The 110,375-nt window shown below is 63.9% G+C and carries 114 protein-coding genes, 1 tRNA gene and 1 riboswitch (2 of these 116 running past the window's edge); of the genes, 57 read left to right on the top strand and 58 right to left on the bottom strand.

The genetic code is table 11. The features are described 5' to 3' along the window. Positions 1-890: the final stretch of a peptidoglycan DD-metalloendopeptidase family protein gene (locus tag RFM68_RS00785; protein ID WP_320230747.1), read on the top strand. 1,090 nt of this gene lie to the left of the window's left edge; 890 of the gene's 1,980 nt are visible here — the last part of the coding sequence; its start codon lies beyond the left edge, outside the window; its stop codon occupies positions 888-890. Here the strand turns inward: RFM68_RS00785 and RFM68_RS00790 are convergent. After that, positions 887-2,443: an MFS transporter gene (locus tag RFM68_RS00790; RefSeq protein ID WP_320230748.1), complete on the bottom strand. Its 1,557-nt coding sequence runs from the start codon at positions 2,441-2,443 to the stop codon at positions 887-889. The two genes, RFM68_RS00785 and RFM68_RS00790, sit on opposite strands and share 4 nt — an antisense overlap. A 276-nt stretch (positions 2,444-2,719) precedes the next feature. Here RFM68_RS00790 and RFM68_RS00795 point away from each other — a divergent pair, with 276 nt between their 5' ends. Further along, entirely contained in the window at positions 2,720-3,352 is a 633-nt protein-coding gene (locus RFM68_RS00795; protein ID WP_320230749.1) for a TMEM175 family protein, read from the top strand. Here the strand turns inward: RFM68_RS00795 and RFM68_RS00800 are convergent. From RFM68_RS00800 to RFM68_RS00835, 8 genes are all read right to left on the bottom strand, one after another. Continuing rightward, positions 3,326-4,843, bottom strand: a complete 1,518-nt coding sequence (locus RFM68_RS00800; protein WP_320230750.1) for a L,D-transpeptidase family protein — start codon at positions 4,841-4,843, stop codon at positions 3,326-3,328. The two genes, RFM68_RS00795 and RFM68_RS00800, sit on opposite strands and share 27 nt — an antisense overlap. A gap of 129 nt (positions 4,844-4,972) precedes the next feature. Continuing rightward, complete coding sequence (locus RFM68_RS00805; RefSeq protein WP_320230751.1) at positions 4,973-5,341, bottom strand: MmcQ/YjbR family DNA-binding protein; 369 nt, start codon at positions 5,339-5,341, stop codon at positions 4,973-4,975. A gap of 222 nt (positions 5,342-5,563) precedes the next feature. Continuing rightward, the gene (gene clpB / locus RFM68_RS00810; RefSeq protein ID WP_320230752.1) at positions 5,564-8,170 is read right to left on the bottom strand and encodes an ATP-dependent chaperone ClpB; all 2,607 of its coding nucleotides are present in this window, start codon (positions 8,168-8,170) and stop codon (positions 5,564-5,566) included. A 309-nt stretch (positions 8,171-8,479) separates the two neighbouring features. Next, complete coding sequence (locus RFM68_RS00815) at positions 8,480-9,505, bottom strand: DUF4167 domain-containing protein (protein ID WP_320230753.1); 1,026 nt, start codon at positions 9,503-9,505, stop codon at positions 8,480-8,482. A gap of 341 nt (positions 9,506-9,846) precedes the next feature. Further along, positions 9,847-10,716: a peptide chain release factor N(5)-glutamine methyltransferase gene (gene prmC / locus RFM68_RS00820; protein WP_320230754.1), complete on the bottom strand. Its 870-nt coding sequence runs from the start codon at positions 10,714-10,716 to the stop codon at positions 9,847-9,849. Next, positions 10,709-11,788, bottom strand: a complete 1,080-nt coding sequence (gene prfA / locus RFM68_RS00825; protein WP_320230755.1) for a peptide chain release factor 1 — start codon at positions 11,786-11,788, stop codon at positions 10,709-10,711. The genes prmC and prfA overlap by 8 nt, the downstream gene beginning before the upstream one ends. Positions 11,789-11,798: 10 nt before the next feature. Continuing rightward, positions 11,799-14,069, bottom strand: coding sequence for a phosphoenolpyruvate--protein phosphotransferase (ptsP, locus tag RFM68_RS00830; protein WP_320230756.1), 2,271 nt, complete (start codon positions 14,067-14,069; stop codon positions 11,799-11,801). 83 nt (positions 14,070-14,152) lie between these two features. Further along, complete coding sequence (locus RFM68_RS00835) at positions 14,153-15,406, bottom strand: aspartate kinase (RefSeq protein WP_320230757.1); 1,254 nt, start codon at positions 15,404-15,406, stop codon at positions 14,153-14,155. A gap of 215 nt (positions 15,407-15,621) precedes the next feature. Here RFM68_RS00835 and RFM68_RS00840 point away from each other — a divergent pair, with 215 nt between their 5' ends. Together RFM68_RS00840 and ubiG are read left to right on the top strand one after the other, a co-directional pair. Next, entirely contained in the window at positions 15,622-15,921 is a 300-nt protein-coding gene (locus RFM68_RS00840) for an antibiotic biosynthesis monooxygenase family protein (RefSeq protein WP_320230758.1), read from the top strand. 242 nt (positions 15,922-16,163) lie between these two features. Continuing rightward, positions 16,164-16,913 (top strand): bifunctional 2-polyprenyl-6-hydroxyphenol methylase/3-demethylubiquinol 3-O-methyltransferase UbiG, encoded by a 750-nt coding sequence (gene ubiG / locus RFM68_RS00845; RefSeq protein ID WP_320230759.1) that lies wholly within the window; start codon positions 16,164-16,166, stop codon positions 16,911-16,913. A 25-nt stretch (positions 16,914-16,938) separates the two neighbouring features. Here the strand turns inward: ubiG and RFM68_RS00850 are convergent, their stop codons facing one another. Beyond that, a complete protein-coding gene (locus RFM68_RS00850) occupies positions 16,939-17,856 on the bottom strand; it encodes a DMT family transporter (protein ID WP_320230760.1) in 918 nt (305 codons plus the stop codon). 94 nt (positions 17,857-17,950) lie between these two features. On the opposite strand from RFM68_RS00850, the gene RFM68_RS00855 reads away from it, so the two are divergent. Next, a complete protein-coding gene (locus RFM68_RS00855) occupies positions 17,951-18,436 on the top strand; it encodes a MarR family winged helix-turn-helix transcriptional regulator (protein ID WP_320230761.1) in 486 nt (161 codons plus the stop codon). 7 nt (positions 18,437-18,443) lie between these two features. Here the strand turns inward: RFM68_RS00855 and RFM68_RS00860 are convergent, their stop codons facing one another. From RFM68_RS00860 to RFM68_RS00875, 4 genes are all read right to left on the bottom strand, one after another. Next, positions 18,444-18,869: a DUF1178 family protein gene (locus RFM68_RS00860; protein ID WP_320230762.1), complete on the bottom strand. Its 426-nt coding sequence runs from the start codon at positions 18,867-18,869 to the stop codon at positions 18,444-18,446. Next, entirely contained in the window at positions 18,866-19,732 is an 867-nt protein-coding gene (locus RFM68_RS00865; protein ID WP_320230763.1) for a carbon-nitrogen hydrolase family protein, read from the bottom strand. Before RFM68_RS00865 ends, RFM68_RS00860 begins: the two co-directional genes overlap by 4 nt. A 2-nt stretch (positions 19,733-19,734) precedes the next feature. Beyond that, positions 19,735-19,998 (bottom strand): glutaredoxin 3, encoded by a 264-nt coding sequence (gene grxC, locus RFM68_RS00870; RefSeq protein ID WP_320230764.1) that lies wholly within the window; start codon positions 19,996-19,998, stop codon positions 19,735-19,737. A gap of 75 nt (positions 19,999-20,073) precedes the next feature. Continuing rightward, positions 20,074-20,874, bottom strand: a complete 801-nt coding sequence (locus RFM68_RS00875) for a ComF family protein (protein WP_320231039.1) — start codon at positions 20,872-20,874, stop codon at positions 20,074-20,076. A 65-nt stretch (positions 20,875-20,939) separates the two neighbouring features. Here RFM68_RS00875 and RFM68_RS00880 point away from each other — a divergent pair, with 65 nt between their 5' ends. Next, positions 20,940-21,812 carry a methyltransferase domain-containing protein gene (locus tag RFM68_RS00880; RefSeq protein WP_320230765.1) on the top strand — a complete coding sequence of 291 codons (873 nt, stop codon included), beginning with the start codon at positions 20,940-20,942 and terminating at the stop codon, positions 21,810-21,812. 16 nt (positions 21,813-21,828) lie between these two features. Here RFM68_RS00880 and RFM68_RS00885 read toward each other — a convergent pair whose 3' ends face one another. From RFM68_RS00885 to argJ, 5 genes are all read right to left on the bottom strand, one after another. Further along, positions 21,829-22,014, bottom strand: a complete 186-nt coding sequence (locus RFM68_RS00885; protein WP_112100636.1) for a Flp family type IVb pilin — start codon at positions 22,012-22,014, stop codon at positions 21,829-21,831. Positions 22,015-22,119: 105 nt separating this feature from the next. Beyond that, entirely contained in the window at positions 22,120-22,440 is a 321-nt protein-coding gene (locus RFM68_RS00890; RefSeq protein WP_320230766.1) for a hypothetical protein, read from the bottom strand. A gap of 159 nt (positions 22,441-22,599) precedes the next feature. Continuing rightward, positions 22,600-23,022, bottom strand: a complete 423-nt coding sequence (locus RFM68_RS00895; protein ID WP_320230767.1) for a (deoxy)nucleoside triphosphate pyrophosphohydrolase — start codon at positions 23,020-23,022, stop codon at positions 22,600-22,602. Beyond that, entirely contained in the window at positions 23,019-23,798 is a 780-nt protein-coding gene (locus RFM68_RS00900; protein ID WP_320230768.1) for a GNAT family N-acetyltransferase, read from the bottom strand. Before RFM68_RS00900 ends, RFM68_RS00895 begins: the two co-directional genes overlap by 4 nt. Further along, on the bottom strand, positions 23,798-25,039 hold the full coding sequence (gene argJ / locus RFM68_RS00905; protein ID WP_320230769.1) for a bifunctional glutamate N-acetyltransferase/amino-acid acetyltransferase ArgJ: 1,242 nt from the start codon (positions 25,037-25,039) through the stop codon (positions 23,798-23,800). The genes RFM68_RS00900 and argJ overlap by 1 nt, the downstream gene beginning before the upstream one ends. Between argJ and RFM68_RS00910 the strand changes: the two genes are divergently transcribed. Beyond that, positions 24,984-25,214 (top strand): hypothetical protein, encoded by a 231-nt coding sequence (locus RFM68_RS00910; RefSeq protein WP_320231057.1) that lies wholly within the window; start codon positions 24,984-24,986, stop codon positions 25,212-25,214. The genes argJ and RFM68_RS00910 overlap by 56 nt on opposite strands. 12 nt (positions 25,215-25,226) lie before the next feature. Then, positions 25,227-25,820: a TetR/AcrR family transcriptional regulator gene (locus RFM68_RS00915; RefSeq protein ID WP_320230770.1), complete on the top strand. Its 594-nt coding sequence runs from the start codon at positions 25,227-25,229 to the stop codon at positions 25,818-25,820. A 54-nt stretch (positions 25,821-25,874) separates the two neighbouring features. Here RFM68_RS00915 and RFM68_RS00920 read toward each other — a convergent pair whose 3' ends face one another. Further along, positions 25,875-26,801 carry a peptidylprolyl isomerase gene (locus RFM68_RS00920; protein ID WP_320230771.1) on the bottom strand — a complete coding sequence of 309 codons (927 nt, stop codon included), beginning with the start codon at positions 26,799-26,801 and terminating at the stop codon, positions 25,875-25,877. 263 nt (positions 26,802-27,064) lie between these two features. Between RFM68_RS00920 and secA the strand changes: the two genes are divergently transcribed. Next, on the top strand, positions 27,065-29,797 hold the full coding sequence (gene secA / locus RFM68_RS00925; RefSeq protein ID WP_320230772.1) for a preprotein translocase subunit SecA: 2,733 nt from the start codon (positions 27,065-27,067) through the stop codon (positions 29,795-29,797). A 127-nt stretch (positions 29,798-29,924) separates the two neighbouring features. Here secA and RFM68_RS00930 read toward each other — a convergent pair whose 3' ends face one another. After that, the gene (locus RFM68_RS00930; protein WP_320230773.1) at positions 29,925-32,504 is read right to left on the bottom strand and encodes a helix-turn-helix transcriptional regulator; all 2,580 of its coding nucleotides are present in this window, start codon (positions 32,502-32,504) and stop codon (positions 29,925-29,927) included. Positions 32,505-32,737: 233 nt separating this feature from the next. Here RFM68_RS00930 and RFM68_RS00935 point away from each other — a divergent pair, with 233 nt between their 5' ends. The 3 genes from RFM68_RS00935 to RFM68_RS00945 all read left to right on the top strand — a co-directional run bounded on the left by RFM68_RS00935 (position 32,738) and on the right by RFM68_RS00945 (position 33,997). Continuing rightward, the gene (locus tag RFM68_RS00935; protein ID WP_320230774.1) at positions 32,738-33,010 is read left to right on the top strand and encodes a DUF4242 domain-containing protein; all 273 of its coding nucleotides are present in this window, start codon (positions 32,738-32,740) and stop codon (positions 33,008-33,010) included. A gap of 112 nt (positions 33,011-33,122) precedes the next feature. Continuing rightward, positions 33,123-33,272: a hypothetical protein gene (locus RFM68_RS00940; protein ID WP_320230775.1), complete on the top strand. Its 150-nt coding sequence runs from the start codon at positions 33,123-33,125 to the stop codon at positions 33,270-33,272. Positions 33,273-33,544: 272 nt separating this feature from the next. Further along, the gene (locus tag RFM68_RS00945) at positions 33,545-33,997 is read left to right on the top strand and encodes a hypothetical protein (RefSeq protein ID WP_320231040.1); all 453 of its coding nucleotides are present in this window, start codon (positions 33,545-33,547) and stop codon (positions 33,995-33,997) included. Positions 33,998-34,046: 49 nt separating this feature from the next. On the opposite strand, the gene RFM68_RS00950 is transcribed toward RFM68_RS00945, so the two are convergent. After that, the gene (locus tag RFM68_RS00950; protein ID WP_320230776.1) at positions 34,047-34,532 is read right to left on the bottom strand and encodes a hypothetical protein; all 486 of its coding nucleotides are present in this window, start codon (positions 34,530-34,532) and stop codon (positions 34,047-34,049) included. A gap of 695 nt (positions 34,533-35,227) precedes the next feature. Here RFM68_RS00950 and RFM68_RS00955 point away from each other — a divergent pair. From RFM68_RS00955 to RFM68_RS00970, 4 genes are read left to right on the top strand one after another with little or no spacing between them, the layout of a single operon-like run. After that, positions 35,228-36,631 (top strand): lipopolysaccharide biosynthesis protein, encoded by a 1,404-nt coding sequence (locus tag RFM68_RS00955; protein WP_320230777.1) that lies wholly within the window; start codon positions 35,228-35,230, stop codon positions 36,629-36,631. Further along, positions 36,631-37,911 carry a GNAT family N-acetyltransferase gene (locus RFM68_RS00960; RefSeq protein WP_320230778.1) on the top strand — a complete coding sequence of 427 codons (1,281 nt, stop codon included), beginning with the start codon at positions 36,631-36,633 and terminating at the stop codon, positions 37,909-37,911. The genes RFM68_RS00955 and RFM68_RS00960 overlap by 1 nt, the downstream gene beginning before the upstream one ends. Positions 37,912-37,932: 21 nt before the next feature. After that, the gene (locus RFM68_RS00965) at positions 37,933-38,766 is read left to right on the top strand and encodes a creatininase family protein (RefSeq protein ID WP_320230779.1); all 834 of its coding nucleotides are present in this window, start codon (positions 37,933-37,935) and stop codon (positions 38,764-38,766) included. Further along, positions 38,763-39,926 (top strand): YncE family protein, encoded by a 1,164-nt coding sequence (locus tag RFM68_RS00970; RefSeq protein ID WP_320230780.1) that lies wholly within the window; start codon positions 38,763-38,765, stop codon positions 39,924-39,926. Before RFM68_RS00965 ends, RFM68_RS00970 begins: the two co-directional genes overlap by 4 nt. A gap of 70 nt (positions 39,927-39,996) precedes the next feature. Here RFM68_RS00970 and RFM68_RS00975 read toward each other — a convergent pair whose 3' ends face one another. Next, complete coding sequence (locus RFM68_RS00975; protein ID WP_320230781.1) at positions 39,997-40,686, bottom strand: GDSL-type esterase/lipase family protein; 690 nt, start codon at positions 40,684-40,686, stop codon at positions 39,997-39,999. 459 nt (positions 40,687-41,145) lie between these two features. Next, positions 41,146-41,230 (bottom strand) — tRNA-Leu (locus RFM68_RS00980). A 273-nt stretch (positions 41,231-41,503) separates the two neighbouring features. Here RFM68_RS00980 and RFM68_RS00985 point away from each other — a divergent pair. Together RFM68_RS00985 and RFM68_RS00990 are read left to right on the top strand one after the other, a co-directional pair. Then, entirely contained in the window at positions 41,504-42,091 is a 588-nt protein-coding gene (locus RFM68_RS00985; RefSeq protein ID WP_320230782.1) for a YqaA family protein, read from the top strand. Positions 42,092-42,116: 25 nt separating this feature from the next. Beyond that, positions 42,117-42,635 carry a disulfide bond formation protein B gene (locus RFM68_RS00990; protein WP_320230783.1) on the top strand — a complete coding sequence of 173 codons (519 nt, stop codon included), beginning with the start codon at positions 42,117-42,119 and terminating at the stop codon, positions 42,633-42,635. Between the two features lie 165 nt (positions 42,636-42,800). Here RFM68_RS00990 and RFM68_RS00995 read toward each other — a convergent pair whose 3' ends face one another. Together RFM68_RS00995 and RFM68_RS01000 are read right to left on the bottom strand one after the other, a co-directional pair. Next, on the bottom strand, positions 42,801-43,358 hold the full coding sequence (locus tag RFM68_RS00995; protein WP_027167440.1) for an HNH endonuclease: 558 nt from the start codon (positions 43,356-43,358) through the stop codon (positions 42,801-42,803). A 110-nt stretch (positions 43,359-43,468) separates the two neighbouring features. Further along, positions 43,469-44,128 (bottom strand): DNA-3-methyladenine glycosylase family protein, encoded by a 660-nt coding sequence (locus tag RFM68_RS01000; RefSeq protein ID WP_320230784.1) that lies wholly within the window; start codon positions 44,126-44,128, stop codon positions 43,469-43,471. A 92-nt stretch (positions 44,129-44,220) separates the two neighbouring features. On the opposite strand from RFM68_RS01000, the gene gluQRS reads away from it, so the two are divergent. Continuing rightward, positions 44,221-45,087, top strand: coding sequence for a tRNA glutamyl-Q(34) synthetase GluQRS (gluQRS, locus tag RFM68_RS01005; protein WP_320231041.1), 867 nt, complete (start codon positions 44,221-44,223; stop codon positions 45,085-45,087). Here gluQRS and RFM68_RS01010 read toward each other — a convergent pair whose 3' ends face one another. After that, positions 45,088-45,375, bottom strand: coding sequence for a hypothetical protein (locus RFM68_RS01010; RefSeq protein WP_320230785.1), 288 nt, complete (start codon positions 45,373-45,375; stop codon positions 45,088-45,090). It abuts the gene before it with no gap. 151 nt (positions 45,376-45,526) lie between these two features. Here RFM68_RS01010 and RFM68_RS01015 point away from each other — a divergent pair, with 151 nt between their 5' ends. Then, complete coding sequence (locus RFM68_RS01015; protein WP_320230786.1) at positions 45,527-46,414, top strand: DMT family transporter; 888 nt, start codon at positions 45,527-45,529, stop codon at positions 46,412-46,414. A 25-nt stretch (positions 46,415-46,439) separates the two neighbouring features. Here RFM68_RS01015 and RFM68_RS01020 read toward each other — a convergent pair whose 3' ends face one another. Further along, the gene (locus tag RFM68_RS01020; protein ID WP_320230787.1) at positions 46,440-47,291 is read right to left on the bottom strand and encodes a YihY/virulence factor BrkB family protein; all 852 of its coding nucleotides are present in this window, start codon (positions 47,289-47,291) and stop codon (positions 46,440-46,442) included. A 58-nt stretch (positions 47,292-47,349) separates the two neighbouring features. On the opposite strand from RFM68_RS01020, the gene RFM68_RS01025 reads away from it, so the two are divergent. The 7 genes from RFM68_RS01025 (at position 47,350) to RFM68_RS01055 (ending at position 52,794) form a co-directional block, all read left to right on the top strand. Further along, positions 47,350-48,216, top strand: coding sequence for an SDR family oxidoreductase (locus tag RFM68_RS01025; RefSeq protein ID WP_320230788.1), 867 nt, complete (start codon positions 47,350-47,352; stop codon positions 48,214-48,216). A 24-nt stretch (positions 48,217-48,240) separates the two neighbouring features. Then, positions 48,241-48,432 (top strand): twin transmembrane helix small protein, encoded by a 192-nt coding sequence (locus RFM68_RS01030; protein ID WP_320230789.1) that lies wholly within the window; start codon positions 48,241-48,243, stop codon positions 48,430-48,432. 19 nt (positions 48,433-48,451) lie between these two features. Further along, positions 48,452-49,033, top strand: coding sequence for a cob(I)yrinic acid a,c-diamide adenosyltransferase (locus RFM68_RS01035; RefSeq protein WP_320230790.1), 582 nt, complete (start codon positions 48,452-48,454; stop codon positions 49,031-49,033). 21 nt (positions 49,034-49,054) lie between these two features. After that, positions 49,055-49,852 (top strand): rhomboid family intramembrane serine protease, encoded by a 798-nt coding sequence (locus RFM68_RS01040; protein WP_320230791.1) that lies wholly within the window; start codon positions 49,055-49,057, stop codon positions 49,850-49,852. 162 nt (positions 49,853-50,014) lie between these two features. Next, positions 50,015-50,764, top strand: coding sequence for an electron transfer flavoprotein subunit beta/FixA family protein (locus RFM68_RS01045; protein WP_320230792.1), 750 nt, complete (start codon positions 50,015-50,017; stop codon positions 50,762-50,764). Positions 50,765-50,787: 23 nt separating this feature from the next. After that, positions 50,788-51,717 carry an electron transfer flavoprotein subunit alpha/FixB family protein gene (locus RFM68_RS01050; protein ID WP_320230793.1) on the top strand — a complete coding sequence of 310 codons (930 nt, stop codon included), beginning with the start codon at positions 50,788-50,790 and terminating at the stop codon, positions 51,715-51,717. A 198-nt stretch (positions 51,718-51,915) separates the two neighbouring features. Next, complete coding sequence (locus RFM68_RS01055) at positions 51,916-52,794, top strand: 3-hydroxybutyryl-CoA dehydrogenase (RefSeq protein WP_320230794.1); 879 nt, start codon at positions 51,916-51,918, stop codon at positions 52,792-52,794. 22 nt (positions 52,795-52,816) lie between these two features. On the opposite strand, the gene RFM68_RS01060 is transcribed toward RFM68_RS01055, so the two are convergent. The 3 genes from RFM68_RS01060 to RFM68_RS01070 all read right to left on the bottom strand — a co-directional run bounded on the left by RFM68_RS01060 (position 52,817) and on the right by RFM68_RS01070 (position 56,108). Beyond that, positions 52,817-54,808, bottom strand: coding sequence for a PAS domain S-box protein (locus RFM68_RS01060; RefSeq protein WP_320230795.1), 1,992 nt, complete (start codon positions 54,806-54,808; stop codon positions 52,817-52,819). Between the two features lie 122 nt (positions 54,809-54,930). Continuing rightward, a complete protein-coding gene (locus tag RFM68_RS01065; protein WP_320231042.1) occupies positions 54,931-55,569 on the bottom strand; it encodes an NrsF family protein in 639 nt (212 codons plus the stop codon). Between the two features lie 2 nt (positions 55,570-55,571). Further along, positions 55,572-56,108 carry a sigma-70 family RNA polymerase sigma factor gene (locus RFM68_RS01070; protein WP_320230796.1) on the bottom strand — a complete coding sequence of 179 codons (537 nt, stop codon included), beginning with the start codon at positions 56,106-56,108 and terminating at the stop codon, positions 55,572-55,574. A gap of 205 nt (positions 56,109-56,313) precedes the next feature. On the opposite strand from RFM68_RS01070, the gene RFM68_RS01075 reads away from it, so the two are divergent. From RFM68_RS01075 to RFM68_RS01095, 5 genes are all read left to right on the top strand, one after another. Next, positions 56,314-57,318, top strand: a complete 1,005-nt coding sequence (locus RFM68_RS01075; protein WP_320230797.1) for an iron ABC transporter substrate-binding protein — start codon at positions 56,314-56,316, stop codon at positions 57,316-57,318. Between the two features lie 160 nt (positions 57,319-57,478). Continuing rightward, the gene (locus RFM68_RS01080; protein WP_430694798.1) at positions 57,479-59,053 is read left to right on the top strand and encodes an ABC transporter permease; all 1,575 of its coding nucleotides are present in this window, start codon (positions 57,479-57,481) and stop codon (positions 59,051-59,053) included. Further along, entirely contained in the window at positions 59,050-60,132 is a 1,083-nt protein-coding gene (locus RFM68_RS01085; protein ID WP_320230799.1) for an ABC transporter ATP-binding protein, read from the top strand. Before RFM68_RS01080 ends, RFM68_RS01085 begins: the two co-directional genes overlap by 4 nt. 57 nt (positions 60,133-60,189) lie before the next feature. After that, positions 60,190-60,465: an AbrB/MazE/SpoVT family DNA-binding domain-containing protein gene (locus RFM68_RS01090; protein WP_320230800.1), complete on the top strand. Its 276-nt coding sequence runs from the start codon at positions 60,190-60,192 to the stop codon at positions 60,463-60,465. Continuing rightward, positions 60,462-60,860 (top strand): type II toxin-antitoxin system VapC family toxin, encoded by a 399-nt coding sequence (locus tag RFM68_RS01095; RefSeq protein WP_320230801.1) that lies wholly within the window; start codon positions 60,462-60,464, stop codon positions 60,858-60,860. The genes RFM68_RS01090 and RFM68_RS01095 overlap by 4 nt, the downstream gene beginning before the upstream one ends. Before the next feature lies 1 nt (position 60,861). On the opposite strand, the gene RFM68_RS01100 is transcribed toward RFM68_RS01095, so the two are convergent. The 5 genes from RFM68_RS01100 to RFM68_RS01120 all read right to left on the bottom strand — a co-directional run bounded on the left by RFM68_RS01100 (position 60,862) and on the right by RFM68_RS01120 (position 66,083). Beyond that, positions 60,862-61,659, bottom strand: a complete 798-nt coding sequence (locus tag RFM68_RS01100; RefSeq protein WP_320230802.1) for a phosphodiesterase — start codon at positions 61,657-61,659, stop codon at positions 60,862-60,864. Positions 61,660-61,710: 51 nt separating this feature from the next. Then, positions 61,711-62,811 (bottom strand): sn-glycerol-3-phosphate ABC transporter ATP-binding protein UgpC, encoded by a 1,101-nt coding sequence (ugpC, locus tag RFM68_RS01105; RefSeq protein WP_320230803.1) that lies wholly within the window; start codon positions 62,809-62,811, stop codon positions 61,711-61,713. 12 nt (positions 62,812-62,823) lie between these two features. After that, the gene (locus RFM68_RS01110; RefSeq protein WP_320230804.1) at positions 62,824-63,738 is read right to left on the bottom strand and encodes an ABC transporter permease subunit; all 915 of its coding nucleotides are present in this window, start codon (positions 63,736-63,738) and stop codon (positions 62,824-62,826) included. Positions 63,739-63,745: 7 nt separating this feature from the next. Next, the gene (locus RFM68_RS01115) at positions 63,746-64,630 is read right to left on the bottom strand and encodes a carbohydrate ABC transporter permease (protein WP_320230805.1); all 885 of its coding nucleotides are present in this window, start codon (positions 64,628-64,630) and stop codon (positions 63,746-63,748) included. Positions 64,631-64,730: 100 nt separating this feature from the next. After that, on the bottom strand, positions 64,731-66,083 hold the full coding sequence (locus RFM68_RS01120; protein ID WP_320230806.1) for an extracellular solute-binding protein: 1,353 nt from the start codon (positions 66,081-66,083) through the stop codon (positions 64,731-64,733). A 252-nt stretch (positions 66,084-66,335) separates the two neighbouring features. Between RFM68_RS01120 and RFM68_RS01125 the strand changes: the two genes are divergently transcribed. Continuing rightward, entirely contained in the window at positions 66,336-67,376 is a 1,041-nt protein-coding gene (locus RFM68_RS01125) for an endonuclease/exonuclease/phosphatase family protein (protein ID WP_320230807.1), read from the top strand. Positions 67,377-67,407: 31 nt separating this feature from the next. Here the strand turns inward: RFM68_RS01125 and tlpA are convergent, their stop codons facing one another. Further along, on the bottom strand, positions 67,408-68,091 hold the full coding sequence (tlpA, locus tag RFM68_RS01130) for a thiol:disulfide interchange protein TlpA (RefSeq protein ID WP_320230808.1): 684 nt from the start codon (positions 68,089-68,091) through the stop codon (positions 67,408-67,410). Positions 68,092-68,123: 32 nt separating this feature from the next. On the opposite strand from tlpA, the gene argH reads away from it, so the two are divergent. The 3 genes from argH to lysA all read left to right on the top strand — a co-directional run bounded on the left by argH (position 68,124) and on the right by lysA (position 71,130). Next, a complete protein-coding gene (argH, locus tag RFM68_RS01135; RefSeq protein WP_320230809.1) occupies positions 68,124-69,524 on the top strand; it encodes an argininosuccinate lyase in 1,401 nt (466 codons plus the stop codon). Positions 69,525-69,599: 75 nt separating this feature from the next. Then, positions 69,600-69,806 carry a lipoprotein gene (locus tag RFM68_RS01140; RefSeq protein ID WP_095767477.1) on the top strand — a complete coding sequence of 69 codons (207 nt, stop codon included), beginning with the start codon at positions 69,600-69,602 and terminating at the stop codon, positions 69,804-69,806. A gap of 55 nt (positions 69,807-69,861) precedes the next feature. Further along, the gene (gene lysA / locus RFM68_RS01145) at positions 69,862-71,130 is read left to right on the top strand and encodes a diaminopimelate decarboxylase (protein WP_320230810.1); all 1,269 of its coding nucleotides are present in this window, start codon (positions 69,862-69,864) and stop codon (positions 71,128-71,130) included. Positions 71,131-71,134: 4 nt separating this feature from the next. Here the strand turns inward: lysA and RFM68_RS01150 are convergent, their stop codons facing one another. Beyond that, a complete protein-coding gene (locus RFM68_RS01150) occupies positions 71,135-71,437 on the bottom strand; it encodes an ArsR/SmtB family transcription factor (RefSeq protein ID WP_320230811.1) in 303 nt (100 codons plus the stop codon). 50 nt (positions 71,438-71,487) lie between these two features. Between RFM68_RS01150 and RFM68_RS01155 the strand changes: the two genes are divergently transcribed. Then, on the top strand, positions 71,488-72,429 hold the full coding sequence (locus RFM68_RS01155; RefSeq protein ID WP_320230812.1) for a threonine/serine dehydratase: 942 nt from the start codon (positions 71,488-71,490) through the stop codon (positions 72,427-72,429). A 117-nt stretch (positions 72,430-72,546) separates the two neighbouring features. Next, entirely contained in the window at positions 72,547-75,141 is a 2,595-nt protein-coding gene (locus RFM68_RS01160; protein WP_320230813.1) for a TIGR02302 family protein, read from the top strand. A 116-nt stretch (positions 75,142-75,257) separates the two neighbouring features. Here RFM68_RS01160 and RFM68_RS01165 read toward each other — a convergent pair whose 3' ends face one another. Further along, a complete protein-coding gene (locus tag RFM68_RS01165; RefSeq protein ID WP_320230814.1) occupies positions 75,258-76,130 on the bottom strand; it encodes a LysR substrate-binding domain-containing protein in 873 nt (290 codons plus the stop codon). Positions 76,131-76,200: 70 nt separating this feature from the next. Here RFM68_RS01165 and RFM68_RS01170 point away from each other — a divergent pair, with 70 nt between their 5' ends. Beyond that, positions 76,201-77,223 carry a permease gene (locus RFM68_RS01170; RefSeq protein WP_320230815.1) on the top strand — a complete coding sequence of 341 codons (1,023 nt, stop codon included), beginning with the start codon at positions 76,201-76,203 and terminating at the stop codon, positions 77,221-77,223. A 62-nt stretch (positions 77,224-77,285) separates the two neighbouring features. Here RFM68_RS01170 and RFM68_RS01175 read toward each other — a convergent pair whose 3' ends face one another. Next, on the bottom strand, positions 77,286-78,170 hold the full coding sequence (locus RFM68_RS01175) for a LysR family transcriptional regulator (RefSeq protein WP_320230816.1): 885 nt from the start codon (positions 78,168-78,170) through the stop codon (positions 77,286-77,288). Between the two features lie 210 nt (positions 78,171-78,380). Between RFM68_RS01175 and RFM68_RS01180 the strand changes: the two genes are divergently transcribed. Further along, a complete protein-coding gene (locus tag RFM68_RS01180; RefSeq protein WP_320230817.1) occupies positions 78,381-79,340 on the top strand; it encodes a DMT family transporter in 960 nt (319 codons plus the stop codon). A 78-nt stretch (positions 79,341-79,418) separates the two neighbouring features. Here RFM68_RS01180 and RFM68_RS01185 read toward each other — a convergent pair whose 3' ends face one another. From RFM68_RS01185 to RFM68_RS01195, 3 genes are all read right to left on the bottom strand, one after another. Continuing rightward, positions 79,419-79,796 carry a response regulator gene (locus RFM68_RS01185; RefSeq protein WP_320230818.1) on the bottom strand — a complete coding sequence of 126 codons (378 nt, stop codon included), beginning with the start codon at positions 79,794-79,796 and terminating at the stop codon, positions 79,419-79,421. Positions 79,797-79,880: 84 nt separating this feature from the next. Beyond that, positions 79,881-80,423: a hypoxanthine phosphoribosyltransferase gene (gene hpt, locus RFM68_RS01190; protein ID WP_320230819.1), complete on the bottom strand. Its 543-nt coding sequence runs from the start codon at positions 80,421-80,423 to the stop codon at positions 79,881-79,883. Positions 80,424-80,446: 23 nt separating this feature from the next. Next, on the bottom strand, positions 80,447-81,079 hold the full coding sequence (locus tag RFM68_RS01195; RefSeq protein ID WP_320230820.1) for a hypothetical protein: 633 nt from the start codon (positions 81,077-81,079) through the stop codon (positions 80,447-80,449). 180 nt (positions 81,080-81,259) lie between these two features. Here RFM68_RS01195 and ftsE point away from each other — a divergent pair, with 180 nt between their 5' ends. The 3 genes from ftsE to RFM68_RS01210 all read left to right on the top strand — a co-directional run bounded on the left by ftsE (position 81,260) and on the right by RFM68_RS01210 (position 83,789). Then, on the top strand, positions 81,260-81,919 hold the full coding sequence (ftsE, locus tag RFM68_RS01200; RefSeq protein ID WP_320230821.1) for a cell division ATP-binding protein FtsE: 660 nt from the start codon (positions 81,260-81,262) through the stop codon (positions 81,917-81,919). Next, on the top strand, positions 81,912-82,904 hold the full coding sequence (locus tag RFM68_RS01205; protein WP_320230822.1) for a cell division protein FtsX: 993 nt from the start codon (positions 81,912-81,914) through the stop codon (positions 82,902-82,904). The genes ftsE and RFM68_RS01205 overlap by 8 nt, the downstream gene beginning before the upstream one ends. Before the next feature lie 195 nt (positions 82,905-83,099). Then, complete coding sequence (locus tag RFM68_RS01210; protein WP_320231043.1) at positions 83,100-83,789, top strand: YdcF family protein; 690 nt, start codon at positions 83,100-83,102, stop codon at positions 83,787-83,789. Positions 83,790-83,890: 101 nt separating this feature from the next. Here RFM68_RS01210 and RFM68_RS01215 read toward each other — a convergent pair whose 3' ends face one another. Together RFM68_RS01215 and RFM68_RS01220 are read right to left on the bottom strand one after the other, a co-directional pair. Beyond that, complete coding sequence (locus RFM68_RS01215; protein WP_430694799.1) at positions 83,891-84,511, bottom strand: pyridoxamine 5'-phosphate oxidase family protein; 621 nt, start codon at positions 84,509-84,511, stop codon at positions 83,891-83,893. Positions 84,512-84,670: 159 nt separating this feature from the next. Next, positions 84,671-85,222: a carboxymuconolactone decarboxylase family protein gene (locus RFM68_RS01220; RefSeq protein ID WP_320231045.1), complete on the bottom strand. Its 552-nt coding sequence runs from the start codon at positions 85,220-85,222 to the stop codon at positions 84,671-84,673. A 103-nt stretch (positions 85,223-85,325) separates the two neighbouring features. On the opposite strand from RFM68_RS01220, the gene RFM68_RS01225 reads away from it, so the two are divergent. Both RFM68_RS01225 and RFM68_RS01230 read left to right on the top strand, forming a co-directional pair. Further along, the gene (locus tag RFM68_RS01225) at positions 85,326-86,228 is read left to right on the top strand and encodes a LysR family transcriptional regulator (RefSeq protein WP_320230823.1); all 903 of its coding nucleotides are present in this window, start codon (positions 85,326-85,328) and stop codon (positions 86,226-86,228) included. An 82-nt stretch (positions 86,229-86,310) separates the two neighbouring features. Further along, entirely contained in the window at positions 86,311-87,105 is a 795-nt protein-coding gene (locus RFM68_RS01230; protein WP_320230824.1) for a lysophospholipid acyltransferase family protein, read from the top strand. 4 nt (positions 87,106-87,109) lie between these two features. On the opposite strand, the gene RFM68_RS01235 is transcribed toward RFM68_RS01230, so the two are convergent. The 3 genes from RFM68_RS01235 to RFM68_RS01245 all read right to left on the bottom strand — a co-directional run bounded on the left by RFM68_RS01235 (position 87,110) and on the right by RFM68_RS01245 (position 89,616). Next, positions 87,110-87,724: a LysE family translocator gene (locus RFM68_RS01235; RefSeq protein ID WP_320230825.1), complete on the bottom strand. Its 615-nt coding sequence runs from the start codon at positions 87,722-87,724 to the stop codon at positions 87,110-87,112. A 170-nt stretch (positions 87,725-87,894) separates the two neighbouring features. Beyond that, the gene (locus RFM68_RS01240) at positions 87,895-88,842 is read right to left on the bottom strand and encodes an aldo/keto reductase (RefSeq protein ID WP_320230826.1); all 948 of its coding nucleotides are present in this window, start codon (positions 88,840-88,842) and stop codon (positions 87,895-87,897) included. Positions 88,843-89,094: 252 nt separating this feature from the next. Next, entirely contained in the window at positions 89,095-89,616 is a 522-nt protein-coding gene (locus RFM68_RS01245) for a gamma-glutamylcyclotransferase (protein WP_320230827.1), read from the bottom strand. A 124-nt stretch (positions 89,617-89,740) separates the two neighbouring features. Between RFM68_RS01245 and RFM68_RS01250 the strand changes: the two genes are divergently transcribed. Together RFM68_RS01250 and RFM68_RS01255 are read left to right on the top strand one after the other, a co-directional pair. After that, complete coding sequence (locus tag RFM68_RS01250; protein ID WP_320230828.1) at positions 89,741-90,739, top strand: DUF2125 domain-containing protein; 999 nt, start codon at positions 89,741-89,743, stop codon at positions 90,737-90,739. 7 nt (positions 90,740-90,746) lie between these two features. Further along, complete coding sequence (locus tag RFM68_RS01255; RefSeq protein WP_320230829.1) at positions 90,747-91,682, top strand: sugar kinase; 936 nt, start codon at positions 90,747-90,749, stop codon at positions 91,680-91,682. Between the two features lie 349 nt (positions 91,683-92,031). Here the strand turns inward: RFM68_RS01255 and RFM68_RS01260 are convergent, their stop codons facing one another. Further along, positions 92,032-92,970 carry a prephenate/arogenate dehydrogenase family protein gene (locus tag RFM68_RS01260; protein WP_320230830.1) on the bottom strand — a complete coding sequence of 313 codons (939 nt, stop codon included), beginning with the start codon at positions 92,968-92,970 and terminating at the stop codon, positions 92,032-92,034. Positions 92,971-92,975: 5 nt separating this feature from the next. Beyond that, entirely contained in the window at positions 92,976-94,088 is a 1,113-nt protein-coding gene (gene hisC, locus RFM68_RS01265; RefSeq protein WP_502572764.1) for a histidinol-phosphate transaminase, read from the bottom strand. A 131-nt stretch (positions 94,089-94,219) separates the two neighbouring features. Continuing rightward, a riboswitch (SAM riboswitch) is annotated at positions 94,220-94,297 on the top strand. Between the two features lie 95 nt (positions 94,298-94,392). Between hisC and metX the strand changes: the two genes are divergently transcribed. Both metX and metW read left to right on the top strand, forming a co-directional pair. Beyond that, entirely contained in the window at positions 94,393-95,562 is a 1,170-nt protein-coding gene (gene metX / locus RFM68_RS01270; RefSeq protein WP_320230832.1) for a homoserine O-acetyltransferase MetX, read from the top strand. A 79-nt stretch (positions 95,563-95,641) separates the two neighbouring features. Beyond that, a complete protein-coding gene (gene metW, locus RFM68_RS01275; RefSeq protein ID WP_320230833.1) occupies positions 95,642-96,259 on the top strand; it encodes a methionine biosynthesis protein MetW in 618 nt (205 codons plus the stop codon). Between the two features lie 3 nt (positions 96,260-96,262). On the opposite strand, the gene RFM68_RS01280 is transcribed toward metW, so the two are convergent. Both RFM68_RS01280 and RFM68_RS01285 read right to left on the bottom strand, forming a co-directional pair. Next, the gene (locus RFM68_RS01280; protein WP_320230834.1) at positions 96,263-96,718 is read right to left on the bottom strand and encodes a macro domain-containing protein; all 456 of its coding nucleotides are present in this window, start codon (positions 96,716-96,718) and stop codon (positions 96,263-96,265) included. A 13-nt stretch (positions 96,719-96,731) separates the two neighbouring features. After that, positions 96,732-97,052: a DUF1330 domain-containing protein gene (locus tag RFM68_RS01285; RefSeq protein ID WP_320230835.1), complete on the bottom strand. Its 321-nt coding sequence runs from the start codon at positions 97,050-97,052 to the stop codon at positions 96,732-96,734. A gap of 334 nt (positions 97,053-97,386) precedes the next feature. On the opposite strand from RFM68_RS01285, the gene RFM68_RS01290 reads away from it, so the two are divergent. Continuing rightward, positions 97,387-98,316, top strand: a complete 930-nt coding sequence (locus tag RFM68_RS01290; RefSeq protein ID WP_320230836.1) for a glycosyltransferase family 2 protein — start codon at positions 97,387-97,389, stop codon at positions 98,314-98,316. Positions 98,317-98,333: 17 nt separating this feature from the next. Here the strand turns inward: RFM68_RS01290 and RFM68_RS01295 are convergent, their stop codons facing one another. The 3 genes from RFM68_RS01295 to RFM68_RS01305 all read right to left on the bottom strand — a co-directional run bounded on the left by RFM68_RS01295 (position 98,334) and on the right by RFM68_RS01305 (position 101,895). Further along, on the bottom strand, positions 98,334-99,134 hold the full coding sequence (locus RFM68_RS01295) for a DUF1194 domain-containing protein (protein WP_320230837.1): 801 nt from the start codon (positions 99,132-99,134) through the stop codon (positions 98,334-98,336). A gap of 53 nt (positions 99,135-99,187) precedes the next feature. Further along, positions 99,188-101,017 (bottom strand): ABC transporter ATP-binding protein/permease, encoded by a 1,830-nt coding sequence (locus RFM68_RS01300; RefSeq protein ID WP_320230838.1) that lies wholly within the window; start codon positions 101,015-101,017, stop codon positions 99,188-99,190. 101 nt (positions 101,018-101,118) lie between these two features. Next, positions 101,119-101,895 carry a class I SAM-dependent methyltransferase gene (locus RFM68_RS01305; RefSeq protein WP_320230839.1) on the bottom strand — a complete coding sequence of 259 codons (777 nt, stop codon included), beginning with the start codon at positions 101,893-101,895 and terminating at the stop codon, positions 101,119-101,121. Positions 101,896-102,013: 118 nt separating this feature from the next. Between RFM68_RS01305 and gloB the strand changes: the two genes are divergently transcribed. Continuing rightward, positions 102,014-102,781 carry a hydroxyacylglutathione hydrolase gene (gene gloB / locus RFM68_RS01310; protein WP_320230840.1) on the top strand — a complete coding sequence of 256 codons (768 nt, stop codon included), beginning with the start codon at positions 102,014-102,016 and terminating at the stop codon, positions 102,779-102,781. Between the two features lie 44 nt (positions 102,782-102,825). Next, the gene (locus RFM68_RS01315) at positions 102,826-103,278 is read left to right on the top strand and encodes a cupin domain-containing protein (protein WP_320230841.1); all 453 of its coding nucleotides are present in this window, start codon (positions 102,826-102,828) and stop codon (positions 103,276-103,278) included. Here the strand turns inward: RFM68_RS01315 and RFM68_RS01320 are convergent. From RFM68_RS01320 to RFM68_RS01330, 3 genes are all read right to left on the bottom strand, one after another. Beyond that, positions 103,253-103,924 (bottom strand): lysoplasmalogenase, encoded by a 672-nt coding sequence (locus tag RFM68_RS01320; RefSeq protein ID WP_320230842.1) that lies wholly within the window; start codon positions 103,922-103,924, stop codon positions 103,253-103,255. The two genes, RFM68_RS01315 and RFM68_RS01320, sit on opposite strands and share 26 nt — an antisense overlap. Then, a complete protein-coding gene (yddG, locus tag RFM68_RS01325; RefSeq protein ID WP_320230843.1) occupies positions 103,921-104,808 on the bottom strand; it encodes an aromatic amino acid exporter YddG in 888 nt (295 codons plus the stop codon). The genes RFM68_RS01320 and yddG overlap by 4 nt, the downstream gene beginning before the upstream one ends. Before the next feature lie 112 nt (positions 104,809-104,920). Continuing rightward, on the bottom strand, positions 104,921-105,712 hold the full coding sequence (locus RFM68_RS01330) for a DUF3108 domain-containing protein (RefSeq protein WP_320230844.1): 792 nt from the start codon (positions 105,710-105,712) through the stop codon (positions 104,921-104,923). Positions 105,713-105,970: 258 nt separating this feature from the next. Between RFM68_RS01330 and rpmB the strand changes: the two genes are divergently transcribed. The 5 genes from rpmB to RFM68_RS01355 all read left to right on the top strand — a co-directional run. Beyond that, positions 105,971-106,267 carry a 50S ribosomal protein L28 gene (gene rpmB / locus RFM68_RS01335; protein ID WP_140784042.1) on the top strand — a complete coding sequence of 99 codons (297 nt, stop codon included), beginning with the start codon at positions 105,971-105,973 and terminating at the stop codon, positions 106,265-106,267. Between the two features lie 108 nt (positions 106,268-106,375). Beyond that, positions 106,376-107,062, top strand: a complete 687-nt coding sequence (locus RFM68_RS01340; RefSeq protein ID WP_320230845.1) for a queuosine precursor transporter — start codon at positions 106,376-106,378, stop codon at positions 107,060-107,062. Positions 107,063-107,120: 58 nt separating this feature from the next. Beyond that, positions 107,121-107,795 (top strand): spermidine synthase family protein, encoded by a 675-nt coding sequence (locus RFM68_RS01345; protein ID WP_320230846.1) that lies wholly within the window; start codon positions 107,121-107,123, stop codon positions 107,793-107,795. Between the two features lie 106 nt (positions 107,796-107,901). Beyond that, positions 107,902-109,677, top strand: a complete 1,776-nt coding sequence (locus tag RFM68_RS01350) for a GtrA family protein (RefSeq protein WP_320230847.1) — start codon at positions 107,902-107,904, stop codon at positions 109,675-109,677. 217 nt (positions 109,678-109,894) lie between these two features. Next, a protein-coding gene (locus RFM68_RS01355) for a hypothetical protein (protein ID WP_320230848.1) crosses the window boundary here: on the top strand, positions 109,895-110,375 show its 5' portion. It continues 329 nt past the right edge of the window; the window shows 481 of its 810 coding nt (coding positions 1-481); the start codon lies at positions 109,895-109,897; the stop codon falls past the right edge of the window.

A 110,375-nucleotide genomic window follows, 5' to 3' on the forward strand; every position in this document is an offset into this window, starting at 1 on the left:
CAAACCCGGAGCTTTTGACGGCGTTCGACGATTCGCAGCCCGTCGTGGTGCGCGGCAACCTGCCCAACGTCTATGACGGCATCTACCGCGCCGCTTATTCCTACGGCATGTCGAAAGCGATGACGCAGAAGCTGATCAAGCTTCTTGCCTCCGACGTCGACTATCAGTCGCGGATTTCGCCGACCGACCGCCTCGAGGTCCTGTTCTCGCAGCCCGATGGCGACAACCAGACTTCCGACAGCTCCGAGCTTCTTTATGTCTCGTCGACCTTCGGCGGCCAGACGCGCAATTTCTATCGTTTCCAGATGCAGGACGGCGGCACCGACTATTTCGACGAAAATGGCTCGAGCGCCAAGCAGTTCCTATTGCGCAATCCGCTGCCAAACGGGCGCTTCACCTCCGGCTTCGGCGCGCGGCGGCACCCGATCCTCGGCTATGTCCGCATGCATACCGGCACCGACTGGGCGGCGCCGATCGGCACACCGATTATCGCCGCCGGCAACGGCGTCATCGAGAAGGCCGGCTGGGCCGGCGGCTATGGCAAGCAGATCATCATCCGCCACGCCAATGGCTACGAGACCTCCTACAATCACCAGAGTGCTTTCGCCAAAGGCATCGAGGTTGGCGTTCATGTCCGCCAGGGTCAGACCATCGGCTATCTCGGCCAGACCGGCCTCTCCACCGGCCCGCATCTTCACTACGAGCTGATCGTCAACGGCACCAAGGTCGATTCGATGCGCGTCCGCCTGCCGGTCGGCAAGGTGCTTAAGGGCGACGACCTCGTCGCCTTCAAGCGCGAGCGCGAGCGCATCGACGATCTGCTCAAGCAGGAAGACGGCAATTCGCTGAAGGTCGCCAGCGCCAAGACTGATTCGCAGCTTCCGAACTAATCAAGCGAATCATTTGACTGCTGCGGCCAAGGCGACACCTGCCCGGGCACCGTAAACCAGGCGATGGCCGACGACAGCAGGCAAAGCAGCGCCGTGACTGCCGCAACCGCGGCAAACGCCGAATCGCCCGCTGCAACTCTCGCCGCATCAACATCGGCGGCCAGTCCGGCCGGCGCTGGCTCACCAAAGCCGGGAACGCCTGACATGCCACCGGTCATGCGCGCATAGACGATCGCCGCCAGCGAGCCCATTGCCGCCACCGCGATCAGCCCGCCGACGCGCGAGACCGCATTGTTGATGCCGGACGCAGCCCCGGTATCCTTGTCCTCGACGGAAGTCATGACCGCGGTCGACAGCGGCGACACGACTTGCGCCATGCCAAGTCCCATCAGTGCTATCAGCGGAAAGGTCCCGGTCCAGAAATTGTGAATGCCGAAATGGGTGAGCAAAGCGAGGCCGGCGAAGGCGATGGCGACGACCATGCTGCCGCTGGCGATCGGAAAGCGCGGACCGATCCGGTCCGACCACTGGCCGACCGGCCCGGACAAAAGCGCGATCGACGCCGACAGCGGCAGGAAGATGAAACCGACCTCGGCCTCGCTTAGTCTCCAGCCGGCGATCAAAAGCATCGGCAGGTAGAACAGGTTGGCCGACAGCGCGAAATAAAGGAAGAATGTCGCCAGATTGGCGCCGGCAAAGGCCCTGATCCGGAACAGGCCGAGATCGATCATCGGGTCGCGCCGCCGCAGCTCATAAAAGATGAAGACAAAAAGCAGGACCACGCCGGCAACGATCGCCGGGCCGGACATCAGTCCGGCGCCTTCGGCGTTCATTGCGGTCAACCCGTAGGCGACCAACCCGAAAGCAAGCGTCGCCAGCGCGGCGCCGCCGAGATCGAGGCTGCGCTTTTCTGTCGGCTTGTCGGCCGGCACCTTGGCCAGCAGCAGGTAGATCGAGATCAGGCCAAGCGGCAGGTTGATGGCAAAGATCGCGCGCCAGACCCCGTTGCCGAACGTCGACAGGAAAAAGCCGCCCAGCATCGGCCCAAGCGCCGTGGTCAGCGCCGATGCGGCCGCCCAGATGCCGATCGCCCGGCCACGCTCCTTCTTCGGATAGGCTTTGGCGATGATGGCGAGGCTGCCCGGCACCATGATTGCCGCCCCGATACCCTGGATGGCGCGAAATCCAATCAGCACGGCAGGATCGGGCGCGACCGCGCAGGCCAGCGAGGCCGCGATGAACAGCGCAATGCCGGTGACGAAGGCGCGCCGCAACCCAAACCGGTCGCCGGCGGCACCGCCCGCCAGGATGAGCGCCGAAAGCGTCAGCGCATAGGCATTGGAAATCCACTGCGCTTGCGCCAGGCTGGCGTCAAGATTTGCGCGCAGCGCCGGCATGGCGATCGCCAGGATCGAACCGTCGATAAAACCCAGCGACGAGGCAAGGATTGCCGCGACCAGCACGAACTTGCGCCGCGACTGCGGGCAGAACGTGCCGTTCGCGCGCGGCGCTGTCGAAGGCGAATCGGCGGTGGCTTCATTCGAAGTCGTCATGAAAGCCTGCTTACCCCTCTCGCGTATCGGCAACAACAAGCCAGAGCGTTGCTGTTCTTGAAACCAGATGGCTAGACGAGAGCATGATGCCGAAAAGTGTGAAGCGGTGTTCGGGCGACATCATGCTCTATCTCTTTAATTTAGAGTCGGATGATTTCAGGTCGAGTCGACCTGAAATCATCCGACGCTGGCCGCATGGCGAGGTGAACGCCAATTCTGATGCAAACCGCCGGACGCGTGCTAGGTTCCGGTCGTTACGCGCAGGAGAGGGAAGCCATGAAGCGGCCGCTCGAACCGTCGGCGGAAGGACGCGGACGCATCGTCGGCATAACCGACGGCGTCTTCGCCATCGCGCTGACCTTGATCGTGCTGGAGATCAGGGTGCCGTCGCATGAGGCGGTGCATTCGGAAAGCGAGTTGCTTGGAGCGATCCTCGCGCTGGCACCGCGGTTCCTGACCTATGCCCTGAGTTTCCTGACGCTGACCATCTTCTGGTTCGGCCAGCAGGCGCAGCATGGCCTGATCGCCAAGTCGGATCGGCGGCTCGCGACGCTCAACCTTTGCTTTCTTGCCTTCATCGCGCTGCTGCCGTTCTCAACCGATCTTCTGGCCGATTTCCTGGAGTTCAGGATTGCGGTGCTCGTCTACTGGCTGAACCTGCTGATGCTGGGTGCAACGCTTTTCGCGAGCTGGTCGTATGCCGACAGGAACGGCATGATCGCCGAGGACGTCGACGCGCAAACGCGGCGCACCGTCTATCTGCGCATCGTCAAGGCACAGATTCTCTGGGCGGTCGGCGCAGCGCTTTGCCTTGTCACACCGCTGCTCAGCGTCGGCTTCATCCTGCTGGTTCAGTTGATCTACGCTAGCGCGCCGCGCGCTTCACTGTTGCGCAAAATCATCGGCTGAGGATCCGCCGACAAACTCCACCGTGACGCCCGGCGACACCAGCTTGGCAAGCTCGCGCGCATCCCAGTTGGTCAGGCGCACGCAACCATGGCTTTCGGTCTTGCCGATCTTGGAGGGCTCGGGCGTGCCGTGGATGCCGTAGGTCGGCTTGTCCAGCGCGATCCACACCGAGCCGACCGGGCCGTTCGGGCCCGGCGGGATGGTCAGGATCTTGTCGTTCTGGCCCTGCCTGAAGTTGATGCTTGGGTTGTAGGTGTAGTTCGGGTCGAGCGCGATGCGTGACACCGTGTGGATGCCGGTGGGCGACGGCGTGTCGGCCGAGCCGATGGTCGCCGGATAGGCCGCGACCAGCTTGCCGCCCGCATCATAAGCGTAGACTTCCTTCTTGGTCTTGTCGGCGACGATGCGCGCCACCGGCGTCGACACCAGCTTGCCGAAATTGGCGACCTTGATCATCGTGCCGGGGCGATTGAAGTCCGCGCCCTTGTTGATCGACTTCAGATAGGTCTCGTCCATATGGAAGCGCTCGGCCAGCGCCTCGGTGACCGAGATGTAGCCCATACGGTCGAGCTTGGCCTTCAGGCTGTAGTCCTCCGGGATCGAGGCGACGTAGGGGCCGGCCGCATCTTCCGGCGTGATCGTGTAGGAGGCAAAGGCGTCACCGCCGGATTGCGCAAGCGCCGCCTGGATGCCGACAGCATCGGTCGATTTCAAATTGCTGCCGTTTATTTCGTTGTAGGCGGCCAAAGCCTTGTCGACGTTCGAGCCGAAGCGCCCGTCGATCACGCCCGGCGAAGCACCGCCGCGGTCGAGCAGCACCTGCAGCGCCGCAACATCCTGGCGCACCCCAAGCGACAGCGATGGATCGACGGTGGCCTTGCCGCCTGTGTTCGGCGGCAATGATGCCTGGGCGTCCGGATTGGTCTGCAGCACTTCCCCCTGCCCCGGCTGCTCCTGATCGATCGACGCCTCGTCCAGCGGCTGGCGCTTGATGGTGTTCGACTTCGGCGCGTCGGGATAAGTGGTGGCATAGCCCTCATCATTATTGGGCGCCGGAGGATAGGCATCGACGGAATTGTCGCCGTTGGGATCATATCCGTCGGCCGGCGGCGCGATGACCCGGCCGTTCTCCTCCAGTTGCCGCCGGCGGAAGCGAGCCATGTCTTCGGGATTGTCGAGATAATAGCGGTCATCGTCCTCGGCCGGCGCGCGGCCGAGCTCCTGCATGCGCATCTGCCGTCGAAGCACGCGGCGGTCGAGCCTGCTCCCCGGCGGCTGGATGGCGATCACCTTGCCGGTGTCGGCATCGACCAGCACCCGGTTGCCCCTGGCGTCGTAGTAGATGTCGATATTGCCTTCCTGCGCCAGCATCAGCGCGCCGCGCTCAGCCGGGCGCGCGCTCTGCGCGCCATCCACGCCCGGCGCGGCAAACGCACTGGAGGACACCAGCCCGACCGCGAGTGCCGAAAGGGAAAAGATCAAGCGCAGCATGGGGGGTCAAGCTCTCCGGTCCACCGGGCGCTTGCGGGCGAACCCTTCGCCAGCAAACCAGTTACCAAAATTAAGGTTCCAATATGAACCGGGCATGAAGATGGCGGCTTTCCGGTACCTTGAGGAATATTAATTAGCTTGCGCAAGCCCCAATTCCTTGCGCGCCTGCTTGGTAAGCTTGAGGACGACCAGGCGATGGCTCTCGCGCAGATAGTCCCTGAGCGCCGCATCATCCATGCTTTGGCTTGTCTGACGCTGGATCCATTTCATGCCGCGCGAGGCGAGATAAGGCGCGGGCCGGCAGCCCGGCTGATCCTTCAGCACGTCATAGGCCATCTCGGAACATTTGAAGGTGACGAATAACTGCCCGCCCTCATTCCAGCCGCCAATGGCAAACACCTTGCCGCCGACCTTCCAGACATGAGCGCCGCCCCATTGGACCGCATGCGTCGTCGCGGGCAGCGAAGCGCAGAAGCCGTTATAATCGTCGAGCTTCACCGAGGCCCTCCCCAATGCATGTCGCCCAAAAGTGCGCAGCGGTTTTGGGATAACGACATGCATCAAAACAAAGGCTTAAAGCGCGTCGCCTGAATCCGTTTCATCGCGACGCGCTTTAGCCATTTTCGAATCGGCAGCTGATTACGCGCAGCCACCGGAAATAACAAAGCGCGCCGCACCAGTCCGATGCGACGCGCTTGCGTTCACTCCAACTGCCCGAGGTCAGGCGGCTGCTTCCGTCGCCACCACGGTCGGCTTCGAGCGGAAGTTCAGCCGATCCGAGCCCGCGGTGACCTTGACGGTCGAACCGTCGAGAATCTCGCCGAGCAGTATCTTTTCCGCCAACGGGTCCTGCAGTTCCTTCTGCATCACTCGCTTCAGCGGCCTGGCGCCATAGGCCGGATCATAACCCTTCGACGCCAGCCACTCGATCGCGTCATGATCCAGCGACAGCATGATCTTGCGGTCGACGAGCAGGTTCTCCAGCCGCTTGAGCTGAATCTCGACGATGCGGTCCATGTCCTGCCGGCGCAGCCGGTGGAACAGAATCACCTCGTCGACGCGGTTGAGGAACTCCGGCCGGAACGAGGCCTTCACCACGGCCATCACCTCGTCGCGCACGGCATCGACATCCTGGTCGTCGTTGAGACCGACCAGATATTCGGCGCCGAGATTCGACGTCATGATGATCAGCGTGTTGCGGAAGTCGACCGTTCGGCCCTGTCCGTCGGTCAGGCGGCCGTCATCGAGCACCTGCAGGAGCACGTTGAACACGTCCGGATGCGCCTTCTCGATCTCGTCGAACAGCACCACCTGATAGGGCCGGCGCCGCACCGCTTCGGTTAGCGCGCCGCCTTCCTCATAGCCGACATAGCCGGGGGGCGCTCCGATCAGCCGGGCGACGGAGTGCTTCTCCATGAACTCCGACATGTCGATGCGCACCAGCGCCGTCTCGTCGTCGAACAGGAAGCTGGCCAGCGCCTTGGTCAGCTCGGTCTTGCCGACGCCGGTCGGCCCGAGGAACATGAACGAGCCGATCGGCCGGTTGGGGTCCTGCAGCCCGGCGCGGGCGCGACGCACGGCCTTGGACACCGCCTGCACGGCTTCGCCCTGGCCGACGACGCGCTTGCCGATCTCGTCTTCCATGCGCAACAGCTTGTCGCGCTCGCCCTCCAGCATCTTGTCGACCGGAATGCCGGTCCAGCGCGACACGATATGGGCAACGTGGTCGGGCGTGACCACCTCTTCCACCATGCTGGCCTTGCCGTCCTGGGCTTCGGCTTCCTTCAGCTTCTTCTCAAGCTCCGGGATCCTGCCATAGGCAAGCTCGCCGGCGCGCTGGAACTCGCCCTTGCGCTGGGCGATCGCCAATTCGTTGCGCATCTCGTCGAGCTGCTTCTTGAGGTCGGCGGCAAGACCGAGCTTCTGCTTTTCGGCCTGCCACTTCGCGGTCAGCTCGGTCGATTCCTCCTCGAGGTCGGCAAGTTCCTTCTCCAGCCGGGCCAGCCGGTCCTTCGAGGCCTCGTCCTTTTCGACCTTCAGCGCCTCGCGCTCGATCTTGAGCTGCATGATGCGGCGGTCGATCTCGTCCAGCGCCTCGGGCTTGGAATCGACCTGCATCCTGAGCCGCGATGCGGCCTCGTCGACCAGGTCGATGGCCTTGTCGGGCAGGAAGCGGTCGGCGATGTAGCGGTTGGAAAGTGTCGCCGCCGACACCAGTGCCGAATCGGAGATGCGCACCTTGTGGTGCTGTTCGTACTTCTCCTTCAGGCCGCGCAGGATCGAAACCGTGTCTTCGACCGTCGGCTCGTCGACGAAGACGGGCTGGAAACGGCGGGCAAGCGCGGGATCCTTTTCGACATGCTTGCGGTATTCGTCGAGCGTGGTCGCACCGACGCAGTGCAGCTCGCCGCGCGCCAGCGCGGGCTTCAACAGGTTGGACGCGTCCATCGCACCGTCCGCCTTGCCGGCGCCGACCAGCGTGTGCATCTCGTCGATGAACAGGATGATGTTGCCGTTGGCCGACGTGACTTCGTTGAGAACGGCCTTCAGCCGCTCCTCGAACTCGCCGCGATATTTGGCGCCGGCAATAAGCGCGCCCATGTCGAGCGCCATCAATTGCTTGTCCTTCAGCGATTCCGGCACGTCGCCATTGACGATGCGCAGCGCCAGGCCCTCGGCGATCGCCGTCTTGCCGACGCCCGGCTCGCCGATCAGCACGGGGTTGTTCTTGGTGCGCCGCGACAGCACCTGGATTGTGCGGCGGATCTCGTCGTCGCGGCCGATGACCGGATCGAGCTTGCCGGCGCGGGCATCGGCCGTGAGATCGCGCGCATATTTCTTCAGCGCGTCATAGCCCTGCTCGGCGCTGGCCGAGTCGGCGGTGCGGCCCTTGCGGATATCGTTGATAGCCAGGTTGAGCGCCTGCGCGGTGACGCCTGCCTTGGACAGGATGTCGGCGGTCTTGGCCGACTTCTCCATGGCAAGCGCCTGCAGCAGCCGCTCGACGGTGACGAAGCTGTCGCCGGCCTTCTTGGCCAGATCCTCGGCGGTCGAAAACACCTTGGCGAGCGGCTGGGCAAGATAGAGCTGGCCGTTGCCGCCTTCGACCTTGGGCATGGCCTCGAGTGCCGTCTCGACGCCGAGCTTGACGTCGCGGGCACGGCCGCCGGCACGCTCAATCAAGGAGGCGGCAAGGCCCTCATCATCGTCGACGAGCACCTTCAACATATGTTCGGGGGTGAATTGCTGGTGGTTGCGCGAGAGCGCCATGGTCTGCGCGGACTGGATGAAGCCGCGCACGCGCTCCGAGTATTTTTCAAGATTCATTCTCTGTCTCCTTCCCTCACCGGCCCGCTTTGCGGCACCGGATCAGATTGCGGTGACGGGCTCGCCCATAAGAGCCGGGCCCTGTTACTGGCAAGATATGGTGTATGGACCGCGGTCCCTCAAGACGCATTGATGTCGATCAAAGCAGAATATCCCAATGCATGTCGCCCCAAAAGTGTGCAGCGGTTTTGGGCAAACGACATGCATCGAACGAGGAGCCAAAGCGCGTTGAAACGCGCTTTAACCGCGCACAACGAAAACGGCGGAGAAGGCTCCCCGCCGTTTGCAATGCCTGGAATGGCGTCTTGATCAGTTGTTCGCGTCGGCGGCAACAGGCTCGCCGGGAGCCGTAGCTTCGCTGGCAGCCGGCGCCGGCTCGCTGGCGACAGCCTCGCTCGCCGGCTTCGCCTCTTCGGCGGCCCTGGCACTGACCTCGTCGCCGTTGTTCACCGCGTTGTGTGCCTGGCCTGAACTTTCGGAGCCTGAACTTTCGGGGCTCGCGCTCTCGGGCTGGTCGCCCTGCTCGCCATTGCCTGGCTGATCGGCATAGCTGCCGCGCGGGCGGCGCGGACGCCGTGGCCGGCGACCGCCGCCATTGTCCATGGCGGCCTCGTTGAGCTCGGCCTGGGCGGCGAGCGCAGCGGGTGAGAAGCTGTCGAACTGCGGCGCCTGCTCGGCCTGCTGGCCGGCCTCTCCGGCAGCCTCGGGCTGTGCCTGCGCCTCATTGCGGCGGTTCTGGTCGAATTGCTGGCCGCCATGTTCGCCGCGCTGGCCGTTTTCGCCACGCTGACCGTTCTGGCCATAGCCGCCATTACGGCGGTCACGATGCCGGTCGCGGCCATTGTTATCGCGGTTGTCGCGCTGGTTATTGTCGCGACGGTTGTTGTTGTCGCGACTGTTTTCCTGATTGTAGGCGAGTTCGGCCGGCGTACCTTCGATCACCGGCTGCGGCCCCGAGCCGCTCGCCGCGGCCGACGCTTCGGCGCCATTGCCGCTGTTACTTCCGACATTGTCGAACTCGTCGCGATCATCGTCGAGGTCGTCATCGAAATCGTCGCGGTTCTGCTGGGCGTTCTGGATCGGCATCTGCGCCTGCGCGGCGGCAATGATGCGATTGTAATGTTCGGCGTGCTGGAGATAGTTCTCCGCCATCACCCTGTCGCCGGAACTCTGCGCGTCACGGGCGAGTGTGGCGTATTTTTCGGCGATCTGTTGAGCCGATCCGCGGATCTTCACGTCCGGGCCGTTGCTCTCGTAAGTGCGGGTCAGGGGATTTGGCCCCTTGCGGTTGTTGTTGTTGTTACCGCCGCCGCCGCTGTTGTTGCGACCGCGCATGCGCCTGTTCTGCTGTTGTGGCCTCATTAGACTCTCTTCATAGTGAATTTTCGAAAAACTCTTCACGAACGGAGGCGCTCATGCGGCCAGCCGTTTCGTTTCTTCACCGGCGTTCGCCCGCATCAATTGCGTTGGCGCCACGTGCCATCCTGTTCCGGTTACATCACTTGCCGGACGATTCCCGCACGAAGCTTGGGCGTCGTTTGCGCAAGAAGGCAGCTATTTCCAAGGAAAAACCGAATCGCTGGGAGCACTGCCTGCTTCGTCTCATCCGGTTGAGCCGGACCCTAACTGCATTCCCCGGTGTTGCCAAGCGGTTTTTTCGCACTGCATCAAGGCTTTCAATGCTCGAACACCAGAACTCTGTCGTTGCCGCCGAGGTCGCGATAGGCACCCATGATACTGTAGCCGGCTGCCACGAATATCCCGGTGACCTCGGTTTTCTGCATGTGGCCGATCTCGACCGCTACCTTGCCTTGCGTTTCCAGAAATTCTGCCGCTTCGGCAGCGATGACCCGGTAGGGGTCCAAACCATCCACACCGCCATCCAACGCCCGGTGCGGGTCGAAATCGCGGACTTCGTCCTGCAGATTTCCGATGTCTCGACTGGGTATATAGGGAGGGTTCGAGGCAATTACATGGTAGCGGCCCGAAACTTTTTCGAACCAGTTGGAATGCAAGGCTTTGAAACGCCCGCCAAGCCCCAGATCCCGGGCATTCCCGGCTGCTGTCGCCAGTGCGTCGAGCGAAATGTCGACGCCTGTCGCGGTGGCCGCCGGAACGGCGCCGAGCAGGGCCAGCGCGATGGCGCCGGTGCCGGTGCCGAGATCGAGGATGCGGCATTCGCCCAGCCTTTCGGCGGTTGCCCTGGCGAACGGCAAGACCGCGTCGACCAGCGTCTCGGTGTCCGGCCGAGGCTCCAGCGTCCCCGACGACAGCGATAGCCGCAAACCGTAGAATTCGCGGTAGCCGAGGATACGGTGCACCGGCTCGCCTGCTTCTCGACGCCTCAGGGCCGTTTCGATGGCCGAAAGCGCCGCGGACCCCACTTTTTGCCCCGTTTCGGCAATGGCTTGGGTGCGGGTCGTGCCGGAGAAATGCTCGACGATCAGCCGCGAATCGAGCGCGGGATCGTCAATGCCGGCCGCGGCCAGCCGCTCGCGCGCCGCCCTGAGCAGCGGCCCGAGCGCGGCGGGCAGTTGATCAGCCATCGAGGCCCATATCGGCAAGCAACTTCGACTGATGATCGGCGATCAGCGTGTCGACCACCTCGTCGAGCTCGCCCATCATCACCCGGTCAAGCTTGTAGAGCGTGAGGTTGATGCGGTGATCGGTGACGCGCCCTTGCGGGAAATTATAGGTGCGGATGCGCTCCGACCGGTCGCCCGAGCCGACCTGCGATTTGCGCGACTCCGAGCGTTCTTCGTCCGCCCGGCTGCGTTCGAGGTCGTAGAGCCGCGCCCGCAGGATCTGCATGGCCTTTGCCCGGTTCTGGTGCTGCGACTTTTCCGCCTGCACCACCATGATGCCCGTCGGCAAGTGCGTGATGCGGACCGCCGAATCGGTGGTGTTGACGTGCTGGCCGCCCGAACCCGAAGCGCGCATCGTATCGATGCGGATGTCTTCGGCACGGATTTCGATGTCGACCTCTTCGGCTTCCGGCAACACTGCAACCGTGGCGGCTGACGTGTGGATACGTCCGCTGGCTTCGGTCGCCGGCACGCGTTGCACACGATGCACGCCGGACTCGAATTTCAGATGGGCAAAGACACCTCTGCCTGAAACCGTGGCGATGATTTCCTTGTAGCCGCCGGCATCGCCATCGCTGGCCGACACCGTTTCGAATCGCCAGCCGCGCGAGGCGGCGTAGCGCTCATACATGCGAAACAGGTCGCCGGCGAAGAGGGCCGCCTCGTCGCCGCCGGTGCCGGCGCGGATTTCGAGGATGGCGTTCCTTTCGTCGGCCGCATCCTTGGGCAGAAGCAGGATCTGCATGTCCTTCTGCAGCGTCTCGATACGCTCCTCGACCTCCGGCAGGTCCGCCTCGGCGAGCGCCCGCATGTCGGCGTCGGTCGCCTTGTCGGCGAGCATCCCCTCGAGGTCCGCCTGCTCCTGCTCGGCGGCGCGCAGCGCCCGGATCTTGCCCACCATCTCCTGGATGTCGGCATATTCGGAGGCCATCTTGACATAGGCGTCGGGGGCGGGTCCGGCCGACATCTGCGCTTCGAGCATGTCGAAACGCTTGACGACTTGATCCATACGGTCGCGGGGCAGGTTGATCATGGTGAAAATGCTATAACGGTATCGAGCGGTCGTCGGCAAAGGCTTGCAGCAGCGCGCGCATCGGCAACTTCTGGCTGGGCGCCATCAGATTGTCGTTGAAGAAGCCTTCCAGCTCCTGCAGCGGCAGTTCGGTCAGCATCGCCTTGACCGGACCGATCGATGCCGGCGACATCGAGATCGAGCGGAAGCCGAGGCCGATCAGCGCCATTGCCGAGATAGGCTTGCCGGCGAGCTCTCCGCAAAGCGTCACCGGCGTGTCGTTGCGCAGGCCGGCATCGGCGATCGTCTTCAGCACCCTGAGGAACGGCGTCGACAGATTGTCGAAGCGGTCGGCAAGCTGGGTGTTGCCGCGGTCGACGGCCATGACGAACTGGAAGAGGTCGTTGGAGCCGACCGAGACGAAATCGACCGCCTTCATCAATTCGTCGAGCTGGAACAGCAGCGACGGCACTTCGAGCATCGCGCCGAGCTTGAGGCTGGTGGGCAAATGATGGGCAAAGCGCGACAGATGCCGAACCTCGCGGTCGATGATCTCGCGCGCCTGCGCGATTTCCGACAGCTCGGTCACCATCGGCAGCATCAGCTTCAGCTCGCGGCCGCCGCAGGCCTTCAGCAGCGCGCGTATCTGGGTGCGCAGCAAGCCGGGCCGGTCTAGCGTCAGCCGGATCGCCCGCCAGCCGAGCGCCGGGTTTTCTTCCTGGATCGCACCCTTGAAGTAAGGCAGGACCTTGTCGCCGCCGATGTCGATGGTGCGGAAGGTGACCGGCTTGCCGCGCGCGGCATCGAGCACGTCGCGGTAAAGCCGCTCCTGCGCCTCGGCGCGCGGGAAGGTCGAGGCGACCATGAACTGCAATTCGGTGCGGAACAGGCCGATGCCGGCGGCGCCCGACTCGGTCAGTTGCGGCAGGTCGACGGCGAGGCCGGCATTCATCAGGAGATCGACCGGAACCCCGTCCCTGGTCAGCGACGGCTTCTTGCGCAGCTCGCGATAGACCTCCTGCCGCCGCGCCCGGAAACGGACCTTTTCGGCATAGGCGGCTTCCAGGTCGGATTGCGGCCGCAGATGGATGGTGCCTTCCTCGCCGTCGACGATGATGGCGTCGCCGTTTTCCGCCATGGAAACGGCGCCCTTCACCTGCCCGGCGACAGGAATGCCCATGGCACGCGCGACGATGACGACATGGCTGGTCGCGGCGCCGTCCTCCAGCACCAGGCCGCGCAGCTTGTCGCGCGGATAGTCGAGCAGCTCGGCCGCGCCCATCGAGCGGGCGATCAGGATGGCGTCCTTGGGCAGCGAGGCCGCGACATCCTCCGGACCACGCCCCATCAGCTGGCGTAAGAGCCGGTTGGCGAGATCGTCGAAATCGCTCATCCGTTCGCGCAGATAAGGGTCGGTCATGTGCAGCATGCGCGCGCGCATGTCGCTTTGCACCTTTTCCACCGCCGCTTCCGCCGTTAGGCCATTGCGGATCGCCTCTTCCAGCCGCCGCACCCAACCGCGGTCGTTGGCGAACATGCGGTAGGCTTCGAGCACCTCGCGGTGCTCCCCCTCGAAGGCGACGTCGCGGCGCTCCAGCATGTCGTCGATCGAAAGCCTGAGCGAGCCGAGCGAGCGGTCGAGACGGCGCACCTCCTCCTCGCTGTCCTCGTTGAACAGATTGGTGACGACGATGCGCGGCTCGTGCAGCACGACATGGCCGAGGCCGACGCCGTCATTGAAGGAGAGGCCGGTGAAGCTCACCGGGCGGCGCAGGTCGAGCTCCAGCCCCGGCTTGGTCAGGCGGGCGAGATCGCCGGTGGCGATCATCTCGGCGATAACCATCGCCGTCGTTTCCAGCGCCTCGACCTCGTCGTCGCGATAGTGGCGCATGGTCTTGTTCTGCACGACCAGGACGCCCAGCGTGCGCCCTGCCCTCAGCACCGGCACGCCGAGGAAGGAATTGTAGATCTCTTCGCCCGTCTCCGGCAGGTAGGCGAAGGCCGGATGCTCCTGCGCGTTGGAGAGGTTGAGCGGCCGCGCGCTGGCGGCAATCGTGCCGACCAGGCCCTGCCCGAGCCTGAGCTGCGCCAGGTGGACGGCGTTGGGGTTCAGACCTTCGGTGGCGTAGAGTTCGAGCACGGAGTCCGCGCGCAGCACATAGAGCGAGCAGACTTCGGCGACCATGTTGGAGGCGATGTCGCGCACGATGCGGTCGAGCCGCTCCTGCGGCTCCAGCGGCTCCTGCATGAGCTCGCGGAGCCGTTTGAGCAGAACGCGCGGGCCACTGGCCGTATCACGCATCGCGGCTTGTTCTCCAATGGGCATTCCGCCCGCCGCAGTTTCTCCCGCGGCCGGCGCTCACGCAACAACTGACTCAGTTCTTGCTATTGCTTATCCAGACCGTAGACGGAATGCAAAGTGCGAACCGCCAGTTCCGTATAGGGACCGTCGATCAGTATCGAGATTTTGATCTCGGAGGTGGTGATGGCGCGGATGTTGATCGCCTTGTCGGCCAGCGCCTTGAAGGCGGTGGCGGCGACGCCGGCGTGGCTGCGCATGCCAATGCCGATGACCGAGACCTTCGACATGCCGGCTTCCGACTGCACGACATCATAGCCGACTTCGGGTTTCAGCCTCTCCAGCACGGCAAGCGCCTTGTCGACGTCGCCGGACGGCACGGTGAAGGTCATGTCGGTGAACTTGCCGTCCTCGGAGATGTTCTGGACGATCATGTCGACATTGATGTTTGCCTCGGCCAGCGGGCCGAAGATGCCGGCGGCAACGCCCGGGCGATCGCCGACGCGGCGCAGCGAGATCTGCGCTTCGTCCTTGGCGTAGGCAATTCCGGTGACGACCTGCTGTTCCACGATCTCTTCCTCGTCGCAAATGAGCGTTCCGGGCGGATTGAGCAAATCCCCCATTCCGGGCGCATCGGGATCGTCGAAGGACGACCGCACGAAGGTACGCACCCTGTGTACCATGGCAAGCTCGACCGAGCGCACCTGCAGCACCTTGGCGCCGAGCGAGGCCATTTCGAGCATTTCCTCGAAGGAAATCTTGGCCAGCCGGCGCGCCTTCGGCTCGATGCGCGGATCGGTCGTGTAGACGCCGTCGACATCGGTATAGATGTCGCAGCGATCGGCCTTGACCGCGGCCGCGATGGCGACGGCGCTGGTGTCGGAGCCGCCGCGGCCGAGCGTTGCGATGCGGTTGTCCGGCCCGATGCCCTGGAAGCCGGCGATGACCGCCACCTGGCCCTCGCCGAAGCGCTTGATCAGGAAGCCACCGTCGATGTCGAGGATGCGCGCCGCGCCGTGGGCGTTGTCGGTCTTGATCGGGATCTGCCAGCCCTGCCATGAGCGGGCATGGATGCCGATATTCTGCAGCGTGATCGCCAAAAGGCCGGCGGTGATCTGCTCGCCCGAAGCCACCACCGCATCATATTCCCGCGCATCGTGCATCGGCGAGGCCTCGCGCGTCCAGCCGACCAGCTCGTTGGTCTTGCCGGCCATGGCCGAGACCACGACGGCGACCTCATGGCCGGCGTCGACCTCGCGTTTGACATGGCGCGCCACATTGCGGATGCGGGCGATGTCGGCGACCGAGGTTCCGCCGAATTTCATCACGATACGCGCCATGGAAGCGAAATGCCTTTGACTGAGGCCGGCTCAAGGCCGGAAACGAGGGAAACGCCCAGGCAAGCCGAACGCGGAAATGCGCGGCCTCCTTAGCCAAAACAGCAAGGCTTCGCAAGCGAAGCCGCGGGAGAAGAGCCTTCGGCCGGTTTTGCGATCTCCTGACAGTTTCCGGCGCCGCAATGCGATAGGCTTGCCGGATTGGACGGAGGACTCCCATGACCGAGACGCTGGAAATCGTGACTTTCCGCCTCAAGCCGGACGCCGCTGCCGATTTTGCCGCCCAAAATGGCGTCGTCACCGACTGGCTCGCGCGCCAGCCCGGTTTTCTCAGCCGCCATTTGGGCAAGCGCGACGATGGAAGCTGGGTCGACATCGTGCGCTGGCAGAGCCTTGAGCAAGCGCAGGCAGCCGCCCAGCGCATCATGGCCGAAATCGGCGGTTGCGAAGCCATGCAGGCCATCGAGCCGGGCAGCGTGAGCATGAGCCATGCCGCGCTCGCGCTATCGAAATCCTAGCGAGCGCATTCAGTTCAGCGATCGCTTTCCAAAGGCCCGGGTAATCGACAACGAACCCGCACGGTGCGACCCAAAACCAGCCTTGTTTCATTGCGAGACCTATCAAGCTGCCACGTGCTGACAACCGGGGCGCGGCATCGGCCAAGCGCTTCCGCCGACCTTCTTGTTGGCGGCGGCGGAGAAAACCTGCCTTGACTTTCGCTGCCGAGGACCCGACTTCCTAACGTCCGAGGAGACCCGCCATGCCAGAGCCCCGCCGATCGACCATCGATGCCGGAGAAGTCGAACGCTTCTCCGCCCTTGCCGCCGAATGGTGGAACCCGAACGGCAAGTTCCGTCCGCTGCACAAGTTCAATCCGGTGCGGCTTGCCTATATTCGCGACCAGGTGGCGGCGCGTTTTGGCCGCGATCCGCGTGCGGCGCGGCCTTTCGAGGGCCTGCGCTTCCTCGATATCGGTTGCGGCGGGGGTTTGCTGTGCGAGCCGATGGCCCGGCTTGGCGCCGAAGTGGTCGGCGCCGACGCTTCCGCCACCAACATCGAAGTGGCGAAGCTGCATGCGGCGGAAGCTGGCGTCGGCATCGACTATCGCGCCACGACGGCGGAGGCGCTGGCGGATGCCGGCGAGACCTTCGATGTCATCCTGAATATGGAAGTGGTCGAGCATGTCGCCGATGTCGACCTGTTCGTCGCCAAATGCGGCCAGATGGTCCGCCCCGGCGGCATCATGTTCGTCGCCACCATCAACCGCACGCTGAAAGCGCTCGGCCTCGCCATTATCGGCGCGGAATACGTGCTGCGCTGGCTGCCGCGCGGCACGCATCAGTTCGGCAAGCTGGTGCGCCCGGAAGAGCTGGCAAAGGCGCTTGGCGCGGCCGGACTCACGGTCATCGACCGCACCGGCGTCATGTACCATCCATTGGCCGACCGCTGGCAGCGGTCGAAGGACATGGACGTCAACTACATGGTTCTGGCCGAAAAAGCGTCGGTCTGAGGAGCCTGCGCGATAGCGTTCGTCCTCACGCCGCCTGGGCCTGCGCCGGCGCGCCGGTCTGGCTTTGCGCCTTGGTCGTGATGAAGACGCCGGCGGTGATGATGGCGGCGCCCAGCCAGGTCAGAAGCTGGTAATGCTCGCCAAGGAAGATCGTGCCGGCGAACAGGCCGACGGCCGCCGCGACATAGCCGATCTGGCTGAGATAGACCGGGCCGCCGACCGCTTGCAGGCGGAAGAAGAAGGCAAACATCGCCGAGGCCGAAGCCACCTGGCCAACGACCACCAGCGGCACGCCGCCGAGCGGAACGAAGGCATGCGTGCCGAAAAGCGTGAGGATGCCTATGAGAAGCAGCGTGGCGGAAGCCAGATGGCTGCCGACGGCAAGCTCGATCGGGCCGGTGCCTTCCGGCCAGTCGACGGTGCGGTAGATATTGCCGGCAGCGAGGCTGACCGGGATGAGCAGCCCGATCGCCACCCAGAAATAGTCGGCCGGTTGGCCGGCCTCGCCGCGCGTGAGCGCGACCATCGCCGCGCCGACGAAGCCGACGGCAATACCGACGATGCCGAGCAGATTGGGACGCCTGACACCGAGCAGGATGGAGAACACCAGCGTGATGACCGGCGACAGCGTGAACATGATGCCGGTGTAGCCGGCGCCAAGATGCGGAATGGCCGAGAACATCAAAAGATTGGGAACGGCATAGGAAATCGCGGCGGTGATGAAGAAATAGCGCAGCTTGTGCGATGTCAGCCGGATGCGCTCGCCGCGCAGCGGAAGCGCCAGCAGCAGCAGCACGCCGCCGGCGCCCAGCGAAATGACGAACGCCCAGACCATCGCCGGCACACCGGCGGCGGTGGCGAGCTTGCCGAACGGCAGCGTCATGCCGAGCAGACCACCCGTCACGACCAAAAGGCCAATCGCCGAATCCCAGAGAAATCTCATCGGTCCGTCCTTCACATCCACCTTGGCCATTGCCTGATTTTCAGATAATATAGTGCTAAGATTCTTAATATCAAGATACTTTTCGGTGAGACATATGGATCGCGCGACAAGAGCCATCAGGCAGTGGCAAAGGGAACGGCCGGATCTCGACGTATCGCCGATGGGGGTGATCGGGCGACTGAATGAAGCCTCGTCGCTGATCGCGCGCGACCGCCTGGCGCCGGTCTTTGCCCGCTTCGGGCTGCAATCCGGCGAATTCGATGTTCTGGCGACGCTGCGCCGCTCGGGCAAACCCTACGCCTTGACGCCGACCGAGCTCTACGAGGCGACGATGGTGACGTCGGGCGCCATGACTGCCCGCCTCGACCGTCTGGAGAAAGCAGGTCTGACCCAGCGCGCGCCGCATCCGAGCGACCGGCGCGGCGTTGTTGTGCAGCTCACCGCGACAGGCCGCGAGCTCATCGACGAAGCACTCACAGCCCACGTCGCCAACGAGCATGAAATTCTCGTCGGCTTGACGCGCGACGACCGGGAGACTCTGGCAAGACTGCTGGAAAAGCTGATCGGAAGCCTGAGCTAGCTTCAGCTTAGTTCCGGTCGTCCGGAAAGCTTGGTATCGGCATGAACTCGACGCCGTCCTCGACGAGGCTTTTCGCCTCTTCCGGCGTCGCTTCGCCATAGATGCCGCGCGCATCGGTCTCGCCGAAATGGATCTTGCGCGCTTCCTCGGCGAACTTGTCGCCGACATAGTCGGCGTTCTCGCGCACCTTGTCAGCCATTGCCTTGAGCTGCGCCAGTGCCTGCTTCTGCGCCTCGCCCATGGCCAGCGCGACCTTTTCCTGTTTGCGGGAGGTCGACACCGCCGGCGCCATCAGCGCCTTCTCGACCTTATGCGAGCCGCAGCTCGGGCAATCGATGAAGCCTCGCTTCTTCTGGGTGTCGAAATCGTCATTGCTGCGGAACCAGGCCTCGAATTCGTGCTCGTGCTCGCAGATCAGGGAGAAACGGATCAAGAAGCTGCACCCCTTAGGCGCGGCGCCTCGCCTACGCCGGCGTTGACGGTGAAGTCCCGCGCGTTCTTCAGATTGGGGATCTTGCGACGCGCGGCGAGCGATTGCGTCCGGTCGATCTCGGCGACGATCACGCCGGGCTCGTTGTGCGCGGCCTCGGCGATGATATGCCCCCACGGATCGACGATCAGCGAATGGCCATAGGTCTCGCGCCCGTCCTCATGCAGGCCGCCCTGTGCGGCGGCGATGACATAGGCGCCGTTCTCGATGGCGCGCGCCCTCAACAGCACATGCCAATGCGCCTGGCCGGTCTGGCGCGTGAAGGCGGCAGGCACCGTCAGCACCTCGGCCCCGGCCATCGCCTCGGCGCGGAACAGCTGCGGGAAGCGCAGGTCGTAGCAGACGGCAAAGCCCAGCCTTGTCCCGTTGATATCGGTCACGACCGCTTCCGTTCCCGGTTCGTAGGCGGCGGATTCGCGCCAGCTCTCGCCATTGTCGAGATCGACATCGAACATGTGGATCTTGTCGTAGCTGGCTATGGAGGCGCCGTCAGGCGCAAACAGGAACGCGCGGTTGGCGAGCTTGCCGTCGGCACGACGAATCGCGGTCGAGCCTACATGCAAGTAGATGCCGAGCTCCTTCGCCAACCTGCGCGCGGTTGCGACGACCACGTCCTTGTCCTCGGTGGTAAAAGCGGCCGCACCCGCTTCCTTGTCGCGAACCAGCGCGCCGGTCATTTCCGGTGTCTGGACATACGTGGCGCCCTGAGCGGCGGCCTGGCGAACCAGAATCTCCATGTCGGCGGCGTTGCGCTCGGGGCTCGTGCCCGAACGCATCTGCACGGCGGCGGCCTTGAAAATACCCATGATCATCTCCCGTTGACGAGTATCGCGTCCAGCCGGCCCTGCGACTCCAGTTCGTGGAGGTCGTCGCAGCCGCCGACATGCGTGTCGCCGATGAAAATCTGCGGAAAGGTGGTTCGCCCATGCGCCTTGGAAATCATTTCCCGGCGCAGTTCCGGCGAGAACGAGGCATCGTGCTCGGTATAGGCTACGCCCTTGTGGTCGAGCAGCCGCTTGGCGGCATTGCAGTAGCCGCACATCATGCGGGTGTAGATCGTCACATCAGCCATTGGCCGGTAATCCTGCCCACGCATGCCGTCCGATGATTGTACGAAAGCGACATGCAGCAAAACAACTATTCAAACCTATATAGTCGCGGACTCATCGGGCCGAAAGTCCCCGGGCAGGACGCGGGCGAAAGTGAGTATGTCGACCGCTCCGGCGCCGCCGCGCTTCAGCGCCATGGCGACCGCCCTCACCGTGGCGCCGGTCGTGTAGACATCGTCGACGACCAGCACCCGGCGGCCCGAGATCTCGATTTCAGCGTCCGGCGGCACGCGAAAGGCGGCGCGTACATTCTCCTCGCGCTCATGCCGTTCGAGCCCGACCTGCTGGCGCGTCAGCTTCACGCGCCTGACCGCGGATGGCGCGAAGGGCAGCCCGCTGAGCTTTGAAACGGCCCGTCCGAGTTCCGCCGACTGATTGAACTGGCGCCGGAAGAAGCGCCGCCAATGCAGCGGCACGGGAACGACCAGGTCGGCCTCCGCAATCAGCTCCGCGCCGGCGCGGATCATCCAGTTTGCCATCCAGGGCGCGAGGTCGGTGCGGTCCTGATATTTCAGCCCCTGCACCATCTGCCGCGCGACACCCGAATAGACGACAGCGGCCCGCGCACGCTCGAAGGGCGGCGGATCGGCGATCGCCTCCGCGGACAGAAACCCTTCGCCCATGTCATGGGTGAAGGGCGTGCCCATCAGCGGGCACCAGGGCTTCTCCAGCAGCCTCAGCTTCGGCCAGCAGGCGCCGCACAGCACGCCTGGCTGCGACACATGGCGACGGCAGCCGGCGCAAACCGGCGGAAACAACAGGCGCGCCGGCCAGGCCAGTGCCTGCCGCGTCATATTCTGGACCGCGCTGGTCTTGATCTTGCGCACCGGATCGGCCACGTGATTGGAACCCCGCGCCACCTTAACACCACTCCGGCCCGCGCGGACAACAGGAACCTTTTTCATTGCAGCCCTTGATCGACACTGAGCTCTGGCTCGCACGCAAGCGCCGGGCGCTCGCCCGCCCCGTCGAAGGCGCCGATTTCCTGATGCGGCGGGCGGCGGAGGACCTTGCCGACCGGCTGGACGCCGTCGAGCGCCGCTTCGGCAAGGCGGCCGCGCTGTTTTGTCAGACATCGGCGGCGGCGGATGTGCTTGCCGGGAGCGGCAAAGTCGACGAAATCGTCCGCGTCGAGATGGATGAAGCGCTTCTGGCTGGCGGCCCCGGCCCGGTGGCACCGCCGGAGACCGTGCCGTTCGAGGACGGCAGCCTCGATCTCGTCGTTTCCTTGCTCTCGCTGCACGCGATGAACGACATTCCCGGCGTGCTCGCGCAAATCCGCCGGGCGCTGAAACCGGACGGCCTGTTCCTCGGCGCTCTCACCGGCGCCGGCACGCTCGCGGAATTGCGCGAAAGCATGCTGGTGGCCGAGACGGAACTTTACGGCGGCGCGAGCCCGCGCGTCCTTCCTTTCACCGATGTACGCGACGCGGGTGCGCTGCTGCAGCGTGCCGGCCTGGCATTGCCCGTCGCGGATGTCGAAACGGTCGCGGTGCGCTACGATACGCTGTTCGACCTCGCCGCAGATCTGCGCGCCATGGGCGAAACCAGCGCGCTCATCGATCGCAGCCGGCGGCCAGGAAGCAGGCGCCTTTTTGCCCGCGCCGCAGAAATCTACGCGGAGAGGTTCTCGGACCCGGACGGCCGCATCCGCGCAAGCTTTTCGATTGTCTGGATGTCCGGCTGGGCGCCCGACGCATCGCAGCAAAAGCCGCTCAAGCCCGGATCAGCCAAGGTCTCGCTGAAGGCAGTCCTGGAGAATCCGCCAAAGAGCTGAGCACGCTGCGATCAGTTCAGTGAGCGAAGGCGTTGGCAAGCTTACTGTTGTTGTCGGTGAACAGCCACACCAGCCCATCGGCGGCCTGTTGGACCCCGGCGATGATGGCGAGCGACAACACCACCACGATCAGGCCATATTCGATGGCCGTAGCGCCCGTTTCATCTTCAATGAATTGCTGCAGCAGGTTTTTCATGGTCATCGATCCCTCATGCAGGAATTCTAATGTCCTACCCGTTAAGAAAGGTTAACGGGAAAAGCTTAACAGCAGGTGAAACGCCGCTGTGGCGGAAAATCATTAACCACGTCAGCACTCGCCGCTGCGGCTGCCGTCGTTGCGGATAACGCAGATCGAACTGGGCAAAGGCTGCAGCACACTGCGGCGCAGCGTATATGTATCGGTGCGACGGCCGATCGATCCGGTCGCGGTCATGTCGAGCCCGCCCGCGAAGCGGTCGCGGGTGCTCTGCGGCCGGGTCTGGCTGTCCAGGAAAGGCGTTGCGATCAGCGCCAGCGCTACCGCGGCCGAGCCGAAGAGAAGCGTGATCCGCAGGATACCCATGCCGGCGTCCACCGCGCGAAAGCCTCGGTCGGGCCGGATCGAGTCCCAGTCTCTTTCAAGGCTCATGCCGTGTTCCCAGTCGGATCGACGATATCGCCGCGCGAAACGGCTTCGCGCAATTTTTCACGTCGAGATAAATCTTCCATTAACGCTGGCTAAAGCAGCTTCAGGAAAAGCGCGAAACGTTCGCCGCTTCCGGAAACTGCCGCGAAGCAGGGCACGAAATTACAAAAGGTCGATGAGGAACTGGATCAGCGGCGCGTCGGCCGGCGGCATCGGATAGTCGCGCATCTGCCGCGGCCGGACCCATTTCAGCCCCTGCCCTTCCCTGGGCTGCGCGATGCCGCGAAAGCGGCGGCAGACATAAAGCGGCATCAAGAGATGAAAATCGTCATAGGAGTGGCTGGCGAAGGTGAGCGGCGCCAGGCACGGAATCTCGGTCTCGATGCCGAGTTCCTCATGCAGCTCGCGGACCAGGCATTCCTCCGGCGTCTCGCCGGGCTCGACCTTGCCGCCTGGAAACTCCCACAAGCCGGCAAGCTGTTTTCCCTCCGGGCGCCGCGCCAGAAGCACGCGCCGGTCGGTGTCGACCAGCGCGCAGGCGGCGACCAGCAGCAGGCGCTTTCCGGCTGGCTTGACCTCGCTCATGCACCCGGCGGCCGTCGATAATGGTAGCGGTAGACTTCCTCGAAGCCCAGCGACCGGTAGAGCGAGAGCGCCGGCGCATTGCCGGCCTCGACCTGCAGCCAGGCTTCGCGCGCGCCGCGCAGCCGCGCCCATTTCAGCGCCGACAGGATGAGGTTGCGGCCATGGCCCCTCTTGCGCGCCGATTTTTCGGTGGCGACCTCGAACAGGCCGGCAAGATCGCCGTCATGAACGCAGATCAGCGTCGCCAGCGGCTCGTTGCCGTCCTCGAGCGCGAACAGCCCCGCTTCCGGCTGGATGGCGCCGATGACCTCGGACAGGCCGGGTCGCAGCGAGGCATCCGAGCCGCCCGTCCTCAGCGAAGCGCCGATGAAGCGGCTGATGTCCTTGAGCGGAATCTGGTCCATGGCCGCGCCAAGCTCGACCTCTTTGAGCGGCAGCCGCATCACCAGGGATTCGTCGAACCTGTTCCAGCCGGCCTCGTCGAGATGCGCGGACAGCACCTGCCCCGAGAGCGGCGACATGCGAAAGGTCAGCGGCCGGCCATAGGCATCGAAGCGCCGTGCGGCGCGGCCGATGCGCTCTTCAATGGCGTGCGTGTCGCCAGGATCGAGCGGATTGACCGAGTTCAGGCGCTTGGCGGGATGCCCGGCCGTGAGCCGCACCACCCAGGTCCCGTCATAATGGACGGCCGCCGCCGGCCAGGCGCGAAAGCCCGCCGCCTCATAGCGGCGCACGACCGCCAGCACGCTTGCCGGATGCCTGGACACCGGCGCCATCAGCTCCGGTAATCGCCATTGATGGCGACATATTCCTTGGTCAGGTCGCAGGTCCACACCGTCGCCTTGCCGCGACCGATGCCGATATCGGCGCGGATGCGGATATCGTCGCGCTTCATATAGGCCGAGGTCGCTTCTTCCGAATACCCCGCATCGCGCTCGCCTTCATGCGCCAGGCGATTGTCGCCGAACCAGATCGACAGCCGGTCGCGGTCGGCCGGCTCGCCCGCCTTGCCGACGGCCATGACGACGCGGCCCCAATTGGCGTCCTCGCCGGCGACCGCCGTCTTGACCAGCGGCGAGTTGGCGATCGAGAGCGCAATGCGCTTGGCCGAGCGTGCCGATTTGGCGCCGGTCACCGTGACCTCGACCTGCTTGCGCGCGCCTTCGCCGTCGCGCACCACCTGCAGCGCCAGCGACTTCAGCACCTTGCCGAGCGCCCGGCGGAACGCGCCGAGCCGCGCATCCCTGGGATCGCTGATTGCCGGCGCGCCGCGCACGGCTGCCTTGCCGGTGGCGAAGAAAAGCAGCGTGTCGCTGGTCGAGGTGTCGCTGTCGACGGTCACAGCGTTGAAGGTCCTGGCCGTACCGCGCGACAGCAGGTCCTGCAGCACGGAAGCGGCGATCGGCGCGTCGGTGGCGATGAAGGAGAGCATCGTTGCCATGTCGGGCGCGATCATGCCGGCGCCCTTGGCGATACCGTTGATGATGACGTCGGCGTCGCCGAGCTTGACCGTCGCCGTCGCCACCTTCGGATAGGTGTCGGTGGTCATGATGGCCTTGGCGGCCTCGGTCCACAGGTCCGGCTTGCCGTCCTTGACCAGGCCGGCCAGCAGATGGCTGAATTTGGTGGTGTCGAGCGGTTCGCCGATGACGCCGGTCGAGGCCAGGAAGACTTCGCTCTCTGAACATCCGGCGGCCTTGGCCGCCGCCTCGCCCGTCAACGCGGTCGAAGCCTTGCCCTTCTTGCCGGTGAAGGCGTTGGCATTGCCGGAATTGACCACCAGCACGCGCGCCTTGCCGGCGGGCAGGTTCTGGCGGCAAAAGTCGACCGGCGCCGAGGGGCATTTCGACCTGGTGAACACGCCGGCGACCGCCGTGCCCGGATCGAAGACCATGGCGAGCAGGTCGGTACGGTTCTTGTATTTGATGCCGGCTTCGGCGGTGGCGATGCGGACGCCCTCGATGACCGGCATCTTCGGGTATTTCTTCGGTGCGAGCGGCGAAATCGTAGCGGACATAATGACCCCGGAGCGGCAAGAACGCGAAAGGAAGGCCGGTTTGCCCGATAGCGCGCCCCGGCGCAAGGGGTTCTGGCCGCGCCCCATCGACCGGACCAGCCGTCTCGCAACCCAAAACGGATCGTTTCGTTTCACCCGCGAAGCCAATATGATTGGCGACAGATCCATCGGCTAAGGGAAGACCGAAATGGGCGAGGCCACCGCCCGCGGGCGCAAGTCGATCGGCGCTAAACGCAGTCCGGAGAGCGCCGACGCCATTATCGAGGCGGCCGAAGCGGTGCTGCGCGAGGCCGGCTATGCCGGCTTTTCGATCGAGGCCGTCGCCCGGCGGGCGCGGGCGGGAAAGCCGACCATCTATCGCTGGTGGCCGAGCAAGGCGGCACTGCTGATCGAGGTCTACCAGCGGCAGAAGCGCGTCGAGACGCCCGACACCGGAAACATAGAGGATGATCTGGCCGGCTTCCTCAATAACCTGTTCGCGCATTGGCGCGACACGCCGTCGGGCAATATCTTCCGCTCGCTGATTGCCGAAGCGCAGTCGGACGAGACAGCCGCGACCGCGCTCGCCGAATATTCAAAAGACCGTCGCAGCCATAACGGCCGCATGATCGAGCGCGCCAAGGCGCGCGGCGAGGTGGCGGCCGATATCGATGCCGAGATCGTCGCCGACCTGATCGCTTCCTTCGCCTGGCGGCATCTGCTGACCAAACGGCTCGACGAGGACGAGGCGGCGATCCGCGCCGCCGTCCGCTACATCACGCGGGGAATAATGACCGCCTGACGAAAAGCGAAAGGGCGCCCGAAGACGCCCTTTGATTATCCAGCCGGTGGCGAATTACTTGCTGCCTTCCAGCGCGTCGATGTCCTTCTTGAGCTTCTCGTCCGGGATCTCGACCTTGGCGGCGGCGCGCAGGTCCTTGACCATGGCGAAATACTTGTCGCGGATCACCGCCTGCTTGGCCTGGTCCTTGACGTCGTCGAAGGCCGGCGGCTGCTTGGCGCGCTTGTCCTCGAGCTTGATGACGTGCCAGCCGAACTGTGACTGCACCGGCTCCTTCGAGTATTTGCCGACGTCGAGCGCGAAGGCTGCCTTGTCGAATTCCGGCACCATCTGTCCCGGGCCGAACCAGCCGAGGTCGCCGCCATTGGTCTTGCCGCTCGGATCGCTGGTGTGCTCGTTGGCGAGCTTCTGGAAGTCGGCGCCGCCGTCGAGCTGCTTGATGATCGCCTCGGCCTCTTCCCTCGTCTTCACGAGGATGTGACGGGCGTGGATTTCATTGACCGGCGGTGTGTTGGCGATTTCCTGGTCGTAGCGGGCGCGCACTTCGGCGTCCGTCACCTTGTCGACCACTTCCTTCTCGACGACCTCGCCATGCAGGGCGCGCGACTGCAGGAAAGCCATGCGGCGCTGGAAGTCCGGATCCTTGTCGAGGCCCGCATCGACCGCCTTCTTGGCCATGACGCGGATTTCGATCGCAGCCGAAAGGGCGGCAGCGCGGCGCTGCTCGGGCGGCAGCTGCGCGAACTGTTGCGACAGTTCGCCTTCGGCGAGCTTAAGGTCGGCCTCGGTCAGCTTCTCGCCATTGACGGTGGCAATCACGGCATTGGGATCAACCGGGGCCGCGGGAGCAGCGGCAGGCGCTGTGGCGTCCGGCTGGGCGGGAGCGGTCTCCTGCGCCATCACCGGCGACAGGCAAAGAGCCGAGAGCCCGAAGGCCAGACCGAAGCTGGCGAGCGAGGCGCGGCGGAACGACAAGGACATCAAGATAAACTCCAATGGGGATTGCCAATAAGGATCGCGTGAGCGAAAGGGTTCCAGATCAGTCGGATTGTGGCGGAATTTGGCGCTGCCCATAGGGCTAACGCGGCGTTGACATCGATTGAGCCCCCTCTTATCTGTCCAACGACTTGGCGTCCAGAACCGTTTTCCGGGCGCTTTTTGCGTTTGTCCGCATTCACGCGGATTTGATGGGTCCGCCAGGTGCCTGTCGCAAGCGGCTAAATTGCTATCGAAAGGACCATTGGATGGTCAGTCTCGGCGGTCTCGCCCGTAAGGTTTTCGGTTCCTCCAACGACCGCCGTGTCAAGTCGACCCGGCCTCGCGTCGAGGCCATCAACGCCATGGAAAACGAGATGCGGGCGCTTTCGGACGCCGAGCTCAGGGGCCGCACGGAAAAATTCCGCCAGGATCTCGCCAACGGCGCTTCGCTCGAGGATCTCCTGGTCCCGGCCTTCGCCACGGCGCGCGAAGCAGCCCGCCGCGTGCTTGGCATGCGGCCTTTTGACGTACAGTTGATCGGCGGCATGGTGCTGCACAATGGCGGCATCGCCGAGATGCGCACCGGCGAGGGCAAGACGCTGGTCGCTACCTTGCCGGTCTATCTCAACGCGCTCGCCAGCCAGGGCGTACATGTCGTCACAGTCAACGACTACCTCGCCAAGCGCGACGCCGAATGGATGGGCCGCGTCTACAATTTCCTCGGCCTGACTGTCGGCATCATCGTCCACGGCCTTTCCGACGACGAGCGCCGCGACGCCTACGCCTGCGACGTCACCTACGCCACCAACAACGAGCTCGGCTTCGACTACCTGCGCGACAACATGAAGTATGAGCGCGCGCAGATGGTGCAGCGTGGACATTCCTACGCGATCGTCGACGAGGTCGATTCCATCCTGGTCGACGAGGCGCGCACGCCGCTGATCATCTCCGGTCCGCTCGAGGACCGTTCGGAAATGTACAACACCATCGACGCCTTCATGCTGAAGCTCGGCCCGGCCGACTACGAGGTCGACGAGAAGCAGAAGACGACGATCTTCACCGAGGACGGCACCGAGCGGCTCGAAAACATGCTGCGCGACGCCGGCCTGTTGAAGGGCGAGTCGCTCTACGACGTCGAGAACGTCGCCATCGTCCACCACGTCAACAATGCGCTGAAGGCGCATCTGTTGTTCCAGAAGGACAGGGATTACATCGTGCGCAACGGCGAGATCGTCATCATCGACGAGTTCACCGGCCGCATGATGCCGGGCCGCCGCTATTCGGAAGGCCTGCACCAGGCCCTTGAAGCCAAGGAGCATGTGCAGATCCAGCCGGAGAACCAGACGCTGGCCTCCGTCACATTCCAGAATTATTTCCGCCTCTACAAGAAGCTTTCCGGCATGACCGGCACGGCGCTGACCGAAGCCGAGGAATTCGGCAACATCTACGGCCTCGAGGTCACCGAAATTCCGACCAACCTGCCGGTCGTCCGCAAGGACGAGGACGACGAGGTCTACCGGACGGTCGAGGAGAAGTACAAGGCGATCGTCAAGGAGATCCGCGAGGCCAGCGCCAAGGGCCAGCCGACGCTGGTCGGCACCACCTCGATCGAGAAGTCCGAGCAGCTGGCCGAGCGCCTGCGCAAGGACGGCTTCAAGAACTTCGAGGTGCTGAACGCCCGCCATCACGAGCGCGAGGCGTCCATCGTCGCCCAGGCCGGCAAGCCCGGCGCCATCACCATCGCCACCAACATGGCCGGCCGTGGCACCGACATCAAGCTTGGCGGCAACGCCGAGATGCGCATCGCCGAAGAGCTTGGCGACATGCCCGAAGGCCCCGAGCGCGAGGCCAGGGAAAAGGAGATCAATGACGATGTCGAGCGCCTGAAGGAAAAGGCGCTGGCCGCCGGCGGCCTTTATGTTTTGGCCACCGAGCGCCATGAATCGCGCCGCATCGACAACCAGCTGCGCGGCCGTTCGGGCCGTCAGGGCGACCCGGGCCGCTCGAAGTTCTTCCTGTCGCTGCAGGACGACCTGATGCGCATCTTCGGCTCCGAGCGCATGGACGGCATGCTGCAGAAGCTCGGCCTCAAGGAAGATGAGGCGATCATCCACCCCTGGATCAACAAGGCGCTGGAGAAGGCGCAGAAGAAGGTCGAGGCGCGCAACTTCGACATCCGCAAGAACCTCTTGAAATATGACGACGTCTCCAACGACCAGCGCAAGGCGGTGTTCCAGCGGCGCATCGAGCTGATGGACGGCGAAGGCCTGTCGGAGACGATCGCCGAGATGCGCGAAGGCGTCATCGAAGAGATCGTCGCCAAGAACATCCCCGAAAATGCCTATGCCGAGCAGTGGAACGTCGCCGGCCTCAAGGAGGAAGTGGCGCAGTACCTCAACCTCGACCTGCCGGTCGAGGACTGGGTCAAGGAAGAAGGCATCGCCGAGGACGACATTCGCGAGCGCATCACGACCGCCGCGGACGCCGCCGCCAAGGAGCGCGCCGATCGCTTCGGTCCCGACGTGATGAACTATGTCGAGCGTTCGGTCGTGCTGCAGACGCTCGACCATCTGTGGCGCGAGCACATCGTCAATCTCGACCATCTGCGCTCGGTCGTCGGCTTCCGCGGCTATGCCCAGCGCGACCCCTTGCAGGAATACAAGAGCGAAGCCTTCGAACTGTTCCAGGCCTTGCTCGGCAATCTGGGCCAGGCCGTGACCGCGCAGCTGATGCGCGTCGAGCTGGTGCGCCAGGCGGCGGACGCGCCGCCGCCCGAAGCCCCCGAGATGTTCGGCAGCCATATCGACGGCTCCACCGGCGAAGACGATTTCCAGGGCGGCGAGACCGCGCTTCTGATGCGTCAGGACACCAGCGCCGCCGTCGCGCCCGAAAACCGCGACCCGAAAAATCCGGCAAGCTGGGGCAAGGTCGGCCGCAACGAGCTCTGCCCCTGCGGCTCCGGCAAGAAGTACAAGCACTGCCACGGCACCTTCGCCTGAGGCACCTCTTCCTTCTCCCCGTCACTATCCCGGGGGAGAAGGTGCCCGAAGGGCGGATGAGGGGCAGCGCCGGCATTTCCGCGAACCAGCAGAAACGCCCGACTTAGACTTCCCGATCGACTGACCGTCACACCAGGCCCGACGCACGCGCCGCGGCTGCCGCCTCGCCGCGCGAGACGGCCTCCAGCTTCTCCAGCACCGCCGAAACATGGTGATCGACCGTCTTCGGCGAGATGGTCAGCTGCGCGGCGATCTTCTTGTTGGAAAAGCCCCGCTCGATAAGCTGCAGGACTTCCATCTGGCGCTGCGTGAGGCCCGCCTGGTTGGCGCGCGTCGCCTGCCTTGGACCTCTGGCAATGTTGATCAACCCGCTCTGCCGCATGAGGCCGCGCACATGCTGCGCCGCCGGTCTTGCGCCGAGCGCCTCGAAAATGTCGAGCGCCTCGCGCCGCGCTGCCTCGTCGCCCTGCAGCAAGGCAAGCGCCCGTTCGAAGGGGGCGTTGGCCCAGAGCGCGGCGGCACCGCGCCAGTCGCCAGCCAATTGCAGCCGATGCGGCTCAGCCATGCCGTCGGTCTCGCCGGGATCGCTTCCAGGCGACAACAGCTGCCGCCACGTCGCCAGCTCGCCGAACGCCGCCCGTGTCGGAGCGAGGCTTTCGGCAAGAGCGATCAGGCGCAGCGCTTCATCCCTGTCGCCCTCCCCCAGCCATGCCCGTTCGGCCATCACCTCGGCGAAGGGCACAAGCCGCTGCAACTCCATGGCCTTGTCGAGGAACAGCTTCATCTCGTCGAGAACCGGCCCGGCCGATGGATCTCCCCGGCGGATGCGCAAGCGCGCCAGCGCGACGAGCGACGGATAGCGTACCAAGGGCGTCGTTGCTTCGTCGTCGACAACCTCGTGGGCCATTGCCGCGGCGTCGTCCCAAAGGCCGAGCCGAAGTAGAAGCTGCGCCTGAACGCCACGCATGTAGTCGCGCCAGGTGGCGAGGTCGTTCTCGACGCAATAGCCGATGCCGCGATCCAGGAACGCCGCCGCCTCTTTGAGGTTGAGCCTGTTCATCTCGACACAGGCGCAGTTGGTGAAAGCGCGCGCCGCATGCTCCTGGAAGTTGCCCGTAAGCGCAATTCCAAGGCTGCGGGCGAGATCGCGCCGCCCCTTGGCGAAGTCCAGCCATTGCCCGGCCGCCCCGACATTGTTGAGGGCGTGGCAAAGAATGTCCGGCCGGTTGAGCCGCTCCGCCAGCTCGACAGCCTTGCCGCCGAACTTGAGCGTATCCTCGAGCCGTTCGGCCAGCATCGCCAGCTGCGACAGGTTGGAATACGCCATGGCGAGTTCGGCGCTGTCGGGCGCCGTTTCCAGGAGCTGCACGGCCTGTCCTGCGAACCGGTCCGCGGCCTCGCGATCCCCGAGCAGGTAGGCAAAGCGCGACAGGCATCTGAGACCATCACCCTCCTTGACCCGGTCGCCCAGCGTCTGGCGCAACTGGCGCGCCTGTCCCTGCGCCTCCATGGCTGCATCGATGCGGCCGATCAGGTGGCACTCGAACGCATATCCTTCATAAAGCTCCGCCCGCTCCTCGATCGGCAGGATTTCGGTGTACCGCAAGGCAACTTCGTAGTGGCCGGCCGCGTCGCGATGCGCGCCGATGCGGGAGGCCTCGCGCGCCGCGAGCGGCGCCAGCTCGCGCACCGCCTCACGATTCTGCGCTTCGACGGCGTGGTGGACCAGTCTGGCGGTGGCGACCTGGGGATTTTCCTGCAGCGCTGCAAGCGCGCGTTGATTGTATTCACGCCGGCGGCTCGGCGTCAGCGCCATCTCGATTGCCGTGCGCGCGATCTCATGCCGGAAGGCGTAGCCATCGCCGAAATCCTCCAGCAGACCGTTGGAGACGCACTCGGCCAGTTGCCCGGCGGCGGCAATTCCGCAAAGCCCGCTGAGCGCCCAGGCATCGGCGCGACGCGGAAACACCGAGACCGCGTCGAGCATCGAGCGGGCGCCCGGCGACAGTTTTTCGGCGCGCGCCAGCACGGCGTCGCGCACGCTCGCCGGCAAGGCGCCATCGCCTCCGGCGGCAAGCAGCTCGGTGACGAAGAAAGCGTTGCCGGCGGTCGCCCGGTAGATTGCATCGCCGTCGCGCTCAGCCGCCCGGGCCAGCGAGAGCACCGCGCTTTCGCTGAGCAGCGGCACTTCGATGCGCTGGACGTTGCCGGCCGGGGTCTCGCCGAGCGCCCGGCGCACGCGCATCTGCCCCTCGCTGCGGTCGGTTCTCGCCGTGATCACAAGCAGGATCTGGGTGGATGCAATGCGGCGGCCGAGGAAACGGACGAAATCGAGCGTCGCGTCATCGGCCCAATGCAGGTCTTCGATGACGAGCAGGCTCGGGCCTTTCGCCTCGAAGATATCGAGCGCCTCGGAAAACAATGGCAGGCGCTGCACCTGGCGGTCGTCGATCGCGCGCGGCAGCTCCCACTGCGAGTCGCGTGCCAGATCGTAAAGCGGCCCCAGCGGATCGGGAATGGAAAGGTCCTCGCAGGCGCTGCGAAGCACGGTCAAACCCTCATCCAGCCGGCTCGCGAACGCCTCGACCAGCGCCGTCTTGCCGGCGCCGGCCTCACCCGACAGCACCACGACGCGGCCGCGGCCCTCTATTGCATCCGCCAACAAGGCATCCATCTGCTGCAGCTGCGGCTGCCGTTCCAGAAGCATCGTCACTCTCGCGCGAAATCGGAATTTCCATCGTGGCGGGTCGCCGCCGCGATAGCCTGGGAAACGACGCCGCAATGTGACTTTCCACACATTGAGGTGCCATCTTCCACATAAAACAAAGCTAGGGAATCGTCCCGTCCTATATGGGGAATGGCTCCGATGCGCGGTGTTTCCGGATGTGGTCCGATCCGCCTCGCTCGAAACGAGCCCAACCACGAAAAGGAACGACAATCGTGCCACGTTATCTGATTGAACGTACATTTCCCGAAGGCCTGAACGTGCCGATGAACGATGCCGGCGCCACCGCGATGGGCGGTGTCATCGCCCGCAATGCGGAGAAAGGCGTAACCTGGGTGCAATCCTTCGTCTCGCCCGACAAGAGCAAGAGTTTCTGCATCTACGACGCGCCCTCGCCTGAGGCGATCCGCAGCACGGCGCAGAAGAGCTCGCTTCCCGTCGACAAGATCACGGAGGTACGGGTCCTCGACCCCTACTTTTATCGCTGACCGGGCAGATCGTGTCGGGCAGATCATACCCGTCGCCGGCGGACCTGACGCCGTGCCAGAGGATGAGACCGTATCCGCCGCGGCGGATAACGTCCCGCCACGGCGCGGCCTCATGCGACGGGCCCTGTCGGCGCTGCTTTCGCCTTTGCGAAACCGGCGCCGCCTTCTGCCGCCGCAGGACGATTACCTGAAACGCGATATCGGCCTGCATGAGCGGGAAAACCCGCGCGAATACTGGGAATATTGGTGGCATCACCGCTGATCCCGCCAGAGCAATTCCAGGAAAGCTGTGAAGCGGCTTTCCGTCAGGAATTGTGTCAAATCAAAGAGATAGCGCAGTTCCCGTTTCTTTGAAACGGTGAAATGCTCTGGTCGGGATCAGCAACCATCCCTTTTTTACCGACAGGCGCCGCCGGCGTCCGGAGTTGGCCTTGGCAGGCCAACCCCCGTTCGCGCGCCTCAACCGAATTGGAGAGACAAATGAGCATTCATGCTTCGACCAGATGCTTCATCGGCGCTTGCGCCCCGATCATCATGCTGATGGCGGGCGCCGCTACCGCGGAAACCGTCAACCCGCTCGCCGAAAAGGTGCGGGCGCTCGACAGCCGCTTCGAGGACGTCGCGGTGGCCAAGGCCGAAGGCTATGCGCCGATCCCCTGCGCCAGCGGCCTCACCGGCGGCGCCATGGGCATCCACTATGTCAACGGCGCCTATCTCAAGGACGACGCCGTAGACGTCGCCAAGCCGGAAGCCGTGATGTACGAGCCGATGGCCGACGGCAAGCTGAAGCTGATCGCCGTCGAATACATCACCGCGAAAGGCCCGGCCTCGCTCGAAGGCCACCTGTTCAACTTCAACACCGCGCCCAACCGCTACGGCCTCGGCCCGTTCTACGAGCTGCATGTCTGGGCCTGGAAGCAGAACCCGACCGGCGCCTTCGCCGACATGAACCCGAACGTGTCGTGCGACGCGATGCAGGGGATGTAAACAAACTAGTTCCGGGTCCGAAACTGAGGACCCGGAACTCAGCCACCGTCTATCGCCACCAGTCAAAAACAAACGACGCAATCAAAGAAGCTACGATGCCCAGGCAAAACGAAAATCCTCGCTCGAACCATCGTTGGGAGCGCGTAGGAATCGCAAAAGCCCGTTGCACAGCCTGTGTGTCTAGGTTCGACAGTGTCCGTATGGTTGTTAATTCATTCGTCGCAGCTGCTTTCTCATTGGCGGCCTGTGCAATTGCAGCAGTCAGGATCTCTAGCTCAGCCTTCTGGCGACCCGCCTGACTTCCTAGTTCCTCAATTGCACTAAGCGCCTCGGTGAGATTTTGGCGCGCTTGATCAATCTTTAGCAGACGTTCGTCGACAGACGCTTCGCTGTCATCCAATATCGTTGCCAGGTCGAACTTCCCAATCTTCGTGGGGAATCCAAGATCACGTATGTAAGAAAGAAAAACTTTGCCAAGCTGGCCGGTAAATCCTGCCGCGAGCGCTGACAGCGATCCTATAAAATCAACGCTCATTGCTATGTCCGACTCCATTTTTTGAGATTTTCCGGTTTCTCGCCACTTCCGTAGCGCCTTCAAACTCGATACCAAGATTATTTGGTCCCCGTATACTTTTAACGTGCTTACCCAATTTTGCGACCGATCGCGGGGCGACTAACAGAAAAACGACTAGACCCAGCGGCCAGCTCGACAAGATGTTTGAAATGAAGGTAAGCCAGTCCATCTCCGCCTCCTCCAAGAAGCGAACCAAATTGTTCTGCTCAATCTCTATGGCTAGAAACGCGTCGTTCTTGACGAACCAGATATGAAATTGTGACCGCCCGTCAACTTGGCAAATAACGGATTTTTAACGAATCTGGTTGGCGCGGTCGATTTCGGGCCGAGGCCGCAACCGCATGTTTTTACAAAGCTATTGTGATTAAAACCCTTTTTCGACGGATATGGAAAAAAGCCGGGCTCCACCAAATTTTCTGAAATAATTCGCTTGACAGCCACTTGTCCCCACCCGGCTCACGCCATGTGTGAGCAAAATAGGCCTGTTGACTCTAACTCATTGCTAAGAGCGGATTTTTTGCCAGGCGAATCACTGGCGCATTCTTCGCTCGAAGTGCACAATATCCAGCTTCTTAAAAGCACCCCCACCCACCCTTTCTTAAGGTGTTTCAGATAGACCGGAATGCTGGAAAAAGGCGGAAAACGGAGAGTTTTGGGTGCGCTTTTCCGCGGCAACGACTGCCGGGCGGTTCCTGCCGCAGCGCTGGGCGCTGCGCATGCGGCCGCTGCTTGGCCGCGTCGATGCCGTCCTTTTCACCGCCGACGAGCGCGGCGAAGCCGGGCGCATGTCGCTGATCGCCTTTTCGATCCGCATCGTCAGCGCCTTCATCGCCTTTGTCAGCCAGGTGCTGATGGCGCGCTGGATGGGCTCGTTCGAATACGGCATCTCGGTGCTGGTCTGGGTGACGATGGTCATCGTCGGCAATCTCGCCTGCCTCGGCTTCCACACCTCGGTTATCCGTTTCATTCCCGAATATCGCGAGCGCGGCATGCTGGCCGAGCTGCGCGGCATCGTGCTCGCCAGCCGCCTGTTCGTGCTCGTCGCCTCGACGCTGATCGCGGGCCTTGGCGCGCTTGGCGTCTGGCTGGCCTCGGACTGGATCGAGAACTACTACGTCATCCCCTTCATCCTCGGCGTCTTCTGCCTGCCGATGATCGCGCTCGGCGATCTCCTGCAAGGACTGGCGCGCGCCAATTCCTGGGCGCTCATGGCGCTGTCGCCCACCTACCTGGTGCGGCCGGTGCTGATCCTGGCGTTCATGGCGCTGATGCTTGGCCTGCATTACGTGCCTGACGCCAAGACCGCGATCTTCGCCTCGATCGCCGCCACCTATGTCACCACGCTCGGCCAGCTGATGGCCGTCACCTCGCGCATGGACAAGAAGATCCCGGCCGGGCCGATGGCGGTGCATTTCCGCCCATGGATCCTGGTCTCGCTGCCGATCTTCCTGGTCGAGAGCTTTTTCTTCCTGCTCACCAATGCCGACGTACTGATGGTCGGCGCCTATCTCGAACCCAACGACGTCGCCGTCTATTTCGCCACGGTGAAGACGCTGGCGCTGGTGCATTTCGTCTATTTCGCGGTCAAGGCCGGCGTTGCCCAGCGCTACGCGCAGTTCACTCACGGCGAGCCGCACAGGCTTGCCGCGTTCGCCCGCGAGACCGTTTCCTGGACCTTCTGGCCCTCGCTGCTGATGGCGCTGCTGGTGCTGGCGATGGGCGAGCCGATGCTGGTGCTGTTCGGTCCCGAATTCACCGCCGGCTATCCGCTGCTCTTCCTGCTTGTGCTGGGCGTCGTGGCGCGTGCCGCCGTCGGCCCCTGCGAAAGCCTGCTGACCATGAGCGGCAACCAGAACATCTGCGCCGCCGTCTATGCCATGACGCTTGCCCTCAATATCGGGCTCAACGTGCTGCTTATCCCGCATTTCGGCCTGTGGGGCGCCGCGATCGCCACCAGCCTCGCCATGGTCTTCGAGGCCAGCGCGCTGTCCTTCACCGTCTGGCGCAAGCTCGGCATCGTGATGGCGATCTTCGTGCCTGCAAACAAGGAAGTCGCCTGATGGCCGCCGTCCCGTTGCTCGAGGAGACCAGCGGCGGCACCGCCGGCGCCATGGTGTCCGGCCTTGCCGGCCTGACGCGCGAGGTCGACCCCGCCCATATCGAGCTCTTCGCCAGCAACAGGCCGGAGCGCAAGCTCGCCATCTACCCGGCCTCGGCCGGCTTCGACCTTGTCGAGGAACTCGACTATCTCAGCGCCCGCACGCTCGAACCCAACGTCTTCTTCAACCCGCGCTTCCTGGCGCCGGCGATGCCCCGGCTGGAAGACCGCGAGGTGCGGCTGGCCGTGATCCGCGACGGCGACGAGTACCGCAACCGGCTGCGGCTTCTGGTGCCGTTCTCGGTCGAACGGCCGGCGATCCCGCTCGGCGTTCCGGTGATGCGCACATGGTCGAGCCCGTTCGGCCCGCTCGGCACGCCGCTGGTCGACCGCGACGATCCGATCGGCGTCATCGAGGATTTCTTCTCGATGCTGTCGAGGCCGCATCTCAAGCTGCCCAAGGTCTTCGTGCTGCCCGATATGCGGCTCGACGGTGGGGTGGCGACCCTGCTCACCTCCTTTGCCGACAGCCGCGGCCTGACCATGGTCACCACCGGCAAGGTCGAGCGCCCGGTGCTCGAAAGCGACGCCGACGGCGAGGACTACCTCAAGACCTCGCTGCGGGCGCATCACTATCGCGAGTTCCGCCGCCTGAAGCGGCGCCTCGCCGATCTCGGCAAGCTCGAGCATGCCGTGGCGCGCGGGCCGGACGAGATCCGCCACGCCATCGAAAGCTTCCTGACGCTGGAAGCGGCAGGCTGGAAAGGCCGCGAACGCACCGCCATGGCGATAGACCGCTACCGCGCCGCCTTCGCCCGCGAGGCCGTGCACAGGCTGGCCGAGCAGGACATGTGCCGCATCCACATGTTGACGCTCGACGGCCGCACCATCGCCTGCCTGGTCGTCTTCGTCGAGGCCGGCGTCGCCTACACCTGGAAGACGGCCTATGACGAGACGCTCTCCGCCTATTCGCCGGGCACGCTTCTGATGATCGAGGTGACCAGGCAGCATCTCGACGACCCCAACATCGTCATGACCGATTCCTGCGCCGTGCCCGACCATCCGGTGATGAGCCGCCTGTGGAGCGAGCGCAAGCCGATGGGCACGCTGGTGATCGGGCTGACGCCGGATGCCGACCGGCTGGCCCGGCAGGCGGCCTCGCAATTGCACCTCTACCGCGAGACCCGCAACATGGCGCGCATCCTGCGCAACCGCATGCGCAGCCTGCTGATGCGTCGTTAGAAAGGCAGCGGGTACCGAGGCATGCTTGTCGAGATCGGAAGGCGCGCGCTGCGGCGCATCTTGGCTGGCGCCGGGTTGCTGCTGTTCTTGCAGGCGGCCAATCCGGCCAGCGCTTCGGTCTTCCTGGAAGACCAGACCTGGACCGAGCTGCGCGACCTCGTCGCGGCGGGAACGACCACGATCATCGTTCCGATCGGCGGCACCGAGCAGAGCGGCCCGGCAATGGCGCTGGGCAAGCACAATGTGCGGGTGAAGTTCCTCGCCGAAAAGATCGCCGCGAAACTGGGCAATGCGCTGGTCGCGCCGGTCATCGCCTATGTGCCGGAAGGCAATGTCGATCCGCCTACTTCGCACATGCGTTTCCCAGGAACCATCTCCATCAGCGACAAGATTTTCGAGCAATTGCTCGAATCCGCGGCCCGCAGCTTCAGGCATGCCGGCTTCAAGACCATCGTGCTGATCGGCGACCACGGCGGCTATCAGGCCGACGAACGCAACGTGGCCGACCGGCTCAATGCAGAATGGAAGAGAACGCCGGTGCGGGTCTTTGCCGCTGTCGACTACTATCGATTCGCACAAGGGCCCTACACGGACAAATTGCTATCCGCCGGTGCCACCCGCGCCGAAATCGGAACCCATGCCGGCTTGGCCGACACCTCGCTGATGCTCGCCATCGACCCATCCCTGGTGCGCAAGAATCGTCTTGCAGGCCCGCCAAAGCTCGGTGCCCGAGATGGCGTTTATGGCGGCGATCCGGCAAGGTCCTCCGCGGAATTCGGGCAGCTCGGCGTGGATCTCATCATCAACGGGACGACGGATGCGATCCGCGCCTTCATCGCAAGTCAGCCAAAATGACCGGGACTTTTCTGCGCTTCATCCGTCTTTGCGTGCCGCTTGCGCTGGTCGCGTCGCTGCAGCCCGGCGCGTCGCATGCTGGCTCCTGCCCGGAGGATTGCAGCGATCCGGCGCCGCCCCCGGTCGACATCTACAGCCAGACCACGGCCGGCCATCTGAGCCCTGCCACGGCCGGCGCGCTGCCGCGCGTCTATGTGCCGAATCGCTCGTCGAACAGCGTCTCGGTGATCGACACCGTCACCTTGAAGGAGGTCGGCACCTTTTCGGTCGGCAGCAAGCCGCAGCACGTTGTGCCTTCCTGGGACCTGAAGACGCTCTGGGTGGCAAACAACGGCACCGGCACGAACGGCAGCCTGACGCCGATCGACCCGATGACGGCCAAGCCCGGCCAGCAGATTCCGGTCGACGACCCCTACAATCTGTATTTCATGCCCGACGGCAGCGCCGCCATCGTGGTCGACGAGGCGATGCAGCGGCTCGATTTCCGCGATCCGCACACCATGGCGCTGAAGTCGAGCCTGCCGACGCCGACCTGCCCCGGCATCAACCATGCCGATTTCTCAGGTGACGGCTCCTATGCGATCTTCACCTGCGAGTATGGCGATGCCGGCCTGGCCAAGATCGACCTGAAGAACCAGAAAGTGCTCGGCCATCTCGACCTTTCGAGGATGGGCATGCCGCAGGACATCCGCCTCTCGCCCGACGGCAAGGTCTTCTACGTCGCCGACATGATGAATGATGGCGTCTTCCTCATCGACGGCGACGGTTTCAGGGAAATCGGCTTCATCCCGACCGGCATCGGCACGCACGGCTTCGTCGTCAGCCGCGACGGCAAGCGCCTCTACGTCTCGAACCGCGGCTCGCACAAGATGGAGCAAGGCAGGGCGAAGGGTCCCGGCAGCGTGACGGTGATCGACTTCGCCACCCGCGCCGTGGTCGCGCAATGGCCGATCCCCGGCGGCGGCAGCCCCGACATGGGCAATGTCAGCGCCGACGGCAAGCAGCTGTGGCTCTCCGGCCGTTTCGACAGCGAGGTCTATATGATCGACACCACGAGCGGAGCCGTGACCAGGATCCGCGTCGGCGTCGAACCGCATGGGCTGACGGTGTGGCCGCAGCCGGGACGGTACTCGCAGGGGCATACGGGGAATATGCGGTAGGTTGCTTTTGGGTGACCTGCCATCCGAAGCTCGCAGATCGGCGCCAGCGATCAGCAATGCCAATGGGTGTTCAACGCGGTCGAACCCGCGCGAGCAGCGCCTCGACCATAGGGAGTATGTTTCTAACGATGATCGCATCTCCCGCTGCGTTTGGGTGGTCTTTGTCGGCTTGAAGCGACTCCGGATGCCCAGTCACGCCCTCCTTGAAGTCGGCGTAGAGCAAGTCTCCATGCTTGGTCGCCAGCTCGGAGAACATCTTCGAAAACGGCTCGGCATAGTCAGCCCCGTGCCCAGCAGAGAGGATAGACGAGCAATAATCATAGGCTGCGGTTCCAACCACAAGCACTGGAATGCGCTTCTGGGCGAGGATAGTCAGAATCTGGTCGAGGTTCGCTCGCGTCTGATCCAGGTTGATACGAGCGCAATCGTTCTGACCCAACTCAACGATGACAGCGTGGTTTGCAGGATTCGCCTGCAGGTCAAGGCCGTCCTTGGATTCCGCCAGCCAAGTGAGACCCCGTTTGCTGGTCGCCATGTACCCCACCTCGACAATTGTCACTGGGTGTCCGGCAGCGTTCAGCCCAGACTTTAGCCTAGCAGCAAAGGTCTCAGTGGCAGCTACTCCATAGCTGTTGATGTAGCTGTCGCCGAGGGTGACGATTGTCGGAGGTGCATCTTCGGCATCCACGTTGTTGGCTGACCCCAACATTGCGGAAAGTGCGGCAAGGGCCAAAAACGGAACGTCACGCACTTTTGTCATGGTCTACCTCCCAGCGAGACCCCTCGTTCAGGTCGCTTTCATGCCTTCCTCGATCAGCGACCAGTGGGACGACTGCGTCTGCCAGTGCGACCTCTGTTCACTGATTAGCTGCCTCTAATATGTCTATAGAAGGAGAGTTGAGGGCTCAATCCATGAGGCGTTTGTGACTGCATCTGGCCTTGCTCGCCGTTACATTGGTCGGCGATGCCAACGCTCACAGTCGGTACAGGCCAAGACAGACCTCTTCCTCATTGGAGATGTCGCGGCAATCGAGATTGCCATCCTGTCGATCCTAACGATGATCGAGCCTAGAAGGGTAGGACTGCCATCCGAAGCTCGCTGAGCAGCGTCAGCCGCATAGGCTGACGCTATGGCCAAAGCCGCGTGCGCTACTCGCAGGGCAAATAAACAATAGGGCGTCTAGGATGGCCTGCCATCCGAAGCTCGAAGAGCGAAGGATGGTGCCCCTAGCCGGGATCGAACCAGCACTCCTTGCGGAACTCGATTTTGAGTCGAGCGCGTCTACCAATTCCGCCATAGGGGCTCAGGCCGGACGGCCTGGATGGGCGCGGACTATACGGTTGGACGGCCTTTCGTCAACTGGCCTGTTGCCGATTTGCTGGCGGCAGCTGCGCCCGTACCGCGCCTTACGGTTTCGTAAGCGCGCCGCCATTGTGCGGCGCGGAAAATCTTTCTAGAGAGGCGAAAGTGTCAGCCGCTTGGCCAAAAACCGCGGCTGCGGCGCTTTGGGTCCTTGTTTGATGCATGCCGGTGCCCGAAAACCGCTAAGCCGTTCGGAACCACGCTAGGAGAGCCGATGCTTCGCGGACTTTACGACTGGACACTGTCGCTGGCGGCGCGCAAATCCGCCGAATGGTGGCTGGCCTTCATCGCCTTCGTCGAGAGCTCGGTGTTCTTCATTCCGGCCGACGTGCTGTTCCTGCCCATGGCGTTGGCGCGGCCCGAACGCGCCTATCGCTATGCGCTGACCGCCACTCTCGCGTCCGTGCTGGGCGGCATTGCCGGCTGGCTGATCGGCTACTATGCCTACGACACGATAGCACGGCCGATCCTGGAGCACTTCGGCGGCCTTGCCACGTTCGAGAAGTGGCAGTCGTCCGGCGCCGGCCTGATGCTGGTGCTGCTCGTCACATCTGGCGTTGCGCACCTGCCGCCGATCAAGGTGGTCACTATTCTGGCGGGGGCGCTTCACGTCAATCTTGTTGTCTTCATCGTCTCGGCCATCGTGGCGCGCGGCGCCCGTTTCCTGCTGCTTGCCTGGCTGCTGCGCCGCTACGGCGAGTCGATCAGGGAGTTCATCGAAAAGCGCCTGGGATTGATTGTCGGCGCCGGCGCCGCTGCCCTGATTTTGCTCTATATCCTCGTCAGATACGCCCACGGATAGCGACGCAACAAACGGATTCCCACCGATGACAGCGACCATGAATGCCGACACCGGACGCCAGCGGACGCGCGCGGCGCTCTTTCTCGCCGTGGCCATGGCCGCGACCGTCGGCTCGGCGCTGGCCTTCCAATATATCGGCGGCTACATCCCATGCCATCTCTGCCTCGAGCAGCGCACGCCCTACTATATCGGCGTGCCGCTGATGGTGCTGGCGGTGATCGCCTCGATGCTGCACGCACCGGCCTGGGTGACGCGCGGCCTGCTGGCGATCGGCGGCCTTTTGATGCTCTACGGCCTCTATCTCGGCGTCTACCATTCGGGCGTCGAATGGGCGTGGTGGCAGGGTCCGGCCGACTGCACGGCCGGCGCCGGCCCGGTCGACACCGGCGGCAAGGGCGTGCTCGACGCCCTCGACAAATTCGTGCCGCCCTCCTGCGACAAGGCCGCGCTGCGCATCCTCGGCCTGTCGCTCGCCGGCTGGAACGCCATCGCCAGTCTCATCCTCGCCGCCGTCGCCTTCCGCAGCGCCCTGTCGCGGGATTGAGCCAATTCCATTGAGTGGCGCGGCGCAGAGTTCGTCCAGAAATTCGCCAGCCCGGATTGGCTGGCGCGGCTTTCGAGAACCGGAGCGGAGCGTACTGGAGTACGCGAGCACCGGAAGCGCAGAAAGCTGCGGCAGACGGCCGGGCTCGCGGATTTCTGCCGAACTCTAAGGTTCCAGCTCGACATCCCAGTACAGATAATCCATCCAGCTTTCGTGCAGATGGTTGGGCGGGAACAGGCGGCCGTTGTTGTGCAGGTCGTGCACCGTCGGCTGATAGGGCTTCTGCAGCGGCCACATCTTGGCTTGCGCCGGCATCATGCCGCCTTTCCTCAGATTGCAAGGCGAGCAGGCGGCGACGACATTCTCCCAGGTCGTCGCCCCGCCGCGATGGCGTGGGATGACATGGTCGAACGTCAAATCCTCGGGCGTGCCGCAATATTGGCACTGGAAGCGGTCGCGCAGGAACACGTTGAAGCGGGTGAAGGCGGGATGCCGCGACGGCTTCACATAGGCTTTCAGGCTCACTACGCTCGGCAGCTTCATCGAAAAGGTCGGCGAGGAGACGGCGTGCTCGTATTCGGCGACGATGTTGACCCGGTCGAGGAAGACAGCCTTGATGGCGTCCTGCCACGACCAGAGCGACAGGGGGTAATAGCTGAGCGGGCGGTAGTCCGCATTCAGCACCAGCGCGGGAAGCCCATCCGGAGATACGGCGACCGTCACGTCCTTTGCCTCCTTCGTTCTAAACCGATCGGCGCGGATACTGTAAGCCCGACATGACAGGGATGTGAAGCGGATTGTCTCTCGCCGAAACCTCTAAAAGCGCATGATTTTCAGGCTTTTTTGGCGATTTCGACGGGCGGCACCGCGTCCCTGCCCTTCAGTTCCCGGTAGTAGGCCCAGAAAAGACGCGACGCGACCCCTCGCCACGGGCTCCATGATTCGGCCAGCCGGATAAGCATTTTCTCCGGCGGCCGCGGGTCGATGCCCAGCGCATGGCCGACCGCCGTTTGCAGGGCAACGTCGCGCGCGGGGAACACGTCGGGATGGCCGGCGGCAAACAGAAGATAACATTCCGCGGTCCATGGGCCGATGCCGGGTACCGCCGTCATCGCGGCGATCGCCTCGCCGGCATCCAGTGTGCACAGGTGATCCAGGTCCAGCCCGTCGGCAACTGCCTCGGCGACGGCGAGCAAACCGCGCTGCTTCGGCCGCGATAGCCCTGCCTCGCGAAAAATATCCTCGCCGGCGGCAAGGATTGCTTCCGGCGTCAGCGGATCGATCAGCCTGACCAGCCGGCCGAAGATGGCCTCGGCGCTCGCACGCGACACCTGCTGCGAAACGATGATCGAGGCAAGGCTTTGAAACCCTGGTTCCGACAGCCGAAGCGGAACCTCGCCCGCCCTGCCGCGCACGGTCTCCAGCCGCGGGTCGATCCGGCAGAGCGCGTCGAGCCCTGCCGCAATGTCGTCGAGCGAGGCGATGCGTTGCACGTTTGCTTGTTCCCAGGACGCCCGCGAAGTGGCAATTGATGGCTAACTATCAACCGGCGGAAGCGCCTGACAACCCGAATGCCGCCCGAGAGATGACGCTCCTGACATTCCGCTTCGCGCCGAGCCCCAATGGCGAACTGCATCTCGGCCATGCCTACTCGGCCCTGCTCAACCAGCAGATGGCGGCGCAAGCCGGCGGACGGTTGCTGCTGCGTATCGAGGATATCGATATCGCCCGCTGCACGCCCGAATTCGAAGCCGGCATTTTGCGCGACCTGGAATGGCTGGGATTGCACTGGGAACAGCCGGTGCGCCGCCAGTCCGAGCATTTTGCCGAATACCGGGCGGTGCTTGACCGGCTGATTGCCGAGGAACTCGTCTATCCGGCTTTCATGAGCCGGGCCGAAATCCGCGCCTTCATCGCCGAGACCGGCGGCCGAGACTGGCCGCACGATCCGGACGGCGTGCCGCTCTACCCGCCCCTCGACAAGGCCCTGCCGGCCAGGGAGCGCAAGCGGCGGGTCGCCGAGAACCTGCCCTTCGCCTGGCGGCTGGACGTCGAGGCGGCGGCGCGCGTCTCGACCCGCCTCACATGGACTGAGTTCACCGACGAAACCATGACGTCGACGCGAACCGTCGAAGCGATGCCGCGGGATTGGGGCGATGTCATCGTCGCTCGCCGCGACGTCCCGACCAGCTATCATCTCGCTGTCGTTCTCGATGACGCGCTCCAGGACATCAGCCATGTCGTGCGCGGCCAGGATCTTTATTCGGCGACCGGGGTGCAGCGCCTGCTGCAGGAATTGCTCGGCCTGCCGGCGCCGCGCTATTTCCACCACCGCCTGATCCTCGGCCCGGACGGCAGGAAACTGTCCAAGAGCCTCAAGGACACCGGTCTTGCCGCGCTGAGGCAGGCTGGCATGTCGCCGCGGGAGATCAGGCGATTGGTCGGGCTATGATTAGAGCCGCGCCAGCCCGGCCTTGATCAGAGCCAACACGCTGATGAAGGCAAAGGCACCGCCGAGCCCCCAGGCAACCGCCAGCTTGAGATCGCTGAGGCTGATGCCATGCTTGTTGGCGACCACCACCGCGAAGAAAAAGCCGAAGATGAACAGCAGCGTATTGCCGGTCGGGCCGAAGCCGCTTTCCTTCATGATCGCGTCGAGCGCAGTGCCGAAGAAGAAGCCGAAAGCTGCGATGATCGCAAAGGCGAACAAAAGCCAGGTCGTGTCCAGATGCAAAAACATGCCTCACCATGGCGCGGCAATGCGCCATGCCCCTCTTGGCACGGTTGTTGAATTCAACTTAGCTTATGGATCAACCGTTTCATTTTGCTTGCCGGATTGAACCGCATTAGAGCAATTGCCGTCATCAACCTTTCATCCTGGCGGCCTCCCCATGCAGAGCATCAAGCGGTTCATTCCCGCCTCCTTCGTCATTCTGTGGGCGACCGGCTTCATCGGCGCGCGCTACGCCATGCCCTGGGCGGAGCCCTTTACCTTCCTTGCCATTCGCTTCGTGATAGCGGCGATCCTGTTTGCAGGCCTCACTGTGCTGTTTGGCTCGCGCAGGGCGACCCGCGAGGAAGCGGTGTACGCCACGGTGGCCGGCGTCCTCATGCACGGCATCTACCTCGGCGCCGTCTTCTGGGCGATCCACAGGGGCATGCCGGCAGGTCTCTCGGCGCTGATCGTCGGCCTGCAGCCGCTGATTACCGCCGTGCTCGCCGGAAAATTCCTCGGCGAGGCGATCCTGCCGCGCCATTGGGCCGGCCTTGCCGTCGGGCTTCTCGGCGTCGTCATCGTGCTATGGCCAAAGCTCGGGACGATGGGCGGCGGCGTCACGCCGGCGACGCTGACGGCTTCGCTTGTCTCGGTGCTCGGCATGAGCGCCGGCACCATCTGGCAGAAACGCTACGCCTCCGGCGGCGATCTCGTGTCGGCGACGATGTGGCAGTATATCGGCGGCTCCGCCGTGATGATCCTCGGCTCGCTCGCCTTCGAGACGCGCACCATCACCGTCAACGGCGAGCTGATCTTCGCCATGACCTGGCTGGTCCTGGTGCTGTCGATCGGCGCCATCTTCCTGTTGATGGTGATGATTAGGGACGGCGAGATGTCGAAGGTCGCCTCGCTGTTCTACCTCGTGCCGGCCGTCACCGCGATCATCGCCTGGGTGCTCTTCAACGAGCAGCTCAACCTGCTGCAGATCGCCGGCATGGCGATCGCCACCCTTGGCGTCGCCCTTGCGACCGCGCGCTCCAAGGCAATTCCCGTCAAAGTCTGAAGCGGTTTTCGGGCGAGATCATGCTTCAACCAACCCGCGCGCGCGCCTCCAGATAGCGGCTGATCGAGGCGTTGAGCTCGCCGCCGAGGATGAAGATCGCCGAGATGATGTAGAGGAAGACGACCGCGATCATGATCGAGGCGAGCCCGGCATAGGTCGTCACATAGGACGAGAAATGGTCGAGATAGGTGGCGAAGATCGTCGACCCGACCAGCCAGGCAACCAGCGTGAAGACGATGCCGGGTATGATCGAGACGAAGCGCCGCTTGCCGGCCGGCAGCCAGATATGCACCGAAAACAGCCCGATGACGATGACCGTAGAGGCGACTATGTAACGCCAGATGGTGATCGTGCCCATATAGGGCTTGATCCATTCCAGATGCGCTTCCGCCAGCCGCGCCAAGAGCGGCGCGAACACCAGAAGCACGCTGACGGCGAGGAAGCAGGCGGTTGCGATCAGGACAAAGATGATGCTCTGCACCCTGCGGTGGATGATGCCGCGCGTCTCGGTGACCCGATAGGCGCGGTTGAGCGAGGTGCGCAGCGCCTCGATGCCGTTCGAGGCGAAATAGGCCGCAAGCAGCACGCCATAGGTCAGAAGATCGGTGCGCCGGACGGTGAGCACGTTCTGCACCTCGTGCGCGATCGGCTTGGCGATCTGCTCCGGCCACGTGTCGAAGACCAGATGCACGGCCGTGTCGGCGAAGGCGCGCGCGCCGAGGAAGCTGGCAAGCGTCGTGGCAAAGATCAGGAAGGGGAACAGCGCCATCAGCGAGGTGATCGCCAGATGGCTGGCCATCGCCCAGCCATCGTCGGTGTTGAAATGGCCAATCGCATCGTAGAGCACGCGCTTGAGGGCAACGATATTCCGCAGCAAGGGCCCGCGCTCCGCTCGATTGTGTCGACGCCGCGAATATGGGAAGTGATTGCGGCAAATGGCAACCCCAGGTCTCACAACGATTCCCGCCGCCAAAGAGTTGCGCACCATCATCGTCACCGGAGCCTCCTCCGGCATCGGCGCCTATTGCGCGCGGGCGCTGAAGGCGGAAGGCTGGCGGGTGTTCGCCACGGCGCGCAAGCCGGCCGATATTTCGGCCCTTGAGGCGGAAGGCATCGAGGCCTTCTATCTCGACTATCGCGAACCCCAATCCATCGCCGCCCTGACCGAAGCCGTGCTGGAACGCACCGGTGGCCGGCTTGATGCGTTGTTCAACAACGGTGCCTATGCGCAGCCCGGCGCCGTCGAGGATCTGCCGGTCGCAGCGCTTCGCGAGCAGTTCGAGGCCAACTTCTTCGGCTGGCATAATCTGACCCGGCGCGTCGTGCCGGTCATGCGCCGCCAGGGGCACGGCCGGCTTGTCCATTGCTCCTCGATCCTCGGGCTGGCGCCGGTTCGCTTCCGTGGTGCCTATTCGGCGTCCAAACACGCCATCGAAGGTCTGATGCTGTGCATGCGCCAGGAACTCGAAGGCAGCGGCGTCCACCTCTCGCTCATCGAACCGGGGCCGGTGACGTCGAAGATCGCCAGCAACGGCCTGGCGTGGTTCCTGAAAAATATCGACGTCGAAAATTCCGTCCACCACGCCGATTATCAGGCGCAGCTTGCCCGGCTTCAGGCGGGCGGCAGCGTGTCGAAGCTGAAACCTGGGCCGGAGATCGTGCACAAGGCGCTCCGCCACGCGCTTCTGTCACAGCGCCCGCGTCCGCACTATGTGGTAACGGTGCCGGCTAAGATCGGCGCGGCGCTGAAACGCATCCTGCCGGCATCCCTGCTCTACCGCGTGCTTGCCAGGCGCGCCTGACCGAACCTGAACGGAGCCAGCCAGATGGTCATCGTCTTAAAGATCCTCGCCGTCATCGCGATGGCCGCCGTGCTGATCGTGCTGGTCCGCGGCCTGATCAACATGATGCGCGGCGGCTCCGGCATCACCTCGAACAAGCTGATGCAGGCGCGCGTCATGCTGCAGGCCGTGGCCTTGGCGCTGCTGTTGCTGGTGGTCTATTTCACGCGCAAATAGCAGGTCTCAGGGGGACGGCGTGGTCAAGCTCAACAAGATCTACACCCGTACCGGCGATGACGGCACGACAGGGCTCGGCACCGGCGAGCGGCGGCTGAAGTCCGATCTGCGCGTCGATGCCTATGGCACCGTCGACGAGGCCAATGCCTGCATCGGCATGGCCCGCATCCACACCGGCAGCGAACATCCCGCGATCGATGCCATGCTGTCGCGCATCCAGAACGATCTTTTCGATCTGGGTGCCGACCTCGCCGTGCCGGACGACGGCAAGCCGCTGGAGTATGAGCCGCTGCGCATCGTCGCCGCCCAGACTGCCCGCGTCGAACAGGACATCGACGCGATCAACAAGGGCCTGCAGCCACTGAAATCCTTCGTGCTGAACGGCGGCGCGCCGGCCGCCGCGGCACTGCATCTGGCCCGTACCGTTGCGCGACGCGCCGAGCGCATCATGGTGGCGCTGGCCCAGGATCCGGCCGAGCATGTCAACCGCGAAGCGCTCAAATACATCAACCGTGTTTCGGACTTTCTGTTCGTCGCCGCGCGTGCCGTCAATGACAACGGAAAGGCCGACGTGCTATGGATTCCCGGCAAGAACCGCTGATTTCAGAAGCGGAAGGGTCTGATGTTCATCCCGCTTTACGACACCAACAGGCTGCGTCACATCCGCCTGCAATATGTGACGATCGGCCTGATCGCGGTGAATGCGCTGGCCTATCTGGCAACCACGCTCGGCGGTGAGAACTTCACCAATGCCGCGGTTCTCGGCCTCGGCTTCATCCCGTCGGTGGTTCACGACAAGGTCGAATTGTCGCCCGAATTCGTCGTCATCCCCGAAAGCCTCAGCTACCTTACCTACTCGTTCCTGCACGCCGACATTTTCCATCTCGGCGGCAACATGCTGTTTCTGTGGGTGTTCGGCGACAATGTCGAGGATGCGCTCGGCCACATACGCTACCTGATCTTCTACCTGCTTTGTGCCGTCGCCGGCGCCTTCTTCCAAGGGCTGGTGGCCTGGGATTCGCAGGTGCCGCTGATCGGCGCCTCGGGCGCCATTGCCGGCGTCGTCGCCGCCTATCTGATCCTCTATCCCCGCGTGAAAGTCTGGGTGCTGGCCTTTGCCCGCATTCCGCTGCGCATCCCGGCTTTCATCCCGCTGATCCTGTGGATTCTGTTTCAGGTCGTGATGTTTGCCGCCGGCGGCGAGAACCAGATCTCCTGGGCCTGCCATATCGGCGGCATCATCGCCGGATCGATCCTGGTGCTGGTGCTGCGCAGCCGCGGCGTACCGCTGTTTGCCGGCGCCGACGGCGAGCCGGACCCGACGCCGAACGTCAAACAGCCGCCCGTTCCTGTCGAACCGGCCGCGAGCGACGGCGCTCCGGCGCAATGGGGCCGTGGAGCAGCAACGCCTCGGGACTGAACCGATTTGGGTGCGTCGTGGGATATTGACGCGCCGATTTGCCGCCACTACGGAAACGGCACCGTTGGGCGGATATTCCGCCCGCAATGTCGGCTTTCGACAACTCTGACAGGGCGCACGCTGCTATAGCGCCCCGACTATCTCAGGAGAGGTGACAGGAAAATGAAGATCCTTGTGCCCGTGAAGCGGGTTGTGGACGCCAATGTCAAGGTTCGGGTGAAAGCCGACGGACTGGGCGTCGAGCTTGCCAACGTCAAGATGGCGATGAACCCGTTCGACGAGATCGCGGTCGAGGAAGCGATCCGCATCAAGGAAGCCGGCAAGGCTGAGGAAATCATCGTCGTTTCGGTCGGCCCTCAGCAGGCGCAGGAAACCCTGCGTACCGCGCTCGCCATGGGCGCCGATCGCGCCATCCTGGTCAAGACCGACGAGCAGACCGAGCCGCTGGGCGTCGCCAAGGTGCTGAAGGGCGTCGTCGAGGCCGAGAAGCCCGGCCTCGTCATCCTCGGCAAGCAGGCGATCGACGATGATTCGAACCAGACCGGCCAGATGCTGGCAGCACTGCTTGGATGGTCGCAGGGCACCTTCGCCTCGAAGATCGTGCTCGAGGGTGACAAGGCAAGGGTGACGCGCGAAGTCGACGGCGGCCTGCAGACCGTCGAGCTGAAGATGCCGGCGATCGTGACCGCCGACCTGCGCCTCAATCAGCCGCGCTATGCCTCGCTGCCCAACATCATGAAGGCCAAGAAGAAGCCGCTCGACGAGAAGAGCCCGGCCGACTACGGCGCCGACGTCAAGCCGCGCCTCAAGGTGGTCAAGACCGAGGAGCCGAGCGGCCGCAAGGCGGGCGTGAAGGTGAAGAGCGTCGCCGAGCTGGTCGAAAAGCTCAAGAACGAAGCTGGCGTGCTTTGAGCGGTCAGGAAAGGATAAACAAAATGGCTATTCTCCTCATCGCCGAACACGACAACGCGAGCCTTTCCGACCAGACCGCCAAGGCACTGTCGGCGGCTCTCCAGATCGGCCCGGATGTCGACGTGCTGGTTGCCGGCAAGGGCGCCAAGGGCGCAGCCGATGCCGCCGCCAAGCTGAAAGGTGTCCGCAAGGTGCTTCTGGCCGAAGCCGACGAGCTTTCCGAACGTCTCGCCGAACCGCTCGCGGCACTCGTGGTTTCGCTCGCCGGCTCCTACGACACGATCCTGGCGCCGGCCACCTCGTCGGGCAAGAACGTCGCGCCGCGCGTGGCCGCTCTTCTCGATGTCGCGCAGGTGTCCGAGATCATCGAGGTGGTCTCGCCGGATACCTTCAAGCGGCCGATCTATGCCGGCAACGCCATCCAGACCGTGCAGTCGAGCGACGCCAAGAAGGTTATCACAGTGCGCACCGCTTCCTTCTCGGCCGCGCCCGAAGGCGGTTCTGCCTCCGTCGAGACAGCGAACGCCGCCGCGAACCCCGGCCTCTCGTCCTTCGTCGAGAACAAGCTTTCCGAGAACGATCGTCCGGAGCTGACCTCGGCCAAGATCATCATCTCGGGCGGCCGCGCGCTTGGCTCCTCGGAGAAGTTCCAGGAGGTCATCCTGCCGGTTGCCGACAAGCTCGGCGCCGCCGTGGGTGCCTCTCGCGCCGCGGTCGATGCCGGCTACGCGCCGAACGACTGGCAGGTCGGCCAGACCGGCAAGGTGGTCGCGCCCGACCTCTACATCGCCGTCGGCATCTCCGGCGCCATCCAGCATCTGGCCGGCATGAAGGATTCCAAGGTCATCGTCGCCATCAACAAGGACGAGGAAGCGCCGATTTTCCAGGTTGCCGACTACGGCCTGGTCGGCGATCTCTTCGTCATCCTGCCGGAGCTGCAAAAGGCGCTTTGACGCCGTCCGTTCCGGCATATTAAAATCCGAAGGGTGGGGTAGACGAAGTCGCCCCGCCCTTTTAGTTTGCACTGCACAAAAAGCGGGCCGTCAAGGCCTGAAATTCCGGCGGTTTTGCATCCGGATTGCGGGAAAGAACAAATAGGGGCATTTTCCCGCTTCAAGGAAGCGAAAAATGCTCCAGACGGGATCGGGGTAATGAGCAAGATCGAGACGATCGGCATTGTCGGCGCGGGTCAGATGGGAGGCGGTATCGCCCATGTCTCGGCGTTGGGCGGCTACAAGGTCCTGATCCACGATGTGTCGCCCGACCGGATCGAGAAGGGCATCGCCACCATCAGCGGCAACATGGCCCGCCAGGTGGGCTCCGGCAAGCTCGAGGAAAAGGCACGCAATGATGCGATGGCGCGCATCTCCGCCGCCCCGGCCATGGCCGACCTCGCTGCCGCCGACCTTGTGATCGAAGCGGCGACCGAGGACGAGACGGTCAAGCGCAAGATTTACGCGCAGCTTTGCCCCCAGCTCAACCCGGAAGCGATTCTGGCGACCAACACCTCTTCGATCTCGATCACCCGGCTTGCCGCCCAGACCGACCGTCCGGAACGCTTCATCGGCATACATTTCATGAACCCGGTGCCGGTCATGAAGCTGGTCGAGCTGGTGCGCGGCATTGCCACCGAGGATCAGACCTTCGAGGCGGCCAAGGGCTACGTGAAGCACCTCGACAAGACGATCACCGTCTCGGAGGATTTCCCGGCCTTCATCGTCAACCGTATCCTGCTACCGATGATCAACGAGGCGATCTACACGCTCTATGAGGGTGTCGGCACGGTCGATGCCATCGACACCGCCATGCGGCTCGGCGCCAACCATCCGATGGGGCCGCTGCAGCTTGCCGACTTCATCGGCCTCGATACCTGCCTGTCGATCATGCAGGTGCTGCACGAGGGCCTGTCGGACTCGAAATACCGCCCCTGCCCGCTGCTGGTGAAATATGTCGAGGCCGGCTGGCTCGGCCGCAAGACCGGGCGCGGCTTCTACGACTATCGCGGTGACCAGCCGGTGCCGACGCGCTAAATCGCGGATTGAGCGCCTTCGCTCAGGAAGCCGCCGCAAGCGCGCTCGGCACCGTATCGTCCTCGACATCCTCGTCAGGCGCCGCCGAAACGCAGCCGCGGCCTGCCGCCTTGGCGGCATAGCAGGCAGCGTCGGCGCGGGCGATGATCTCGTCCACTTCGCCGCAACCGGCGCGGATCGGCGCGAGCCCGATGCTGGCGCCGATCGAATGCGGGCGCCCGTCCCAGCTGAAGTTGAGGTTGCGGATGGCATCGATGATCGAGCGCGCCGCGATCGGCCCGCGCGTTGCGGCGCCCGATTTGAGGATGACGGCGAACTCGTCGCCGCCGAGCCGCGCGACGATGTCTTCTTGACCGAGCACATCGCGCAGGGTGTCGGCCACGCCCTTCAGCAGCGCATCGCCCGCGGCATGGCCGCCGGTGTCGTTGACTGCCTTGAAGTGGTCGAGATCGACGAACATGAATTGATGCTCGCCGCCATTGAGGCGGCATTGGTCGACCAGCTCCTCCATGGTGCGGATGAAGCTCGAGCGGTTGGCGAGCCCGGTCAGCGCGTCATGGGCGGCGGCATAGGCCAGCTGGCGCTGCAGGGCGCGCGCATCGGTGAAGTCCTGGAAGACGATGACCAGGCCGCAGAACTCGTCGCGGTCGTTCATGATCGGCGACACCACCTGGCGGATGCTGCAGCGCGTATCGTCGCGCCGCACGAGGACCGCGCGCGTGTTCTGGTCGCAGCAAGGCCGCTCGCTCGCCGAAGGGCGCGTCAGGCCGATTCTCTGCCCGCTCTCCTCGTCGACCGCCCAGTAGACATGGCCGAGCAGCTTTCCCAGAGCCTCGCCGACTTCGACGCCGGTGAGCTTTTCGGCGACCGGATTCATGAAGGTGATGCGGTTGGCGGCATCGGTACAGATCACCGCGTCGCCGATCGACTGCAGCGTCACCCTGAGACGCTCCTTCTCGTCGGCCAGCATGGCCGCCGAAACGATCAGCCGCGCCTCGGCCTCCTTGCGCTCGGTGACATCGGTGAGGCTGCCGATGGCCCGGATCAGCCGGCCCTCCGCGTCGCGCTCGATCGTCTTGCCGCGGTCGAGGATCCAGACCCAGTGGCCGTCCTTGTGCCGCATCCGGAACTCGGCCTCGAAAAAGGGCGTCTCGCCGGCAAGATGCGCGCGATCCGCCTCGGCAACGCGTCCCTGATCGTCGGGATGGATCATGGTCAGCCAGCGGTCGGGGTCGCCGTCGAGCTCGCCGTCGGCATAGCCCAGCATCTTCATCCAGGTTTCGGAATAGGTCGTGCCGCCCCTGCGCATATCGAGGCTCCAGACGCCCTGTCCGGTGCTGGTCAGCGCGAAGTTCCACCGGGTCTCCGCCTCGGCGATGCGCGCCTCGGCCTGCTTGCGAGCGTCGATATCCTCGATCTGCGACACCAGATAAAGCGGCCTGCCGGTATCCTCGTCGCAGATGACCGAGCCGGCCAGCTGCGCCCAGACCGGAGTCCCGTCTTTCCTGAGGTAGCGCTTTTCGAAATGGTAGGAACTGATCCTGCCTTCCCTCACGCTCAGCATCGTCTCGCGGCCGATCGAAAGATCGTCCGGATGGGTGATCTGCGGGAAAGTCAGTGCCTCGACCTCCGCGCGGCTGTAGCCAAGCATGGCGGCGAAGGCGGGGTTGGCCTGCTGGATGCGACCGTCGAGGCCGACAACGGCGACGCCGATCGCCGAATCCTCCATGGCGCGGCGGAAGCGCTGCTCGCTCTCGGCGATCTGCCGGCGGTCATTGACGATGCGGTGAATGAACAGCGCCGACAAGAAAAGCGTCGCGGCCGTGATGGCGACGGATATCTGCAGGCAGAGCTTCAGCGCGTCGGCGCCAAACTCAACGCGCGGCAACAGCATCGATACGACGGTGGCGACCAGGCCGACCGCCAACAGACCCTGCGCAGCGTGCCTGTCGGCACGAAGCCCTCTCCAGTTCAACCCCGCCACGATGCGATCCCACCCAATACGCAACTGCACGTTGCCACAATCCTGGCGGATCGGTTTTAAGGAATGGTTGCCTGAACGGTAGCGATCAGGCCGCTAACCGGCAAACAATTCCCGGCATGATTAAGGGACTGCTTCGAAAATCGCTCCGGCGGCTACCAGCGCACGAAAAGCCGCCCGCCGATGGCCCCGAGCAGCGTGAGGAAGGCGATCGCGATCGTATACCAGGTGGCGACGAAGAGCGGCGAATCGTCGAAGCAATGCGCGGCATAGAAGGTTGCAGCGAGCCCGCCCGCGAGCAGGCCGGCGACCGCTCCGGCAAGCACCGGCCTGGTTGGCGCGCCGTAGCGCAGCATGCCGAGGAAGATCGCCAGCGGGCCGATGCCGATCAGCGGGATAAAGCTCATGCAGATCATCATGTTGGAGCCGATGAGCCGCTTGCCCCAATCGGCCTCGGGCACGACAAAAAGCTCCAGAACCACCGCCAGCACGACCAGAAGCGGCGCCGCGACCATCCAGGCCATCGCCCGCTTCGTCGCAGCACCCGGCATCGACAGAGCACGGATCAGCGCGAAGGCGCTTGCGGCGAGCACCAGCGTGAAGACGAATTTCGACATGAAACGCATCGTATGCATGGCCGGCATGATGTCGGGCCGCGGTCCGATGGTTGCAAAGAAGACCATGGCCGCGATCGCCACCGAAACGCCGACGGCCAGCCACCAGGCCTTGCCGAGCGGCATAGCCTTGTCTCGGGCATCGGCGTCGAGCGCCTTGATGAGATCCTCGGTCCTCATGGTCATTGTCGTCCGAACCGTTTGGCGATCGCGGCCAGGCCGCGATGCAGCGACACGCGGACCGCCGTCTCGCTGACGCCGAGCTTCGCTGCGGTCTCGCCGATCGAGCGTCCGTCGACCGAGATCGACGAGACGACCGAGCGCTGGGTCGGCGGCAGGCCGTCGAGCGCCCGGTTGATGTCGCGCTCGCTCACCGTTTCCGTCTCCGGCTCGGCGAATGTTTCGGCGATCTCGTCGATCTCGACCTCTATGCGACGCCCGCGCCGGCGAAACGCGTCGATCAGCTTGAAGCGGGCGATCGCATAGATCCAGGGCAACACCGGCGCGTCCGACCGCCAGGTGTGACGTTTGACATGAATGGCCAGCAAGGTTTCCTGCACGACATCCTCGGGGTCGACCCCGCCCTGAACGATCTTGCGCCGGACAAAGCCGCGAACGAGAGCGGCTATCCGGTGCAGAAAGTCGGCATAAGCCTTTTCATCCCCCTCGATCGCGGCTTTAAGCAGCCGGGAGAGCTCGGCCTCGTCCTTGCCGGTCACAAGAGTTTACCCCCGATGTTCGCGTCTCGGCCCTGGTTTGTTACGTGGCCGGCGAAATAATGTCCAAGCCAAACTGCCGCAAAATCACGAAAGTTTGCGGCACGGCGACGGATTGAAGCAGGGTCACAATGTTGACTATGATAATCAGGTATTGATAGGTGCAGCCGTGCCCGAACCACTGTCTCCAGATTTGAGGACGATGCCCATGAAATCCGCCCTTTCCACGCTCGCCGGCGCCGCGCTGGCGCTCGGCCTGATCGCCGGCCCGGCCATGGCCAAAGACGCAGGCATCATCGTCTACAATGCCCAGCATGAGAGCCTCGCCAAGGAATGGGCAGCGGGCTTCACCAGGGAAACCGGTATCAAGGTCACGCTTCGCAATGGCGGCGACAGCGATTTCTCCAACCAGATCGTCGCCGAGGGCGCGGCCTCGCCGGCCGATGTGTTCCTGACCGAGAACTCGCCGGCCATGGCGCTGGTCGAGGCGGCCGGTCTGTTCGCGCCGGTCGACGCCGAAACCCTCGCCCAGGTTCCCCAGGAATACCAGCCGTCGAGCGGAAAATGGGTTGGCGTTGCCGCCCGTAGCACCGTCTTTGCCTACAACAAGGACAAGCTGAAGGAAGGCCAGCTGCCCAAGTCGCTGCTCGATCTCGCTGATCCGAGCTGGAAGGGCCGCTGGGCCGCATCGCCGTCCGGCGCCGACTTCCAGGCCATCGTCAGCGCCCTGCTGCAGCTCAAGGGCGAGTCGGCGACCGCCGACTGGCTGAAGGCCATGAAGGCGAATTCCACCGCCTACAAGGGCAACTCAACGGTGATGAAGGCGGTCAATGCCGGCGAGATCGAAGGTGGCGTGATCTACCACTATTACTATTTCGGCGATCAGGCCAAGACCGGCGAGAACAGCAAGAATGTCGGCCTGCACTATTTCAAGAACCAGGACCCGGGCGCCTTCGTTTCAGTGTCCGGCGGTGGTGTACTGGCTTCCAGCAAGCATCCGAAGGAAGCTCAGGCGTTCCTCAAATGGGTGACCGGCAAGGGCGGCCAGGACGTGCTGAAGACCGGTACGTCCTATGAGTACGCGGTCGGCGAGGATGCCGAGTCCAACCCGGAGCTGGTGCCGCTGCCCGACCTGCAGGCGCCGAAAATCGATCCGGCGACGCTGAATTCCAAGAAGGTCATCGACCTGATGACGCAAGCCGGCTTGCTTTAGTTCGTGTTCGTCCTAAAAGGGCAAACGACCGTGCTCCCGCGGGAATTCGCTTCCGTGGGAGCGCTTTTGTTTTGGAGATGGCCTCGTCGATGACGATCATCTGCGTTTACGGCCGCGTCCGCGGTTCATCGCGTCGCTTCCAGGCGGCCTATTGCGACTGATGGCGTCCGCGATCCACCTCACGCGTTCTGGGCCGCGGGCGGCCGGGATGAAGAAGCGCCGGTCCAGGTCGTGGATCACGCTCGCCGCCGCTCTGATCTCCTTGCTCGCGCTGTTGCCGCTCGCCTTCATCGTCTGGGTCGCGATCCAGACCGGCTGGGATACCGTGATAGCGTTGATCTTGCGCCCGCGCGTCGGCGAACTGCTGGTCAACACCGTGCTTCTCGTCGTCATTGCCGTGCCGATCGCCATCGCGCTGTCGGTGGCGCTGGCCTGGTTGACCGAGCGCAGCGACCTGCCGGGCAATCGGCTGTGGTCGTGGCTGTCGGTAGCGCCTCTCGCCATCCCGGCTTTCGTGCACAGCTATGCCTGGATCAGCTTTGTTCCAGGCCTGCATGGACTCTGGGCCGGCGTGCTGATTTCCGTCATCGCCTATTTCCCGTTCCTCTATCTGCCGATCGCCGCCGCATTGCGCCGCCTCGACCCGGCGCTGGAGGATGCCGCCGCCGCGCTTGGCCTTGGCCCGTGGCGGGTCTTCGGGCGCGTCGTGCTGCCACAGCTCAGGCTCGCCATCTGCGGCGGCTCGCTGCTGGTCGGCCTGCATCTGCTGGCCGAATACGGCCTCTATGTCTTCATCCGTTTCGACACGTTCACCACCGCGATCGTCGACCAGTTCCAGTCGACCTTCAACGGCCCCGCCGCCAACATGCTGGCTGCCGTGCTTGTGGTCTGCTGCCTTTTCCTGCTCGCTCTCGAGGTGATGATACGCGGCGAGGAACGCTATGCCCGCGTCGGTTCCGGCGCCGCGCGCAAACAGCAACGCGCCCGCCTTGGCCGTGCCACCCTGGCCTGCCTGCTGTTGCCGGCGGGCGTCGCGCTGCTGTCGCTCGGCGTGCCCTTCGTCACCGTGGGCCGCTGGTTGCTCGCCGGCGGCACCGATGTCTGGCGTTGGGACGAGATCGGCCTGGCGCTCGGCCAGACGCTGTTCCTCGCCACCGCCGGAGCGGTGCTTGCAACGATTGCCGCCATGCCGATGGCCTGGATCTCGATCCGCGCGCCGGGACGGCTGCAGCGCCTGCTCGAGAGCTGCAACTACATCGTCGGCGCGTTGCCGGGCGTGGTCATCGCGCTGGCGCTGGTGACGATCACCGTGCGCGTCGCGCTGCCGCTCTACCAAACGCTGTTCACCATCCTGTTCGGCTATGCGCTGATGTTCCTGCCGCGCGCGCTGGTCAGCCTGCGCGCCTCGATCGCGCAAGCCCCGGTGGAGTTGGAACGCGCCGCTTCCAGCCTCGGCCGGCCGCCGATCAAGGCGCTGTGGTCGACGACCATCCGCCTGTCGGCGCCCGGCGCCGCCGCCGGCATGGCGATGGTGGCGCTCGGCATCACCAACGAGCTCACCGCCACCCAGATGCTGGCGCCCAACGGCACCCGCACGCTGGCCATGGCCTTCTGGTCCTATAGCGGCGAGATCGACTATGCTTCCGCCGCTCCCTATGCCTTGATCATGGTGGCGATGTCGTTGCCGATGACGTGGTGGCTCTACGTCCAGTCGAAACGGATGGCCGGACGATGAGCTTTCTCGAACTCAGCGGCGTCGCGAAAAACTACGGCCCGGTGGCGGCGCTCGCCGGCGTCGATCTGCAAGTCGAAAGCGGCAGCCGCACCGCGATCGTCGGCCCCTCCGGCTGCGGCAAGACCACATTGCTCAGGCTGATCGCCGGCTTCGAGGCGCCGGACCGCGGCCGCATCTCGCTCGACGGCAAGGAGCTGGCCAATGGCGACGCGGCGGTGCCGGCGCATCGTCGCGGCATCGGCGTGGTGGCGCAGGATGGCGCTCTGTTCCCGCATCTCAGCATCGCCGACAATATCGGTTTCGGCATCCCGCGGAATGCCGATAGACGAGCCGAGCATATCGTCGAACTCGCCTATATCGTCGGACTGGACAAGGCGGTCCTGAAACGCCGGCCGCACGAGTTGTCCGGCGGCCAGCAGCAGCGCGTGGCGCTCGCCCGCGCCATGGCGATGAAGCCGCGTCTGATGTTGCTCGACGAGCCTTTCTCGGCGCTGGACACCGGCCTTCGCGCGTCGATGCGCAAGGCGGTTGCCGAGCTTCTGGAAGAGGCCGGCATCACCACCATCCTGGTCACGCACGACCAGGCCGAGGCGCTGTCCTTCGCCAGCCAGGTGGCCGTCATGCGCGAAGGTCTGTTCTCGCAGGTCGGCACGCCGCGCGAGCTCTATTTCCAGCCCAGGGACAGGATGGTCGCCGAATTCCTCGGCGACGCCATTATCGTGCCGGCCAGGATCGCGGATGGCTTTGCCGCATCGCGGCTCGGCCGCATCGCGGTCGACACCAAGGAACGGCGCGATGTCGCGCGCATCATGCTGCGGCCCGAGCAGGTCCTCATCAAGCGGACCTCGCGCGAAGGCATGTCTGGCACTCCGGACATGCTGTTCGGCGAGGTGACGGACTGCGAATTCGCGGGCTCGGTCTGCACCGTCGCGGTGCGGCTGCTCAACAGCCCGGATCCGCCCGATGCGGCCGCGATCGGCAATACGCCGCTGATCCTGCGCAAGACGGGCATGGACGCGCCCGCGATCGGCGAGATCGTGCGCCTCACCGTGACCGGCAAGGCCCATGTGTTTGCTTGACATTCGTCTTGAAGATAATGCAGTTCTGCATTATTTCTAGCACTCGGAGGCCGCGTCATGACGACATTGACGGTTACAGCACGGGGCCAGGTCACGTTCCGGAAGGATGTGCTCAAGCACCTCGGCATCCAGCCCGGTGACAAGATCAGGCTTGATCTTCTACCCGGTGGGCGAGCGGAGCTGATAGCCGACCAGGGCAAGGGCTCCTGGCAAGAGCTGAGCGGGATGCTCAAGGGCAAAACGAACGGCGCACGGCTTTCGATCGAGGAGATCAACGATGCGATCGCCGACGCCGGCGCTTCAGGCGGGATGCGCGGAACCGAGCGCAAGTGAAGATCAGCCTCGACACGAACGTGCTGTTGCGCCTTATCGTCGGAGATGACGTAGCGCAGCAACGGACAGCAGCCGAGACCCTGGAAGGGGCCGAATTGGTCGCGATCAGCGTTCAAGCGCTCTGCGAGTTTGTTTGGGTGCTGGATAGAAGTTACCGGGTTGCGCGGCCTGATATATCCGCCTCGATCCGCCGCATACTCGACATGCGCAACGTCGTGGCCAACCGGCCAACGATCGAAGCGGGCCTGGCTGTACTCGACGCCGGTGGAGATTTCGCGGATGGTGTGATCGCGTTCGACGGACAGTGGCTCGGTGGCGAAACCTTCGTGTCCTTCGACAGGAAAGCGGTAAAGCTGATCGAAGGGCAGGGAACGCCCACACTGTTGCTCGGGTGATCTACCGCACGCGCTGGCCGGTCGCCGGCGACCACAGCGGCCATTGCTCCAGGAAATCGCAGCTGTGGATGACGACGCGAGCGCCATCGATCAGGATGATCGAATAGGCGGGCGGCGCCTGCTCGACCACTTCGTCGCCGACCAGATCGAGCATGAAGCGGGCATGCAGGCCGCGCTGCACCGAGAACGGAATGCCGGCGACGGTGCCGGCGATGTCGCGGTGGACATGGCCGAAGAAGATGTAGCCGACATTGCCGTGGCGGGTCAGCACATCGATGAGCCGCTGCGCCTGTTCGAGGCCGAGCGGGTCGAGCAGCGTGAGCCCAAGTTCGACCGGCGGATGGTGCAGGAAAATATAGGCAGCCTTGCCTGCCGACTCGCCAAGCCGTGCATCAAGCCAGCCAAGCCGGCTGTCGCACAACTCGCCGGTGACGCGCCCCTCCGCTAGGCTGTCGAGAAAAACAAGCCGCCCTTCCGGCGTATCGAAAACCGACTGCACGAAGCCGTTGCCGTCGGTCCCGTTTTCCGGGAAGGCGGCAATCAGATTGGCGCGCCGATCGTGGTTTCCAGGCAGCAGCCGATACGGCACGGAGAGCCGGCTCAGCGCCGATCTCAAATCGGCATAACTCTCGGCTTCGCCATCGTCTGCGAGGTCGCCGGTGAAGATGCAAAGCGTGGCATCCCCGTGCCGCGCATTGATATGGTCTATGCAACGATCGAGCCGCTCATTCAGGTTCGCGCCATAACGTATCTGACGCCGACGATCGAGATGGACGTCGGTAACCTGGATGATCTTCATTTTCACGAACCCTCAATCGAATTTTGTAAAGTCAGCCATGCAAGGAGCGCCTCACAGCGCCGGTTCCGGCACCGAAGCCTTGAACACGTCGAGCCTGCCGCCGGTTTCCGAGGAGAAGAAGTGCAGGTCCGATTCGGCGAACTGCAGGCCGACTGTGCCGCCGGGTTCGGGGTGGACAGTCTCCGACGTCACGATAGAGAACGGCGCGCCGTCGAGATCGACATAGATGACGCGGCCGGCGCCCAACTCCTCGATGAGGTCGACAGTCGCCGCGAGCGCTCCCGGTGTGCCCGTTGCCACCATGCGCACCGCCTCCGGCCGAATGCCGACCGCGACTTTCGAGCCCACGGGAAGGCCCGTGCGCGACACGTTCAGCTTGCGGCTGTCGCCGAGCAATGACAGTCCGTCGAGCGTGACGGTGCCTTCGAGCATGTTCATCGCCGGCGCGCCGACGAAGGTCGCAACGAACCGGCTCGCCGGCCTGCTGTAGACCTCCGCCGGCGTGCCGACCTGCTCGACGCGGCCGCCATTCATCACCACCAGCCGGTCGGCCAGCGTCATCGCCTCGACCTGGTCATGGGTGACGAAGACCGAGGTGGCGCTGAGGCGCCGGTGCAGCTTGCGGATCTCGGAGCGCATCTGCACACGCAGCTTGGCGTCGAGGTTGGAGAGCGGTTCGTCGAAGAGGAACACCTTCGGCTCGCGGATCATGGCGCGGCCCATGGCGACGCGCTGGCGCTGCCCGCCGGACAGCGCCATCGGTTTGCGGTCGAGCAAATGTTCCAGTTCCAGGACCCGCGCCACCGCCTGGATGCGCTGGGCGCGTTCGGCCGACGGAACGCCGGCCACCTTCAACGAATAGCCGATGTTCTGCGCCACGCTCATATGCGGGTAGAGCGCGTAGTTCTGGAACACCATGGCACAGCCGCGTTCGCGCGGCTCGAGCTTGTTGACCACGGTGTTGTCGATCGCGATCGTGCCGTCGGAAATCTCTTCCAGCCCGGCGATCATCCTGAGCAGCGTGGACTTGCCGCAGCCCGATGGCCCCAGGATGACGACGAATTCGCCCGAGGTGAAGTCGAGGTCGACGCCGTGCACGACCTGCATCTTGGCGTAATTCTTCTTGACGCCGCGAATGGTGATGGAGGCCATCTTTCTGTCTCCTTATTTTTCGGTGGCGATCAGGCCGCGCACGAACCAGCGCTGCATCAGCACCACGACGATCAGCGGCGGCAGCATGACGATCAGCGTGCCGGCCATGGCGATGTGCCATTCCGGCGCGCCGCCGACATTGGGTATGAGCTGCTTCAACTCGGTCACCGCCATCGCGTGCGACTGGTCCGTGGTGATGAGCAACGGCCACAGATATTGGTTCCACGCCCACAGGAACATGATGGTGCCGAGCGCCGCCATGTTGTTGCGCGACAGCGGCAAAAGGATATCGACGAAGAAGCGCAGCGCGCCGGCGCCGTCCATGCGCGCGGCCTCGGTCAGTTCGTCCGGCACTGTCAGGAAGAACTGTCGGTAAAGGAACGTGCCGGTGGCGGTGGCGACCAGCGGTAGAATCAGGCCGCTGTAGGAGTTGAGCAGACCCAGGCTGAGCGTGACCCGCACGCCCGACACCTGTTCGATCAGCCATGAAAGGCCGGTCAGGTCCATGATCGCCTGGTAGGGCTCGAGCACGTTGGCGACCACCGCGTAGGTGGGTACGATACGCACTTCGAGCGGCAGCATCAGCGTGATGAAGATCAGCCAGAAGATCAGCATGCGGCCGGGATAGCGGAAGTACACGATCGAGAAAGCAGTCAGCGCCGAGATGATCACTTTCCCCGCCGCAACGCCGAACGCCATGATGAAACTGTTCAGCAGCTTCGGGCCGAGATCGGCGGTCGTCCACGCCGTCTTGATATTGATCCAGAAATCGCTGCCCGGCAGCAGGGACATCGGCACATCGTTGACGTCCTTCAGATTGTGCGAGGCGGCGATCGCCACGATAGCGAACGGCGCGACGCAGAATACAAAGCCGACGAACAGGACGAGGTGCGTGAAGAAGTTCAGGATCGGAGTGCGCTCGACCATATCAGCCTTACCGGTAATGCACGCGCCGCTCGATGAAGCGGAACTGGACGATGGTCAGAGCGACGATGAGCAGCATCAGGATGATGCTCTGTGCGGCAGCGCCCGAATAATCCAGGCCTTTGAAGCCATCGGAATAGATCTTGTAGACCATCAGGTTGGTGGCGTTGGCCGGTCCGCCCGCGGTCATGATGTCGACGATGCCGAAAGAGTCCTGGAAACTCTCGGTGATATTGATGACCAGTAGGAAGAAGATCGTCGGCGTGATCAGTGGGAACTGGATGTCCCAGAAACGCCTAAGGACACCGGAGCCGTCCATGGCCGACGCCTCGATCAGCGAGCGCGGAATGGCCTGGAAGGCGGCCAGCAAGAAGATGAAGTTATAGCCGACATATTTCCAGGAGAAAGCGATGATGATCGAGGCCATCGCATCGGAGCCGTCGAGACCGGGATCCCAGACGCCGGGCCAGACCTGGTTGACGACGGCCATGAAGCCGGCTTCCGGTGCCAGGATGAAGCGGAACGCCAGTGCGAGCGCGGGCGCCGCAATGCCGTAAGGCCAGATCAGCACCACGCGATACAGCCATGAGCCGGCAAGCTGCCGGTCGGTCAAGGCGGCAAGCACAAGCGCGATGAACATCGCCAGACCGGTGCTGATCCCGGCAAAGACAAGGCTGGCGGTGATCGAGTTCCAGTAGTCGGCGCTGGACAGGATCGAGCGGAAATTGTCGAGCCCGACCCAGATGTTGCCGCCGCCCCAGGGCTGTTGCAGCGTCAGCGACCAGTAGACGGCCTGGCCGGCCGGCCAGTAAAAGAAGGTGAAGATCAGGAGAAGCTGCGGCACCGCGAATAGGATGCCGATCGTCCATTTGCCGAAAGTGACGCGTTTTTCCATCGATCCGATGCCGTTGAACCGCCAGTCCGCTTCTCGGTAAACCTAGATGTGAAATGGCCGCCCGTCGATTCTCGGCGGGCGGCCGTTCCAGTATCCGGGATCAGGGCAGGGTCTTACCCGGATAGGTCTGCTGGAAGCGATCGAGGATCGCGTCGCCGTTCTTGACCAGAGTGTCGAGGCCTTGCTGCACGCTGACCTTGTTGGCGAAGATCGCCTGCATCTGCGTGCCGAACTCGGCGCGGATCTGGGTGAAGTTGCCGAGGCGAACGCCGCGGGTGATCTCGTTCGGCTCGGAGGCGGTCAGGCTGGCGATCGCTACCTCACGGCCCTTGTAGGGCGCCTTGTCGTAGAAGCCGCTGGATTTCATGAAATCGAAGCCCGACTTCGTCACCGGGATGTAGCCGGTGTTGGTCGACCAGAACAAAGCGGTCTTGGGGTCGTGGATGAAGTTCAGGAAGGCGGCCGCACCCTTGTATTCGGCGTCGGACTTGCCGGAGAGCACCCACAGCGAGGCGCCGCCGACCAGCGAGTTCTTGCGCTCGGTGCCGGCATAGGCCGGCAGCTCGGCGACGTCCCAGTTCATGCCTTCCTTCTGGGTCTTGCCGACGGTGCCGTGATCGCCGACCGAGGACATGATGACCTGGCAAGTGCCGGTCGCGAAGGACTGCACCATATCCTGGCCGAGATCCTTCGACTTGATCTTGATCAGGCCGGCGTCATACCACTTCTTGAGGTCGGTGACGTACTGGACGAACTTGGTCTTGTTGACTTCGAGGCGGGCATCGAGGCCGTCATAGCCATTGTTCTTGGTGGCGATCGGCTGGTTGTGGATGGCCGAGAACTGCTCCATCAGCTGCCAGCTTTCGTTGGCCGAGATGTTGATCGCCATTGGGCAATCATAGCCGGCGTCCTTAAGCGCCTTGAGGTCGGCGCCGACGTCTTCCCAGGTCTTCGGCGCTTCGGCCTTGCCGATCTTGGCGAACGCGTCCTTGTTCCAGTACATCAGCGCCGTCGAGGAATTGAACGGGAAGGACAGCATCTCGCCTTTCGACGTCGCGTAGTAGCGCGCGATGCCGGGGAAATAGTCGCTGTAGTCGATCTTGTAGCCGTTCTCTTCCATCAGCTTGTCGGCGGGCTTGTAGGCGCCCGACAGCATCATGGTGGCGGTGCCGACGTCATAGACCTGGACGACGGTCGGCTGCTTGCCGGCGCGGAAGGCGGCGATCGTGTTCTGCAGCGTGGCGTCGTAATTGCCCTGGCTGGTGCACACGACCTCATAGTCGGCCTGCGAGGCGTTGAAGTTCTTGCACAGCGTGTCGACGACGCGGGCAAGATCGCCCGACAGACCGAACCAGAAATCGAATTTAACCGGCTCTGCAAAAGCAGGAACCGCAAGCGCGGTGCTGAGCGCGCCGGCGGCAAGGGCAGCGAAGCCCCGCTTGATGATCGTCATGGTTTTTCCCTCTTGAGTGGCAGTGTGACAAGGGTTTTGCGCAAGTCCTTGCCCGCTCTCATAGAGAAGGTATGTGACAGTTCTGTTGTGGCCCTGGACCGGTAGGCGAGCCCCTGTGGACAGCCCGTCTCTCCTCCCCTGATAGCGGTCGCGCCGGCATGAAAACGTCACATCGGCGCTCTAGGAAGCTAGAGCGCCTCGAAGCGTCGAAAAGACCTTCCGTGATTAACCGCTAACTGGATGGGAAGACACATGCTGGTCCCGCAGCTCACACACGTCCCTGTCACCGAACGCAACGCGATGCGGGACGGGCCACGCGACAGCGCCACCCATCTGCGCCACGCGGCCGCTATTCCCGCCCTTGGCGAGATAGAGATCGGCGGCAAGGCGTCGCGTGAGGGCGCCGGCGAGAGCTTGACCGTCATGGCTTGGAACGTCGAGCGGCTCCGTCATGTCGATGCCATCGCCGAAACGATCGCCGGCCAGGCGCCGGACATCGTGCTTTTGTCCGAGGTCGACAAGGGCATGGCGCGCTCCGGTAACGGCCATTTGCTGAGCCGGCTTGCCGATCGTCTAAGCCATTCCTTCGCCTATGGCGTCGAATTCCTGGAACTCGGCACCGGCAATGAAACGGAGCAGGCGGCAAATGGCGGCGCCGGGAACGCCGAGGGCTTCCACGGCAATGCCATAACCAGCGCCGTCCCGCTGTTGCGGCCTTTTCTCGTTCGCCTCGATGCCGCCGGCGCCTGGTTCCTGCCGGAGCACGGCCAGCCGCGCATCGGCGGCCGCATGGCGCTCGGCGGCCAGGTGTTGGCCGGCGACCGCCGGGTCACCGTCGTTTCGGTGCATCTTGAAAACCGCACCGATCCCGCCGGCCGTGCCGACCAGACACGCCACCTGCTCGACGCCATCGACAAATATGACGCGGACGCGCCGGTCCTGATCGGCGGCGACTTCAACACGCTGACCGCCACTTATCCGGAGCGTAATGACGACCCGGCCGCGTGGCTGAAGCGCATTGCCGCCGAACCCGACCGGCTGATGCGCCCCGACCGCCACGAGCCGCTCTTCGCGATCATGGCCGGGCGAGGCTACGACTGGCGCGACGCCAATGCGTTTGACAAGCCGACGCAGCGGCGCGCGGCCGGCGACTTGACGCCCGCCGGCCATATCGACTGGTTCTTCACCCGCGGCCTTGCGGCAAGCGCGCCGGCGACGCTGCCGGCGGTGTTGCCGGACGGCGGCCCGAGCGCCGACCACGAGGCGCTGGTGGTAACGGTGCGGGTGAAGTGACGGTTCTTCCGGATCGACAAGAACCCGGTGGTCAGGGTCCAAGCGCCGCTTCCACCAGCCGCTTGGCGTCAGGGCTCGACCATTCGGCCGGGCCGTTCATATGCGCGATCAGGCAGCCATCCGCATCGATCAGCATGGTGACCGGAAGCCCGAGCGCCAGCCCGCGCGTCTTGGCCTCGTTGAACAGGGCAATCGTCGGATCCCGGTAATAGCCGAGCGTCTCGACGCCGATATCCTTGAGGAACTTCTTCGGCTTCGTATCGTCGCCGGTGTCGACATTGACCGCCACGACCTCGAAGGCGTTGCTGCCCTTTTCTTTCTGCAGCGCATCGAGCGCCGGCATCTCGGCGCGGCACGGCGCGCACCATGTCGCCCACAGATTGAGCAGCACCGTCTTGCCGGCGTGGTCCGCGATCGTCATCGGTTTGCCGTCGGGGCCGTTGAAGGCCAGGTTTTTCAGAGATTGCGGCGGATCGGCCGGCTGCAGCGCCGCGACCTGGCCGACGGCTTTCGCGGCGATCTGCTTGGCCCGTGCGGCCTTCGGGGCGCAGGCGGCATCGTCCTTGCCGGCGACCGCGGCGGCCTTCTCCGGAGCATTGTTGCCAGAACCGCTCTCGCTGACATATACCGCGACCGCGCCGGCCAGCACGCCCGCCACCAGGGCGGCGAGGATGAGGCGCGTAGCCGGAAAGAAGAACCTTTTGCCGTCTGCCATTTCAAAACTGCTCCGGAGCACGGGTTATAGCGATGAGCGACAAGAAGGCCAGCAACCAGATGTGGGGCGGACGTTTTGCCTCGGGTCCGGCCGCGATCATGGAAGCCATCAACGCGTCGATCGGCTTCGACCGCAAACTCTATGCGCAAGACATAAGCGGATCGATCGCCCATAGCGAGATGTTGGCTGAAACGGGCATTATTTCGGCGGCCGATCAAGAAAAAATCGCTCACGGGCTGAACACGATTCTGAAAGAGATCGAGGCCGGCACATTCGAATTCTCGACCAAGCTGGAAGACATCCACATGAATGTCGAGGCCCGCCTTGCCGACCTGATCGGTTCGGCGGCGGGCCGCCTGCACACCGCCCGCTCTCGCAACGACCAGGTGGCGGTCGATCTCAGGCTCTGGGTCAAGCAAGAATGCCAGCGCGTCGCCCAGGCGCTGAAGGGCCTGATCGCCGCGTTCCTCGAACGCGCCGGGGAGCATGCCGCGACCGTCATGCCCGGCTTCACGCATATGCAGGCCGCGCAGCCGGTGACCTTCGGCCACCATTGCATGGCCTATGTCGAGATGTTCGGCCGCGACCTGTCGCGCGTCCATGACGCCATCGCGCGCATGGATGAAAGCCCGCTTGGCGCGGCGGCCCTTGCCGGCACCAGCTTCGGCATCGACCGCCACATGACGGCGAAGGCGCTCGGTTTCCGCGAGCCGACGCGCAATTCCCTGGACAGCGTTTCGGACCGCGACTTCGCGCTCGAATTTTTAAGCCTTGCCGCGATCTGCGCGACGCATCTGTCCAGGCTCGCCGAGGAGATCATCATCTGGTCGACGCCGCAATTCGGCTTCATCCGCCTGTCGGACTCGTTTTCCACCGGCTCCTCGATCATGCCGCAGAAGAAGAATCCGGACGCCGCGGAGCTGGTGCGCGGCAAGACCGGCCGCGTCAACGGCCATCTCGTCGGGCTTTTGACGGTGATGAAGGGCATGCCGCTGACCTATGGCAAGGACATGCAGGAAGACAAGGAAGCGGTCTTCGACGCCGCCGAGACACTCGACCTGATGCTGGCGGCGACGACCGGCATGGTCCGCGACATGACCGTGAACGCCGCCGCCATGAAGAAGGCCGCCGGGGCCGGTCACGCCACCGCGACCGACCTTGCCGACTGGCTGGTGCGCAATCTCGGCCTTCCGTTCCGCGAAGCCCATCATGTCACCGGCCGTGCGGTGGCGCTCGCCGAGGAGAAGAAGGTCGGGTTGGAGAAGCTCTCGCTGGAGGACCTGCATTCGATCCATCCCGGCGTCACCGACGATATCTTCTCGGTGCTTGCCGTGCAGAATTCGGTGAAGAGCCGCACAAGCTTCGGCGGCACCGCGCCGTCGGAAGTGCGAAAGCAGATCCGCTACTGGAAAAAGCGGCTCGCCAAGGCTTAAATTGCCGGGATGCAATGCGCCGAAAACTCGGCTAAAAGCGGCGGCACAAGAAAACAGCTTCGAACGGATGGATCGATGACCCGTAGCAGGATTTTGGTGACGCTCGCGCTGCTGGCGGCGGTTGTCACCGTCACGGCCTGCGGCAGGAAGACTGGGCTCGACACCCCATATGAGGCGGCGGAGCAGGCGCGCAAGGATGCAGAACGCGCCAAGCAGCCGGTGCCGCCCGAGCCGGAGAAACCGGTCAAGGACAGGAAGTTCATCCTCGATCCCTTGCTCTAGAGTTTGATGAGATCACTCGATCTCATCGTGCTCCAACTTTCCGGAACCAATCCTCGTGAACCATTTCGATTACCGCGACGGCGTGCTCCATGCCGAGGACGTCGCGATCCCCGATATCGCAGCCGAGGTCGGCACGCCCTTCTATTGCTATTCGACGGCGACACTGACCCGGCATTTCCGTGTCTTCAGGCAAGCTTTCTCCGGCCTCGACGCGCTGGTTTGCTACGCCATGAAGGCGAACTCAAACCAGGCCGTGCTGAGGACGCTGGCCAAGCAAGGCGCAGGCGCCGACGTAGTCTCGGAAGGCGAACTGCGCCGCGCCTTGGCCGCCGGCATCCCGGCCGACAAGATCTTGTTTTCCGGCGTCGGCAAGACCGCGCGCGAGATGGACTTCGCGCTTGCCGCCGGCATTCTCTGCTTCAACGTCGAATCCGAGCCGGAACTGGAATTGCTGTCGGCGCGTGCCGTGGCGCTCGGCAAGGTGGCGCCTGTCTCGCTGCGCATCAATCCGGATGTCGACGCCAGGACCCACAAGAAGATCTCGACCGGCAAGGCCGAGAACAAGTTCGGCATTCCATGGCAGCGCGCGCGGCAGGTCTATGCCCGCGCGGCCGAATTGCCGGGCGTCAGGGTGACCGGCATCGACACCCATATCGGCAGCCAGATCACCGAACTGCAGCCGTTCGACGATGCCTTTGCGCTGCTTGTCGAGCTGGTGGGGGCGCTGCGCGCCGACGGACATGCGATCGAGCATGTCGATCTCGGCGGCGGCCTCGGCATTCCCTACCGCGTCGACAACAATCCGCCGCCGCTGCCCGATGCCTATGCCGAGATCGTCAGGAAGCATGTTGCCAAGCTCGGTCTCAAGGTGATGTTCGAGCCCGGCCGCCTGATCGTCGGCAATGCCGGCATCCTGGTGTCGCAGGTCATCTATGTGAAGGAAGGCGACGCGAAGAACTTCCTTGTCGTCGACGCCGCCATGAACGACCTGATCCGGCCGACGCTCTATGACGCCTTCCATGATATCAGACCGGTGGTGCAGCAGCCCTCCTCCACGCCGCGCATGAAGGTCGACGTCGTCGGCCCGGTCTGCGAGACCGGTGACTTCATCGGCCTCGACCGCGACCTGCCGAAGCTGAAGGCGGGCGACCTGATCGCCGTTTCCACTGCCGGCGCCTACGGCGCCGTGCAGGCCGGCACCTACAACACCAGGCTCCTGGTGCCCGAGGTTCTGGTCGACGGCGACCGCTCCCATGTCGTACGGCCGCGCCAGACCTATGAAGACCTGATCGGGCTCGATTCGATCCCCGACTGGCTGAAGTAGCTCGCTAGATCTTCTGCTGGATCAGCGCCTTGGCTTCGGCTATCCGCCCCTCGTCGCGGCGATAGAAGATCCATTGCTTGGTGCGCTTGGTGCTGAGCAAGCCGGCCTGGGTCAACACGCGCATGTGCTCGCTGAGCGTCGCCTGGGTGATGCCGAGCTTTTCGGCGATCAGCAGCGCGCAGACGCCGTCCTCGACCAGGTCGCCATCGGCCTGGGGCGGAAAATGCGAGCGCGGATCCTTAAGCCAATCGAGGATTTGCAGCCTGCGCTCACTGGCGATCGCCTTGAAGATGTCGACCTCTTGCATTTAGCCATTTTGCTAAGTTACTAATTGAAGTCAATCCCGAGGAGCAGGCCATGTTGAACACCCGAACGATCACGCGCGAACGCATCGCCGCTGTCGAACCGCGCATCCGCCAGTATGTGCGCCACACGCCGGTGATGCGCGTCGACATGGCGGATTTCGGCTGTCCCGCCTTCGCGGTCGACCTGAAGCTCGAATGCCTGCAGCATTCCGGCTCCTTCAAGGCGCGCGGCGCCTTCACCAACCTGCTCGAGCGCCAGGTGCCCGAGGCCGGCGTGGTCGCCGCATCCGGCGGCAACCACGGTGCCGCCGTCGCTTACGCCGCCATGAAGCTCGGGCACATGGCCACCATCTTCGTACCCGAGGTCAGCCCGTCGGCGAAGCTCGCGCGCATACGCGGCTACGGCGCGGAGTTGGTGGTCGGCGGCGCGCGCTATGCCGAAGCGCTGGCCGCCAGCGAGGAATTCGCGGCCAGGACCGGCGCCCTGCAGGTCCACGCCTTCAACCAGGAGGAAACGCTGCTCGGCCAGGGCACGCTCGGCTTGGAGATCGAAGCGGACCTGCCCGAAATCGACACGCTGCTGGTCGCCGTCGGCGGCGGCGGGCTGATCGGCGGCATCGCCGCCTGGTTTGCTGGCCGCATCCGCATCGTCGCCATCGAGCCCGAGGGTGCGCCGACGCTTTACCGCGCCCTGGAGGCAGGTCGGCCGGTCGATGCGCCCGCCGAAGGCATTGCCGCCGATTCGCTGGCGCCGAAGCGCGTCGGCGAAATGATGTTTCCGATCGCCGAGGCCTTCGTCGAGCGCTCGATCCTGGTCAGCGACGACGACATCGTCGCGGCGCAGAAGGCGCTGTGGGACCGGGTGCGAATCATCGCCGAGCCGGGCGGCGCCGCGGCCTTCGCCGCCATGCTTTCCGGACGCTATGTGCCTGCCGACGGCGAGCGCGTGGCGGTCCTGATCTGCGGCTCCAACACGAATCCCGCCAATTTCTGATCATAACCCGGCCAAACCGCTTCACGTTTTTGGAACCCGCCTCGCCTTTGCCGTGTTTGTTGCTATCCTTCTGGTAACGATGACGTCCGGGCTATTGTGCCCGGGCAGGAAGGGCCGATGACGCAACGACCCATTTCCAGCGGCGAACGCGGCCTGGCCTCGCGCTTGGCGCTCAGCCGGTTGGCGACGCGGATCTCGATGATCTTCGAGCGCGGCTGGCCGCTCGTGCTGCCGCTGCTGGTCGTCGTAAGCCTATTCCTCAGCCTTTCGTGGTTGGGCCTGTTCCCGCGCCTGCCGGACGCGGCACGCATCGGCTTTCTGGTCCTGTTCGCGCTGGCGGCGATCGCGGCGCTCTATCCGCTTCGCTTCTTCCGCATACCGTCGGCGGCCGAGGTCGACAGGCGTATCGAGGCGGCGAACGAATTGCTGCACAGCCCGGTGCAGGTGCAGGCCGACCGGCCGGTCGGCGCCGAGAGCATCTTTTCGCAGGCGTTGTGGCGCGAGCACCAGAAGCGCATGGCCGAGCGGCTTTCGAGCCTCGGCGCCGACCGGCCGCGTACTGGCGTGCCGGACCACGACCGCTGGGGGCTGCGCGCCGTGGCGGCGCTGCTGTTCGTCACCGCCCTGGCCTTCTCCTTCGGGCCCTTTGGCGGCAGGATCAGCGACGGTTTCGTTGCCCGCGCCACGCGCGATGCCGTGCCGCCGCGCATCGACGCCTGGGTGACGCCGCCCGCCTATACCGGCAAGGCGCCGCTGTTCCTGACGGCCGATGCCAACCAGGCCGTCCAGACCTTCTCCGTGCCGCAAGGCAGTGACGTTTCGCTGCGTGTCACCGGCGGTTCAGGCGAGGAAACTCTGAGCTATGCCGGTGCCGACGGCAATGCCCGCGCCATCGAGCCCACAGCACCGAAAGGGCCTGCGCCCGCCGCCAGCCAGACCGCGCCCAAAGTGCGCCAGTTCTCCGGCAAGCTGAACACCAACGGCACGCTGACGCTGAAATCCGACGAAAGCGATCTCGGCCACTGGGCCTTTGCCGTCATTCCCGACAAGCCGCCGACGATCCGCTTCGTCGGCGAACCGAAGCGCGCCGTCAACGGCGCCATCGAGCTCAACTACGAGATCGCCGACGACTACGGCGCCGCCTCCGCCAAGGCCGTTTTCGAGCTGTCGGATCCGCCGGCGGCCAATGCGCATCCGCTCTATGGCCCGCCCGACATGCCGTTGACGCTGCCGCGCCGCGGCGGCAAGACGAACGCGGCCAAGACGACCAAGGACCTGACCGAACATGTCTGGGCCGGCAGCAACATCAAGCTGACGCTCACGGCTACGGACGACGCCGGCCACACGGCGACCACCGACACCAGGACGCTTGCGATGCCGGAGCGGCCCTTCGCCAATCCGCTGGCCCGCGCGGTGATCGAACAGCGCCGGCTGCTGGCGCTCGATACCAATGCCAAGCCACGCGTTCTCGACCTGGTCGACGCGATCACGCTGCGCCCCGAGGACACGTTCGACAATATGTCGAACTACCTCGCCATCATGAGCGCCAGGAGCCGGCTGAAGCTTTCCGAGAGCGACGACCAGCTGCGCAACGTGGTGTCCTATCTGTGGGAAATCGCGCTCGGCATCGAGGAAGGCAATCTGTCGGCCGCCGAGCGGCGGCTGCGCCAGGCGCAGCAGGCGTTGCAGGACGCCATCAAGAACGGCGCCAGCGATCAGGAGATCGAAAAGGCGATGAAGGAACTGCGCGAGGCGATGAACCAGTTCCTGCAGGAATTCGCCCAGCGCGCGCAGCAGAACCCGAACGCGCCGCAGATGCAGCAGAACGGCCGCGAGCTGCGCCAAAGCGATATCGACCGCATGATGGACCAGATCGAGAACCTGGCCAAATCGGGTGATCGCGACAAGGCCCAGCAGCTCCTCTCCGAACTGCAGGACATGATGAATAACCTGCAGGCCGGCCGCCAGCAGCCGGGCGGCGAGCAGGACAGCGAGATGCGCCAGCAGATGGACAAGCTCGGCGATATCATGCGCCGCCAGCAGGAGATGATGAACGACACCTTCCGCCTGGACCAGATGCAGCGCGGCCAGCGTGGCGAGGGCGGCGAGCAGCAGCAGCTTGGCGAGGATGGCGAACAGGGTCAGTCCGGCGACCAGCAGCAGCGGCCCGGCCCCGGCCAGGATCGCGATCCGTTGGGACGGCCGAAAATGTCGCCGAAGGACCTCGCCGATGCGCTGAAGCAGTTGCAGGAAGGCCAGGGTCAGCTGCAGAGCGAGCTCGACAAGCTGAAGAAGGGCCTTGAAGGTCTCGGCATGCAACCCAATGAGGGCTTCGGCGAGGCCGGCAAATCGATGGGCGATGCCGAACAATCGCTTGGCCAAGGCGACGGTGACCAGGCGGTCGGCCACCAAGGCCGCGCGCTGGAGGCGCTGCGCCGCGGCGCCAAGGACATGATGAAGCAGATGCAAGCCATGCAGGGCGACCAGGGCGGCAGCGAGCAGGGCGGCCGCCAGCAGGGCGCCGACCGCGATCCCCTCGGACGGCCCCGCGCCACCAATGGCCCGGATGACGGCACCTCGGTCAAGGTTCCCGACGAGATCGACGTGCAGCGCGCCCGCCAGATCCTCGACGCGATCCGCAAGCGGCTTGGCAACGCGCTGAGCCCCGACATCGAGCGCAGCTATCTCGAACGGCTGCTGGAGCTCAAATAGAGGTCACCCACTCCGTTTTCGACGATCGCAACGGCCGTGCCAAGGTCCGTTTTAGGCCGCAACGACTGAACCACGCTGGCGAACAAGGCGATCTTTCGCCGCCGCGACCGAACAGGCTAACTTCTCTCAAACGCCCGTGAGATGATCGCTGCCAATTTGTCGGCTAGCCGTCGAGGGGCTTTCGGTGAGCCACTGAGCACCAGATGCGTTTCGCCTAGCTGCGGCAGCTTATCATCCGCCAACGCCCTAATACGATCTGTCAGCGTGCTTTGCGGCAGTACCCCGATCGCGACACCCGCGGCGATAGCAGCTCGAACCCCCGAAACGCTCTGACTGCTGCAAACGACATGATAGTCCAGTCCGGATTTCCGAAGGAGGTCGAGACAGCGCTCCCTCCACCAGCAAGCCTTGTCGAACAGCGCCACCGGCAGGGGTCGTCGGGCCTCGACATTGTGGAACGCAGAGCCAGCCCACACGGCACGCTCACTATGAACAACGACGTCGTCTTTGGAGACGCTCTCAGGTGAGTGCAGAGCAAGATCCAGTTCGCCAGCAGCAAGCGCATGCGGAAACTCCATGCTCGAACTGCAGCGCACGAAAATTCGAGCCGTGGCCTCTTCGCCCGTGAAGGTGGCCAGAATAGACGGTAGAATCGTGTCGCCATATTCCTCGGGTATACCGAGGCGGACCTCTTCCTCAACTGGCGCGCCCCGCAGATCGGCTACCACTTGATTCAGCATTTCGACAACATCGCGGGCGACGGGCAGCAACCGCTCGCCGACAGCAGTCATGGCAACCCCGCGGCCATGCCTTTCGAATACGCGCTGTCCGATAGCACTCTCCAGCTTCTGCACTTGGAGGCTGACAGCGGACTGCGTTCGGAACAGCCGAGCCGCGCCGCCGCTAAGACTCCCTGCCTTGGCAACAGTGAGGAACGTGCGCAGCAGTTCACTGTCCAACTGAGTGCTTTTGCCATCGTCAATGCTCATGGCTGATATTTAAGCTATTCGTTTCACATATGGAAGCTCGCAATGTATGGATGGCACAAAAGGTGATGCCATGATTGTCGCGCTCCCAAGGCTTCAAGGAAAGCAACTCATCTGGGCGACCGCTGCTGTTCTGGCAGTTGTTGCCGCTCTCACGTGGCCGCAACGGACATACGAGACGCTCCATTTTGTCCTGCAAAGCTTCATGGACGTCTCGTTGATTATTGCAATTGGGCTAATCATCTCCGCATGGGTTGCGGCCAGTGGCGCGGCGACCATTACTGCGCGATGGTTCAGGGGACGCCCTGTCGCAACTGTTTTGATCGCCTCGGGAATCGGCACCGTGACACCTGTGTGTGGCGTAACGGTGCTGCCGTTAACGACCGGGCTTCTTGCATCCGGCCTTCCACTTGCGCCGATCATGGCATTTTGGCTTTCCTCGCCTATCACCGGTCCCACAATGCTGACCGCGACGTGGGCGCTGCTCGGCCCTGGATTCGCAATCGGAAAGATGCTTGCGGCTTTTGCGCTGGGGGTCTTTTCCGGCGCGATGACAGCTCTGCTTGCACGTACGCAGATGGTCCAAAACCCGTTACGGGCGCGAAGAATTATGACGAATGGACCGTGTGGCACGTGCATGCAAACGGATCCATCTTTCCGCATCTGGCGAGACCGCGCGCGTATGCGTGCATTTGGAGAAAATCTCATTTCCACCACGCGAGCCGTCGTGGTCTGTTTGACATTCGCCTTTTCGGCTGAGTTCCTGCTGCGGGACCTTCTGCCGTCTCATCTCCTCACAGCCTATATCGGCGAAGACTCTCCCGGTGCTATCCCGCTTGCGGTGCTGATCGGCGCACCAATGTATCTGGATGGTCTTGCGGCACTGCCTTTGGTTCGAGGTTTACTTGATCTCGGCATGTCACCCGGTGCGGCAATGGCGCTCCTCGTTTCAGGCGGCGCGGTGAGTATTTGGGGCGTCATGGCTGTGGCTTTGGTCCTTAGGCCGTCAACCATCGCCCTGTTCGTCGCGCTCGCGGTTTCGGGTTCATTGATCATTGGCTATGTCTTCCAAGCGCTCTGGAGGCTTTCTTTGTGAGCATGGACTGCCTCCTGAAGCCTCAAGGCGAGGCCACCCCGCCGATTGAGCATGTCGCGACGTTAAAGGCCGACCGTCGTGCTCGCCTGCCTGGTCAGCATGAAAGCCTCGCGGATGGCGTTCTCCATGCCGTCGATCGCTTCGCCGGTCGCCAGCGGATTGCGGTGCAGCACGACGTTTGAGGAATCGATGTCGCCGAAGCCGTCGGCAACGGTCAACTCGCGGCAATCGGGCGGGATGTTGCTGCGCGAGATCGGCGCGATCGCCAAACCGGAAGTGACCGCGAGTGTCAGACCGCCATTGGTGTCGCTGGTGTAGGCGACGCGGTAGCCGAGACCGCGCTTCTGCAGCGACTTGATGGCGAAGTCGCGGCACCAGCCATTGCGGCTGTAGAGCGCGATCGGCACCGGCCGTTCCTCATGCATGAGGTGCAGCGTCGACGTCACCCATACCGTTGGGTCGTGCATCAGCACCTCGCCACCGGAAAAGCCTTCCCATTCGAACACCACGGCGAGATCGAGCTCGCCGGCCGCAAGCGCCCTCACCTGCGAATCCGAATGCGCGTAGCGCACCGTGACCTCGACGCGCGGATGGCGCTTGGCGAATTCGCCCAGCGCCCGCGACAGGATCGAGCGGCCGTACTCGGCAGGGATGCCGATGCGTACCAGCCCGCCGAGTGGCGGCGCCACCAGCGAGGCCGCCGTCTCGTCGAGAAGCGAGACGATTCGGCGCGCATTGGCGATCAACTCGCTACCGCGCCGCGTCAGCGCCACGCCGCGTGAGCCGCGCTCGAACAGGTCGTCGCCGACCATGTCCTCCAGCTTCTTCATCTGCATGGACACGGCCGACTGGGTGCGCCCGGCTTTCTCCGCCGCGCGTGTGAAATTGCCTGTTTCTGCGACCGCGACGAAGGTGCGCAGGAGATCGCTGTCGAGCATGGGCTTCATGGGTGCCGCCATAAGAAATTCTGATTGCTGGCATCATTCCAATTCGTTTGCAACATGTCAAACGCCGCACGATAGTCGCCATACCCATTGGATATGCGGTTGCGAAATCGGCCGCGGACCCAATCGAAGAGTCCTCACTCGATACCCGCTGCCTGAAAATGGTAGCGGGTTCTTTTTACCGGGAAGGCGGCTCGCGGGGGGCCGATACTGATGCAGAACCGGATGGTGCTTGGCATTCTGAGCCTCTGCCTCGGCGTGCTGGTTTTTTCGCTGCAGGATCCGCTGGTGAAAGCGGTTTCGGGTGGCTATCCGGTGACCGAGGTGATGGCGATCCGCGCCATCGTCGCGCTGCCGATCCTGATCATCATCGTCCAGGCCGATGTCGGCCTGAAGACGGTGCTGTCGAAGCGCTTCGGCATGCTGACGCTGCGCGCCTTCATCCAGTTCTCGTCCTACACGGTCTACTACCTTGCGATCGCCGCTTTGCCGCTGGCCGACGCGGTGGCGCTCTATTTCATGGCGCCGCTGTTCATCATGGCGATGGCCGGCCCCTATCTCGGCGAGCGCGTCTCGTGGAAAACGCTGGCGACGGTGCTGATCGGGCTGGTCGGCGTGCTTGTGATGGTGCGTCCCGGCGCCGGAGTGTTCGATTGGGCGGCGCTGCTGTCGCTGGGCTCGGCCTTCCTCTACGGCTTTTCACAGTTGATGGCGCGCCGCATCGGCGACACCGAATCATCGACGGTGATGGCCTTCTACCAGAACGGCGCCTATCTCAGCGGCGCCATTGCCGTTGCGACCGTCTTTCACCTTGCCGGCATCACCCATGCAGCGCATCCGAGCGTGGAGTTCCTGGTGCGGCCATGGGTGTGGCCGACGATGCCGGATTTCCTGAAAATGGCCGCCTGCGGTTTCGTCGCCTCCGCCGGCATGATCCTGTTGTCGCAGGCCTACCGGATGGCGCCGGCCAACCGCGTCGCCACGTTCGAATATACCGGCATCCTGTGGTCGCCGCTGTGGGGCTTCCTGTTCTTCGCCGAAGTGCCGCGTGAAACGACCGTTCTGGGCGCGGCGCTGATCATCGGTGCCGGCCTGCTTGCGCTCAACGGCGAACGCCGGCGAGGCACTGCGGCCGCGGTTACGGCCGGTACGGTCTCAGGCGAAGCAGCTTAGAGCAATTCCAGGAAAAGTGCGCAGCGGTTTTCCGTCCGGAATTGCGTAAAAACAAGGAGTTAGAGCAGGGTAGCGATTCTAACAAACGCTGAACTGCTCTAACGCCCGACCGACGCGGGTGCGGATCTCGGCGAGCGTGAACGGCTTCTGCACGACATCGAGGATGATGCCGTTGAGCTCCTCGGCGCGTTCGCGCTGGTCGGCATAGCCGGTCATCAGCATGATCTTCATCGTCGGGAACTCTCTCGCCGCCGCTGTCGCCATCTCGATGCCGTCCATCTCCGGCATGCGGATGTCGGACACCACCAGATCGTAGCTGCCAAGGGCTTGGCGGATCCTATCCAGTCCCTGCGCGCCGTCGGTGGCGATGGTGACGTTATGGCCGTCGCGCTCGAGCGCGCGAGCGGCGAGTGTGCGGACGGACTCATCGTCCTCGACGATCAGAAGCTTTGCCATGCCGAGATAGATGCCGCCGAAACGTTGATGTTTTCTGAAAATTCTAACGATCGGCAATTTTTCGGAAATGACTCCGACGCCTCTTCAGGCGTCGCCCTTCACCACCCCGACGAAGGGCAACTCCCGGAACGCGTGAGCGACGTCCATCCCATAGCCGACGACGAAATAGTCGGGGCAGTCGAAGCCGACATAGTCGGCGTTGAGCGAGGTCTGGCGGCGCATCCGCTTGTCGAGCAGCACCGCGACGGCGCAGCTCTTGGCGCCCCGCGAAAGCATCAGCTCCCGGGTGTAGGAAAGCGTCTTGCCGGATTCCAGTATGTCGTCGATCAAAAGCACGTCGCGGCCGGCGACCTCGTTGTCGATGTCGCGCAGCACCCTGACCTCGCCGCTGGTGGTGCCGGCACCGTAGCTTGAGATGAAGATGAACTCGACTTCCGGCGACAGGCCGACATCATGCATGGCGCGGATGAGATCGGCGGCGAAGACGAACGAGCCCTTGAGAATCGAGATCACCAGGAGGTCATGGTAGTCGCGACCGGCGATTTCCTTGGCGAGTTCGAGATTGCGGCGCGCGATCGCCGACGCCGAAAACAGGACCTCGATGTCCTTACCGCGTACAACTGGCATCAATCACCTTCCACAGAGATCGCCTAGCCGGCGAAGATGACCGTAACGGTCTTCACGCCGTTTCTAGGCACATCGAGGCGGCTGGAAAAGCCGAATCTTTCGCCGGGCGCCAGTGAGCGGTTGGATGTCCCCAGCCTGTAGCGGATGATATTGCTGTCATTGTCGGTGACGCGGATTTCGAGCGGCGGCAATGCCTGTGACCTCATCCCGTCATTGGCTGCCTCGCCGTCGACGAACAGCACCGGCTTCAGGCCCGACGCATCGATGCGCGACGTCACGCCGGAAATGGTGAGCGCGCTCGCCGGCTCCGCGTTCGCCCGGAACGGACCCTGCCTGACCAGCGCATGACCGCCCGACACCCAGAAGGAGACCAGCGCTATGCCGATGCCGGCGATCCAGAACATCGGGCCGCCCCGCGAGGATCGTGGCGGCGCGGCCTCCGGTTTGCGCAGCATGCCCATGCCTTCGATCGATGGCGTCGAGGATATCTGCGGGGGTGGCGTCGGTTCCCGATGAGCGGCAAAACGCGGCAGCACCACATAGTCGGCATCGATGATGTCGGCAGCATCGAACATGGCGCGCTCCGGCGCGGCATTTGTTGCCGTACCGGTCATGATTTCGCCGGAAACAGGGCGCGCGGTTCTCTCGTCAGCCATTACGGCACCAGTGGAGTCTTCGTTTCTTTTGCGTAAACGGAATTGGTTAACGCTTCCCCACCGGAATGGCTTTGACGAACGCCGAGCGTTGAAAAATTAACCGCCGGTTAACCATGCCGGCCGATGGTCTGTTAGAGTAGATTGTGGCGCGTCGCCGCCGAAAGTTTCAGGTCGCCGAACGTGATCCGCTTCGAAAATGTCGGCCTCCGCTATGGCATGGGTCCGGAAATCCTCCGCGACATTTCCCTGCACATTCCGGAGCGCTCCTTTCAGTTCCTGAGCGGCCCCTCGGGCGCCGGCAAGACGACCTTGCTGCGCCTGCTGTTCATGTCGCTGAAGCCGACGCGCGGGCTCATCACCATCTTCGGCAAGGACCGCTCGCGTATCTCGCGCGGCGAACTGCCGCTGCTACGCCGCCGCATCGGCGTGGTATTCCAGGATTTCCGCCTGCTCGACCACATGACGACCTACGAGAACGTCGCGCTGCCTTTGCGCGTGCGCGGGCGCGAGGAGGCAAGCTACCGCACCGACGTCACCGAGCTCTTGAAATGGGTCGGCCTCGGCGAGCGCATGCATGTGCTGCCGCCGGTGCTTTCCGGCGGCGAGAAGCAGCGCGCCGCGATCGCCCGTGCCTTGATCGAACAGCCGGAGATCCTTTTAGCCGACGAGCCGACCGGCAATGTCGACCCGCCGCTGGCGCGCCGGCTGCTCAGGCTGTTCATCGAGCTCAACCGGCTGGGCACCGCTGTCGTGATCGCCACCCACGACCTTGGCCTGATGGAGCAGGTCGATGCGCGTCGCATGATTCTGGCAGGCGGAAGGTTGGACCTCTATGACTGACTTTCCGGCCGATCGGTTCCAGGACGAAACCGCCGACGCCGAGACACCGGTGACGGTCCGGCGTGTTCAGCGCAAGACGGCGCCGATCGTGCCGGCGCAGAACATCGCCGGACGGGCGCTGGTGCTGGTCATCGCCATCATGACCTTCCTGTCCTGCCTCACCTTCGGCGCGGTGACGCTGGTGCGCGATACGGCATCCGTCTGGGAAAACCAGATCTCGCGCGAGGCGACGATCCAGATCAAGCCGGCCGACGGCCTCGACATGGAGGCAGCGCTCACCCAGGCTTCGCAGATCGCCGGCGAATTTCCCGGCGTCAAGGGCACCAAGATCATCGACCGCGACGCGACGGCGCGCCTTCTGGAGCCGTGGCTGGGCAGCGGCCTCAACATCGACGAACTGCCGGTGCCGCGCCTGATCATCGTCACCATCGACGAGGCCAGCCCGCCCGACTTTGCCGCCATGCGCGCCGCGATCACGCCCAAGATCCCGACCGCGGCACTCGACGATCATCGCACCTGGGTCGACCGGCTGGTCGCCATGGCGCACACGACCGTGACGATCGGCATCGCCGTTCTGGTGCTGATGCTGTCAGCAACCGTGCTGACGGTGATCTTCGCTACACGCGGCGCCATGGCCGGCAACGGCCATATCATCGAGGTGCTGCATTTCGTCGGCGCCGAGGCGCGCTTCATCGCGCGCGAGTTTCGCTGGCATTTCCTGGTCACCGGCATGAAGGGCGCGGCCGCCGGCGGCTCCCTGGCGATCGCCGTCTTCATCGTCTTTTCCTGGTGGTCGTCGCGCAACATGGCGACGCCGCAGGCCGATCAGGCGACCGCGCTGTTCGGCAATTTCGCCATCGGCTCGGCAGGCTATTTCGGCGTCGGCCTGATGGTGTTGGTGATCGGCGTGCTGACCGCGGCGACCTCGCATGCGACCGTCGTCGCCTATCTCAGCGACATCGACGTTCGCCAGCCGGAGGGATGACCCATGAGTCCCACCCGAAAGTCAGCGCAAGGCATTGTTTACAAACAAGACAACGATCACACATGGGCATCTGCCGTAACGCAAAGTGCGCCGTTTCATCTATCCACGGCCGCATTTCAGGATTAACCATGGGATGCTTTCAGGATTAACCCGGGGATGATGGACGCGCGGGACTCGATCGGGACAGCTGGACGGATGCCGACGGTGCCTGCACGCGCCGCCGTTTCCGCCAAGCCCAGCGGTTTGAGGCTCGCCCTGCGCATCTGCGGATTCGTCGTTCTCGCCATCCTGGTGCTTTTTGCCGGCGGCTTCGGCTGGTTTGCCGACAAAGTCAGCCATATGACGACCCCGCTCGACCCGGCCAGGGCCGATGCCATCATCGTGCTCACCGGCGGGCAGTCGCGGCTCGACGCGGCGATGGACCTTTTGGCGTCCGGCAAGGGCGAACGACTGCTGATCAGCGGCGTCCATCCATCGGCCACCAAACGCCAGCTGCAGGCGGCTATGGGCGGCGACATGCAGCTCTTCTCCTGCTGCGTCGATATCGACCGTGCCGCGCTCGACACCATCGGCAATGCCGAGGAGAGCGCCAAATGGGTCGAGAACCACGCCTATGGCAGCATCATCATCGTCACCAACAATTACCACATGCCGCGCAGCCTGCTCGAGATGGGCCGGCTGCTGCATGGCGCGCACCTCGAACCCTATCCGGTGGTCAACACCAATCTCGGCAATGGCAGTTGGCTGACCAAGCCGGAAGCGCTGCGCGTGCTGCTGACCGAATACAGCAAATATGTGCTGTCGCTGGCGCGCGGCTTCCTGCCGCTTCGCACGACGCCCGAAGGCGTGACGCTCGCCGAAGCCTCCGCCGTGGCTAAAAACTAATGCATGTCGCCCAAAAGTGCGCAGCCGTTTTGGGATAACGACATGCATCAAAACAAAGACTTTAAAGCGCGTCGCCTGAATCCGTTTCATCGCGACGCGCTTTAAGCTTTGCCCGGCGCACTGTCGCGCAGGCGCGCGATCTCTTGCTCCAGACCGGCGATGCGCCGGTCGCGCTCGGCAAGGGCGGCGGCGACGTCAGCCGCCTCGAAGCGCTGCGGAATGTGCTGCGGACAATTGGCATCCCAGGCCGACACCGTGAACAGGATCGCCTGTTCCGGCCGCGCCTTGTAGTCCGCCGGCATCAGCCTTGCCGTCAGCGCGGGATCATTTTCGACGATCCGCGCCCTGCCCCAGATCTTGATGCGCTGCCGCAGCATATAATCGATCAGGAACAGGAAAGCCTGGTCGTTGTCCTCCAGATTGCCCTGGGTGATGAACTGCCGGTTCCCGGAAAAATCGGCAAAGCCGATCGTGTGCTCATCCAACACCTTGAGGAAGCCGGCCGGCCCGCCGCGATGCTGGATATAGGGCTGGCCTTCGGCGTTGGCCGTCGCCAGGAACACACTGGTCTGCGCTTCGATGAAGGCCGCGAGGTCCGGCGCGATCGCTGCCCGCCAGCCGCCGCGCTGCTCGACACGCGCATAGGAATCGCGCGACCCCTTGCGGGACTGGATGGCCTTGACGGTCGGCGTGAAGGCGACGTCGCTGGTGAAGGCATTCATATCAATGTCCTCCAAGGTCGAGGCCGAAAGCGAACAACTTCAGGCTAATGCATGTCGCCCAAAAGTGCGCAGCGGTTTTGGGATAACGGCATGCATAAAAACAAAGACTTTAAAGCGCGTCGCCTGAATCCGTTTCATCGCGACGCGCTCTAGGTCGAATCAGGCGGCCTGATGGGCTTGCACGACCGGGAAGTCGACCTCGGTATCCGCAACCTTATTGATGTAGTTTGTCCATACGTTGAGAGCGACATGCTGCACGATCTCGATGATCTGCGCGTCGTCGTAGCCGGCGCGCCTCACCGCCTCGAGGTCAGCCTCGCCGACATGGCCACGCTCGCGCGCGACCTTGGCCGCGAAGCGGACGGCGGCCGCGGCCATGCCGTCGTTGGAACGACCTTCCCGGTTGGCAACCATCTCCGCATCGTCGAGACCGGCGAGATTCTTGCCCAGATAGGTGTGGGCGGAAAGACAATAGGTGCACTCGTTGATTTCCGCGACAGCCAGCGCGATGCGCTCTCGGGTCGGCGCCGGCAGCCGGCCTTTGGATAGTGCCGCCGACATTCCAAGATAACCCTCCAACGCGGCCGGACTTCTGGAGACTAACCTGAAGAGATTTGGTGCGATGCCGAGTTGTTTCTCGACAGCCTTCAGCATCGCCTGCGAGGCTTCAGGTGCGTCCGAGATAGTCTTAGGCATGGGGATGCGAGGCATGTGAACTCCTATCGGGTCGATGACGACAGGAAAATGGATTCTTCCAAAATAAAACAGTAGATGGCATATCTGGTATACATCCTTCCAAAATATGGAAATGGCGATGGATCGCCTCGACGCCATGTCCCTGTTCGTCGCCGCGGTGGAGGCCGGCAGCCTCTCCGCCGCCGCGCGACGTGCCGGCGTGCCGCTGGCGACCGTCAGCCGCAAGCTCTCCGGACTGGAGAAGCATTTGAAGACGCGTCTGCTCAACCGCTCGACACGGCGCCTGACGCTGACCGATGCCGGCCAGTCCTATCTGGCCGCCTGCCGCCGTGTCCTCGACGAGGTAAGCGACGCCGAGCGCACCGCGGCCGGCGAATACTCGAGCCCGACCGGCGAACTGGTCATCACCGCGCCGGTCGTCTTCGGCCGCCTGCATGTGCTGCCGGTGATCACCGACTTTCTCGCCGTCTATCCGCAAGTGGATATCCGCCTGACCTTGTCGGACCGGATCACCCAATTGGTCGAGGAGCATATCGATCTGGCCGTGCGCATCGGTGACCTGCCGGACTCGGCCATGGTTGCGATCCGCCTCGGCTCGATACGTCGCATTGTCTGTGCAAGCCCAGCCTATCTGGCCAAGCATGGCACGCCGGCGAAACCGCCGGAGCTTGCCGGGCACGACTGCATCACCTTCGAAGGTCTTGCCGCTGCCGCGATATGGAGCTTCGAAACCGGCAAGACGGAAACCATCGTCCCGGTCCGCTCACGCCTTCAGGTCAACACCGCAGAGGCGGCGATCGATGCCGCGATTGCCGGGCTCGGCCTGACGAAAGTGCTCTCTTACCAGGCCGATATCGCCGTGCGCGCCGGCGCGCTGCGGGTGGTGTTGGAGCCGTTCGAACCGCCGTCCTGGCCGGTCAGCCTCGTTCATGCCGGCCAGGGCCGGCTGCCGGTGAAGTTGCGGGCCTTCCTCGACTTCGCCGCGCCGCGCCTCAAGGAGCGGCTGGCGCGGTCGCTCTAGCGGCGGCATTCGACCACCGCGCCGTTTCCTTTTTGCCGCCGCTTGGTGTAACCAACGCACATTTCCTCACCGGGCCCCTTGCATGCTCATCATCCGCTCGCTGGCGTTCAACTTCGTCTTCTATCTCAGCCTGATCGTCCAGATGATCTTCTGGACGCCCTATTATTTCCTGTCGCCGCGCCACCGCGCCTGGTTCGTGCCGAAATTCTGGTCGCGCACCTCGATGTGGCTCTACGACAAGATCGCCGCGACCAAGAGCGAAATCACAGGCGCCGAGAACCTGCCGGAAGGCTCTTTCATCCTGGCGCCGAAGCACCAGTCCTTCTGGGACGCGATCGCTTTCTTCCCCTATCTCGACGACGCGCTCTACATCCTGAAGCGCGAGCTGACCTGGATCCCCTTCTTCGGCTGGTACATCATGAAGATGCGGATGATCCCGGTCGACCGCGGCAGCCGCTCGAAAGCGCTCAAGGCGGTCGTCGCCGCGACCAGGCAGGAGATGGACCGCAATCCGCGCCAGCTCATCATCTATCCCGAAGGCACGCGCCGCCCGCCGGGTGCCGAGCCGTCCTACAAATACGGCATCGTCGAGCTTTACACGCATCTCGGCGTTCCTGTCGTGCCGGTCGCCCATGTCGCCGGCCTTTACTGGCCACGCCGCAAGTTCCTGCGCTATCCGGGCACCATCAAGGCCCGCTTCCTGCCGCCGATTCCGCCGGGCCTCGGCAAGGAGGAATTCATGCAGCGGCTGATCGGCGATACGGAAGCCGCCTGCGACCGGATGCTCGTCGAGGCAGCGCTGGCGCCGAACCCGCCGCCCATGCCGCCGACGGCGGTGAAGCGGCTGGCCGAACTCGGCGTAACCGCAAAGACCTGAATCGCTATCGCAGCGCCGCAAGCGCCGTGGTCAGCACCAGCGTTGCGGCAAAGACCAGGTTGATGATTCGCGAGGCCAGCGGATGGCGCAGAAAGCGCGCGAAAGCCGTGCCTGCAAGCAGCCACGCCACATGGATGGCGACGATCATCGCGACGAGCACCAGCAGCCTGGTGAAAGTGCCTAATGTATGGGCCTGTGACGCCGCACCGGCGAAGACGGCGGCGATCGCCACATAGGCTTTCGGGTTGGCGACGGCGAGCATGAAGCCGCCGAGAAAATCAGGCTTCGTCGCCGTGCTCCCGCGTTCGGCCAATGGCGGCGCGGTCGCAATCTTGAAAGCCAGATAAAGGATGTAGACGGCCGAAAGGATCCCGAGCACTGTGGCCAGCCCGGGCATCGAGGCGAGCATGCCGACAATGCCGGCGCCGACAACCAGAAGCACGGCGATCGTTCCAAGCACAACGCCCCACGTGTAACTCAGCGAGGCACGCAGGCCGAAAGCTGCGCCGACGGCGGTCACGCTGATGGTCGCCGGTCCCGGGCTGCCCATGACGACGGTCGCCGCCAGGACCAGCGCCAGCAATTGCTGCCAAGGCTGCACTTCGCTCAGACCGGCCATGCCAAACCCTCCTCCTTGTCGCGACGCGACAGGACTTACGGGGATTTTGTCATGGCCGTCTTGGACGATCGTGCGCCTTGTCAGGCACTGGCGCGGTTGAAGTAACCCGGGCACCGGAAGCGCGGGAAGCCGGCATTTGCAGGCCGGCCTCACCTGAAGATCGACACGCCTTAGGCGCTGGCGCGGTCGAGCGCCCCGATGTCGTCAGCCGAAAGCTTGAGCGACGCGGCGCGGATCAGACTGTCCATCTGGGCCGGCGTCGTGGCGCTGGCGATCGGCGCGGTGACGCCCGGCCGCGCCATGATCCAGGCCAGCGCCACTTCCGCCTGCTTGGCTGAATGACGCTCGGCCAGGGCATCGAGCGCGGAAAGGATGCGCATGCCGCGCTCGTTGAGATAGCCCGCCACGCCCTCGCCGCGCGCGCTTTGACCGAGATCGGCCTTGCTGCGGTATTTGCCGCTCAGAAACCCCTTGGCGAGGCTGAAATAGGTGATGACGCCGATATGCTCGGCCTTGCAGAGGTCGAGCAGCGGTCCGTCGAGCGACGCGCGATCGTACAAATTGTATTCGGGCTGCAGAACCTCGTAACGCGGCAGGCTGCGCAGGCTGGCGACGTCGAGCGCCGCGCGCAACTGGCCGGCATCGAGATTGGAGCAGCCCGGATAGCGGATCTTGCCCTTTTCGAGCAGGCGTTGATAGGCGCCGAGCGTTTCCTCGTAAGGCGTGGCGGGGTCCGGCCAGTGCGAGAGATAGAGGTCGATGACGTCGACCTGCAGCCGCTTCAGTGAAGTCTCGACCGCCTTTTCGATATAGGCGGCGGAGAGATCCTTCTTGCCCTGGCCCATGTCGGAGCCGACCTTGGTGATGACGACGACATGATCGCGCTTGCCGCGGCTCTTCATCCAGTTGCCGATGATGGTTTCCGATTCGCCGCCCTTGTTGCCGGGAACCCAGCGCGAATAGGCATCGGCCGTATCGATGGCGTTGAAGCCAGCTCCGACGAACCGATCAAGCAGATCGAAGGAGGTCTTCTCGTCGGCGGTCCAGCCGAAGACGTTGCCGCCCAGGACCAGAGGCGCGATGGAAAGGTCGGTGCGACCGAGACGGCGTTTCTGCAAGACTGATCTCCGTGATGCTGGAATGGGCCTGATGCCCCCTGATGCCCAAGGATGCGAGTTGCCGCTAAGCTAGGTCGCGCTCGGCCGAGGTCAAAGGCATGGTTTTGCTTTTTGATCGGACCAGAGCAATTCCAGCAAAAGTACGCAGGGGTTGGGCTCGGCGGCTTCACGGCAGCCTTTGCGTCCGGAATTGCGAAAAAACAAAGAGATAGAGCATTGGAGGCGATCGCGTTCTCGCCGGAAATACGCGCTTCACGAAGATGCGACCTGACGGCCCACCTCCTCCAGCCAGTGATCGCGGATGCCGAGCGCCTTGAGGTGATCGAGTGTGCTCAGCACATAGTCCTCGTTGTTGCCGGATCGACCGACGGCGCCGCGGACGACCTTTGCCGCCTGACCGGAATCGAGCCCGCCGGCATATTGCTCATGCTGCCGGTCGACGATGTAGGTGACCGCCTCGACAGTTCCGCCGCCATTCAGCCGGACGTCCAGCATGCGTTCGCGATAGACGCTGGTCACCAGCTCGCGCTCGCGCAGGTAGGAAAGCACCTCGTCGCGCAAATTGCCGGGAACGCGATAAGCGAGGCCAATGCAGGAGCCGCCCCGGTCGAGGCCGAGCACCAGCCCCGGCCGCCCGCGCGTGCCGCGATGCACGAAGGAATAGACGCAAAGCGCGCGGCGATAGCCGTAAAGCCGGGCGCGGCGCGTTTCGACATGGGCAAATCCGGGCCGCCAGATCAGCGACCCATAGCCAAAAACCCAAAAATCGCCCATATCGCCAAGCCTGATCGCATTCGAGTGAACGACACCGCACCGCTAAGGTGCTTCTTCTGTTCCCCGCTTATTTGCGTGAGAGTGAATGCCCGCTCGCCAGATGAGGGTTAACGAGAGCCGCAGCATGACGTCAAGTGACGAGCGACCGCCCAGACTTCGCCGCCGGCTGTTGTGGCTTGCCGCATTCCTTGTCGTGCTGTTCGCCATCTACAGCGGCGGCTGGTTCTATCTCGCCGAGAGGCTCAAGACCGAAGCCGACCGGGCGGTGGCGAGACTGGGCAGCAAGGGTATCGCCGCCGGCTGCGCCAACCTCGCCGTCAGCGGTTATCCGGTGAGCTTCACGGTCTCCTGCGACAACATCGCCTATGAGGACGACGCCGGGAAAGTCGCCGCCTCCACCGGAAGCTTCAACGCCGTCGCCGACATCACCGGACCTTTGTCGCCGGTCGCCGATCTGCGCGGCCCGCTGAGGACGATGGCGCCCGGCATGCCGCCGCTCTGGATCGACTGGGACCAGTTGCAGGCGAATGTCAAAGTGTCATGGCCGCTGCCAAGGAGTGTTTCGCTGTGGGCCGAAGGGCTCTCCGGCCAGACCGATCCGCAAGACGATACGGATCCGATGCAATTGTTCAGCGCCGGCAAGGCGGCCGGCCAGTTGCAGCCGATTGGCCAGGACATCAATTATATCGGCAGCTTCGGCGATCTGGAGATCAATGCTGATGCCATTGGCGGGCGCGCGCTGCCCGCGCTTGACGGCAGCGGCGAGGTGACGCTGAAGAACGGCGCGGCATTGATCGCGGCACCGCCGAAGAGCCTGCGCGGCCAGTCGATCGACATCGCCAAGCTCGACCTGTCGTCAGGCACGGCGCGCATCACCGTGTCCGGACCGGTCTCCGTCGACGCGGAAGGCCTGATCGACGCAAGCCTGACGATCAAGCTCAAGGATCCCAAGGCGGTGGCCGCCATCCTTGGCGGCGCCATTCCCGAGCACAAGAGCGAGATCGAGCAGGGATTTGCCGGCATTGCCATGCTTGGCAAGGAGCCATCCCTGCCGCTCAGGATCGTCAAGGGAAAAGCCTCGCTGGGCTTCATTCCGCTCGGCAAGATTAAGCCGCTAGAGTAATCCAACGATGGCGAAGCCAGTCAGACTGCTCAGCGTCGGCGCCTTCACCCTCGACACGATCCTTCGCGTCGAGACGCTGCCCACGCATCAAGGCAAATTCATCGCCAGCGACGGCGTCCAGATCGCCTCCGGCATGGCGACGAGCGCCGCCTGCGCCGCGCATCGCCTCGGCGCCGAAGTCTCGCTATGGGCAAGCGCCGGCGACGATCTGGTCGGCGACCAGCTGATCGCCGACATTCAGGCCGAAGGCGTCGACTGCAGCCTCATCCGCCGCGTCGCCGGCGCGCGTTCGGCGCTGGCCGCTATCCTTGTGGATGCGCGTGGCGAGCGCGTCATCGTGCCGTTCTACGACAGACAAGCGCAAGCCGATCCCGAGGCGCTGCCGCTCGCCGACCTCTCCGGTTTCGATGCCGTGCTGGTGGATGTTCGCTGGCCGGGTGCCGCAGCCCTTGCTCTGAGTGCGGCCAGATCGATCGGCCGTCCGGCAATCCTGGATGCCGACACCGCGCCTGTCGAAGTCCTGGAGCGCCTGCTGCCTTTGGCCTCGCACATTGTCGCTTCCGAGCCGGCGGCGCGCATCGTCTGCGGCCATGCGCTGGACCCTGAAAGCGCCTGCGCCGATCTTGCCTCGCGCACCGATGCCTTCGTCGCGGTGACCGGCGGTGCGGCCGGGACCTGGTGGCACGACCGGGCGACCGCGCGCGTGCGCCATGTCGAGGCGCCGAGGGTCAAGGCGATTGATACGCTCGCCGCCGGCGACGTCTTCCACGGCGCCTTTGCGGTCGGCCTTGCCGAGGCCATGCCGATGGAAGAGGCCCTGCGCTTTGCCAGCGCCGCCGCCGCGCTCAAATGCCTGCGCTTCGGCGGCCGGCTTGGTGCGCCGAACCGCGCCGAGACGCTGGCCATGATGGCGGCGTATTGGCCGCCATCGGAACAAGGGTAGTTCCTCGACACCGGGATTTTGAAGGGTTGCCGTCTGTCGGCGGGCAGACTTCACCATCCTTGCCGTGAGGTCGGTGCTAACTGTGGAATTGGCGGAAAGTCTGCCCTCGTCATCCTAGGGCGAAGCAAGGAGCGAAGCGACGCGCGCAGACCCTAGGATCCATGCCGTGACGCTAAAGCATTGCAGCGGTTACAGAATTTTGCACCGCTGCACCCTACGTCGAACGTCACGGAATGGATTCTCTGGTCAAGCCCGAGAATGACGACCCAGTGGACGTCTCGGCCAATCTCGAAGATATACCACCTCTCGCCGCAGACATAGCCGATCGGTCAAAATCCGGTGCGGAAGCCTAGGGCTTGGCTCCCGGATGCTCGACCGCCTGCCGGCCGAAATCTGGCACGTCGATGTCCTGGCCGGCCTCGATGATCGAGCGGCGGACGGCGCGCGTACGGGTGAAGAGATCGAACAGCTTTTCACCGTCGCCCCAGCGGATCGCTCGCTGCAGCGAAGCAAGATCTTCCGAAAAACGCGCCAGCATCTCCAGGATCGCGTCCTTGTTGTGCAGGCACACGTCCCGCCACATGGTCGGGTCGGAGGCGGCAAGACGGGTAAAGTCGCGGAAACCGGAAGCGGAGTATTTGATGACTTCGCTCTTGGTCACCGCTTCCAGGTCGTCCGCCGTGCCGACGATGTTGTAGGCGATGATATGCGGCAGATGCGAAACGATGGCCAAGGTCATGTCGTGATGCTGCGGGTCCATCGTATCGATGTTGGAACCGCAGCGCCGCCAGAATTCCGAAAGCTTCTCGAGTACCGCGGGATCGGTGCCGGGCAGCGGCGTGAAGATGCACCAGCGATTCTCAAAGAGATCGGCGAAGCCGGCGTCAGGACCGGATTTCTCCGTGCCCGCCAGCGGATGTCCGGGGATGAAGTGCACGCCCTTCGGCACATGCGGTTGCATCTGCGCGATCACCGAGGCTTTGGTCGAGCCGACATCGGTGAGGATGGCGCCCTTCTTCAGCGCCGGCGCGATCTCGGCCGCGACCTCGCCGGACGAGCCTACCGGCACCGAGACGATGACGAGGTCGGCGCCGCGCACGGCGTCGCTGGCATCGGTGCTGTAGGTATCGCCGAGGCCGAGCGCCTCGGCGCGCTTGAGCGTCGATGCGCTGCGCGTCGCAATGGCAATATGGCGCGCCAGGCCCTCGCGGCGGATCACTCGGGCAAGCGACGAGCCGATCAGGCCGATGCCGACCAGCGCAATTTTCTCGAACATCGGTGATGCCATGGTGCTTAGCTTTTCAGGAAACTCGTCAGCGCATCGATGACGCCGCGATTGGCCTCTTCTGTGCCGATGCTCATGCGCAGCGCATTGGGAAAGCCGTAGCCAGCGACGCGGCGCAGGATATAGCCGCGCTGGCTGAGGTAATCCTCCGCGGCCGCCGCCGAGTGCTTTTTGGCGTCGGGGAAGTGAATCAGCACGAAATTGCCGACGCTGGGCGTGACGCGCAGGCCGAGCCCAGTCAGCTCCGTGCTGAGCCAGGCCAGCCAGCGCTCGTTATGCGCAACGCTGCGCTCGATATGGGCGCGGTCGCGGATCGCGGCGATGCCGGCCTCGATCGCGGTCGCATTGACGTTGAAGGGGCCGCGCACGCGGTTGATCGCGTCGACGATATGCGCCGGCCCATACATCCAGCCGACGCGCGCGCCGCCAAGGCCGAGCTTGGAGAAGGTGCGGGTCATCACCACGTTTTCGGAACTGCCCGCCAGCTCGATGCCGGCTTCATAGTCGTTGCGCCGCACATATTCGGCATAGGCCGCGTCGAGCACCAGAAGCACGTTCTTCGGCAGGGCCGCATGCAGCCGGCGCACTTCCTGGAAGGGCACATAGGTGCCGGTCGGATTGTTGGGATTGGCGAGGAACACGATCCGCGTCGCCGGCGTGACCGCGGCGAGGATCGCGTCGATGTCGGCGCGCTCGTCGGTTTCCTTGACCGCCACAGGCTTGGCGCCGGCCGCCTGGATGTAGATCTTGTAGACCATGAAGGCGTGCTCGGTGAACACGGCCTCGTCGCCCGGCGCGAGATAAGTCTGCGCCAGGAGCCCCAGTATCTCGTCGGAGCCGTTGGAGCAGATGATGTTTGCCGGGTTGAGCCCATGCACCTCGGCGATCGCCTCGCGCAGCCGGCGGGCGGAGCCATCCGGATAAACATCCAGCTTTGCCGCCACTTCGCGCGCGGCCTCGATTGCCTTCGGCGAGGGTCCGAGCGGATTTTCGTTCGACGACAGTTTGTAGACTTTCGTCACGCCGGCCGGTGCGGTGCTTTTTCCCGGCACATAGGCCTCGATGTCCATGATGCCCGCGCGGGGCGTCGGACGGGGCTGATCCTGCTTCATGTCACAAATCCGTCGAAAGGCCTTCAAGGCCGCAGCGGAAATACAGGCCATGGCCCGGAATGTCGAGTGCCGGCGCACCCGCGTCCACCCGCAAGAAGGCTACCCGTTGACGAACAGCGGCGCTGGCCCTAGAAGAACTGCCAGACTTCCGTGGTGATTTGGCCGGTCGGCTTGCAGCCACGTTAAACAACTCGCTAAAGGGCCGTTTGCAACCTGTAACCGGCTTTGCGACGGCAAGCCGGTTTTTTGTTGTCCGCGGCCGGCCGGACACCGCACCGGGACGAGACCGATGCGGGACAGGATGAGGACTGCCATGGCCGCTCAGCGCGCTGCAAGAACCAAGGACGAGGCCGACCATCCGTCGAGCCCGGTGCTGCAGTTCGGCCCCGACAAGCCGCTGAAGCTCGACGCCGGCACCTTGCTTGCGCCTTTCCAGATCGCCTACCAGACCTACGGCACGCTGAACGACGCGCGCTCCAACGCCATCCTCGTCTGCCACGCGCTGACCGGCGACCAGCACGTCGCCAACGCCAATCCCGTGACCGGCAAGCCGGGCTGGTGGGAGGTGCTCATCGGCCCCGGCAAGATCATCGACACCAACCGCTTCTTCGTCATCTGCTCCAACGTCGTCGGCGGCTGCCTCGGCTCGACCGGCCCGGCCTCGACCAATCCGGCGACCGGCAAGCCTTACGGGCTCGACCTGCCGATCATCACCATCCGCGACATGGTGCGCGCGCAGGCGATGCTGGTCGACCATTTCGGCATCGAAAAGCTGTTTTGCGTGCTTGGCGGCTCGATGGGCGGCATGCAGGTGCTGGAATGGGCGGCCAGTCATTCGGAGCGCGTGTTCTGCGTTCTGCCGATCGCTACCGGCGCCCGCCATTCCTCGCAGAACATCGCCTTCCACGAGGTTGGGCGGCAGGCCGTCATGGCCGATCCGGAATGGCATGGCGGCAAATATCTCGATTTCGGCAGACGTCCGGAAAAAGGGCTGGCCGTCGCGCGCATGGCCGCCCACATCACCTATCTTTCGGAAGCCGCGCTCCACCGCAAGTTCGGCCGCAATCTGCAGGACCGCGAGGCGCTGACCTTCGGCTTCGATGCCGATTTCCAGATCGAAAGCTATCTGCGCCATCAGGGCATGACCTTCGTCGACCGCTTCGACGCGAACTCATACCTCTATCTGACCCGCGCGATGGACTATTTCGACCTTGCCGCCGATCACGGCGGACGATTGGCCGATGCTTTCGCCGGCACCAAGACGCGTTTCTGTCTCGTTTCCTTCACCAGCGATTGGCTGTTTCCGACCGAGGAGAGCCGCTCGATCGTGCACGCCTTGAACGCGGCGGGCGCTTCCGTCTCCTTCGTCGAGATCGCGACCGATCGCGGCCACGACGCCTTCCTGCTCGACGAGCCGGAACTGTTCGCGGCCATCAACGGCTTCATCGCCTCCGCCGCACGCGCGAGAGGCCTCGGCGCATGACCCCGAACCGAAGGTCAGCGAACGCAAAAAGTTGCAGATTTGTCGGACCGGGATCATGGGCCAGGCAGGAGGCGAAGCCATGAGCGTCAATCGCGCCCAGCGTGTCGACCTCGAGGTCGTCACCGATCTCATACCGGCCAATTCGCGCGTGCTCGACGTCGGCTCGGGCGACGGCGTGCTTCTGGAGCTTTTGCAGGAGACCAAGCAGGTCGACGGCCGCGGCCTGGAACTGTCGCAGCGCGGCGTCAACGAATGCGTGGCGCGCGGCCTTTCGGTTATCCAGGGCGACGCCGACACCGATCTTGAATTCTACGCCGACAAGGGTTTCGACTTTGTCGTCCTGTCGCAGACCCTGCAAGCGACGCGCAACCCGAAGGTCGTGCTCGATCAGCTGCTCAGGATCGGCAACCGCGCCATCGTCTCCTTCCCCAATTTCGGTCATTGGCGCGTGCGCTTTTCCTTGCTGGTCAAGGGCAGGATGCCGGTCACCAAGGACCTTCCCTATTCCTGGTACGACACGCCCAACATCCACTTCTGCACCATCCGCGACTTCGTCAACCTGTGCGACGAGCTCGGCGCGACCGTCGAGAAGGCGACCGCGCTCGACGCCAACGGCCAGAAGATTGGCCTGTCGATGCCCTGGTGGTTCTGGAATTTCTTCGGCCAGCAGGCGGTGTTTTTGTTGAAGAGGGCCTAAGCCTTACGAAGCGTACTCGACGAGCGCATGGTTCTCGCCGGCTAGTTCCTGATCAATGATCGAGGCGATGACTGACCAGTCCCCTCCAGCCAGGCCAGCGCCTATTCTTGGATAGCCGATGCGCTGGCCGGAAAATCCAGTTCTAACCGCCTTCATCACTTTGCGGATGGCCTCGTAGTCGGCTTTCACGCCTGGGCCACGCCAGTGAAACTGGGTATAGCCGTTGACGACATGGAAAGCCCTATCCTCTCGCCGAATCTCTGCGACTGATATGGTTCCCAACTTTGAGCTGTCGCCTTTGGCGGTTGCGAGATCGGCAGCGTAGGCCTCAGGAAATTTCTGCTTGATCGCGAGAGCAATGCCTTTGCCCATCTGGCATTGGCAATTGCAGCCATGCACGATCGCATCGAATTCTCCTTCGAGCGCAAACTGCAGCAGATCGCCACGAATCGTCCGCATCCTCCCGCCTCCTTCAGCCAGGCACATCAGTAGCCTTGTGCGGATGCTCTACGCCGTCAACGAAGATAACGTCGGATTCAGAGTTATCGGTGCGCAACTCGAGTATCCGTTGATACGCGGGCGACCGGTACCAGTCCCGCGCATGCTGCCTGTCGGGGAATTCAATGGCGATCAGGTGGCCGGGCCAGTCGTTTTCCAGGACCTCGACCTCGCCGCCATGGACGATGAAGCGCCCGCCGAACGGCGCCAGCGTGGCGTCTATCTTCTCGAGATACTCGACCATCCAGGGGCCTGGCGTGACTTGGCGCATATGGGCAACGGCGTAAGCGGTCATGATTCTGCTCCTTTATGGACCGAAGCCGATGGCCGGTCTCGTGGCGTCACAATGCGAAAGCCAGGTAGTCCAGTCGATTACCTTGGACGTCATCGGGACTGGGTATGCCCCTTGGCCATGGCGAAGCGGACTGTCGCACCACCCACAAGCCAATTGTGTTGCCATCAAACCGCAAAGCTGCGGAAAAGCCGCCAATTCCGGCATTTCTTGCAGGTTGCGGCGTGACAGAAAGATGGCTTTTTTGTAGCGTCATCCGCAAATCAAAAGGCGGGATACGAAGATAGCGATCAGACCCATCCGGAAAACACCAGGACCGACCGGTAGCGGCAGCCCTATGTCGAGCGAAGACGGCCCGCTGATTACAGTGATTACGCCGACGCACAACCGGCGCAGCCAGGTCGTGCGCGCGGTGGAAAGCGTCCTGGCGCAGACATTTACCCGCTTTGAACACATTGTGGTCGACGACGGTTCGACGGACGGGACGGCCGCCGCGCTTGCCGAAATCCGCGACCCAAGGCTGATCTATGTCGGCGCCAAATGGCGTGGCGCCAATGCCGCGCGCAACGCGGGCATAGAGCGCGCGCGTGCGCCGGTTGTGACGTTCCTCGATTCGGACGATGTCTATCTGCCGGACCGGCTGGAGCGGACGCTGGCGCGCTTCGACGAGAACCCTTCGCTCGAGGTGCTGATCAGCTCCTTCCTGTCGGTGAAGGGCAGCCGCAGCACCAAATGCATCAATCGCAACGCCTTTCTCGACAAGAGCACGCTGCAGCGTGCCCTGGTTTCGCAGACCATCTTCATTGCCGGCTCGGCAATCACGGCCCGGCTCGGATCGCTGCTCGCGATCGGCGGTTACGACAGCGACGTGGCGCGCATGCAGGACCGCGAATTGCTGCTGCGCTTTGCCCAGCGCAGCGGCGCCTTGCTGTCTGACGACATCGATTGGAAGAAGTACAATTCGGAGAATTCGATCTCCGGCCGCCGCGACGGCTATGTCCAGGCCTATGCCAATCTGATCGACAAGCATCCCTATATCGCCGACCGCTATCCCGACGTTCCGCCTTATATGATTGCGCGGCAGATCATCGCCGATATCCTCAAGGGCAGGTTGCCACAGGCTTTTTCGGGCTACCATGCCAACCGGTCGTCCAAATCGCTCGGCTACTCGCCTACCGAACTGGTGCGCGGCTATGTCGTCGGCCGTCGCTGGCGTCGCGACTGCTACGACGAGTTCCGTGCCAAATACGGCGCCCGGGCTGTCTAGAGAGAGCCGCAAGGCCGCTATCTGTCGAGCTCCGGAAAATATGGATCGGAAAACCGCTGCCGAAGGCGCTCGCCGAGCAGACAATCGACGGGCGCCGCATCATCGACGCGGATGTATCTGGCGTCGGTGAGGCCGCTCACCTCCTGGATCAGTTTGCGGCGGATGGCGGTCGAGAATTCGGATGCCGCGTAGATCGGCAGCACGAAGGAACCGGCTCCTCCGGTCACGCAGTCGGCGTAGTAGCGGTCGAGACGGCTGACGCTCGGCGACGGGCTGATGAGTATAGGCAGGCCGTTGATGACGACACCCTTGGCGACGGCGTCATCGCGCATTGCAGCGACGGGCAGCCCGGTATTGTTGGGCCCGTCGCCCGAAATGTCGATGACGCGGCGCGGCGCCGAAAAGCCGGTTCTTTCCAGAAGACCGGCGCCGAAGCCGATGGCGCCTGAAATCGAGGTCCCGCGGAAGCTGCGGAACGGCCGCGCGGCTATTCTGTCGGCGAAAGCGTTGGCGCTGTCCTCGCCATCGATGATCTGCCAAGCAATGACCCCGTCGTCGCGCACGACACCTGCCCATTCGAAATAGGCGAGCGCGATGCGGCCATTTGAACCCGAGCGCACGGCGTTGATGAAGTCGGGATGGCGCAGTGCTTCGACATAGCCGGCACGCTGCAGGGTGAGTTCGTGCTCATCCATCGACTGCGAGATGTCGACGGCAAGCACGAGTTCCACATCCGCCGGCGCACCGTCGCCTGGTGCGGGCAGCGGCGCCGCCTCGGCGCAGGCAAGGCAGGCAAGCAGACCGAACATCGCAAGCATGGCAGCCTCGAACGACCCGGCAAATCTTCCCGGCGATCGCGGCGAAAATAAAGCTATTTCTTCTTGACGCGAGCCGTGGTGGGTGGCGGCTCGATCGCGCCGGCGCGGACACGGGCCGGCTTCAACGCCGGCGCGCCGATATCCTTCACGATACTCAGCGCGCGCGGGAAGAACTGGCTGTTGTGCAGGCCGCGCCCGATGTTGAGGATGGCGGCGTCGGGCAGCCGAGCCTGCAGCATCGCCAGCACCCGTCGCAGCGACGGGCCGTCGAACGCGTCCAGGGCTTCGTCGATAATCACCCATTTTGGCTTCCGCACGGCGATCCGGGCGAAAGCGAGCGCGCGTTGCTCATCATCGCCCAGCTCACGCTCCCAGCGCCCGTTGCGGTCGAGCGACGATGACAGCCGTTCGAGGCCAACCTCGGCAAGCACCGCCGAAATTTCGGCATCGCTCACCGGCGCGGATCCGTTCGGATGATCGAGGACCTCGCGCAGGGTGCCGGCCGGGAAATACGGCACGCGCGGCACGAAGATCGGGGTCTCGCCGGCCGGCAGGCCGATCCGGCCGCTCCCCCATGGCCACAGGCCGGCAATGGCGCGAAAGAACAATGTCTTGCCGGCGCCCGGCTCGCCGGTGATCATGACGCGCTCGCCGGCATGGATTTCGACATGCGGGTCTGCCAGCTTGGTACAGCCCTCCGGCGAGGACACCTGGAGTTTTTCGAACGTCAGGCTGCCATTGGCGTTTTCCCTGAACTCGATGCGCTTTTCCGTGTCGTGCAGCACATCCGTTTCTTCCAGCGCGATGCGGAAATCCGCCACGCGCATCAGCGTCGCGCGCCAGTCGGCGATGCTGCCGATGTTGTTGATGAACCAGCGCAACGACGAATGAACCTGGTTGAAGGCGCCGACCGCCATCATCAACCCGCCGAAGCTGATGTCGCCTGAGAAATAAACCGGCGAAGCCACCAGGATGGGCGCCACCACCGTTATCCAGCCATAGGTGTCGGTCACCCAGGACAGGTTGATCTGCGCGATATAGATGCGCCGCATGGCGCCCAGCACCGTGCCGAGGTCAAGTTCGAGCCGGCGCCTGGCATCGGGCTCGCCGTGGTAGAGCGCTATGGCATCGACGTTCTCGTTGACCCGCACCATGGAGGAGCGCAACTCCGCTTCACGGGTATAGCGCTCGCTGTTGAGGCTGATCAGCGGGCGCCCGACCAGCCAGCTCAGCCAGGAGGCTGTGCCGGCATAGAGGAAGGCGGCCCAGACCATGTAGCCGGGTATCGCCAGGGACCACTCGCCGAAGTGGAATACGAAGCCGGAAGACAACTCCCACAGCACGCCGATAAAGGAGACGAGCAGGATGAATGACTGCAGCAGGCCGACGCCGAGGTCCGTCGACAAATCCGACAGATGTGCGGCATCCTGCTGCATGCGCTGGTCGGGATTGACGCCGATGGCGCCGGCATTGGCCAGCCGAAAGGCCCGTGCCGAACGCATCCACTGATCGATCAGGTCCAGCGTCAGCGCCTCGCGCAACCTCAAGCGAATCATCTGGTTAAGCCAGGTCTGGCCGATATTGAGCACCAGAAGTCCACCGGCGATGGCCGCAAAAACCAAAAGCTGGTGCAGGAAGTCAGCCATGTCGCGCCGCGCCAGCGCATCGTAGAAAGGCTGGTTCCAGCGGTTCAGCAGAACCTGTCCGATCGAGGTTGCGACGATAACCGCGACAATGCCGATCGAGACCGAGGCAAGCTGCCCGCGCACCGGCGAGGACCTCAGCCCCAGCTTGATCGTCGCCACCTGATCGGCGAGGCTACTGGCCTCGACCGAGACGGTGGCCTTTTGCGGACCCGGCGTTTTATCGGTCTGGTCGTCCATAAAGGATATTCCTGATTTCCGCAGCGGTCATGAGTACCGCGTCGGGCGGGCATTCCTCAGATAGGGTGACGATCGCTGCGCGATGCAAGGCGCGGTCGCGATCACGAACGCGTCACTTGGCCGGGCGCGGCATCGGCCGCCCGCCGGCCAAGCCGTGTCGCGCCCTGCGGCGAGAAGACCGGCACGAAGACGCGGCGCGAGGCACGCTGCGCGACCGGCACGCCCTGGTAGAGGCGCTTCTGCGCCTCGACGACGATGACGCCGGAAAAGATCGGCCAGAACCGTCGGCCGGCCCGCTCCAGAACATTGTGGAACCGCATCATGAAACGCCGCGGCGACGGCGGGAAGAACAGCGCATCGCTCCATGTCGCTGGGGTGAAATTCGCCTCGCGCAGCAACTCTGTAAGCTGGCCGCGCGAGAACGGCCGGCCGTTGCCGAAGGGAGTGTGCTCGAACCGCGCCCAGACGCCGCGCCGGTTGGGCACGACGATGACGACACGGCCCGCCGGCGACAGCACGCGCCAGATCTCGTTCAGCGTCTCGCGCGGGTTTTCGGCATGTTCGAGCGAATGCACGAGGAGCACGCGGTCGATGCAGGAATCGACCAGCGGCAGTTCCTCGTCGAAGACCAGCGCCGTCGCCGTCGGTCCCGACGCCGGCCACACCACGGCGCCCTGCGTCGCCGGCATGAAGGCAAAGACGCGCTCGGCATCGGCGCCGAAGCGTTCCAGCCATGGCAGCGTATAGCCGAGGCCGACCAGCCGCTCGTTGGGCACGGTCGCCCATATGGACGACAGCGCCATGGTGATCGAATGTTCGGCCAGACGCCCGAGCGTGGTCGAATAGAAGGAGCGCAGATCGACGATATCCGAATGCATGCGCCGGACGGTAGCCGCGAAGCATGCCAAGTTCAACAAAGGCGCCAAGTTCAACAAACTCGGATGACATCGGCGGCCCGCCGCCCTATGTCTGCGGCGATAACGGAGAAAGATGCCGATGGCCGTCGAAATCGAGCAGTTCATATGCCGCACCGACAATTTCGGCGTCCTCGTGCATGACCCCGTAAGCGGGCAGACGGCGATCATCGACGCGCCGGAAGAGGCGCCGATCCTGGCGGCGATCAAGCGCACCGGCTGGGCGCCGACATTGATCCTCACCACGCACCACCATGCCGACCATGTCGAAGCCAATCTGGCGCTGAAGGAACGCTTCAAGCTGCGCATCGTCGGCCCGGAAGCCGAGAAGGCAAAGATTCCCGGCATCGACGAGACGGTGAAGCAAGGCTCTGTCGTGCGCCTCGGCGAGGAAAGGATCGACGTCATCGAGACGCCCGGCCATACCGCCGGACACGTCTCCTACCATCTGCCGGCCTCGAAGGTGGCCTTTACCGCCGACACGCTGTTTGCGCTGGGTTGCGGCCGCCTGTTCGAATGCAAGCCGCCGGTGATGTATGAATCGTTGAAGAAGCTGGCGGCGCTGCCGGCGCAAACCGTCATCTATTGCGGCCACGAATACACTTTGGCCAATGCCCGCTTCGCGGTGACGGTCGACCCGGGCAACCCGGCCCTGAAGCAACGCGCGGCAAGGATCGAAGCGCTGCGCGCCGACAACAAGCCGACGCTGCCGACGACCATCGGCGAGGAATTGTCGACCAATCCGTTCCTGCGCTGGCACGACCCGACGATCCGAAAGCATCTCGGCATGGAGAAGGCTTCGGACGCCGAGGTGTTTGCCGAAATCCGCAAGCGCAAGGACAATTTCTAATTCCAACGCATGCCGCCCCAAAAGATGCGCAGCAAAGACCGCCAATGACCAGCGCCGCCGAGATCATCGCCACGCTAGGCCTTCAGCCGCATCCCGAGGGCGGCTGGTATGCCGAGACGTTTCGCGACGCCGCGGGCGGCTCACGCGGTCATTCGACCGCGATCTACTTCCTGCTCGAGCAAGGCCAGCTTTCGGCCTGGCATCGGGTGAAGGACGCGGCCGAGGTCTGGCACTTCCATGCCGGCGCGCCGCTGGCGCTGTCGATGCATGAGGAAGGCGCAGGCGGCGTCATCGAGCAGGTGCTGGGCATAGCCCTTGCCGCGGGCGAGCGGCCGCAGATCGTCGTGCCGGCCGGCTGGTGGCAGTCGGCGCGCAGCCTCGGCGAATGGACGCTGGTCGGTTGCACCGTGGCGCCGGGCTTCGACTTCGCCGCCTTCGAGCTAGCCGAGCCGGGCTGGCAACCCGAGAACGTTAGCGCAACAGGAAGCCTAAGGTGATCGCCAGTTGGGCGGCGTAATAGAGCACCCAGACCGCATAGCGCATCCACACGCGATGCGGCGAGATCGCCGCGAGCAGGAAGCGCTCGGCCGCCAGCACCCCGTCCGAGGCGATGAACAGCACCGCGCCGGCGATCACCCAGGCATTGCTGGCGATGAGCGCCGAAATGCCCATGGCGAGGATCGCCGCGACATAGACGGCGATCGGAATGCGCAGCTGCGGGCCGACGCGGCGCCAGAGCGCGGCAAGCATGACGACGCTGAATGCCGCCATGGCCAGGGCGATCGCACCCCGCCAGGTTTCGGCGCTCAACAATTCGAGCCCGCCGCCTGCCCGCACAAATAGCGCGACATAGACGATGTGGGCGGCTAGAAAGCTCGCCAGCCCGCCGAGAAAAGCCTTTTCGCCATCGCGCGACAGAAAGGCGTCGCCGATGGCGCTTAAGCCCAGCGCCACGACAAGCAGCAGCGGACCGCCCTGCATCGCCGCAAGCACGGCCAGCAAAGCCACGGCAAGCGTCTTTGCCGCCGTTCGCGTCAGCTTCGGCGGCATGTCGAGCGCAAAGGCGTAGATCACGGCCGCAACGAACGAAAACAAGAGCGTCGCGTTGGCGTTGGCCTCGATGCCGCCGGGGAACGGCATCATGCGTTCACCTCTTTGGCCGCCGGCTTGCGCATCAGCAGCGACTTCGCCGCCAGCGCGGCGCCCCCGGTGATGAGCACGCAGGCGGCGAGAATGCGCAAAGAGGGTTCGGCGACGCCGGCGGCGATCAGCACCAGCGTCGACAGAAGCGGCGCGGCATAGCTCGCGGCGCCCAGCACCTGGATGTTGCCGCGCTTGACGCCGATGTCCCAGGCGTAGAAGGCCGCGCCCACCGGCATCAGGCCGAGCCCGATGACGGCCAGCCACTGTCCAAGACCGTCCGGCAGCACCGTCTTCTCAAGCAGCAGATGGCAGGCCAGCGAAAGCATCGATGTCGCCGCGCAGAACCAGGTGACGATCGAGGTCGGCACCGAGGGGAAACGTCGTGACAGCAGCGAATAGGACGACCACAAAAGCGCGCAGACGGCGGCCATCGCATAGCCGAAGGCGTAACGCGCATCGAAGGCCAGCCCGCCGCCCTTGGTGACGATCAGGACGGTGCCGGCAAGGCCGAGCAGCGCGCCGGCGACATGGTTCCAGGCAAGCCGCTCGCCCGGCATCAGCGCCGAGCCGAACACGATCAGCAGCGGCCACAGATAGGCGATCAGGCTTGCCTCGACCGCCGGCGCGTTGCGCAGCGCCGTGAAGTAGAAGAAGTGGTAGCCGAACAGCCCGGCTATGCCGATCACCCAGACTTGGCGAGGAATCTTCTGGCTCCTGTCGGCGACCGGCATCACCAGCCGCGCGGCCAGCCCGACGCAGGTGCCGATCGCAAACGTGATGGCCGACAACAGGAACGGCGGCACCTGCCCGGAAGCGTCGGTGAGCAGCGCCAGCAGCGCCCACATGGCGACCGCCGAAAACCCGATCAGTGTTGCGCGCCCCATATCTGCCCCCCGCGGCGCGCGGAGGCGCCTAGAGCAATTCCAGGAAAAGTGTCTGGCGGTCGGGCTCGGCGGCTTCGCCGTAGCCTTCCGTCCGGAATTGCGTAAAACTGAGTTAGTTCACCGCTTCGAATCGCCCCGCGCTTATGGTCAGCGGACCGATCTGGGTCCCGACCGTGGCTCGGATCGGCGCATATACGCCGGATTGGCCGAGCGGTGCAAACGTCACCAGCATGCGGCTCTTGTTCTTCAGGAAATTCAGCGCCTTGCGGCCCTTGCGATAGCCTGCCACCGGCTCGAAGCCCATCTTGCAGGTCACCGTGTCGCCCTTGTAGCCCGGCACCGAGATCGAACCCTTGGAAGCATAGGTCAAGGTCAGGTCGGCGCGCATCTCGCCATCATAGAATTTGACCGTGCGTCCGCAGACCTTGTCCAGGCTGTCGGCATGGATGACGGTTGCCGCCATCGGATCGAGCACCGATTTCAGGTCTGCGCCGCCGAGCGGCACCCAGCTCTTCGGATCGCGCTTCCTTGGCGCGGGAATGACTTGCGTGGAGGCGACCGCGCCGTTGTTGAAGTGGATGTCGACCATCGAGGCCTTCTTGCCGGACGTATAGTCGGCCCTGAACACTTGCGGCGTCATCTGCTTGCCGGAAATGGTGCCTTTCGACGAAATCGTGCCTTTCGTGTCGTCGAACAGCTTGCCGAGCCCGGCGGCGGAGACAGTGCCGTTGATGGCATAGCTGTCACCTTCGTAGCGGCTGGAGAAAGTCGCCCTGGCGATCGAAAGGCCGAGATACGAGACCGTATACTCGCCCTTGAAGGACCGCGGCGCCGCGGCGGCGAAGCCTGTTGCCGGCATGGCGAGAACAAACAGGGCGGCGAGTGCATGAGATGGACGGAGCATGGCGGCTGGCGAATCCCTGGCGGTTCGGCCGGAACACAGAGGGTCCAGCCTGGCATATCCCTTCGTGAAGGGCTTATAGTATCAAATCCGGCCTTTATATGGAGCGTGCCTGACATCTGGCCGCTTGCCGGAGCTTGACGCAGTGGTGAAATGCCACTATGGAACGCCAACTTTTCCAAAGGCCGCCTGACCGAGACCGCGCGCCGCCCGGCGCGGGCAGAATGGTTTGGCAGGTTTAGAAACTGAAGGTTAGACAAGATGTCCCGCACCTGCGAACTCACTGCCAAGGCAGTCCAGACCGGCAACAATGTGAGCCACGCCAACAACAAGACCAAGCGTCGCTTCCTGCCGAACCTGGTCAATGTGACGCTGATTTCCGAAGCGCTGAACCAGAATGTTCGCCTGCGCATTTCGGCCAACGCACTGCGTTCGGTCGAGCACCGTGGCGGCCTCGACGCCTTCCTGGCCAAGGCTGACGCCAAGGAATTGTCGCAGCGCGCTCGTCTGCTCAAGAAGCAGATCGCCAAGAAGCTTGCCGAACAGCCGGCGGCTTAAAACCTTCAGGCGGGGACGACCGCCTCGAGAGCACCGGCCCAAACCGGCGCTCGAAACACGAGCGAGCGTCCATGACGCTCAGCTGGTTCCATTACCCAGGATAAAAAAATGAATTTCCTGACGCGATACCTGCCTTTCGTGGCCGCCATGGCGCTTGTCGTCGTGGCCTCGAACATTCTCGTGCAGTTCCCGATGCAGGGCGAGATCCACGGCCTGTCGCTGGCGGATCTGCTCACCTGGGGCGCCTTCACCTATCCTTTCTCCTTCCTGGTCACCGACCTCGCCAACCGCCGCTACGGCCCGGCCGTTGCCCGCAAGGTGGTGTTCGTCGGCTTCATGACGGCAGTGATCTGCTCGATCCTGATCCCGCCCTTCCTGTTCCGGCATGGCCTGATCGAGTTCGAGACCGCCGCCGACCGGCTGGTGCGCATCGCGGCTGCCTCTGGTGCTGCCTTCCTGACCGCGCAGCTGCTCGACGTCACCGTCTTCAACCGGCTGCGCCGGCAGAGCTGGTGGCGCGCGCCGATCATCGGCACGCTGGTCGGCTCGGTGTTCGACACGGTGGTTTTCTTCGGCGTCGCCTTCTCGGCCGCCTTCGCCTTTGCCGGCCCCAACGACAGCTTCGCGCTGGAGACGGCACCGCTGATGGGCGTGCTGCCGGTCCAGACGATGCGCTGGGTGTCCTGGGCGCTTGGCGATCTTTCGGTGAAGCTGGCCATCGCCGTGGTGGCGCTGATTCCCTACCGGCTGCTCGCCACCCGCTGGAGCCAGCCGGCAGTTGCTGTCAGAGCATGATCCCAAAAAGTGGAAACCGGTTTTTGGAAAAGATCATGCTCAAACAACAAGAAAGCGTATGATCCCCTGGGTCCAGCTTGATTCAGCCCGCACGCCCGACGGCGCGCAGGAACTTCGCCTGAAGCAGCGCGGCACTGAATTCTCGATCATGCTGGGCACCAATGAGCTGATGAACAGCCGCCTCAGCGGTTCCGAGGAGGCGCTCGCCAGGCTTTCCTGCGAGCGGATCGCCGGCCGCCAGCAACCAAGGATCCTGATCGGCGGGCTCGGCATGGGCTTCACCTTGCGCGCCGCCCTTGCCGCCATCGAGGCGGACGCTGCCATTACCGTTGCCGAACTGGTTCCCGCGGTCGTCACCTGGGCACGTGGCCCGATGTCCGGGATCTTCGACGGCTGCCTAGACGACCCCCGCGTCACCATTCGCGAGGCCGATGTCGGCCAGTTGATAAGGGCGGAGAAAGCCGCCTGGGACGCCATCCTGCTCGATGTCGACAATGGCCCAGAGGGCATCGTCTACAAAGGCAATGATACGCTCTATGGCGCGGCCGGCCTCGCGGCCGCGCGCGCCGCATTGAAGCCCGGCGGTATGCTGGCGGTCTGGTCGCAGGGACCCGACAGCGGTTTCACCCGGCGGCTGAAGCAGGCCGGCTTAGCGGTCGAGGAGATCAACACGCGGGCGAACGGCAAGCGCGGCGCTCGCCACGTGATCTGGATCGCAGCCAGAGGCCTGTGATCTGGATCGCAGCCAGAACGCCGGTCTGGATTGCTGCGGCGGCTTTACGCTTTGTTACGGCCGATCGTGCAGGATCACGGAAATTCTCCAGGGCATCGCGACCAGCATGACCGTGCCAGGCACCGGTTGGAAAAATGACCTCCTGCTTGCGTTATGCGCCACCCTGGTGGTGCTGACGATCAACGCGATTTCCGGTTTTCCGACGCTTCGCGATTATGGCGCCGACAATGACAGCATGCTGCGGCTGGTCGAGGTTCGCGACCTGCTCGGCGGCCAGGGCTGGTTCGATCTCCATCAATACAGGATGGGCACCTCCGGCGGCTTCCTCATGCACTGGTCGCGGCTGGTGGACGCGCCGCTCGCGCTGATCATCATGGCCTTCGATGCGCTGGGCGCCAGCACCGCCACAGCCGAGCGGGCGGCGCAGATCGTCTGGCCGACCTTGCTTTACGGGCTGACTATATTCGTGCTCATACGCGCCTCGCAGCGCTTCGCCGGCGCGAATGTCGCGATGCCTTCGGTCATCCTGTCGACGGCGGCCCTTTTCTTCCTGGTGATCTACAGCCCTGGCGTAATCGATCACCACAATGTCCAGCTGCTTTTGACGGCGGCCAGCCTCTGGCTTCTGATGGAAGCGCCCTCCTGGCGACCCGCTGCCCTTCTGTCGGGCATCTGCGCCGGCCTGACGCTAGCCGTCGGCATGGAGACCGCTCCCTATGTGGCGGTGCTCGGCATCTGTGCCGCGATCCTGTTCATCCTTGATGATAAGGAGCGCGTCACGGCACGGGGCTTCGGCCTCGGATTTGCCGGCATCGCCTCCCTGGTGTTCGCGGCGACCATCCGCCCGGCCGACTGGGGCATTGCCCGGTGCGACGCCTTCTCGTCCTTCCAGTTCGCGATTGCCGCGCTGTCCGGCATAGGCCTGGCGATTGCCGGCACATTGACCGCATCGACGGTCCGCGCAAGGCTTATTTCAACGCTGGCGCTGGCAGTGGCGGTCGCGGCCGTTGCGGTCGTGTTCTTCCCGCAATGCCTGGCATCGCCCTATGCCGGCATGGACGAGCGTATCCGCACCTATTGGCTTAACGATGTGGTCGAAGCGCAGCCCTTCTGGAGCGTCGCCATCCACCAGCCGAAGCTGACGGCGGCGCGTTATGTGACGCCCTTCATCGCGATTCTGCTGATCGGCTTTCAACTGCGAACCCGTCGCCTGCGCCGCGAGGAAATCCTCGCCGCCATCCTGCTCATCGTTGCCTTCGGCGTCAGCCTCTGGCAGGTGCGCGGCTCGACCTTCTCAGTCGCCTTCGCGGTGCTGCCGCTCTCGGCCTGGATTGCGAAAATCCGCTTGCGGGCGAACGCCGCGCCCTCATGGCGCGTCTCCACCGGCATTGTCATGGCGTGGCTGGTCTCGCTCAACGCGACCTGGGCCGGTGTGGCGGTGGCGGCGCAGTCCGTGATCCAGAAGGCGCCGCAGCGGATCAATTCCGATCCCGACCATGCCATGACCTGCGGCAAGCCGGCCGACTTCCACGATCTTGCCGCGATGCCGGCGACGACAGTGCTTGCCTCGTCCAATCTCGGCTCGGGAATATTGATGTTCACCGGTCACCGGGCGCTGGCTGGCCCTTACCACCGCAATGTCGGCGGCAACCTCGCCATGCTCGACGCTTTCATGGGAACGCCGGACGCCGCCCGCGCCGTCATCGAGCGCGAGCATGTCGGACTGATCGCGATATGCCGCGGCAACACGGAAGAGATATCGCTGGGGCTGGACGCTCCGAAGGGTCTTGCCGCGGATCTGCTGCGAGGCGACGTGCCGGAATGGCTCGAACTGGACCGGTCGACCGCGGGAAAGCCGATCGAGATCTACAAGGTCCGTTGAATATCGATCCGGCAGCATCGGCAATAGCGCCCTTTGCAACGCACTCGCCTGGAAGTGCCGCAACGCATATTCGCGTCGCGATGTAGAAAACCGCAATTGAAATCAGTCAGGTGGATCGTTGCAATCCAGCCTGTGCTTTGGTTAGCATTTCGCCCGAGCCGCGATATATGTATCCAAGAAATTTGGATTCGGGGTTTTAGCTTGGGGAAGGATTTCCATGTCGGCCATAGAAGGCGCGGCGGCGCCAGCATCAGCCACACAAACGCTGCAGCATGTCGTCTCCCACATGGTGGAAGCCGTGGACCGCGCTGCATTTGTGGAATTACCTTTCTGGCATCTGGAAATGACGGATGTTTTCCCGGCCGACCTCTATCTGCGCATGCGCGCCGCCATGCCCGAGGCACGCGAATATCGCGCGCTCAAGGGACGCAACAATGTGAATATTCAGGCCGACGGCACCGCAACGCGGGTCAAGATCGACCTCTACCCCGAATATATCCGCCATCTGCCGGGCGAGAAACGGGCCGTCTGGGCCTTGGTCGGAAAGGCACTGCATGCGCCGGACCTGAAAGACGCGTTCATGCGCCGCCTTGCCCCGGGCTTGGAGCGCCGCTTCGGGCCGGACTTCATGAAGGTCGGCATGTATCCGGTGCCGATGCTGACGCGCGACGTGGCGGGCTACAAGATCGGTTTCCACA

It is taken from the genome of Mesorhizobium montanum (assembly GCF_033977145.1).
Classification (GTDB): domain Bacteria; phylum Pseudomonadota; class Alphaproteobacteria; order Rhizobiales; family Rhizobiaceae; genus Mesorhizobium; species Mesorhizobium montanum.

Excerpts from the sequence above, each read along its gene's own strand:
- RFM68_RS01285 (WP_320230835.1), bottom strand. The coding sequence starts at position 97,052 with ATGACCGCTTACGCCGTTGCCCATATGCGCCAAGTCACGCCAGGCCCC.
- argJ (WP_320230769.1), bottom strand. The coding sequence starts at position 25,039 with ATGTCCGCTACGATTTCGCCGCTCGCACCGAAGAAATACCCGAAGATG.
- RFM68_RS01180 (WP_320230817.1), top strand. The coding sequence starts at position 78,381 with ATGCAGAACCGGATGGTGCTTGGCATTCTGAGCCTCTGCCTCGGCGTG.
- RFM68_RS00965 (WP_320230779.1), top strand. The coding sequence starts at position 37,933 with ATGCTTGTCGAGATCGGAAGGCGCGCGCTGCGGCGCATCTTGGCTGGC.
- RFM68_RS00945 (WP_320231040.1), top strand. The coding sequence starts at position 33,545 with ATGCTGATGGCGGGCGCCGCTACCGCGGAAACCGTCAACCCGCTCGCC.
- RFM68_RS01080 (WP_430694798.1), top strand. The coding sequence starts at position 57,479 with ATGGCGTCCGCGATCCACCTCACGCGTTCTGGGCCGCGGGCGGCCGGG.
- RFM68_RS01345 (WP_320230846.1), top strand. The coding sequence starts at position 107,121 with ATGATCCCCTGGGTCCAGCTTGATTCAGCCCGCACGCCCGACGGCGCG.
- RFM68_RS01100 (WP_320230802.1), bottom strand. The coding sequence starts at position 61,659 with ATGAAGATCATCCAGGTTACCGACGTCCATCTCGATCGTCGGCGTCAG.
- RFM68_RS01140 (WP_095767477.1), top strand. The coding sequence starts at position 69,600 with ATGACCCGTAGCAGGATTTTGGTGACGCTCGCGCTGCTGGCGGCGGTT.
- RFM68_RS00885 (WP_112100636.1), bottom strand. The coding sequence starts at position 22,014 with ATGACCATGAAAAACCTGCTGCAGCAATTCATTGAAGATGAAACGGGC.
- RFM68_RS01255 (WP_320230829.1), top strand. The coding sequence starts at position 90,747 with ATGGCGAAGCCAGTCAGACTGCTCAGCGTCGGCGCCTTCACCCTCGAC.
- RFM68_RS01295 (WP_320230837.1), bottom strand. The coding sequence starts at position 99,134 with ATGCTTGCGATGTTCGGTCTGCTTGCCTGCCTTGCCTGCGCCGAGGCG.
- RFM68_RS00815 (WP_320230753.1), bottom strand. The coding sequence starts at position 9,505 with ATGCGCGGTCGCAACAACAGCGGCGGCGGCGGTAACAACAACAACAAC.
- metW (WP_320230833.1), top strand. The coding sequence starts at position 95,642 with ATGAGCGTCAATCGCGCCCAGCGTGTCGACCTCGAGGTCGTCACCGAT.
- RFM68_RS01110 (WP_320230804.1), bottom strand. The coding sequence starts at position 63,738 with ATGGTCGAGCGCACTCCGATCCTGAACTTCTTCACGCACCTCGTCCTG.
- RFM68_RS01350 (WP_320230847.1), top strand. The coding sequence starts at position 107,902 with ATGACCGTGCCAGGCACCGGTTGGAAAAATGACCTCCTGCTTGCGTTA.
- RFM68_RS00950 (WP_320230776.1), bottom strand. The coding sequence starts at position 34,532 with ATGAGCGTTGATTTTATAGGATCGCTGTCAGCGCTCGCGGCAGGATTT.
- RFM68_RS01305 (WP_320230839.1), bottom strand. The coding sequence starts at position 101,895 with ATGCATTCGGATATCGTCGATCTGCGCTCCTTCTATTCGACCACGCTC.
- rpmB (WP_140784042.1), top strand. The coding sequence starts at position 105,971 with ATGTCCCGCACCTGCGAACTCACTGCCAAGGCAGTCCAGACCGGCAAC.
- RFM68_RS01085 (WP_320230799.1), top strand. The coding sequence starts at position 59,050 with ATGAGCTTTCTCGAACTCAGCGGCGTCGCGAAAAACTACGGCCCGGTG.
- grxC (WP_320230764.1), bottom strand. The coding sequence starts at position 19,998 with ATGGCTGATGTGACGATCTACACCCGCATGATGTGCGGCTACTGCAAT.
- RFM68_RS01045 (WP_320230792.1), top strand. The coding sequence starts at position 50,015 with ATGAAGATCCTTGTGCCCGTGAAGCGGGTTGTGGACGCCAATGTCAAG.
- argH (WP_320230809.1), top strand. The coding sequence starts at position 68,124 with ATGAGCGACAAGAAGGCCAGCAACCAGATGTGGGGCGGACGTTTTGCC.
- RFM68_RS01065 (WP_320231042.1), bottom strand. The coding sequence starts at position 55,569 with ATGAGGACCGAGGATCTCATCAAGGCGCTCGACGCCGATGCCCGAGAC.
- RFM68_RS00930 (WP_320230773.1), bottom strand. The coding sequence starts at position 32,504 with ATGCTTCTGGAACGGCAGCCGCAGCTGCAGCAGATGGATGCCTTGTTG.
- RFM68_RS01075 (WP_320230797.1), top strand. The coding sequence starts at position 56,314 with ATGAAATCCGCCCTTTCCACGCTCGCCGGCGCCGCGCTGGCGCTCGGC.
- metX (WP_320230832.1), top strand. The coding sequence starts at position 94,393 with ATGGCCGCTCAGCGCGCTGCAAGAACCAAGGACGAGGCCGACCATCCG.
- RFM68_RS00790 (WP_320230748.1), bottom strand. The coding sequence starts at position 2,443 with ATGACGACTTCGAATGAAGCCACCGCCGATTCGCCTTCGACAGCGCCG.
- ptsP (WP_320230756.1), bottom strand. The coding sequence starts at position 14,069 with ATGCGTGATACGGCCAGTGGCCCGCGCGTTCTGCTCAAACGGCTCCGC.
- RFM68_RS00985 (WP_320230782.1), top strand. The coding sequence starts at position 41,504 with ATGCTTCGCGGACTTTACGACTGGACACTGTCGCTGGCGGCGCGCAAA.
- RFM68_RS01225 (WP_320230823.1), top strand. The coding sequence starts at position 85,326 with ATGGATCGCCTCGACGCCATGTCCCTGTTCGTCGCCGCGGTGGAGGCC.
- RFM68_RS01245 (WP_320230827.1), bottom strand. The coding sequence starts at position 89,616 with ATGGGCGATTTTTGGGTTTTTGGCTATGGGTCGCTGATCTGGCGGCCC.
- tlpA (WP_320230808.1), bottom strand. The coding sequence starts at position 68,091 with ATGGCAGACGGCAAAAGGTTCTTCTTTCCGGCTACGCGCCTCATCCTC.
- RFM68_RS00865 (WP_320230763.1), bottom strand. The coding sequence starts at position 19,732 with ATGGGTATTTTCAAGGCCGCCGCCGTGCAGATGCGTTCGGGCACGAGC.
- RFM68_RS01040 (WP_320230791.1), top strand. The coding sequence starts at position 49,055 with ATGTTCATCCCGCTTTACGACACCAACAGGCTGCGTCACATCCGCCTG.
- gloB (WP_320230840.1), top strand. The coding sequence starts at position 102,014 with ATGGCCGTCGAAATCGAGCAGTTCATATGCCGCACCGACAATTTCGGC.
- ugpC (WP_320230803.1), bottom strand. The coding sequence starts at position 62,811 with ATGGCCTCCATCACCATTCGCGGCGTCAAGAAGAATTACGCCAAGATG.
- RFM68_RS01090 (WP_320230800.1), top strand. The coding sequence starts at position 60,190 with ATGACGACATTGACGGTTACAGCACGGGGCCAGGTCACGTTCCGGAAG.
- RFM68_RS00920 (WP_320230771.1), bottom strand. The coding sequence starts at position 26,801 with ATGTCCTTGTCGTTCCGCCGCGCCTCGCTCGCCAGCTTCGGTCTGGCC.
- RFM68_RS00940 (WP_320230775.1), top strand. The coding sequence starts at position 33,123 with ATGCGACGGGCCCTGTCGGCGCTGCTTTCGCCTTTGCGAAACCGGCGC.
- RFM68_RS01125 (WP_320230807.1), top strand. The coding sequence starts at position 66,336 with ATGCTGGTCCCGCAGCTCACACACGTCCCTGTCACCGAACGCAACGCG.
- RFM68_RS01340 (WP_320230845.1), top strand. The coding sequence starts at position 106,376 with ATGAATTTCCTGACGCGATACCTGCCTTTCGTGGCCGCCATGGCGCTT.
- RFM68_RS01050 (WP_320230793.1), top strand. The coding sequence starts at position 50,788 with ATGGCTATTCTCCTCATCGCCGAACACGACAACGCGAGCCTTTCCGAC.
- RFM68_RS01220 (WP_320231045.1), bottom strand. The coding sequence starts at position 85,222 with ATGCCTCGCATCCCCATGCCTAAGACTATCTCGGACGCACCTGAAGCC.
- RFM68_RS01150 (WP_320230811.1), bottom strand. The coding sequence starts at position 71,437 with ATGCAAGAGGTCGACATCTTCAAGGCGATCGCCAGTGAGCGCAGGCTG.
- RFM68_RS01030 (WP_320230789.1), top strand. The coding sequence starts at position 48,241 with ATGGTCATCGTCTTAAAGATCCTCGCCGTCATCGCGATGGCCGCCGTG.
- RFM68_RS00800 (WP_320230750.1), bottom strand. The coding sequence starts at position 4,843 with ATGCTGCGCTTGATCTTTTCCCTTTCGGCACTCGCGGTCGGGCTGGTG.
- hpt (WP_320230819.1), bottom strand. The coding sequence starts at position 80,423 with ATGCCAGTTGTACGCGGTAAGGACATCGAGGTCCTGTTTTCGGCGTCG.
- RFM68_RS01205 (WP_320230822.1), top strand. The coding sequence starts at position 81,912 with ATGACTGACTTTCCGGCCGATCGGTTCCAGGACGAAACCGCCGACGCC.
- ubiG (WP_320230759.1), top strand. The coding sequence starts at position 16,164 with ATGCCAGAGCCCCGCCGATCGACCATCGATGCCGGAGAAGTCGAACGC.
- RFM68_RS00970 (WP_320230780.1), top strand. The coding sequence starts at position 38,763 with ATGACCGGGACTTTTCTGCGCTTCATCCGTCTTTGCGTGCCGCTTGCG.
- RFM68_RS01300 (WP_320230838.1), bottom strand. The coding sequence starts at position 101,017 with ATGGACGACCAGACCGATAAAACGCCGGGTCCGCAAAAGGCCACCGTC.
- RFM68_RS01315 (WP_320230841.1), top strand. The coding sequence starts at position 102,826 with ATGACCAGCGCCGCCGAGATCATCGCCACGCTAGGCCTTCAGCCGCAT.
- RFM68_RS00855 (WP_320230761.1), top strand. The coding sequence starts at position 17,951 with ATGGATCGCGCGACAAGAGCCATCAGGCAGTGGCAAAGGGAACGGCCG.
- RFM68_RS01120 (WP_320230806.1), bottom strand. The coding sequence starts at position 66,083 with ATGACGATCATCAAGCGGGGCTTCGCTGCCCTTGCCGCCGGCGCGCTC.
- RFM68_RS01160 (WP_320230813.1), top strand. The coding sequence starts at position 72,547 with ATGACGCAACGACCCATTTCCAGCGGCGAACGCGGCCTGGCCTCGCGC.
- RFM68_RS01290 (WP_320230836.1), top strand. The coding sequence starts at position 97,387 with ATGTCGAGCGAAGACGGCCCGCTGATTACAGTGATTACGCCGACGCAC.
- gluQRS (WP_320231041.1), top strand. The coding sequence starts at position 44,221 with ATGACGCTCCTGACATTCCGCTTCGCGCCGAGCCCCAATGGCGAACTG.
- RFM68_RS01170 (WP_320230815.1), top strand. The coding sequence starts at position 76,201 with ATGATTGTCGCGCTCCCAAGGCTTCAAGGAAAGCAACTCATCTGGGCG.
- RFM68_RS01175 (WP_320230816.1), bottom strand. The coding sequence starts at position 78,170 with ATGAAGCCCATGCTCGACAGCGATCTCCTGCGCACCTTCGTCGCGGTC.
- RFM68_RS00840 (WP_320230758.1), top strand. The coding sequence starts at position 15,622 with ATGACCGAGACGCTGGAAATCGTGACTTTCCGCCTCAAGCCGGACGCC.
- RFM68_RS01215 (WP_430694799.1), bottom strand. The coding sequence starts at position 84,511 with ATGAATGCCTTCACCAGCGACGTCGCCTTCACGCCGACCGTCAAGGCC.
- RFM68_RS01115 (WP_320230805.1), bottom strand. The coding sequence starts at position 64,630 with ATGGAAAAACGCGTCACTTTCGGCAAATGGACGATCGGCATCCTATTC.
- RFM68_RS01165 (WP_320230814.1), bottom strand. The coding sequence starts at position 76,130 with ATGAGCATTGACGATGGCAAAAGCACTCAGTTGGACAGTGAACTGCTG.
- prmC (WP_320230754.1), bottom strand. The coding sequence starts at position 10,716 with ATGGCTGATCAACTGCCCGCCGCGCTCGGGCCGCTGCTCAGGGCGGCG.
- RFM68_RS00890 (WP_320230766.1), bottom strand. The coding sequence starts at position 22,440 with ATGAGCCTTGAAAGAGACTGGGACTCGATCCGGCCCGACCGAGGCTTT.
- RFM68_RS00960 (WP_320230778.1), top strand. The coding sequence starts at position 36,631 with ATGGCCGCCGTCCCGTTGCTCGAGGAGACCAGCGGCGGCACCGCCGGC.
- RFM68_RS01250 (WP_320230828.1), top strand. The coding sequence starts at position 89,741 with ATGACGTCAAGTGACGAGCGACCGCCCAGACTTCGCCGCCGGCTGTTG.
- RFM68_RS00895 (WP_320230767.1), bottom strand. The coding sequence starts at position 23,022 with ATGAGCGAGGTCAAGCCAGCCGGAAAGCGCCTGCTGCTGGTCGCCGCC.
- RFM68_RS01015 (WP_320230786.1), top strand. The coding sequence starts at position 45,527 with ATGCAGAGCATCAAGCGGTTCATTCCCGCCTCCTTCGTCATTCTGTGG.
- RFM68_RS01330 (WP_320230844.1), bottom strand. The coding sequence starts at position 105,712 with ATGCTCCGTCCATCTCATGCACTCGCCGCCCTGTTTGTTCTCGCCATG.
- RFM68_RS01235 (WP_320230825.1), bottom strand. The coding sequence starts at position 87,724 with ATGGCCGGTCTGAGCGAAGTGCAGCCTTGGCAGCAATTGCTGGCGCTG.
- RFM68_RS01025 (WP_320230788.1), top strand. The coding sequence starts at position 47,350 with ATGGCAACCCCAGGTCTCACAACGATTCCCGCCGCCAAAGAGTTGCGC.
- RFM68_RS00795 (WP_320230749.1), top strand. The coding sequence starts at position 2,720 with ATGAAGCGGCCGCTCGAACCGTCGGCGGAAGGACGCGGACGCATCGTC.
- RFM68_RS00915 (WP_320230770.1), top strand. The coding sequence starts at position 25,227 with ATGGGCGAGGCCACCGCCCGCGGGCGCAAGTCGATCGGCGCTAAACGC.
- RFM68_RS01230 (WP_320230824.1), top strand. The coding sequence starts at position 86,311 with ATGCTCATCATCCGCTCGCTGGCGTTCAACTTCGTCTTCTATCTCAGC.
- RFM68_RS00990 (WP_320230783.1), top strand. The coding sequence starts at position 42,117 with ATGACAGCGACCATGAATGCCGACACCGGACGCCAGCGGACGCGCGCG.
- secA (WP_320230772.1), top strand. The coding sequence starts at position 27,065 with ATGGTCAGTCTCGGCGGTCTCGCCCGTAAGGTTTTCGGTTCCTCCAAC.
- RFM68_RS01260 (WP_320230830.1), bottom strand. The coding sequence starts at position 92,970 with ATGGCATCACCGATGTTCGAGAAAATTGCGCTGGTCGGCATCGGCCTG.
- RFM68_RS01320 (WP_320230842.1), bottom strand. The coding sequence starts at position 103,924 with ATGATGCCGTTCCCCGGCGGCATCGAGGCCAACGCCAACGCGACGCTC.
- RFM68_RS01055 (WP_320230794.1), top strand. The coding sequence starts at position 51,916 with ATGAGCAAGATCGAGACGATCGGCATTGTCGGCGCGGGTCAGATGGGA.
- RFM68_RS00835 (WP_320230757.1), bottom strand. The coding sequence starts at position 15,406 with ATGGCGCGTATCGTGATGAAATTCGGCGGAACCTCGGTCGCCGACATC.
- clpB (WP_320230752.1), bottom strand. The coding sequence starts at position 8,170 with ATGAATCTTGAAAAATACTCGGAGCGCGTGCGCGGCTTCATCCAGTCC.
- RFM68_RS00910 (WP_320231057.1), top strand. The coding sequence starts at position 24,984 with ATGACCGGCATCTTCGGGTATTTCTTCGGTGCGAGCGGCGAAATCGTA.
- RFM68_RS00850 (WP_320230760.1), bottom strand. The coding sequence starts at position 17,856 with ATGAGATTTCTCTGGGATTCGGCGATTGGCCTTTTGGTCGTGACGGGT.
- RFM68_RS01210 (WP_320231043.1), top strand. The coding sequence starts at position 83,100 with ATGCCGACGGTGCCTGCACGCGCCGCCGTTTCCGCCAAGCCCAGCGGT.
- RFM68_RS00975 (WP_320230781.1), bottom strand. The coding sequence starts at position 40,686 with ATGACAAAAGTGCGTGACGTTCCGTTTTTGGCCCTTGCCGCACTTTCC.
- RFM68_RS01155 (WP_320230812.1), top strand. The coding sequence starts at position 71,488 with ATGTTGAACACCCGAACGATCACGCGCGAACGCATCGCCGCTGTCGAA.
- RFM68_RS01280 (WP_320230834.1), bottom strand. The coding sequence starts at position 96,718 with ATGCGGACGATTCGTGGCGATCTGCTGCAGTTTGCGCTCGAAGGAGAA.
- yddG (WP_320230843.1), bottom strand. The coding sequence starts at position 104,808 with ATGGGGCGCGCAACACTGATCGGGTTTTCGGCGGTCGCCATGTGGGCG.
- RFM68_RS01185 (WP_320230818.1), bottom strand. The coding sequence starts at position 79,796 with ATGGCAAAGCTTCTGATCGTCGAGGACGATGAGTCCGTCCGCACACTC.
- RFM68_RS00900 (WP_320230768.1), bottom strand. The coding sequence starts at position 23,798 with ATGGCGCCGGTGTCCAGGCATCCGGCAAGCGTGCTGGCGGTCGTGCGC.
- RFM68_RS01195 (WP_320230820.1), bottom strand. The coding sequence starts at position 81,079 with ATGGCTGACGAGAGAACCGCGCGCCCTGTTTCCGGCGAAATCATGACC.
- RFM68_RS01010 (WP_320230785.1), bottom strand. The coding sequence starts at position 45,375 with ATGTTTTTGCATCTGGACACGACCTGGCTTTTGTTCGCCTTTGCGATC.
- prfA (WP_320230755.1), bottom strand. The coding sequence starts at position 11,788 with ATGATCAACCTGCCCCGCGACCGTATGGATCAAGTCGTCAAGCGTTTC.